Consider the following 113067-nt stretch of genomic DNA (forward strand, 5'->3'; position numbering starts at 1 on the left):
GGATGCGCACCTCGTCGAGGTGGAGCGTGCCGGCGCCGTCGATCCGCCCGAGGAGGGTGTCGGCCACGGCCTTCGGCTGCTCGGCGATCTCCTTGAGCATGAAGTAGTCGTAGCCGCCCTTCTCGGCGGCGGACGCGTCCCAGTCCACGTGGTACTCGCGGACTTCGGCGGGCTGCCCGCCGAAGTCCGTGACCGTGACGGACTCCCGGCGCAGCTCGACGACCTGATCCTGCCCCAGCTCGATCGCGGACCGGGTGTGCGCGATGAACGCGGCCACATCGGAGGCCAGGAACGCCTCACCGTCCCCGACCCCGACCACCAGCGGTGAGTTCCGCCGGGCCCCCACCACCACGTCCGGTTCATCGGCGTGCACGGCGACGAGAGTGAACGCCCCTTCGAGCTGCCGGCACACCTGCCGCATCGCCTCCGCCGGATCACCGCTCGACGAGTACGCCTCGGCAAGCAGATGGGCGACGACCTCGGTGTCGGTCTCGGACGCCAGGTCGTGCCCGCGCTCGGCGAGTTCGGCACGCAGCGCGGCGAAATTCTCGATGATCCCGTTGTGCACGACGGCGACGCGCCCCGCGTTGTCGAGATGGGGGTGGGCATTGGCGTCGGTGGGACCGCCGTGGGTGGCCCAGCGGGTGTGCCCGATCGCGGTGGTACCGGCCGGGAGCGGCTGCTCACCCAGCGCCTTCTCCAGATTGACGAGCTTCCCGGCCTTCTTCACGGAGGCCAGCCCGCCGTCCGCGAGGACGGCGACGCCCGCGGAGTCGTAACCCCGGTATTCGAGGCGCTTCAGCCCTGCGACGACGACATCAAGCGCGGACTGCCCACCGACGTACCCGACGATTCCACACATAACGCTCCCGATCCTTTCGTGGCCGCCCTCCCCTCACTTCACTCGGCATCGTCGCAGAAGGGGAGCGGGGCGCCCGGGATCATTCGTCGGCGCAGTCGCCGTAATCCTCTGCCAGCCGCAGCCCGAGATCCGCTTCCCACTCCTGCGCCCACCGCCGGAGCGCTGCGATCTGAGGGTCGGTCAGGCCGTAGGCCTCGAACTCGGCGGCGTCGATCCAGTACGCCCCGGCCAGTCGCGCCCGGAGGTCCACGAGGGAGAACTCCTCTCGCGCATGACGGCGCCCGAACGCCTCCAGTTCCGCCTCGGGCCAGCGATCGGAGGCGGCGTGAACGTCGATCAGGTCCCGGGGAAGTCCGCGGTCGGCCAGGGCGCGCACCTTCGTCCCGACGACATCCTCGACGGCGAGCACGGGACCGCAATCGGTCTGCACGGCCGGATACCAGAGCGCCTCTTTGAGGATGTCCACCTCGCACTGCTCACCGGTGCCCGCGTCAGTGACTACCAGCCGAGCGGACAACGGATCCGTCTCGATCTGCCGCACCCGCCAGCCCCGCCCCTCGAGCCCCGCTCGGAGAGCGGCCGCAATGTCGGCCATCCGGGCCGGACTCTCTGTGGCCACGTCGAGATCCCTGGTGAGGCCGAGCGAGGGCAGCAGTGCGGCGGTGGCCACCGGGTCGGCGGACCGGTCGACGGCGCGGTGCAGGGTGATGTCCACCGGGTGCCCCGAGGCCCGGGCCGCCTCGGCGAGCCGGGCGACCGCCACGGTGTCCAGGGCGCCGTCGGCGGTCAGCGCGCCGATCACCACGCCGGAGGCACCGGAAGCAATGACGGACCTCACCCCGGCGGCCATCAGCGCGATCTCCTCCGCGTCATGGACGAAGTCGCCGGGCCGGCACCTGACCAGCACCTGCACCGGCAGCCCCTCCCCGGCGACCGCCTCCACCAGGGCTGCCGACGGGGTCAGGCCGCCCAGTTCGGGGGCGGTGCAGAGCTCGACCCGGTCGGCGCCGTTCTCCCGGGCGGCGCGGGCGCCGGCCGGTGACGTGACGGCAAACTCCCGGCCGGCACGGATCGGACGCCCCCGCACACCATCACCGGACACCGGGACGCTCTCACCCGCATCCGGCCGAGCCGGCGCCTTCAGGGCCTCCCCTGGGACCACACCCTGCGGTCCGCCCTGCAGTTCGTGATCAGAGGTGCGGTTCCGGGCCCGCCCGGACATACGGGCCCCGCCCGGAACCGCCTCCACGTGACCGACCCCACCCCCCACTCCGCTGAAACTCCCGCGACAATGAACCCGTGATCACTTCGCCGCCACGGAGCACCCATCGACGCGCCGAGCCCGCTGCGACGCCGTACGTCGACCTGTCCCGCGCCGAATGGAGTGCCCTGCGCGACAAGACCCCGCTGCCGCTGACCGCCGCCGAGGTGGAGCAGCTGCGCGGACTCGGGGACGTCATCGACCTCGACGAGGTGCGGGACGTGTACCTGCCGCTCTCGCGGCTCCTCAATCTCTACGTCCAGGCCACCTCCGGCCTGCGCGGCGCCCTCAACACCTTCCTCGGGGACGCGGGCAACGGCCACGGCGCTCAGCGCGGCACCCCGTTCGTCATAGGGGTCGCGGGCAGTGTCGCCGTCGGCAAGTCGACCAGCGCCCGTATCCTCCAGGCGCTGCTGGCCCGCTGGCCCGAGCACCCCCGGGTGGAGCTGGTGACCACGGACGGATTCCTGCTGCCGATGAAGGAGCTCCAGGCGCGCGGGCTGATGTCGCGCAAGGGGTTCCCGGAGTCGTACGACCGGCGTGCCCTGACCCGTTTCGTCGCGGACATCAAAGCCGGCAAGGACGAGGTGACGGCGCCCGTCTACTCGCACCTGATCTACGACATCGTGCCGGGCGAGCGGCTCACCGTGCGCCGCCCCGACATCCTGATCGTCGAGGGCCTCAACGTGCTGCAGCCCGCGCTGCCCGGCAAGGACGGCCGCACCAGGGTCGGGCTCGCCGACTACTTCGACTTCAGTGTGTACGTGGACGCGCGGCCCGAGGACATCGAGACCTGGTATCTCAGCCGTTTCCGCAAGCTGCGTGAGACCGCGTTCCAGGACCCGTCCTCGTACTTCCGCAAGTACACCCAGGTCTCCGAGGAGGAGGCCATGGAGTACGCCCGCACCATGTGGCGGACCATCAACAAGCCCAATCTGCTGGAGAATGTGGCGCCCACCCGGGGCCGTGCCACCCTGGTGCTGCGCAAGGGCGCGGACCACAAGGTCCAGCGTCTGTCGCTGCGCAAACTCTGAGTCCCCGAGCGCCCCGGGAGTACCCGCGTGCTGCACCTGCGCCTGATCGTCCCCGCCGACCGTACGGACGAGGTGCTGCACCTCGTCGAGCACACCGTCGGCACCACGCACCTGGTGGTGCTGCCCGCGGCCGCCCGCAACCCGGCGGGCGACGTGGTGCTGTTCGACGTGGCGCGCGAGGCGGGCGACGAGCTGATCTCCGCACTGCGCAGGCTCGGCATCGACAGGTCCGGCTCGATCACCGTCGAGAACACGGACCTGATGCTCTCCGCGCATGCCGACCGCGCCGAGGAGGAGGCGCCGGGCGAGGGCGTCGACGCGGTGCTGTGGGAGGAGCTGACGGACGCGACCCACGAGGAGTCGACGTTCAGCGTCACCTATGCGGCGTTCCTGTCGGTCGCGACGATGCTCGCCGCCTGCGGCGTGATGCTCGACAACGCGATCCTGATCGTGGGAGCGATGGCGGTGGGCCCCGAGTTCGGGCCCCTGGCCGGTATTTCCACGGCGCTGGTGCAGCGCGCCCCCCGTCTGGCGTGGCGGTCGCTGTGGACGCTCGTCGTCGGCTTCGCCGTCGCCATGGCGGTTACGGCCGGCTTCGCCTGGATGATGAACGCCTTCGGCCTGTTCACGTACGCGATGATCGAGGCGCCCCGGCCCAACACGGCGTTCATCTGGCAGCCGGACTGGATGTCGTTCGTGGTGGCGTTCCTGGCGGGCATCGCCGGGACTCTCTCCCTCACCTCGGCGAAGTCCGGGGCACTGATCGGCGTCGCGATCTCGGTGACGACCGTGCCGGCCGCGGCCAATGCGGCGGTGGCGCTCAGTTACCGGGACTACGGGCAGACGTCGGGCTCGGTGAGCCAGCTGATGGCGAACCTCGGCGGGATCGTGCTCGCGGGGACGCTGACGCTGCTGGTCCAGAAGGCGCTGTGGGCCGCCCGCCGCCGCCGGATCGCCGCCGCGCCCCCCGGCGCCTCCCAGGGCTGATCAGCGGTACGCCGCCGCCCCGGGAAGCAGTACGCCGGAGGGGCCCGATGCGTGCATCGGGCCCCTCCGGCGTAACGGAACGACAGGATCACGCGCTACCCGAGCGCGGACTTCACCACATCGGCGAGCCGCCCGGCCACCGCCCGTGCCTGGTCGATGTCGGCCGCCTCGACCATGACCCGTACCAGCGGCTCGGTGCCCGACTGACGCAGCAGTACACGCCCGGTGTCGCCCAGTTCACGCTCCGCCTCGTCGACCGCGGCCGCCAGCTCCACCGAGGTGGAGACCCGGGACTTGTCGACGTCCGGAACGTTGATCAGTATCTGCGGGAGCCGCTCCATGACCTCGGCGAGCTCCGCGAGCGTACGGCCGGTGGCGACGACCCGGGCCGCCAGCATCAGGCCGGTCAGCGTGCCGTCGCCGGTCGTGGCGTGGTCGAGGACGATGACATGGCCGGACTGCTCGCCGCCCAGCGCGAAGCCCTCCGCCTTCATCGACTCCAGCACGTAACGGTCGCCGACGGCGGTCTGGACGAGGTGGATACCCTCCCGCTCCATGGCGATCTTGAAGCCGAGGTTGGACATGACCGTGCCGACCACGGTGTCCTTGCGCAGCTGCCCGGCCTCGCGCATGGCGAGGGCGAGCACGGCCAGGATCTGGTCACCGTCGACCTCCGCGCCCGTGGCGTCCACGGCGAGGCAGCGGTCGGCGTCGCCGTCGTGCGCGATGCCGAGGTCGGCGCCGTGCTCGACGACGGCGGCCTTCAGCAGGTCCAGGTGGGTGGAGCCGCAGCCGGCGTTGATGTTCAGACCGTCCGGGTCGGCACCGATCGTGATCACCTCGGCGCCGGCCCGTGCGAAGGCCTCGGGCGAGACCCGGGAGGCCGCACCGTGCGCCTCGTCGAGGACGACCTTCAGCCCGTCGAGCCGGTTCGGGAGGACGGCGATGAGGTGGGCGACGTACCGGTCGAAGCCCTCGGTGTACTCGGTGACGCGTCCCACGCCGGCGCCGGTCGGGCGCTCCCACGGCTCACCGGTGCGGTGCTGCTCGTAGACCGTCTCGATCCGGCCCTCCAGCTCGTCGGCGAGCTTGTGACCGCCGCGGGCGAAGAACTTGATGCCGTTGTCCGGCATGGCGTTGTGGCTGGCGGAGAGCATCACGCCGAGGTCGGCGCCCAGCGCGCCGGTGAGGTACGCCACCGCAGGGGTGGGCAGCACACCGACGCGCAGGACGTCCACGCCCGCGCTCGCCAGACCGGCCACCACGGCCGCCTCCAGGAACTCCCCGGATGCACGCGGGTCACGACCGACCACGGCCGTCGGACGCCGCCCCTCGACAAAGGTGCCCGCCTCCGCGAGCACATGCGCCGCTGCGACCGACAGACCGAGCGCGAGCTCGGCCGTCAGGTCCGCATTGGCGACACCGCGCACACCGTCCGTGCCGAAGAGTCGTCCCACTGATGTCCTCCGAAGATGCTCCGAAACCGAACCGCAAAAGCAAACCGAGCCCATGACAAGTCAAAACGACACAGGGCGGGGCGCAAGGCGAGACGCCGGGCAACGCGAGCAGCGATGCCGACCGGCGGGCCTATGAACGTCTCATGCCGTTATACGCCCGCAGGCGTCGATAAACGAACGCCCCGGGGGCACAAGGAGTGCCCCCGGGGCGTTCGCGTAAAGCAGGTGAGCAGGCGGTTTAGCGCTTGCTGTACTGCGGGGCCTTACGGGCCTTCTTGAGACCGGCCTTCTTGCGCTCGACCGCACGGTCGTCGCGGGAGAGGAAGCCGGCCTTCTTCAGCGGGGCGCGGTTGTTGTCCACGTCCGCCTCGTTCAGCGCACGGGCGACGCCGAGGCGCAGGGCACCGGCCTGACCCGAGACGCCGCCACCCGAGATGCGGGCGATGACGTCGTAGCGGTTGTCGAGCTCGAGCACCTTGAAGGGCTCGTTGACTTCCTGCTGGTGCACCTTGTTGGGGAAGTAGTCCTCAAGGGTGCGACCGTTGATCTTCCACTTGCCGGTGCCCGGAACGATCCGGACGCGGGCGATGGCGTTCTTCCGACGGCCAAGGCCGGCGGCAGGCTGCGGGTCGCCGAAGCGGGACGCCAGCGACTCGCTGGTGTACTCGCCCTCGACGGGAACCTCGGACTCGAAGGTGGTCACCTCGGCGAAGACCTCTTCGCCCTCGGTGCCCTCGATGGGGTTCTCAACAGTGGTCTCGGCCACGATTCTCCTCAGATCTTTCTTTATGTCTTAGGGGGAGGCCGGAACTACTGCGCGACCTGGGTGATCTCGAACGGGACAGGCTGCTGAGCAGCGTGCGGGTGCTGGTCGCCCGCGTAGACCTTGAGCTTCGAGAGCATCTGACGGCCCAGGGTGTTCTTGGGGATCATGCCCTTGATGGCCTTCTCGACGGCCTTCTCCGGGTTCTTGGAGAGCAGCTCGTCGTAGCGCACGGAGCGCAGACCACCCGGGAACCCGGAGTGGCGGTACGCCATCTTCTGGGTCTTCTTGTTGCCGGAGAGGTGAACCTTCTCGGCGTTGATGATGATGACGAAGTCGCCCATGTCCATGTGGGGGGCGTAAATCGCCTTGTGCTTGCCTCGGAGGAGGTTCGCAGCCGTGGTGGCCAGACGACCCAGGACGATGTCCTCGGCGTCGATGATGTGCCACTGGCGAGTCACATCGCCGGGCTTGGGGCTGTACGTACGCACTTCGTAGCCTTCGCTTCTTCAGTGGATGAGGTCCAGACACATGGCACCCCTGAAGCGATCATGCAGCTGGGGCCCACAATGCCGGGAACGCTGCCCGTATGCGAGCCACTGGTAACTGCTCCAGAGAACCTACGTAAGGGCTCTTCGCGTGAGAACGACGAAGCCGATACGTATAACAACCCCCGACAGTACCCGCCCCGCCCGGGACGGGTCAAAACGCGCCGCGGGCCACGCGCAGAACCCGCCCCGTCGGGTGTCCGAGGAGCGGGGGCACGGGGGCGGAGCCCCCGCACTCACCCGCACGCCCCTACCGCGCCCGCTCCACCCGCCGCTCGTCCCACACCGGCTCCGCCGTCTCCCGCACCACGCCGTCCGACCCGAAGACCAGATAGCGGTCGAACGACTTCGCGAACCACCGGTCGTGCGTGACGGCCATCACGGTCCCGTCGTACACCTCGAGCCCGTCCTGCAGCGCCTCCGCCGACTCCAGGTCGAGGTTGTCCGTCGGCTCGTCCAGCAGCAGCGCCGTGGTCCCCGCCAGCTCCAGCAGCAGGATCTGGAACCGCGCCTGCTGCCCTCCGGACAGCTTCTCGAAGGGCTGGTCCCCCTGCCGCTCCAGCTCGTACCGGCGCAGTACGGACATGGCCCCGCCGCGGTCCTTCGCGTGCTCGGTCCACAGGATCTCGACGAGCGTGTGCCCCATCAGCTCCGGATGGGCGTGCGTCTGCGCGAAGTGCCCGGCCACGACCCGCGCGCCCAGCTTCCACTCGCCCGTGTGCGCCACCGGCTCCCCGGCGAGCAGCCGCAGGAAGTGTGACTTGCCCGACCCGTTCGAGCCGAGGACGGCGACCCGTTCCCCGTAGAAGATCTCCAGGTCGAACGGTTTCATCAGCCCGGTCAGTTCGAGCCCCTTGCAGGTCACCGCCCGCACGCCGGTGCGGCCACCGCGCAGCCGCATCTTGATGTCCTGCTCGCGCGGCGGCTCCGGCGGCGGCCCCGCGTCCTCGAACTTCTTGAAGCGGGTCTGCATCGCCCGGTAGCGCGACGCCATGTCGGGGCTGTTCGCCGCCTGCTGGCGCAGCCGCAGGACCAGCGCCTTCAGCCGGGCGTGCTCCTCCTCCCAGCGCCGCAGCAGCTCCTCGAACCGCGCGAACCGTTCCTTGCGGGCCTGGTGGTACGTATCGAAGCCGGCGCCGTGCACCCACACGTCGCTGCCCGCCGGGCTGGGCTCCACGCTGACGATCTTCTCGGCGGCCCGGGACAGCAGCTCCCGGTCGTGGGAGACGAAGAGCACCGTCTTCCGCGTCTCCTTGAGCTTCGACTCCAGCCACCGCTTGCCGGGGACGTCGAGATAGTTGTCCGGCTCGTCGAGCAGCAGCACCTCGTCCGGGCCGCGCAGCAGCGCCTCCAGCACGAGCCGCTTCTGCTCACCCCCGCTGAGCGTGCGCACCTCGCGCCACTGCGCCTTCTCGTACGGAACGCCGAGCGCGGCCATGGTGCACATGTCCCAGACGGTCTCGGCCTCGTAGCCGCGGGCCTCCGCCCAGTCGCTGAGTGCCTGCGCGTACGTCATCTGGGCGGCCTCGTCGTCGACGGTGAGGATCCGCTCCTCGGCCCTGTCGACCGCCTGCGCGGCCTCGCGGATGCGCGGCTGCGCGACGGAGACCAGCAGGTCCCTGACCGTACGGTCGTCCCGGACCGAACCCACGAACTGCGGCATCACGCCGAGCCCGCCGCTCACCGACACGGTGCCCCCGTGCGGCTGGAGGTCCCCGGACAGGAGGCGCAGCAGCGTCGTCTTCCCGGCGCCGTTCGCCCCCACGAGCGCGACGACGGCCCCGTCCGCGACCCGGAACGAAGCATCGCCGAGCAGCACCCGCCCGTCCGGTAGGTAGTACTCCAGATGCCCCGCTTCAAGATGTCCCATGCACAGCATTGTCACGGCCCGCGAAGCCCTGGCCCAACCGGTTTACGTTCCGTCTAGGATTCGCCGCATGAGTTTTGGGCAAGGGGGGCCCTCCTGGGGGCCCGGGGGCAATCAGACTCCGGACTGGGCAGCGCTGGCCGAGGCATCTGCAGCGCGGAGCCGCCGAAAGAAGTGGCTGCTGATCGGCGGCGGCGCGCTCGCCACCGCCGCGGTCGCAGCCATCGTGGCGACGGCCGTCATCTCGACCAACAACAGCGGCTCCACCGGGACGGGCAAGAACGCGAGCCAGCTGCCCGGGCCCGCCGATCTGCCGACCGACTCGGCCGAGCCCGAGCCGTCCTTCTCCACGGTGGCGCCTCCGCCCCCGCCGGACCCGAAGGACTACATCTCCGACGTGAAGAAGGACAGGGCACCGCTCACCGTCGACTCCTTCTACCCCGGCCGGAAGCTGACGATGGGCGACCGCGTCTACGCGAAGGGCGCCACGCACCGCACCACGAACTGCGCGTCGACCACACAGGGCGCACTCGGCTCCATCCTCGCGAACAACGGCTGCGACCAGGTCATCCGTGCCACGTACAGCAGGGCCGGGGTCGCCGTGACCGTCGGTGTCGCGGTCTTCGAGACGGAGGCGCAGGCGAAGAAGGCGGCCCAGCAGGCGTCCGGCGGCCTGGCCTCGCTGAGCGGCTCGGGCGTGCCGACGTTCTGCCGCGGCGGCTCGGTCTGCCGGCGTACCGCCAACTCGTACGGCCGCTACGCCTACTTCACCGTCGGCGGGTTCACCAGCGGCAAGAACGTCACCACGGCCGACAAGAACGTCTACGCCGTCGGCGACGACCTGACGAACTTCACGTTCCGTCAGATACGCCACCGCGGCGAGGTCCAGGCCTCCGCGGCGGCCACGGCGCCGACCGGCTGATCCCTCCCGAGGACGTCGTGCGCCTTCCCTTCCTGTTCACGCTCCCCCGGGTGCTGCGCCACAGTGCGACGATCGGTGCGGATCTGGTGCCGGACGAGGCGGTGGTCGTCGACTCGCCGGACGCCGCGCTGCGTACGGCCCTGGCAGCCGCCACCGCGGGCGACCACGGCCCCGCCCGCGGTCTCCTCGCCGCGACCCGCGCGCACGCGCAGTGGGAGCTGAGGGACGGGTACGTGGCGCGCCTCGCCGACGGCGCGCTGCACAATCCGGGCTGGCTGGACGCGTGGCTGGCCGAGTCGCCCGAGGATCCGGACGCGGCTCTGGTCAAGGCGGACCTCTGCATCGGCCAGGCCTGGGAGATCCGTACCCCGGAGCGCGCCCGGAGCGTCTCGCGCGACCAGTTCCAGGCCTTCTTCGCGCTCCTGGAGGACGCAGTTCCGGTGATCGGCGCTGCGGCCGGACTCAACCCGGCCGACCCCGTCCCCTGGCGCATCGCCCTCACCCACGCACTGGGCAGCCAGGCCCCGCGCGCCGTGTTCGACGACTACTGGGCCGAGGCCACCGCCCGCGATCCGCACCACTACGGCTGTCACACGGCGGCCCTGCAGTACCTCTGCGCGAAGTGGTACGGCTCGCACGAGGAGATGTTCGCCTTCGCCGAGGGCGCGGCCGCCACGGCCCCGCCCGGCTCGAAGCTGCACGCACTGCCCCTGTCGGCGGCGCTGGAGTACGAGGTCCTCACCGAAGGCCCGACGTCCGCCGCCCCCGACCCGTTCGCCCCCCGTGTGGCGGCGGCCGTCACCCGCGCCCTGGCGCTCTCCGCCGAGTACGCCCCGGGCAGCCGCGAGGCTGCGGGCTTCCGCAACCAGCTGGCCCTGATGCTGCTGCGCGCGGAGCGCTGGCACGACGCCCTCGACACGTTCCGCGCGATCGGCGCCACCGCCACCACATACCCCTGGGCGCACTTCGGCGACGACCCGCGCCAGGAGTTCCTCGACATCCGCTCGGGCGTCCGGATCCATGTGGCGACCAGAACCCCGTTCTTCTCCCGCCCCTCGCACCCGCAGGCCGTCGTCCCGGCCCCCATCCGGACGGAAGACGCCCCCTGCGCCCTCGCGATAGCGGCGGCCCGACCGGCGGAGGTGGCCCAGGCGGCCCTGATGTGCGGCGTATCCCTGCGTACGGCCCCGGCATCGGCGACACACACGTACATCGAGGCCGTTCCCGACCCCGGGCCGGCCAAGCGCTCGGTCCTGTCCACGGAGGACCGGCTGACCACCGCGGCCGACAATTTCACCACCGGCGAGAAGTGGCCGACGCTGGTCCTGCGCCGCGCGCCCGAACGCTGCGGCTTCACCCTGTTCCACAAGGGCCGCCCGCTCGCCACGCACGAGTGGAACGCCACGTCGCCGTCCCCCGACCACACCGCGGCCGCCGCCACGGCAGCCGCCCTGTGCCGGCTCTACGACCTGCCGGACCCACGCCCCCTGACCCACATCCTCCGTGCCACGGGAAACCCGCCCCAGCACCAGTCCGACCTGCTGGCGGCCCTCGCCCTCCCCCCGCTCCCCGCGGACTTCGGCACCCGCCCGGAGATCCTGGACACGCTCCCCGGCGCCCGGGTCCTCACCCGCCGGGGCCTGCTCGCGGGCATACGCGACACGATGACGACGCAGGACGGCGCCCACCCGTCGGACCCCGGCAGCCACGACCCCCACCCGGCCCGCTGGTGGCTGCTGCGCATCGCGGCTCTGCCGGTGGTCACAGCGGCCGCGGTCTACGGCTGGTCGAGCCCCGGCATCGGTCCGATCCGTGCGGCGGCGGCGACGTCGGGCGCACTGCTCCTGGCCGGCCAGCTGACGAGGGCCTGGCATCAGCGGCGGACCCGCACGGCCAAGACACTCCCCCACTGACCTGCTGACCACCCCTCAGGCCGCACACTGCCTCAGCAGTGCGGCACCGCCGGGGATTCAGCAGCACCCGCCCCCCGGCAGCGTCCGGACATTGCGCGCCTCCCTGTTCCGTGCGGCGAGCAACTCGTCGGCCGGATAGGAGACTTCCTCCAGCGTCAGCCCGTGCGGCCGCACCACATGCACCCCCGGGTCCCGCACCCCGGCCGCCAGCACCTGGGCCGGCCACGGATCGGGCCGCCGCCCGTCGCCCACGAACAGCATCGCGCCCACCAGCGCGCGCACCATGTTGTGGCAGAAGGCGTCGGCCTGCACGGTCCCCGTGATGACACCGGACTCCACGTCCCGTACCCAACTCAGCTTCTGCAGCGTACGGATGGTCGTCGCACCCTCGCGCTTCTTGCAGTACGCCGCGAAGTCGTGCTCCCCGAGCATCCGGGCCGACGCGGCGTTCATCGCTTCCACGTCCAACGGCCGGTCATGCCACAGCACATGGCCACGCGTCAGCGGATCGGCACCACCGGGCCGATCGGAGATGCGGTACGCATAACGCCGCCACAGCGCGGAGAAGCGTGCGTTGAACCCCGCCGGGGCCTCGGCCACCCGCCAGATCCGTACATCGGGCGCCATCCGCCCGGCCATCCGCCGCAGCAGCAGGTCACCGTGCTCGGACCACACCTCGATGGGCAGATCGACGTGCGCGACCTGGCCACGGGCGTGCACCCCTGCGTCCGTACGCCCTGCGACCGTCAGGTCGTACGTCCGCGCCGACCGCGTCACGGTCCGCAGCGCGTCCTCGATCTCCCCCTGCACCGTGCGCCGGGCCGTCTGCTTCGCCCAGCCGGAGAAGTCCTTGCCGTCGTACGCCAGGTCCAGCCGCACCCGTACCGAGCCGGGCTCCACTTCGTCACTCACCGAAAGATCCTCTCAAGCCGGAACATGCGGAACGGGCCCGCACCGCCCCGAAGGGTGGTGCGGGCCCGTCCAGTGGTCTCAGAACGCTCAGGCGTCCTTGGACTCCTCCGCCGGAGCGGCGTCCTCGGCGGACTCGGCCGGAGCCGCGTCCTTCTTGAGGGAGTCTTCCTTGACCGCACGCTTCGTCGCGGCCTCGGCCTCACCGGTGGCCTGCTGCGCCACGGTCAGCGCCTCGACCAGCTCGATGACGGCCATCGGGGCGTTGTCGCCACGACGGTTGCCGATCTTGGTGATGCGCGTGTAACCACCGGGGCGGTTCTCGTAGCGCGGGGCGATCTCGGTGAAGAGCGTGTGCACGATGCCCTTGTCCGTGATCGACTGCAGAACCAGGCGACGGTTGTGGATGTCGCCCTTCTTCGCCTTGGTGATCAGACGCTCGGCGACCGGACGCAGGCGGCGGGCCTTGGCCTCGGTCGTCGTGATGCGGCCGTGCTCGAACAGCGACTTCGCGAGGTTCGCGAGAAGCAGACGCTCGTGCGCGGCGCTGCCGCCCAGACGGGCACCCTTTGCGGGACGCGGCATGGTGTATCTCCTTGTGTGCTGCACCGGCCGTATCAGGTACCGGTGTCAGTTCCCGTGAAGCGGCCGCCTCACGGAAGATCATGGGCCGGCCGGGCTCATCGAGCCCGTCCGGCGATCGAGGGCTGGGCCCTCACTCCGGTCGTGGCGCCCGGAAATCCCGGGCGCCACGACCGGAGGCGTACTAGTACTGCTCGGTCTCGACGAAGCCCGCGTCCGCGTCGTCGTCGGCGCCGAAGGCGTCGGCGGCGGCGGTCGGGTCGAATCCGGGCGGGCTGTCCTTGAGCGCCAGGCCCATGCCGGCCAGCTTCGCCTTGACCTCGTCGATCGACTTCGCACCGAAGTTGCGGATGTCGAGCAGGTCGGCCTCGGAACGAGCCACGAGCTCACCCACGGAGTGGATGCCCTCACGCTTGAGGCAGTTGTACGAACGGACCGTGAGCTCGAGCTCCTCGATCGGCAGCGCCAGATCGGCAGCGAGCGCGGCGTCCGTCGGGGACGGGCCCATGTCGATGCCCTCGGCATCGATGTTGAGCTCGCGTGCCAGACCGAACAGCTCGACCAGGGTCTTGCCGGCCGACGCCATGGCGTCACGCGGACGCATGGCCTGCTTGGTCTCGACGTCGACGATCAGCTTGTCGAAGTCGGTGCGCTGCTCGACACGGGTCGCCTCGACCTTGTACGTGACCTTGAGCACCGGCGAGTAGATGGAGTCGACCGGGATACGGCCGATCTCCTGGCCCGCCTGCTTGTTCTGGACGGCGGAGACGTAGCCGCGACCGCGCTCGACGGTCAGCTCCATCTCCAGCTTGCCCTTGCTGTTCAGCGTGGCCAGGACCAGGTCCGGGTTGTGGACCTCGACACCGGCCGGCGGGGCGATGTCAGCAGCGGTGACCAGGCCGGGACCCTGCTTGCGCAGGTACATCACGACCGGCTCGTCGTGCTCCGAGGAGACGACCAGCTGCTTGATGTTGAGAATGAGGTCGGTGACGTCCTCCTTGACGCCCGGCACGGTGGTGAACTCGTGCAGGACACCGTCGATCCGGATGCTGGTGACAGCAGCGCCGGGGATCGAGGAGAGGAGCGTACGACGGAGAGAGTTACCGAGGGTGTAGCCGAAGCCCGGCTCCAGCGGCTCGATCACGAACCGGGAGCGGAACTCGTCAACGACCTCTTCGGTCAGCGACGGACGCTGAGCGATAAGCATGCTGCGATCCTTCAGTCGTGGGCGCCCACTATTTGACGCCCCCAGATACTGACAAGGGTACGGGCGGCACGACCCGAAAGAGCCGTACCGCCCGGACCCACGAGCTCTTCTACTTGGAGTAGAGCTCGACGATCAGCTGCTCCTGCACCTGGGTGTCGATCACCTGGCGCTCGGGCAGGGAGTGCACGAGGATCCGCATCGTCGACGGCACGGCTTCGAGCCATGCCGGAACGGTGCGCTCGCCGGCCTCGGCCTGGGCCACCTGGAAGGGGGTCAGGGCCTTGGACTTCTGGCGGACCTCGACGACATCGTTCACGGCGACGCGGGCCGACGGAATGTCGGTCTTCGTGCCGTTCACGGTGATGTGTCCGTGACGCACCAGCTGACGGGCGTGGTCGCGGGACTTGGCGAAGCCGGCCCGGTAGACCACGTTGTCGAGGCGGGTCTCAAGGATGCGCAGAAGGTTCTCACCGGTCTTGCCGGTCTTCTGGTTCGCTTCCTTGTAGTAGTTCACGAACTGCTTTTCAAGAACACCGTAGATCCGCGAGCACTTCTGCTTCTCACGAAGCTGAAGAAGGTACTCGCTGTCCTTGGTGCGCCCGCGTCCGTGCTCACCCGGGGGGTAAGGACGGATCTCGATCGGGCACTTCGCGCTCTCGCACTTGCTGCCCTTGAGGAACAGCTTCTGCTTCTCCCGACGGCAACGCTTGCAGTCGGCCCCGGTGTATCGCGCCATTTTCCAGTTGTCTCCGTTGCTTCAGTGCGTCAGACGCGACGGCGCTTGGGCGGCCGGCATCCGTTGTGCGGAGTGGGGGTGACGTCCTGGATGGAACCGACCTCGAGGCCCGTGGCCTGGAGGGAGCGGATCGCGGTCTCGCGGCCGGAGCCCGGGCCCTTGACGAAGACGTCAACCTTGCGCATACCGTGCTCCTGCGCGCGGCGGGCGGCCGACTCGGCGGCCATCTGCGCGGCGAAGGGGGTGGACTTGCGCGAGCCCTTGAAGCCGACGTGACCGGCGGAGGCCCAGGAGATCACGTTGCCCGCGGGGTCCGTGATCGAGACGATCGTGTTGTTGAACGTGCTCTTGATGTGCGCGTGGCCGTGAGCGACGTTCTTCTTTTCCTTGCGACGCACCTTCTTGGCTGCGCCCTGACGACCCTTGGGGGGCATGTCTTGACTCCAGATGGAGAGGGGAGGTGATCGGTCCTACAGCGAAGACCGCTGGATGCTGCAACGGCCCGGGGATCCGGACTGCCGCAGTGCGTCCGCTGAGGACTACTTCTTGCCCGGCTTCTTCTTACCGGCGATCGCGCGACGCGGGCCCTTGCGGGTACGGGCGTTCGTGCTGGTGCGCTGGCCGTGGACCGGCAGACCACGACGGTGGCGGATGCCCTGGTAGCAGCCGATCTCGATCTTGCGGCGGATGTCGCCCTGGATCTCGCGGCGAAGGTCACCCTCGGTGCGGAGGTTGGCGTCCACGTACTCGCGGATCTTGACCAGGTCCTCTTCGGCCAGGTCACGAACGCGGGTGTTCGGGTTCACGCCGGTGGTGGCGAGGATCTCCTTGGACCGGGTGCGCCCGATACCGAAGACGTAGGTGAGGGCAACCTCCACGCGCTTTTCGCGCGGGATGTCAACACCTGAAACGCGTGCCATTCAATGGCTCCAGTTGTTATTTCGGGGGTCTTCCGCAGTGCCACTCCCGGCCGCCGACCGCTCCACGGAAGGAGCGGTGGTACGTCCGGGTCCCCGGCCCCCGCCGGAGGTGTCGTCAGCCGTGGCTTGGACGGGCTCTGCGTATGTACGTATTACGTGCGTCGCGCGAAGTACTGCGAGATGCAGGGGGTCGTGCGTCAGCCCTGGCGCTGCTTGTGGCGCAGGTTGTCGCAGATGACCATGACCCGGCCGTGACGGCGGATCACCTTGCACTTGTCGCAGATCTTCTTGACGCTCGGCTTGACCTTCATGGGATGTCAGGTTCTCCGGGTCAGTGCCATCACCCCGCCGGAGCGGGGCGTGGGCAAGATCTACTTGTATCGGTAGACGATCCGGCCACGCGTCAGGTCGTACGGAGAGAGCTCCACCACGACCCGGTCGTCCGGGAGGATTCGGATGTAGTGCATCCGCATCTTGCCGGAGATGTGCGCGAGGACCTTGTGACCGTTCTGGAGTTCCACCTTGAACATGGCGTTCGGGAGGGACTCGATCACGGTGCCCTCAATTTCGATGGCACCTTGCTTCTTGGCCACGCTTCGCCTTTCGAATCGGCTACCTTGATCGACTCTCTACGCCGTATGTGGACACACGGATGCACGAGAGCCGACGAGTCAGTCTACGTCAGCGGACCCCAAAAGACGAATCCGTCAAGTTTGCCCAGCGAAGTAGATCCTTAGACCCAATTCCTGGACGCGGTCCTCGCCGGTTCGGCGCCGGGGCGCTCCACAGGCTTCGGACCGCTGCGCCGGGCTCCGCCCGGCGGTGGCGTCGCGCCTCAGCCCAGCGGGTCCGGCGCCACCTCGACGCCGTACTGCGCGAGCTTCGCGCGACCGCAGTCGGGGGCCGTCAGCACCAGGGGGCCCTGCTCGGTGAGGGCGATCGAGTGCTCCCAGTGGGAGGACCAGGTGCCGTCCGTCGTGATGACCGTCCAGTCGTCCTGGAGCACCTCGGTCTGCGCCGTACCGAGCGAGACCATCGGCTCGATGGCCAGGCAGACGCCGGGAACCAGCTTGATGCCCTTGCCGCGCTTGCGCGCGACGTAGTTCAGCAGGTGCGGGTCCATGTGCATCTCGGTGCCGATGCCGTGGCCGCCGTAGTCCTCGATGATCCCGTACTTGCCGGTGGCCGGGCGGGGCTGGCGGCGGATGTAGGACTCGATCGCCTTCGAGATGTCGACGAGGCGGTTGTTCACCTTCATCGCGGCGATCCCGGCCCACATGGACTCCTCGGTCACCCGGGACAGCTCGATGAGCTCCGGGGCGTGACCGGTGCCGACGAATGCGGTGTACGCGGCGTCGCCGTGCCAGCCGTCGACGATCGCGCCGGCGTCGATGGAGATGATGTCGCCGTCCTTCAGGACGGTCTTGTCGTCCGGGATGCCGTGGACGACGACCTCGTTGACCGACGTGCAGATGGTCGCGGGGAACCCGCCGTAGCCGAGGAAGTTCGACTTCGCTCCGTGGTCGGCGATCACCTTGCGCGCCACCTGGTCCAGATCCAGGGTGGTGGCGCCGGGCACCGCGGCCTCGCGCGTGGCCGCGTGAATGGCAGCGACCACCAGTCCTGCCTCACGCATCTTCGCGATCTGCTCGGGGGTCTTGATCTGCACCATTGCGCGGCGCCTCTCTGCATCTGACGGGTATCGAAGGGTGACGGGTGCTGCGGCGTACTCCACGATACGGCGCAAACAGAGCCGGCCGCGGCGCCCAAGGACGCCGCGGCCGGCAGTACAGCTACTACGGGTGTTTCTCAGTCCTCGCCGGACTTCTTGAGGGCTTCCATCGCCCGCTCGGTCACATCGGTGACCTTGCCGAGCGCGGAGATCGTGACCACCAGGCCCTGGGACCGGTAGTAGTCGATGATCGGCTCGGTCTGCGTGTGGTAGACCTCGAGCCGGGTGCGGACCGTGTCCTCCGTGTCGTCGTCACGCTGGTACAGCTCGCCGCCGCAGATGTCACAGACACCCTCGGTCTTCGGCTGGTTGTACGTGACGTGGAAGACGTGCGCGCCGTCGTTCCGGCAGATGCGCCGGCCGGCGATGCGCTTGACCACCTCGTCCTCGGGGACCTCCAGGTCCAGGACCGCGTCCAGCTTGGTGCCCTCGTCCTTGAGCATCGCGTCAAGCGCCTCGGCCTGTCCCACATTGCGGGGGAAGCCGTCGAGCAGGAAGCCGTTGGCGGCATCCGACTGGGCCATGCGGTCCTTGGCCATCCCGATGGTGACCTCGTCCGGCACCAGCTGGCCTGCGTCCATGTAGGCGCGGGCCTGCTTGCCAAGGTCGGTGCCCTGGCTGATGTTGGCGCGGAAGAGGTCGCCCGTGGAGATCTGTGGAATCGACAGGTTCTTGGCAAGGTACGCAGCCTGCGTTCCCTTGCCGGCACCGGGCGGCCCGACGAGGACGATTCGCATCAGCGGAGGAACCCTTCGTAATTGCGCTGCTGGAGCTGACTCTCAATCTGCTTCACGGTCTCCAGACCCACACCCACGATGATGAGGATGCTCGTCCCGCCGAACGGGAAGTTCTGGTTTGCACCACCGAAGCCTGCCAACGCCATCGTCGGCACCAGAGCGATCAGACCCAGGTACAGCGAGCCCGGCCAAGTGATCCTGTTGAGCACGTAGCTCAGATACTCGGCAGTAGGTCGACCAGCCCGGATACCCGGGATGAAGCCACCATACTTCTTCATGTTGTCGGCGACTTCCTCGGGGTTGAACGAAATCGCCACATAGAAGAAGGCGAAGAAGACGATCAACAGGAAGTACGCCGTGATGTAGTACGGGTGGTCGCCCTTGACGAAGTGGTCCTTGATCCATGTCGCCCAGCCCGCAGTGGAGTTGGAGAACTGGACGATCAGGGCCGGGATGTAGAGCAGCGAAGAAGCGAAGATGACGGGAATCACACCCGCCTGATTGACCTTCAGCGGGATGTACGTGGACGTACCGCCGTACGACCTGCGGCCGATCATGCGCTTCGCGTACTGGACCGGGATACGGCGCTGGGCCTGCTCGACGAAGACCACGAGGGCCACCATCACGAAGCCGACCAGAATGACCGTACCGAACTCGATCCAGCCGTCGGCCAGCTTGCCGCTCTGCTTGATGGCCCACAGGGCGCCGGGGAAGCTGGCGGCGATCGAGATGAACATCAGGATCGACATTCCGTTGCCGATGCCGCGGTCGGTGATGAGCTCACCGAGCCACATGACCGCGGCGGTACCCGCGGTCATCGTGACCACCATCACGATGGTCGTGAAGATGGAGTGGTTCGGGACGATCTGGTCGGCGACCGGGCAGCCGCTGAACAGCGCGCCACTGGTGGCGGTGGCCACCAGGCCGGTGCCCTGGAGGATGGCGAGCGCGACGGTCAGATAACGCGTGTACTGCGTGATCTTGGTCTGGCCGGACTGCCCCTCCTTCTTGAGCGCCTCGAGTCGGGGAATGACCACGGTCAGCAGCTGAAGAATGATGCTGGCCGTGATGTACGGCATGATGCCGAGCGCGAAGATCGTGATCTGCAGCAGTGCACCACCGCTGAACATGTTCACCAGGCCGAAGAGGCTGTTGTTGCCCTTACTGGCCTGATCGACACAGGTCTGAACGTTCTCGTAGCTCACTCCCGGGACAGGGATGTGTGCCCCGAGCCGGTAGAGCACGATGATGCCGAGCGTGAAGAGCAGCTTCTTGCGCAGGTCGGGCGTCTTGAACGCCCGGGCGAACGCGGTGAGCACGGTGCCTCCTGCGACCCCCGCGCAGAGCGAGAGGTGACGGTCTTGAGGATCGACGAATACGTAACAGTCAAAGATTCCCGGGCGTGTGCCCAGGGGTTACCACAGCAACAGTGCTGGCCACCTTACCGGCGACCATGCCCCCCTAGGAACGACCAACCGGGGATGCCTCATACAAGAGGCATCCCCGGTCGGATGTTCAGGCCATCGAGTTGTCCGAGTTGTCTCAGACGAGCTCGGTGACGGTGCCGCCGGCGGCGGCAATCTTCTCCTTGGCGGAGCCGGAGACGGCGTCAACCGAAACCTGCAGCGCCACGGAGATCTCGCCCTGTCCGAGGACCTTGACGAGGTGGTTGTTGCGCACCGCGCCCTTGGCGACCAGGTCGGCCACCGTGACCTCTCCACCCTCGGGGTAGAGCGTCGCGAGCTTGTCCAGGTTCACGACCTGGTACTCGGTGCGGAACGGGTTCTTGAAGCCCTTGAGCTTCGGGAGACGCATGTGGAGGGGCATCTGGCCACCCTCGAAGCGCTCCGGAACCTGGTAACGGGCCTTCGTGCCCTTGGTGCCACGACCAGCGGTCTTACCCTTGGACGCCTCACCACGACCCACACGGGTCTTGGCGGTCTTGGCGCCCGGGGCAGGCCGGAGGTCATGGGCCTTCAGCGGGTTGTTCTCCGCCATGTCAGTCGACCTCCTCAACCGTCACGAGGTGGCGGACGGTGTGAGCCATGCCGCGGAACTCGGGGCGGTCCTCCTTGACAACCACGTCGTTCAGGCGCTTGAGCCCGAGCGAACGAAGGGTGTCGCGGTGGTTCTGCTTGCTGCCGATGTACGACTTCGTCTGCGTGATCTTGAGGCGAGCCATTACGCACCCGCTCCCGCACGCGCACGAAGCAGAGCCGCGGGGGCGACGTCCTCGAGCGGCAGACCACGGCGAGCCGCGATCTCCTCGGGACGCTGCAGGCCCTTGAGGGCCGCCACGGTCGCGTGCACGATGTTGATCGCGTTGTCGGAGCCGAGCGACTTCGACAGGATGTCGTGAACGCCGGCGCACTCCAGAACGGCGCGCACCGGGCCACCGGCGATAACACCGGTACCGGGGGAAGCAGGCTTCAGCAGGACGACGCCCGCAGCCTTCTCGCCCTGGATCGGGTGAGGAATGGTGCCCTGGATACGCGGAACCTTGAAGAAGTTCTTCTTGGCTTCTTCCACGCCCTTGGCAATGGCCGCGGGAACTTCCTTGGCCTTGCCGTAACCGACACCGACGGTGCCGTCACCATCGCCCACCACGACCAGCGCGGTGAAGCTGAAGCGACGACCACCCTTCACAACCTTGGCGACGCGGTTGATCGCGACAACGCGCTCAACGTACGCGGTCTTCTCGGCGGCAGCTGCGCCGCCGTCACGGCCCTTCCGGTCCCGCCGCTCGCCGCCACCGGCACCGCTTCCGCGGCGCTGGGGTCCAGCCATTGGATTTACCTCTCTCTGTTACGTCCGCTGTGCGTAGGAACCGGGGCTTAGAACTTCAGCCCGGCTTCACGGGCGGCGTCAGCCAGAGCGGCAATCCGCCCGGCGTACTGGTTGCCACCGCGGTCAAACACGACGGCCTCGACGCCTGCAGCCTTGGCACGCTCGGCGACCAGGGCGCCGACCTGCTTGGCCTGGGCGCTCTTGTCACCCTCGCCACCACGGATGGACACGTCCAGGGTCGATGCCGACGCGAGCGTGTGACCCGCGACGTCGTCGATGACCTGAGCGACCATGTGGCGGTTGGACCGCGTCACGACCAAGCGCGGACGCTCCGGCGAACCGGAGATGTGCTTGCGGACACGGATGTGGCGACGCTTGAGGGCAGCGCGCTTGTACGCGTCGCCCTTGGCGATCTTTACGCCGTATGCCATGGCTACTTACCAGCCTTTCCGACCTTGCGGCGGATGACCTCGCCGGCGTACTTGACGCCCTTGGCCTTGTACGGGTCAGGCTTCCGCAGCTTGCGGATCTTGGCCGCGGTCTCGCCGACCTTCTGCTTGTCGATGCCCTCGACGGAGAACTTCGTGGGGGACTCCACCTTGAAGGTGATGCCCTCCGGGGCCTCGATCAGGATCGGGTGGCTGTAGCCCAGGGCGAACTCCAGGTTGGAGCCCTTCGCCTGGACGCGGTAACCGACACCACTGATCTCGAGCGCCTTGGTGTATCCCTGGGTCACACCGGTGATCATGTTCGCCACCAGCGTGCGGGACAGGCCGTGAAGGGCCTTGTTCTGACGCTCGTCGTTCGGGCGGACGACGTTCAGGACGCCGTCCTCACCCTTGGTGACCTCGATCGGCGACGCAACGGTGTGCGAGAGGGTGCCCTTGGGGCCCTTCACTGCGACCGTGCGGCCATCGATGGTGACGTCCACACCGGCGGGAACCTGGATGGGGAGCTTGCCGATTCGCGACATGAGCTATTCCTCCGTTCCCGACTACCAGACGTAGGCGAGGACTTCCCCACCTACGCCCTTCTTCTGAGCCTGCTGGCCGGTCAGGAGACCGTGGGACGTGGAGATGATCGCCACGCCCAGGCCGCCGAGGACCTTCGGCAGGTTGGTGGACTTTGCGTATACACGCAGACCCGGCTTCGAGATTCGCTTGATGCCGGCGATCGAGCGCTCGCGGTTCGGGCCGAACTTCAGCTCGAGGACGAGGTTCTTGCCGACCTCGGCGTCCTCGACCTTCCAGCCGGTGATGAAGCCCTCCTGCTGGAGGATCTCCGCGATGTGCGACTTGATCTTGCTGTGCGGCATCACGACGGAGTCGTGGTACGCCGAGTTCGCGTTACGCAGACGCGTGAGCATGTCTGCGATGGGATCAGTCATGGTCATGAATTGGCCTTCGGCCTCTCTCGCCGGGGTTTCCTGTATGCGCCATCCCTCTCCCCACTCAGTGGCGGGACGGGTGCGGTGCGGGGACCTACGGCGTAGTAAGTCGGTCTTGGGCGGCAGGCGCCCAACCCCACAAGCCTACGGCATGTGAGGCCGGGCTCCTGCCGACCAGATGCTTACCGAGAGCTTCCGTCAATTCCCAACGCCCAAAGGGCGAAGGAGAATTACCAGGAACTCTTGGTCACGCCCGGCAGCTCGCCACGGTGAGCCATCTCACGAAGGCACACGCGGCACAGGCCGAACTTGCGGTAGACGGAGTGGGGCCGGCCGCAGCGCTGGCAGCGGGTGTACCCGCGAACGCCGAACTTCGGCTTACGGGCGGCCTTAGCGATCAGAGCCTTCTTCGCCACGGTCAGTTCTCCTTGAACGGGAAGCCGAGGTGACGAAGGAGGGCACGACCCTCGTCGTCATTGGTCGCCGTGGTGACCACGGTGATGTCCATGCCCCGGACCCGGTCGATCTTGTCCTGGTCGATCTCGTGGAACATGACCTGCTCCGTGAGACCGAAGGTGTAGTTGCCACGGCCGTCGAACTGCTTCGGCGACAGGCCACGGAAGTCACGGATACGCGGCAGCGCGAGCGACAGCGTACGGTCCAGGAACTCCCACATCCGGTCACCACGGAGGGTGACGTGGCAGCCGATCGGCTGACCCTCACGCAGCTTGAACTGCGCGATGGACTTGCGGGCCTTGGTGACGGCCGGCTTCTGGCCGGTGATCGTGGTGAGGTCGCGCACGGCGCCATCGATCAGCTTGGAGTCGCGGGCGGCGTCGCCCACACCCATGTTGACCACGATCTTGACCAGACCGGGAATCTGCATGACGTTCTCGTAGGAGAACTCCTCACGCAGCTTGCCGGCGATTTCCTCGCGGTAGCGCGTCTTGAGACGCGGCGCAGTGGTGGCAGTCATCAGATGTCCTCACCGGTCCGCTTGGCAACGCGGATCTTGTTGCCCTCGTCGTCAAAGCGGTAGCCGACGCGGGTGACGACCTTCTTGCCGTCCTTCTCCACAACCAGCTGAACGTTGCTGACGTGAATCGGGGCCTCAGTGGTGACGATGCCGCCGGTCTGCGAACCGCGAGCCGTCTGACCGGCCTTGGTGTGCTTCTTGACCCGGTTGACACCCTCGACGAGGACGCGGTCCTGAGCGGGGTAGGCCACGATGACCTTGCCCTGCTTGCCCTTGTCCTTGCCGGTGATGACCTGAACCAGGTCGCCCTTCTTGATCTTCATGCTTACAGCACCTCCGGCGCGAGCGAGATGATCTTCATGAACTTCTTCTCGCGCAGCTCACGGCCCACCGGGCCGAAGATACGGGTGCCGCGGGGGTCGCCGTCGTTCTTCAGAATGACGGCGGCGTTCTCGTCGAAGCGGATGTACGAGCCATCCTGACGACGACGCTCCTTGACGGTGCGAACGATGACGGCCTTGACGACGTCACCCTTCTTCACGTTGCCACCGGGGATCGCGTCCTTGACGGTGGCGACGATGACGTCACCGATGCCCGCGTAGCGGCGACCCGAACCACCGAGAACACGGATGGTGAGGATTTCCTTCGCACCCGTGTTGTCGGCGACGCGAAGTCGCGACTCCTGCTGGATCACGTCTATCTCCTGATCGTCTGCCGGTTCCCGGCGGGGTTCGGACCCGATCGGATCCGAACCCCGCCGAGCCTGGCGGAACTTGCCTGAGGGGAATGCCCCTCAGGAATTACTTGGCCTTCTCGAGGATCTCGACGACGCGCCACCGCTTCGTGGCGGACAGCGGCCGGGTCTCCATGAGGAGGACACGGTCGCCGACGCCGGCGGCGTTCTGCTCGTCGTGCGCCTTGAGCTTGTTCGTACGGCGGATGACCTTGCCGTACAGCGCGTGCTTGACACGGTCCTCGACAGCGACGACGACGGTCTTGTCCATCTTGTCGCTGACGACCAGACCCTCACGGGTCTTGCGGAAACCGCGGTCGGTGTTCGTCTCAGTCACAGTCTTCTCGCTCATCAGGCGCTCTCCACCGTCTCGATGCCCAGCTCGCGCTCGCGCATCAGGGTGTAGATCCGGGCGATGTCCTTACGGACGGACTTGAGCCGGCCGTGGTTCTCGAGCTGACCGGTCGCCGCCTGAAAGCGGAGATTGAACAGCTCTTCCTTGGCCTCGCGGAGCTTGTTGAGGAGCTCCTCGTTGCCCAGCTCGCGCAGCTCGGACGCCTTGGTACCGGCCGACATCACGACTCACCTGCCTCGCGCCGAACGATCCGGCACTTCATCGGAAGCTTGTGAGCAGCGCGGGTAAGCGCCTCACGAGCAATCTTCTCGTTCGGGTAGGACAGCTCGAACATCACCCGACCGGGCTTGACGTTCGCGATCCACCACTCGGGAGAACCCTTACCGGAACCCATGCGGGTCTCGGCGGGCTTCTTCGTCAGGGGGCGGTCCGGGTAGATGTTGATCCAGACCTTGCCGCCACGCTTGATGTGGCGGGTCATCGCGATACGAGCTGCCTCGATCTGGCGGTTCGTCACGTACGCCGGGGTCAGCGCCTGGATGCCGTACTCGCCGAACGCAACCTGCGTGCCACCCTTGGACATACCGCTGCGCTTCGGGTGGTGCTGCTTGCGGTGCTTGACCCTACGGGGGATCAGCATTTCGGTCAGGCCTCCGTTCCGGTGCTCTCAGCCGGAGCAGCGGCGGCGGGAGCGTCGGCCTTGGGGGCCTCCGCTGCCGGCGCGGACTGCTGCGGCTTGCGACCGCGACCGCCACGCTCGCCACCGCGGCCACCGCGGCCGGCCGGGCGGTCAGCGCCGCCACGGGCCGGGCGGTTGCCAGCGCGGGCAGCAGCGTTCTCGGCGCGGACCTCGGCGATGTTCTTGACGTCGCCCTTGTAGATCCAGACCTTCACACCGATGCGGCCGAAGGTCGTCTTGGCCTCGAAGAAGCCGTAGTCGACGTTCGCGCGGAGCGTGTGCAGGGGCACACGGCCCTCGCGGTAGAACTCCGAGCGGGACATCTCGGCGCCGCCGAGGCGGCCACCGCACTGGATCTTGATGCCCTTGGCGCCGGCCTTCATCGAGCTCTGCATGCTCTTACGCATGGCACGACGGAAGGAGACGCGGGAGGAGAGCTGCTCGGCGACAGCCTGGGCCACCAGCTGAGCGTCCACCTCGGGGTTCTTGACCTCGAGGATGTTCAGCTGGACCTGCTTGCCGGTCAGCTTCTCCAGCTCGCCACGGATGCGGTCGGCCTCGGCGCCACGGCGACCGATGACGATGCCCGGGCGGGCGGTGTGGATGTCAACGCGGACGCGGTCGCGGGTGCGCTCGATCTCGACCTTCGAGATGCCGGCCCGCTCCATGCCCTTCGTCATCATGCGACGAATGGCGACGTCTTCCTTGACGTAGTCCTTGTACAGCTTGTCGGCGTACCAACGGGACTTGAAGTCCGTGGTAATGCCGAGCCGGAACCCGTGCGGGTTTACCTTCTGGCCCATTACCGGGTTCCTTCCTTGCTGCTGACGACCACGGTGATGTGGCTGGTCCGCTTACGGATCCGGTAGGCACGGCCCTGAGCACGCGGACGGAACCGCTTCAGGGTCGGGCCCTCGTCCACGTACGCCTCGCTGATGACCAGCGAAGAGGCGTCGGTGTGGTCGTAGTTGTGTGCAGCGTTGGCAATGGCGCTGTCAAGCACCTTGCCAACCGGCACGCTCGCGGCCTGCGGGGCGAAACGCAGGACCGCCTGAGCCTCCGTGGCATCCATGCCACGGATGAGGTCCACCACGCGGCGGGCCTTCATGGGCGTGACGCGGATGTACCGCGCCTGGGCCCTGGCTTCCATGGTTGTCCCTTCGGTGTAAGTCATAGTCAGTCACCCCGCGTTAGCGGCGCTTCGACTTCCGGTCGTCCTTGACGTGGCCGCGGAAGGTGCGAGTCGGCGAGAACTCGCCGAGCTTGTGGCCGACCATCGACTCGGTGACGAACACCGGGACGTGGATCTTGCCGTTGTGCACCGCGATGGTGTGACCCAGCATGGCCGGGACGATCATCGAGCGACGGGACCAGGTCTTGATGACGTTCTTGGTGCCTGCCTCGTTCTGTACGTCCACCTTCTTGATGAGGTGGCCGTCGACGAAGGGCCCCTTCTTGAGACTGCGCGGCATCTAAACCCGCTCCTAGCGCTTCTTGTTCGTCTTGCGGCGGCGGACGATGTACTTGTTCGAAGCCTTCTTCGGCGAACGAGTACGACCCTCCTTCTGACCCCACGGGGAGACCGGGTGGCGACCACCGGAGGTCTTGCCCTCACCACCACCGTGCGGGTGGTCAACCGGGTTCATCGCGACACCGCGGACGGTCGGGCGAACGCCCTTCCAGCGCATACGGCCGGCCTTGCCCCAGTTGATGTTCGACTGCTCGGCGTTGCCGACCTCGCCGATCGTGGCGCGGCAGCGGGCGTCGACCAGGCGGATCTCACCCGACGGCATACGAAGGTGGGCCATGGTGCCCTCCTTCGCCAGCAGCTGCACGGAGGCACCCGCGGAACGGGCGAACTTCGCGCCGCCGCCGGGCCGCAGCTCGATGGCGTGGATGGTCGTACCGACCGGGATGTTGCGCAGCGCCAGGTTGTTGCCGGGCTTGATGTCGGCCGCGGGGCCGTTCTCGACCCGGTCGCCCTGCGTGAGGCCACGCGGCGCGATGATGTAGCGCTTCTCGCCGTCCGCGTAGTGCAGGAGCGCGATGCGCGCGGTGCGGTTGGGGTCGTACTCGATGTGCGCGACCTTGGCCGGCACGCCGTCCTTGTCGTGACGACGGAAGTCGATCACTCGGTAGGCGCGCTTGTGGCCACCGCCCTGGTGGCGAACGGTCACACGACCGGCGTTGTTACGGCCGCCCTTGCTGTGCAGGGGGCGGACCAGCGACTTCTCCGGCGTGGACCGCGTGATCTCGACAAAGTCGGCGACGCTGGAGCCACGACGGCCCGGGGTCGTCGGCTTGTACTTGCGGATACCCATTTCTCAGTCCTCGTCCGATTCCGGACGACTCGACCTCCGTCAGGAGGTCGGGCCGCCGAAGATGTCGATACGGTCGCCCTCGGCGAGGGTCACGATGGCGCGCTTGGTGTCAGCGCGCTTGCCGAAGCCGGTCTTGGTGCGCTTGCGCTTACCCTGCCGGTTGATCGTGTTGACCCCGGTGACCTTGACCGAGAAGACCGCTTCCACGGCCTGCTTGATCTGGGTCTTGTTGGAGCCGGGCGCGACGATGAACGTGTACTTGTTCTCGTCGAGCAGCGCGTAGCTCTTCTCGGAAACGACCGGCTTGACGAGAACGTCGCGCGGGTCCGTGAAGGTCTTGCTGGTTACGGTCGCCTCGCTCATCAGGCGTCGCTCCCTTCGGTCTCATCGGCCTTGGGGCCAGACACGAAGGACTCGAGGGCGGCCTGAGTGAAGACCACGTCGTCGGAGACGATCACGTCGTACGTGTTGAGCTGGCCCGGCTCCAGGATGTGCACCTGGGGCAGGTTGCGGGCGGACAGCCACGCGGCCTCGTCGGCGCGCTCGACGACCAGGAGCAGGTTCTTGCGCTCCGAGATCTTGCCGAACAGCGTCTTGGCGGCCTTCGTGGAGACAGCACCGTCGACCACGCCGGTGACGACGTGGATACGGGAGTGGCGTGCCCGGTCGGAGAGGGCACCGCGCAGGGCGGCGGCCTTCATCTTCTTCGGGGTGCGCTGCGAGTAGTCACGCGGCTGCGGGCCGTGGACGACGCCACCGCCGACGAACTGCGGTGCGCGGGTCGAACCCTGGCGGGCGCGGCCGGTGCCCTTCTGGCGGTACGGCTTGCGGCCACCACCACGGACTTCGCCGCGACGCTTGGTCTTGTGCGTGCCCTGACGGGCAGCGGCCAGCTGTGCGACAACGACCTGGTGGATCAGCGGAACGCTGGTCTTCGCGTCGAAGATCTCCGCGGGGAGCTCGACGGTACCGGCCTTGTCGCCTGCCGGCGAAAGGATGTCAATGGTGCTCATTACCTCAAGCCCCCTTGGCCGCGGTACGGACCAGGACGAGGCCGCCGTTCGGACCGGGGACTGCGCCCTTGATGAGGAGCAGACCCTTCTCCGCGTCAACCGCGTGGATGGTCAGGTTCTGGGTGGTGACGCGCTCGTTGCCCATGCGACCCGCCATGCGCATGCCCTTGAAGACACGGCCGGGGGTGGCACAGCCACCGATGGAGCCGGGCATGCGGTGCACACGGTGGGCACCGTGGGACGCCTTGCCACCCTTGAAGTTGTGGCGCTTCATCACACCGGCGAAGCCCTTGCCCTTGCTCTTGCCCGTGACGTCAACCTTGACGCCGGACTCGAACACTGCGGCAGTGACCTCCTGGCCCAGCGTGTACTCGCTGGCGTCAGGGGTGCGGAGCTCCACCAGGTGGCGGCGCGGGGTCACGTCGGCCTTGGCGAAGTGGCCCTTGAGGGGCTTGTTCACCTTGCGCGGGTCGATCTCGCCGAAGGCGATCTGGACCGACTCGTAGCCGTCGCTGTCGTTGGTGCGGACCTGGGTGACGACGCAGGGCCCGGCCTTGACGACGGTCACCGGGACGACCCGGTTGTTCTCGTCCCAGACCTGGGTCATGCCGAGCTTCTCGCCCAGGACGCCCTTAATGTTCTTAGCCATCTCGCGCGTCACCTCAGAGCTTGATCTCGATGTCGACGCCGGCCGGCAGGTCGAGACGCATGAGCGAGTCAACCGTCTTCGGCGTGGGGTCGAGGATGTCGATGAGGCGCTTGTGCGTGCGCATCTCGAAGTGCTCGCGCGAGTCCTTGTACTTGTGCGGCGACTTGATGACGCAGTACACGTTCTTCTCAGTGGGCAGCGGCACCGGGCCTGCGACCGACGCACCAGTGCGGGTCACCGTCTCGACGATCTTCTTCGCCGAGGAGTCGATGACCTCGTGGTCGTAGGCCTTGAGCCGGATGCGGATCTTCTGTCCCGCCATGGCTACTAGTAGTCCTGTCTCTCGTAACGCTCTGGAACCCGGGGGTTCTGGAAACTTCTCCTCCGACCCACGCGGTCGGGCGTGTCGCATCCCCTCTACGCAGAACTCCCGAAGGATTTCCCAACCAAGGGGGTGCGGGCCGTGGACCGCGCTGTGCTCAATAAAGAGCGTCGGGGGCGAAACACCCACCGGGTGCCTGGCCGGTGCCCCACTTACGCTTCCCGGAAGATTCCCGTACGTCCGGCCCGCATGGGGCCGACGAGTACTGTGGGACTCGCTTCCAGTCCTCCCGGCGGGAGGCGCGCAGCATTGACACTCAACCGAGCAACCTGGTCAGTGTGCCATACGCGGCGCGAGCCTGGCCAATCGGGCCGAAGACATTACCCCGGGTGAGTTGCGCGTCAAACCGCGCCTCACAGAACGCCCGGCGACGCGGTGGCGACGCGCCGGAGGAAAATCGGCTGGAACGCCCCTCCCCCGCCCTCCTACGCTGGCCATGTCAGCGACACGGGGGCCTCGACCGTCATGCGTACGCACTATCCGCGGACACCACATCTGCCCTGGTCGCCGGGGGTGACCGACGACGACGTCAGGGTCACCGACCTGTGCGGGCTCCGCGGCCGCGAGGTCGTCGTCACCGAGAAGCTCGACGGCGAGAACACCACCCTGTACGCCGACGGCCTGCACGCACGTTCCCTCGATTCGGCACACCACCCGTCCCGGACCTGGGTCAAGGCCCTCCAGGGGCGCATCGGGCACGCGATCCCCGCGGGCCGGCGGGTGTGCGGCGAGAACATGTACGCCCGGCACTCGATCGCGTACGAGGACCTGGACAGCTACTTCTACGGCTTCTCCGTGTGGGACGCGGACGGACGCTGTCTGGACTGGGACGAGACCGTCGGCTGTCTGCGGGCACTCGGCATCCCCGCGCCCCGGGTCCTGTGGCGGGGCACGTTCGACGAGCGGGCGCTGCGGGCGCTCGCGGTCGACCGGGGACGCCAGGAGGGATACGTCGTGCGGACCGTCGAAGGATTCGCCGCCGGCGACTTCGGGCGGCACGTCGCCAAGTGGGTCAGGCCCGGGCATGTGCAGACCGGTACGCACTGGATGCACGCGGCCGTCGTCGCGAACGGCCTGGGCCCGAACGCGCCGCTGTGGGCGGTGCGTTCGGGTGCCGCCGCCGACCCGCGGGAACTGACCGCCGCGCTCGGTCTGCCCGGCGGCGACGCGGAGGCTCTCGGCCGGCTGGCGACCGCCGGGCTGTGCGGGGACGCCCGGCTCTCCGGCGTACTGGCCACGCTGCTGCACCGCAGCCGGCGGTCCTCGCTCGCGCCGAAGCTCGTCCCCGCCCTGGGCATGCCGCTCGCCCGGCGTGTCGCCGACCTCGTCGGGCTGCATCCGGCCCTGCACCGGCCGTACCCGGACGATGAGCGGCGCGCCGGTCTGGTGCGGCTGTCGTACGCCGCCGACCTGGACGTCCTGCACGCCGTCGCGCGGGCGACCGCCCGGGACGCCGAGGCGCACGAGCAGGTGGAGTGGTCCGCGCTGCACGCGGAGGACGCCGGGCCGCTCGCGGGACTGCGGGAGGCGTTCGCCGGGCTGGACGCCGACTCCTCGGCCCGCTGTCTGGCCGAGGCCCGCGAGGCGTACGCGCTCGGACGCATCCGCACGGCCGAGGAAGCGGTCGCGGCCACCTGGCGGTGGCGTTCGGGCGCCTTCCCGAAGCTGATCCAGATGGTCGGCCCGTCGGGCAGCGGCAAGAGCACGTTCGCCCGGGAGCTGTCCGGGGTGGACACCCTCATCTCCCTCGACGACCTCCGCGAGGCCCGCGGCTCCCGCGCCGACCAGAAGGCCAACGCGGACATCCTGCGCACCGGACTCGGCCGGCTGGACGCCGCGCTGGACGGCGGCGGGACCGTGGTGTGGGACGCGACATCACTCAATCAGCAGCAGCGTTCCCTGGTGCACTCCGTCGCCCTGCGCCGGGACGCACTCGTCACCCACGCCGTGGTCCTCGTCGACGAGGCCGAGCTGACCCGGCGCAACGGGGCACGCGAGCACCCGGTGCCGGCCCGCGTCCTCGCCGCCCAGCTGCACCGCTTCGGCCCGCCGTACCCGGGTCAGGCGCACCGCACCTGGTACATCGGGGCCAGTGGGACGATCGAGGAGGAGGCGTAGCCGTGCGTACCAGCGAGGAGATCTACCACCGGGTGTGCTGGGACGCGCGCTTCGACCCCGCCCGTTTCGTGGTCGGGATCAACCAGCGCGGCGCCCCGCCCGAGCGCGTCCCGCTGCCCGCGTTCGTGCCGGGCGGCGAGATCCCCTGGCACCGGGTGCTGTTCTTCGAGGCCGACGGCGAGGTCGTGTGGAACCGGGCCACGGGCGTCGACCGGATCGACGACACGGACGCCGGGCGGGTACGGGAGGCGCGGCGGCTGCGGGCGCCGTTCTTCACCGCCCGCACGCCGTACGCCTGGGACGGCGCCGACTGGGTCCCGGCGCGGACCGCCCGGGCCGACGGGCCCACGGGACGGCTGCGTCTGCTGACCTGGAACACCCTGTGGGACCGCTACGACGCCGACCGCATCGGCACCGCCGCGCGCAGACCGCTGCTGATGACCGCACTGCGCGAGGCCGACGCGGACGTCATCGCGCTCCAGGAGGTGGAGCCCTCGCTGCTCACGCTGCTGCTCCAGGAACCGTGGGTGCGTCGGACGTACACCCTGGGGACGGATCCGGCGGCGCGGGACGTCGACGAGTGCGGTGTGCTGCTGCTGAGCAGGCTGCCCGTACGGGAGGCCGCACACCACGCCCTCGGCCCGCACAAGGCCGTGGTGGCCCTTGTCGTGGAGACCGGCGCCGGCCCGGTCACGGTCGCCGCGACCCATCTGAGCAGCGACCACTCGGAGAACGGGGCGCAACGGCGGGACGCCGAACTGGCCCGGATCGCCGAAGGACTGGCCTCCCTCGACGGCGGTCTCGTCCTCATGGGCGACTTCAACGACGGCACCGGGGCTCCGGGCACCGCGCTCGGCATGCGCGACGCGTGGAGCGAGGCCCACGGCCCGGACGACGCGACCGCGACGTTCGACCCGTGCGTCAATCCGCTGGCCGCGGTCTCCTCGCTGAGCGGGCGGGCGTCCCGGCTGGACCGGGTGCTGCTCCGCGCGGAGGGACTGCGGGTGCGGCGTGCCGAACTCCGCGGCGACGTCCCCACGGCCGAGGGCCTGTACATCTCCGACCACTACGGCGTGCTGGCCGAACTTGCCCCTACCGTCGCGGAGAGCGCCGAGGTCCTGGACGTACCGCCCACGGCCCGTACCGCACTGGCGTGGATCCCGCCGCAGGAGCTCTGGCCGCCGCTGCAGGCGATCCGGCGGGACCACGACCCGCAGATCCGCCGCTGGCCGCCGCACGTCAATCTGCTCTTCGGCTTCGTCCCCGAGTACGCCTTCGAGCAGGCGGCCCCCCTGCTCGCCGCCGCGGCCGCCGCGTGTGCGCCCTTCGACGCGCGGCTGGCGGGTGTGCAGTGGTTCGGGCACCGCGAGGGGGCCACGGTGTGGCTGGACCCGGCGGCCGGGGGCGAGGAGCCGTGGGCCGGACTGTGGGAGGAGCTGGTGCGGCGGTTCCCCACCTGCTGCGGCCACCACGGGGGCTTCACCCCCCACCTCAGCCTGGGCCGGACCACGGACCCGCATGCGCTGGCCGCCGAATGCGGTTGGCGGCTCGATCCGATGCCGGTACGGGTCGGGGAGCTGGTGCTGCTGTCGCGCCGCGGCGACGAGCCGATGCGGGTGCGGGCGACGGTGGCCCTGGGAACGGGCGAGGTGCGCTGGGTACCGGACGCGGCGGCGGACGATCCCCCCGCGCCCGGCCACGGGAACCCCGGCCCGGCCCCGGCCGGCGCCCGGCCGGTCACGGACGTCACGGGTGTCGTACGCCGCGTCCGCGAGGCACTGGCCGGCGGGGTCGTCCATGTCGTCGGCTCCCGGCGCATGGGCTGTGCCCTGTCCGGCGCGGATCTGGACCTGGTGGCGGCACTGCCGGGCGAGGTCGAACTGCCTTCCGTACAAGGCCTGTTGGCGGCGGCGCTGCCGGAGGCGGCGGACCTCCGGGAGGTCGCCGGAGCACGGGTGCCCGGTCTGCGGACCGATATCGGCGGTCTGCGCGTGGACCTGGTCGTGGTCCCCACCGGTCCGATGGACCCGGCGGACGCGGTCGAGCGCCGCGCGGAGCTGGGCGAGGCGGCGGCGGTGGCGCTCAGCGCGGTGAGCGACGCGGAGGCGGTGCTCGCCCTCGCGGGCGACCGGCAGGAGGCGTTCGCGCGGCTGGCCCGGGAGGTCAAGGCATGGGCCGGGGCGCGCGGCCTGGACTCGGCGCCGTTCGGCGGGCTCCCCGGCCTGGCCTGGTCCGTCCTGGCGGCCACCACCGTCCGTGAGGAGGACGACCTGTCGCCCGACCGGCTGCTGCGGCAGTTCTTCGCGACGTGGGCTGCCTGGGACTGGCGCGTGCCGGTGGGCGCGGCACAGGCGCAGGGACCGGAGCTGCCGGTCACGATCATGACTCCTTCGGAGCCCGTACGTCCCTGCACCGACCGGATCACACCGGGCATGCGCGATCTGCTCACCCAGGAGCTGTTCCGCGCCTGGGAGCTGCTCGGGACGGACTCCGCCGGGCTGCTGACCCCGCCGCCGCTGCACCGCCGCCACGCGGCCTGGGCCGTCATGGCCGTGCGCCCGGAATCGGACGGGGGCCGGGTGCGCGGCCGGATCCGCGCACTGATCGGCGACCTGTCGGAGGCGGCTCCCGAGTCCCACGCCTGGCCCCGCCCCTACGGCACGGACCCGGTCCGCTACGCGATCGGCCTCGGTCCGACTCCCCCGGACCGCGCGCTGGTCGAGAGGATCGCGGAGCGTCGGCTGCGGGGGCTCACCGGGGTCACGCTGACGCGCGTCGGCGGTGGGGACGTACCGACCCTGCACTGACCGCACCGGCAGGCCGGCCCTGGGATGATCACGTCATGCCTACGCTGACCGGCCCGTGCTGGGCCCTGCACCCCGCGGACCCTTCCGACCTCGAACGGATCGCCGAGCTCCGGGCCGTCGTCATGCGCCCCGACCTGGAACGGCTGGGCCGGTACGACGAGCATCGTGTGCGGCAGCGACTGCGGAACGTCTTCGCTCCGGAGCACACCTCGCTCGTCCTCGCGGACGGCGAGTTCGCCGGCAGCGTCACCCTGCGCCCGATCGAGAGCGGCTGGTGGCTGGAGAACTTCTACCTCTCCCCGGCCGTCCAGGGCCGCGGGATCGGCACCGCCGTCCTGCGGACCCTGCTGGAGCGCACGGACGCGGAAGGTGCGGACGTCCGCCTCGACGTCCTGCAGGGCAGCCCCGCACGACGGCTGTACGAGCGCCACGGGTTCACCCTGGAGCGCGAGGACCCCATCGACGCCTATCTGGTGCGCCGCCCGCGCATGTAGCCGCCACCAGATGACCGAAGGGCCCCGGTCCACCGCTTGCGCGGCGGGCCGGGGCCCTTCTTGGTGCTCTGTGCGGAGCAACCAGGTCAGACAGTCAAGTAACTACTTGAGGATCTTGGTGACCTGGCCGGCGCCCACGGTCCGGCCACCCTCACGGATGGCGAACTTCAGGCCCTCTTCCATGGCGACCGGCTGGATCAGCACGACGTTCATGAGGGTGTTGTCACCCGGCATGACCATCTCGGTGCCCTCGGGAAGGGTCACAACGCCCGTCACGTCCGTGGTACGGAAGTAGAACTGCGGGCGGTAGTTGTTGAAGAACGGGGTGTGACGGCCACCCTCGTCCTTCGACAGGATGTAGGACTGCGCCTGGAACTCGGTGTGCGGCGTGACCGAACCCGGCTTGATGATGACCTGGCCGCGCTCGACGTCCTCGCGCTTGATGCCACGAAGAAGCAGACCGACGTTCTCACCGGCCTGGCCCTCGTCGAGCAGCTTGCGGAACATCTCGATGCCGGTGACCGTGGTGGTGGTCTTCTCCTGCTTGATGCCCACGATGTCAACGGTCTCGTTGACCTTCAGGACACCACGCTCGATACGACCGGTGACGACGGTGCCACGACCGGTGATCGTGAAGACGTCCTCGATCGGCATCAGGAACGGCTTCTCGACGTCACGCTCGGGCTGCGGGATCGACTCGTCGACGGCCTTCATCAGGTCGAGGACGGTCTGGCCCCACTCCTTGTCACCCTCAAGAGCCTTGAGCGCCGAGACCTTGACGACCGGAAGGTCGTCGCCCGGGAACTCGTACTCGGAGAGGAGCTCACGGACCTCGAGCTCGACGAGCTCCAGGATCTCCTCGTCGTCCACCATGTCGGCCTTGTTCAGGGCGACGACGATGTAGGGAACGCCGACCTGGCGGGCCAGGAGCACGTGCTCCTTGGTCTGCGGCATCGGGCCGTCGGTGGCGGCGACCACGAGGATGGCGCCGTCCATCTGCGCCGCACCCGTGATCATGTTCTTGATGTAGTCGGCGTGACCCGGGCAGTCGACGTGCGCGTAGTGACGCGACTCCGTCTGGTACTCGACGTGCGCGATCGAGATCGTGATACCGCGCTGGCGCTCCTCAGGAGCCTTGTCGATCTGGTCGAAGGCCGAGGCCTCGTTCAGGTCCGGGTACGCGTCGTGCAGCACCTTGGTAATGGCGGCCGTGAGGGTCGTCTTACCGTGGTCAATGTGACCGATGGTGCCGATGTTGACGTGCGGCTTAGTCCGCTCGAACTTCGCCTTCGCCACTGGGTCCTCCTGTGGAGTGGTTCTGTACGCCTTGCTTCATCGGCGCCAGGTGATCTTTGCTGGGATGCCGGGGCCGGGGGCATTCACCGCATTGCTTGCGCTCTGCGGCGAATGCCCCACCAGGCTCCGGTGACAAGCCTAAAGCGTGAGCTCGGGAGAGTTACTCGCCCTTGGCCTTCGCGATGATCTCCTCGGCGACGTTCCGCGGAACCTCGGCGTAGGAGTCGAACTGCATCGAGTAGCTTGCGCGACCCGAGGTCTTGCTGCGGAGGTCTCCGACGTAGCCGAACATCTCCGAGAGGGGCACGAGGCCCTTCACGACGCGAGCGCCGCTGCGCTCCTCCATGGCCTGGATCTGGCCACGGCGGGAGTTGAGGTCGCCGATGACATCGCCCATGTAGTCCTCGGGCGTGGTGACCTCGACGGCCATCATCGGCTCGAGGAGCACGGGGGACGCCTTGCGGGCACCCTCCTTGAACGCCTGCGAACCGGCGATCTTGAAGGCGAGCTCGGACGAGTCGACCTCGTGGTAACCACCGTCGAGAAGGGTGACGCGGACGCCGACCATCTCGTAACCGGCCAGGATGCCGAACTGCATGGCTTCCTGAGCACCCGCGTCCACCGAGGGGATGTACTCACGGGGGATGCGGCCACCGGTGACCTTGTTGACGAACTCGTAGGACGCGTCGCCACCCTCGATGGGCTCAAGGGCGATCTGCACCTTCGCGAACTGGCCGGTACCACCAGTCTGCTTCTTGTGCGTGTAGTCGATGCGCTCGACGGCCTTGCGGATCGTCTCGCGGTACGCGACCTGCGGCTTGCCGACGTTCGCCTCGACGCGGAACTCGCGCTTCATGCGGTCGACGAGCACCTCGAGGTGAAGCTCGCCCATACCACCGATGATGGTCTGGCCGGTCTCCTCGTCGGAGTGCACCTGGAAGGACGGGTCCTCCTCGGAGAGACGCTGGATGGCGACACCCAGCTTCTCCTGGTCACCCTTGGACTTGGGCTCGATGGCGACCTGGATGACCGGCGCCGGGAAGTCCATGGACTCCAGGATCACCGGGTTCTTGTCGTCGCACAGCGTCTCACCGGTGGTGGTCTGCTTCAGGCCCATGACGGCGATGATGTCACCGGCGCCCACCGACGCGATCTCCTCACGCTTGTTCGCGTGCATACGGTAGATCTTGCCGATGCGCTCCTTCTTGCCCTTGACCGAGTTCAGCACCGCGGTGCCGGCCTCGAGGCGACCGGAGTAGATCCGGACGAAGGTGAGCTTGCCGAGGTGCGGGTCGCTAGCGATCTTGAACGCCAGGCCGGAGAACGGCTCGTCGTCCGAGGGCTTGCGCTTGACGACAACCTCGGGGTCCTTGACGTCGTGGCCCTCGATGGCCTCGACGTCCAGGGGGGAAGGCAGGTAGCGGACGACCGCGTCGAGCAGGGGCTGGACGCCCTTGTTCTTGAACGCCGTGCCACAGAACACCGGGGTGACGGTGACGGAGCCCGCGCCGCCCTTCGATGCGAGGGTGATCCGGCGGATCGCCTCGTGCAGCTGCTCCTCGGTGGGCTCGACGCCCTCGAGGTACAGCTCCATCATCTGGTCGTCGTTCTCGGAGACGGCCTCGAGCAGCTTGCCGCGCCACTCCTGAGCCGCCTCGATGTGGGTGTCCGGGATGTCGACGGTGTCGTACATCTCGCCCTTGAGGGCCTCTTCCGGCCACACGAAGGCCTTCATCGACACGAGGTCGACGACGCCCCTGAAGTCGGCTTCGGCACCGATGGGGAGCTGCATGACGAGCGGGACCGCACCGAGGCGGTCGACGATCATGTCGACGCAGCGGTGGAACTCGGCACCCGTACGGTCGAGCTTGTTGACGAAGCAGATACGCGGCACGCCGTAGCGGTCCGCCTGACGCCAAACGGTCTCGGACTGCGGCTCGACGCCGGCAACACCGTCGAACACGGTGACAGCGCCGTCGAGGACGCGGAGCGAACGCTCCACCTCGACGGTGAAGTCGACGTGACCCGGGGTGTCGATGATGTTGATGGTGTGGTCAACATCGTTGAGCGGCCAGTGACAGGTCGTCGCGGCGGACGTGATCGTGATGCCGCGCTCCTGCTCCTGCTCCATCCAGTCCATCGTGGCAGCGCCGTCGTGGACTTCACCGATCTTGTACGAAACGCCGGTGTAGAACAGGATCCGCTCAGTGGTGGTCGTCTTGCCCGCGTCGATGTGGGCCATGATCCCGATGTTGCGGACCTTGGCCAGGTCAAGCGAAGTGGTGGCCATAAGGCTCAATCTTCTCTCGGTCTCGATGTGGGTAGCGACTACCAGCGGTAGTGCGCGAAGGCCTTGTTGGACTCGGCCATCTTGTGGGTGTCCTCGCGCTTCTTGACGGCAGCGCCAAGACCGTTGGAGGCGTCGAGCAGCTCGTTCATGAGGCGCTCGGTCATCGTCTTCTCGCGACGGGCGCGGGAGTAACCCACGACCCAGCGCAGAGCGAGGGTGGCGGCGCGACCGGGCTTGACCTCGATCGGCACCTGGTACGTGGCGCCACCGACACGGCGGGACTTGACCTCGAGCGAGGGCTTGACGTTCTCAAGCGCGCGCTTCAGCGTGATGACCGGGTCGTTGCCGGTCTTCTCGCGGAGGCCTTCCATGGCGCCGTACACGATCCGCTCGGCGGTGGAACGCTTGCCGTTGAGCAGGATCTTGTTGATCAGCGAGGTGACAAGAGGAGAACCGTAGACCGGGTCGATGATGACCGGGCGCTTCGGGGCGGGGCCCTTACGAGGCATTCTTACTTCTCCTTCTTGGCGCCGTAGCGGCTGCGGGCCTGCTTGCGGTTCTTGACACCCTGGGTGTCAAGGGAGCCGCGGATGATCTTGTAACGAACACCCGGCAGGTCCTTCACACGGCCACCACGCACGAGCACGATGGAGTGCTCCTGCAGGTTGTGTCCCTCACCCGGGATGTAGGCCGTGACCTCGATGCCGGAGGTCAGGCGCACACGCGCGACCTTACGGAGTGCCGAGTTCGGCTTCTTCGGGGTGGTCGTGAACACACGCGTGCAGACGCCGCGGCGCTGGGGCGAACCCTCGAGCGCGGGCGTCTTGTTCTTCTCGACCTTGTCCTGCCGGCCCTTCCGGACCAGCTGCTGGATCGTAGGCACTACTTCTCCGGTTTCTGTGTGCCGTTCGTGAAACTAACCTGGAACGTCACCGACCCACGCGGTCGGGTGTGTCGAATGCTGCACGCTTCTGCCCTACGGGCAGAAGGGGCGCAGATTGCGGTGGCTACTGACGGACTCGCCATGCGGTTGAGGACACGCACACGAGCCCAGGCACACCCCAGGCACAAGGTCTGAGCGTACCTACCTCACGGACTCCGGTCAAAACAAATGCTGTCCACGACGACGCGCCGCATGTGAAATGGCCGACAGTGCCGCCATTCGCGCGCCCAGCAGGGGGAACGCCGCAGGGCGGCCACCCCGTACGAAACGGGGTGACCGCCCTGCGGACGGGACATGCGCCTTACTGGTTGTACGGACCGTAGTCGTAGTCCTCCAGCGGAACGGCCTGGCCGGAGCCCGTGCCGAACGGCGAGTAGTCGATGTCGTCGTAGCCGACGGCCGAGTACATCGCAGCCTTGGCCTCCTCGGTCGGCTCGACCCGGATGTTGCGGTAGCGGGACAGACCCGTACCGGCCGGGATGAGCTTACCGATGATGACGTTCTCCTTGAGGCCGATCAGGGAGTCCGACTTGGCGTTGATCGCCGCGTCGGTCAGGACCCTGGTCGTCTCCTGGAAGGACGCCGCCGACAGCCACGACTCGGTGGCGAGCGAGGCCTTGGTGATACCCATCAGCTGCGGACGGCCGGAGGCGGGGTGACCGCCCTCGGTGACCACACGACGGTTCTCGGTCTCGAACTTCGACCGCTCGACAAGCTCGCCCGGCAGCAGCTCCGCGTCGCCGGACTCGATGATCGTCACACGGCGGAGCATCTGCCGGATGATGATCTCGATGTGCTTGTCGTGGATCGACACACCCTGCGAGTTGTAGACCTTCTGGACCTCGCCGACCAGGTGGACCTGGACCGCGCGCTGACCGAGGATCCGCAGCACGTCGTGCGGGTTGGTGGCACCCACGGTGAGCTTCTGGCCCACCTCGACGTGGTCGCCCTCGCCCACGAGCAGACGGGCACGCTTCGAGATCGGGAACGGCGTCTCGTCGCTGCCGTCGTCCGGGGTGACGACGATCTTCTTGGTCTTCTCGGTCTCCTCGATACGGATGCGGCCGGCCGCCTCCGAGATCGGGGCGACACCCTTGGGCGTACGGGCTTCGAAGAGCTCGACGACTCGGGGCAGACCCTGGGTGATGTCGTCACCGGCCACACCACCGGTGTGGAAGGTACGCATCGTCAGCTGGGTACCGGGCTCACCGATGGACTGGGCGGCGATGATGCCGACCGCCTCACCGATGTCGACCAGCTTGCCGGTGGCGAGCGAGCGTCCGTAGCAGAAGGCACAGGTGCCGACCGCGGACTCACAGGTCAGGACCGAACGGGTCTTGACCTCCTCGACGCCGGCGCCCACCAGGGCGTCGATCAGGACGTCACCGAGGTCGACGTTGGCAGGCGCGATGACCTTGCCGTCGACGACGACGTCCTCGGCGAGCATGCGGGCGTAGACCGAGGTCTCGACGTCGTCCGTCTTGCGGAGCACGCCGTCCTCGCCCTTGACCGCGATCTTCAGCTTGAGGCCACGGTCGGTGCCGCAGTCCTCCTCGCGAATGATCACGTCCTGCGAGACGTCCACCAGACGACGGGTCAGGTAACCCGAGTCGGCGGTACGCAGGGCGGTGTCCGCCAGACCCTTACGGGCACCGTGCGTGGAGATGAAGTACTCCAGAACGGTCAGGCCCTCACGGAAGGACGCCTTGATCGGACGCGGGATCGTCTCGTTCTTCGCGTTCGACACCAGACCACGCATACCCGCGATCTGACGCATCTGCATCATGTTTCCTCGGGCACCCGAGTCGACCATCATGAAGATGGGGTTCGTCTTCGGGAAGTTCGCGTTCATCGCCTCGGCAACCTCGTTGGTCGCCTTGGTCCAGATCGCGATGAGCTCCTGCGTGCGCTCGTCCTTGGTGATCAGACCGCGCTCGTACTGCTTCTGGACCTTCTCGTCCTGCGCCTCGTAGCCCTGGACGATGGCCTTCTTGGCCTCCGGCACGACGATGTCCGAAACGGAGACGGTGACGCCGGAACGGGTCGCCCAGTGGAAACCGGCCGCCTTCAGGTTGTCGAGCGTCGCCGCCACGATGACCTTGGGGTAGCGCTCGGCCAGGTCGTTGACGATCTCGGAGAGCTGCTTCTTGCCCACCGAGTAGTCGACGAAGGGGTAGTCCTCGGGCAACAGCTCGTTGAAGAGCGCGCGGCCCAGGCTCGTACGCAGCCGGAAGGTGTCACCCGGCTGGTACTCGGGCTCGCCCTCTTCAGCGACCGGCGGCACCCAGCCGCGCGGCGGGATGGTGCCCACCGGGAAGCGGATGTCGACCTGCGTCTGGAGCGAGAGCTCCCGGGCGTCGAACGCCATGATCGCCTCGGCGGTGGAACCGAACGCGCGGCCCTGACCGATGACCTTGCGCTCCTCCTCGTCCGTGGTGAGGAAGAACAGTCCCAGCACCATGTCCTGGGTCGGCATGGTGACGGGACGACCGTCGGCCGGCTTCAGGATGTTGTTCGAGGACAGCATCAGGATGCGGGCCTCGGCCTGCGCCTCCGCGGAGAGCGGCAGGTGCACGGCCATCTGGTCACCGTCGAAGTCCGCGTTGAACGCGGTGCAGACGAGCGGGTGGATCTGGATGGCCTTGCCCTCGACCAGCTGCGGCTCGAAGGCCTGGATGCCGAGGCGGTGCAGGGTCGGTGCACGGTTCAGCAGCACCGGGTGCTCGGCGATGACCTCTTCGAGGACGTCGTACACCACGGTGCGGCCGCGCTCGACCATGCGCTTGGCCGACTTGATGTTCTGCGCGTGGTTCAGGTCGACCAGACGCTTCATCACGAACGGCTTGAAGAGCTCCAGCGCCATGGCCTTGGGCAGACCGCACTGGTGCAGCTTCAGCTGCGGACCGACGACGATCACGGAACGCGCGGAGTAGTCCACACGCTTACCGAGAAGGTTCTGACGGAAACGACCCTGCTTGCCCTTGAGCATGTCGCTCAGGGACTTCAGCGGGCGGTTACCGGGACCGGTGACCGGGCGGCCACGGCGGCCGTTGTCGAACAGCGCGTCGACGGCCTCCTGCAGCATCCGCTTCTCGTTGTTCACGATGATCTCGGGGGCACCGAGGTCAAGGAGACGCTTGAGGCGGTTGTTGCGGTTGATCACACGGCGGTACAGGTCGTTCAGGTCGGAGGTCGCGAAGCGGCCACCGTCCAGCTGCACCATCGGACGCAGGTCCGGCGGGATGACCGGCACGCAGTCGAGCACCATGCCCTTGGGCTTGTTGCTGGTCTGCAGGAACGCGGAGACGACCTTGAGGCGCTTGAGCGCACGGGTCTTCTTCTGGCCCTTGCCGGTACGGATGATCTCGCGAAGCCGCTCGGCCTCTTCATCCAGGTCGAAGGACTCCAGGCGCTTCTGGAGCGCGGCGGCGCCCATGCAGCCGTCGAAGTACGTACCGAAGCGGTCACGCAGCTCGCGGTAGAGCAGCTCGTCGCCCTCGAGGTCCTGGACCTTGAGGTTCTTGAAGCGGTTCCACACCTCGTCGAGACGGTCGATCTCGCGCTGCGCACGGTCACGCAGCTGCTTCATCTCACGCTCGGCACCCTCGCGCACCTTGCGGCGCACGTCGGCCTTGGCACCCTCGGCCTCGAGCTCGGCCAGGTCGGTCTCGAGCTTCTTGGCGCGGGCCTCCAGGTCGGAGTCGCGACGGTTCTCGGTCTGCTGACGCTCGACGGAGACGTGAGCCTCCAGCGACGGCAGGTCACGCGTACGGCGCTCCTCGTCCACGAACGTGATCATGTACGCGGCGAAGTAGATGACCTTTTCGAGGTCCTTCGGCGCGAGATCAAGCAGGTAGCCGAGGCGCGACGGGACGCCCTTGAAGTACCAGATGTGGGTGACGGGAGCGGCAAGCTCGATGTGACCCATGCGCTCACGACGCACCTTGGCGCGCGTGACCTCCACGCCACAGCGCTCACAGATGATGCCCTTGAAGCGGACACGCTTGTACTTGCCGCAGTAGCACTCCCAGTCCCGGGTCGGACCGAAGATCTTCTCGCAGAAGAGTCCGTCCTTTTCGGGCTTGAGCGTGCGGTAGTTGATGGTCTCCGGCTTCTTCACTTCGCCGTGCGACCAGGTCCGGATGTCGTCCGCGGTGGCAAGGCCGATCCGCAGCTCGTCGAAGAAGTTGACGTCGAGCACTTGTCGTCAATCCCTCTTTCGGGGGTTCGAGCCCCCTCGCATGTGCGAGAAAACGGGGCACTTCAGCAATGGTCTGAACGGGTCCGGGGAGAGCCGGCCGGATCACAGGGATCCGGCCGGCCAACCCGTCAGACCTCTTCGACGCTGCTCGGCTCGCGCCGGGACAGGTCGATTCCGAGCTCCTCCGCCGCGCGGAAGACGTCCTCGTCCGTGTCGCGCATCTCGATGGACATGCCGTCCGAGGAGAGCACCTCCACGTTGAGACAGAGCGACTGCATTTCCTTGATGAGCACCTTGAAGGACTCGGGAATGCCGGGCTCGGGGATGTTCTCGCCCTTGACGATGGCCTCGTAGACCTTCACGCGGCCGGTCACGTCGTCGGACTTGATCGTCAGCAGCTCCTGAAGGGCGTACGCGGCGCCATAAGCCTCGAGCGCCCACACCTCCATCTCGCCGAAGCGCTGTCCACCGAACTGGGCCTTACCACCCAGCGGCTGCTGGGTGATCATGGAGTACGGGCCGGTCGACCGAGCGTGCAGCTTGTCGTCGACGAGGTGGTGCAGCTTGAGGATGTACATGTAGCCGACCGAAACCGGCTCGGGGAACGGCTCACCGGAGCGGCCGTCGAACAGGTTGGCCTTGCCCGAGGGCTGGACCAGCCGGTTGCCGTCGCGGTTCGGGATCGTGGCCTCGAAGAGACCGGAGATCTCGTCCTCGCGCGCACCGTCGAAGACGGGCGTGGCGACGTTGGTGCCGGGGGCGACCTGGTCGGCGCCGATGGCCTGCAGGCGCTTGGCCCACTCGTCACCGAGGCCGGAGACGTCCCAGCCGCGGCTGGCGAGCCAGCCGAGGTGGATCTCCAGGACCTGTCCCGGGTTCATTCGGGACGGGACACCCAGCGGGTTGAGGATGATGTCGACCGGGGTGCCGTCCTCCAGGAACGGCATGTCCTCGATCGGGAGGATCTTCGAGATGACGCCCTTGTTGCCGTGACGGCCGGCGAGCTTGTCACCATCGGTGATCTTGCGCTTCTGCGCGACGTAGACGCGGACCAGCTGGTTCACGCCCGGCGGCAGCTCGTCGCCCTCTTCGCGGTCGAAGACGCGGACGCCGATGACCTTGCCGATCTCACCGTGCGGCACCTTCAGCGAGGTGTCGCGCACCTCGCGCGCCTTCTCACCGAAGATCGCGCGGAGCAGGCGCTCCTCGGGGGTCAGCTCGGTCTCGCCCTTGGGCGTGACCTTGCCGACGAGGATGTCACCGGCGACGACCTCGGCACCGATACGGATGATGCCGCGCTCGTCGAGGTCGGCGAGGACCTCTTCGGAGACGTTCGGGATGTCCCGGGTGATCTCCTCCGGGCCGAGCTTGGTGTCACGGGCGTCGACCTCGTGCTCCTCGATGTGGATCGAGGAGAGGACGTCGTCCTGCACGAGGCGCTGCGACAGGATGATCGCGTCCTCGTAGTTGTGACCCTCCCACGGCATGAACGCCACGAGCAGGTTCTTGCCGAGCGCCATCTCACCGTTCTCGGTGGCCGGCCCGTCGGCGAGGACCTGGCCCTCGATGACCCGGTCGCCCTCGGAGACGACGACCTTCTGGTTGACCGAGGTGCCCTGGTTGGAGCGCGAGAACTTGGCGATGCGGTACGTGGTGTACGTGCCGTCGTCGTTGGTGACGGTGATGTAGTCCGCGGAGACCTCCTGGACGACACCGTCCTTCTCGGCCTTCAGGACGTCACCGGCGTCGGTGGCGCAGCGGTACTCCATGCCCGTGCCGACGAGCGGGGCCTCCGACTTGATCAGCGGCACCGCCTGACGCATCATGTTCGCGCCCATGAGGGCACGGTTGGCGTCGTCGTGCTCCAGGAAGGGGATCATCGCGGTGGCGACGGACACCATCTGGCGCGGCGAGACGTCCATGTAGTCGACGTCGTCGCCCGGGATGTAGTCGACCTCTCCGCCACGACGGCGGACCAGGACGCGGGGCTCGGTGAACCGCATGTCCTCGGAGAGCGTCGCGTTCGCCTGGGCGATCACGAAGCGGTCTTCCTCGTCGGCGGTGATGTAGTCGACCTCGTCGGTGACCTGACCGTCGACGACCTTGCGGTACGGCGTCTCGATGAAGCCGAACGCGTTGACACGTCCGTACGAGGCGAGCGAACCGATCAGACCGATGTTCGGGCCTTCAGGGGTCTCGATCGGGCACATGCGTCCGTAGTGGGACGGGTGCACGTCACGGACCTCGAAGCCGGCCCGCTCACGGGAGAGACCACCCGGGCCAAGAGCCGACAGACGGCGCTTGTGGGTGAGACCCGACAGCGGGTTGTTCTGGTCCATGAACTGCGACAGCTGGCTGGTGCCGAAGAACTCCTTGATGGAGGCGACGACCGGCCGGATGTTGATCAGGGTCTGCGGCGTGATCGCCTCGACGTCCTGGGTGGTCATGCGCTCGCGCACGACGCGCTCCATACGGGCGAGACCCGTACGGACCTGGTTCTGGATGAGCTCGCCGACGTTACGCAGACGACGGTTGCCGAAGTGGTCGATGTCGTCGGTCTCGACGACGATCGAACGACCGGACTCACCGACCGTCTCGGTCTCCCCGGCGTGCAGCTTGACCAGGTACTTGATGGTCGCGATGACGTCGTCGGTGGTGAGCACGCCGGCGTCCAGCGGCTCTTCGGCGCCGAGCTTCTTGTTCACCTTGTAGCGGCCGACCTTCGCGAGGTCGTAGCGCTTCGGGTTGAAGTAGAGGTTCTCGAGCAGCGTCTGAGCGGCCTCGCGGGTGGGCGGCTCGCCCGGGCGGAGCTTGCGGTAGATGTCGAGCAGCGCGTCGTCCTGGCCCTGGGTGTGGTCCTTCTCCAGGGTGGCGCGCATGGACTCGTACTCGCCGAACTCCTCGAGGATCTGCTCGGTGGTCCAGCCGAGAGCCTTCAGGAGGACGGTCACGGACTGCTTGCGCTTGCGGTCGATGCGGACACCGACCATGTCGCGCTTGTCGATCTCCATCTCCAGCCAGGCACCCCGGGACGGGATGATCTTGGCGGAGAAGATGTCCTTGTCGGACGTCTTGTCGATCGAGGAGTCGAAGTAGACACCCGGCGAGCGCACGAGCTGCGACACGACGACACGCTCGGTGCCGTTGATGACGAAGGTGCCCTTGTTGGTCATGAGCGGGAAGTCGCCCATGAAGACCGTCTGGGACTTGATCTCGCCGGTCTCGTTGTTGGTGAACTCGGCCGTGACGAAGAGCGGGGCGGCGAACGTGAAGTCGCGCTCCTTGCACTCGTCGATCGAGTTCTTCGGGGGCTCGAAGCGGTGGTCGCGGAACGTAAGCGACATCGACCCGGAGAAGTCCTCGATCGGTGAAATCTCCTCGAAGATTTCCTCCAGGCCGGACTTGGTGGGGACGTCCTGTCCACTGTCCAGAGCAGCCTCGACGCGAGCCTTCCAGGCGGCATTGCCGAGGAGCCAGTCAAAGCTCTCGGTCTGCAGCGCGAGGAGGTTCGGAACCTCGAGGGGCTCCTTGATCTTTGCAAAAGAGATGCGCAGCGGGGCGGTGCTGGCACCGTTGTTCGTATTCGCGGTCGAGGCGTTGCGCGAGGCGGCCAAGAGGGGGTCCTTCCGAGGGCTCGGACTCACTACGCGCGTACCGGTCCCACGTTGGACACGGAGCCGGAAATCCCTGGTCAGGGACTTTCAGTCATCGGTGCTCCAACGTGGGCATGCCCCTGGTGACGGGCAGGAGGCAGCTAACAGGCAGCGCAAAGGGTCAGTGTAGCCAAACGGCTCACTGATGTCCAGTCCGGGTTCTCAGAGACCCTCGAAGCTCGCAACAGCTGTTCTCAACACCTAATCGCCCTCGCGCGTATGCGCTCTTCTTTACTGCCCTCTTCGCCACCGATCCATGCCTCGGATCCGGATCGATGTGACGACGCGTCCTGAGAATTGCGCGCCGCGTGCGGTTCGTCAAGGCCCCCCTGTCAGGACAAGGCCCCGAGACCCTCGTACGCCGCCCCTAGGCACCGGCCGCACGCCTCCATCAGAGGCGTACGGCGAAGATCACCCTACTCGTCAGCCACGGAAGAGCAAGGCGAGCGTCTCGGGTACGCCGAAGGGCGACCACCCGGATGGGTGATCGCCCTTCGCGATGTGACGTCCGTGCCTTGCGGTACGGGTGTCCAGACGAGTCAGAGGACTCGCAGGGTCACTTGACCTCGACGGAGGCGCCGGCGCCCTTGAGGGACTCGGCAGCCTTCTCGGCGGCCTCCTTGGCGACCTTCTCGAGGACGGGCTTCGGGGCGCCGTCGACGAGGTCCTTGGCCTCCTTGAGGCCCAGGGAGGTGAGCTCGCGCACGACCTTGATGACCTGGATCTTCTTCTCGCCAGCACCCGTGAGGATGACGTCGAACTCGTCCTGCTCCTCAGCGGCCTCGGCCGGGGCGCCCGGGGCACCCGGGGCGGCAACGGCAACCGCAGCGGCGGCGGTGACGTCGAACTTCTCCTCGAAGGCCTTCACGAACTCGGAGAGCTCGATGAGGGTCATCTCTTCGAACTGCGCGAGCAGGTCGTCCTGGGTGAGCTTCGCCATGATGGGCGATCCTTCCACTAATTCGGCTGGTGCCGGGTGTACATGAAGGCGGGCGTACGTTGGGCCCGCTGCGACCGTCGCCCTAGCGGGTGGCGATCAATGCGCGAGCCGAATTACTCGGCACCGCCCTGCTCGGCGAGCTTGACGCGAAGCGCTTCCGCAGTGCGGACGAACTTCGACGGCAGCGCCTGGAAGAGCGAGGCAGCCTGAGACTGCTTGCCCTTGAAGGCACCGGCCAGCTTGCTGAGCAGAACCTCGCGGGACTCGAGGTCCGCGAGCTTCTTGATCTCATCGGCGGACAGCGCCTTACCGTCAAGGACACCGCCCTTGATGATGAGGTTGGGGTTGTCCTTGGCGAAGTCACGAAGACCCTTCGCCGACTCCACCGGGTCACCGGTGATGAAGGCAACCGCCGTCGGACCTGCGAACAGGTCGTCCAGCGTGTCGATCCCGGCCTCGTTGGCCGCAATCTTGGTCAGCGTGTTCTTCACCACGGCGTACTGGGCGTTCTCACCGAGCGAACGACGCAGCGTCTTGAGCTGCGCCACGGTGAGACCCCGGTACTCGGTCAGCACGGCGGCGTTCGAGCTGCGGAACTGGTCCGCGAGCTCGGCTACCGCGGCAGCCTTGTCGGGCCTTGCCATAGAGCGTCGGCCTCCTTCCGGGTGATGAGGACCGCTCAGAAGGGGCCGGGAAAAACGAAACGCCCCGACGCAGGCGCCAGGGCGTAACTCAACCGAACAGAGTCCGGGAGCTTTCCACAGTCACCTGCGCAGGTCGTCCGCACTCAACGGATCCTTCGGTCGCTGTCCCTCTTGCGAGAGCGCAGCAACGACCAGCGGTCTTTGGCTTCTGGAGGAGAGTACGCGACCGGGGCCGCGCCGAGCAAATCCGTCCCGGTTCGGGCGGTGCGGGAGGTTTAAGACGCGCCCGCTGCGCTGTCCTGCTGCCGCCCCAGGAGCTTCTGCCGGCGTCACCGGCGGCGTTCGTCGCGGCCGGCTCGGGCAACACCGGCCGTGCCGGAGCAGGCGTCGTGGCGGCGCCCTGGCTCCCCCCGGCCGGTCTTCCTCACGTCGTCGGGGGCCGGAAACGAGGACGGGCCCCGCACCTGGAGAGGTGCGGGGCCGTCGAAGTCACACGTGACGCGGCGTTCGTACGAGCACGGGGGCTCAGACGGCGGCCGGGTCCTCCTCGACGAGGAGGTTACGGGTGCGGTTGGCGTCCAGCGGGATGCCGGGGCCCATCGTGGTGGCCAGGGTGGCCTTCTTGATGTAGCGGCCCTTGGCGGCGGACGGCTTCAGACGGAGGATCTCCTCCAGCGCCGCGGCGTAGTTCTCGACCAGCTTCGTGTCATCGAAGGAGACCTTGCCGATGATGAAGTGCAGGTTCGAGTGCTTGTCGACGCGGAACTCGATCTTGCCGCCCTTGATGTCGTTGACAGCCTTCGCGACATCGGGGGTGACCGTACCGGTCTTCGGGTTCGGCATCAGACCACGCGGACCGAGCACGCGGCCGAGGCGGCCGACCTTGCCCATGAGGTCCGGAGTGGCGACGACGGCGTCGAAGTCCAGACGGCCCTTCGCCACCTCGTCGATGAGCTCGTCGGCGCCGACGATGTCGGCGCCCGCGGCTTCCGCGGCCGCAGCACGGTCACCGGTCGCGAAGACCAGGACCCGGGCGGTCTTGCCGGTGCCGTGCGGGAGGTTCACGGTGCCACGGACCATCTGGTCGGCCTTGCGCGGGTCTACACCCAGGCAGAACGCGACCTCGACGGTGCCGTCGAACTTGGTGCTGGCGGTGTCCTTGGCGAGACGGACGGCCTCGAGGGGGGCGTAGTTGCGCTCCCGGTCGATCTTGGCGTCCGCAGCGCGGAGGTTCTTGCTGCGCTTCACTGCTGCTCCTGTGGGAGTAACACCATGCGGCTGTCGCCGCGTGGCGGGTGTGGAGGCGTGGTGCGGGCCAGCGCTTGGCCCTACCACTGAAGGACTACGGGGCTGATCAGCCCTCGACCGTGATGCCCATGGAACGGGCGGTGCCGGCGATGATCTTCGACGCGGCGTCCAGGTCGTTGGCGTTCAGGTCGGGCAGCTTGACCGTGGCGATCTCGCGGACCTGGGCGCTCGTGAGCTTCGCGACCTTGGTCTTGTGCGGCTCGCCGGAGCCCTTGTCCACACCTGCGGCCTTGAGGATGAGCTTGGCAGCCGGCGGGGTCTTCGTCACGAAGGTGAAGGAGCGGTCCTCGTAGACCGTGATCTCCACCGGCACGACCATGCCACGCTGCGACTCGGTCGCGGCGTTGTAGGCCTTGCAGAACTCCATGATGTTGACGCCGTGCTGGCCGAGCGCGGGGCCGACCGGCGGAGCCGGGTTCGCCGCACCGGCGTTGATCTGGAGCTTGATAAGCCCCGTGACCTTCTTCTTCTTGGGAGGCATTGCTCTCTCCGGGTCCTAGTGAGAGTTTTTCGCCGTCATCCGGATCATCCGGATGCAGGCATACCGCACAACGATAACGGGTATAGCTGTGCGACCAAAAACCGAGCAGGTCAGACGGGCTTTACAGCCCCTCTGACCTGCTCGGTAGGCATGTGTCCAGAAGTCGGTGAAAACCGTCAGTTCTTCTGGATCTGGTCGAAGCTGAGCTCGACCGGGGTCTCGCGACCGAAGATCTCGACGAGGCCCTTGACCTTCTTCGAGTCGGGGTTGATCTCGTTGATCGTCGCCTGCAGCGTCGCGAACGGGCCGTCGGTGACGGTGACCGAGTCGCCCACCTCGAAGTCCAGCACCTGGACCTCGACCTTGCGGGCCGGAACCGGCTTGCCCTCGGCCTCGGCGGCCTCGCGGGCGGCCTTCTCCTCGGCCTCCGGGGCGAGCATCTTGACGATCTCGTCCAGAGTCAGCGGGTACGGGTCATAGGCGTTGCCCACGAAGCCGGTGACACCCGGCGTGTTGCGGACGACACCCCAGGACTCGTTCGTCAGGTCCATGCGCACCAGGACGTAACCCGGGAGCTTGTTCTGACGGACGTTCTTCCGCTCGCCGTTCTTGATCTGGACGATCTCTTCCTCGGGCACTTCGGCCTGGTAGATGAAGTCCTCGACGTTGAGCGAAACGGCGCGCTGCTCCAGGTTGGCCTTCACGCGCTTCTCGTAGCCGGCGTACGTGTGGATGACGTACCACTCGCCGGGGAGACCGCGGAGCTCGTCGCGCAGAGCGGTGACGGCGTCGACCGGAGCGGCCGGCTCGGCCTCTTCGGCGGTCTCGTCGTCGCCCTCGGCGGACTCATCCTCGGCGGACTCCTCCTCGGAGTCGGCCGCAGGGGCCTCGTCCTCGTCGTCCTCGACGTTCACAGCGGCCTGCTCGGCGGGCTCGCCCGCGGCGTCGGCGTCGGCAGCTTCGGCCTGGTCCGACTCCACAGCGTCCGCCGCCTCGACGATCTCGAGCTCGTCCTCGGCGGACTCGAAGGCGCCCGCCGTCGGCTCGACGGCGTCGTTCAGGTTCGGGTCAGACACGGTGGCTGCTTCTTCCTGGATACAAATGGGTGGAACATGCGAAAGGGGCGCCCATGAGGCGCCCTCCGCCGGATCATCCGAAGACGTACTTGATGACCCGCTGGAATCCGAAGTCAATCACGGTCACAAGACCAATCATGACGACCACGAAGACAATCACCACGGACGTGTACGTCGTCAGCTGGTTGCGAGTCGGCCAGACAACCTTGCGCAACTCGGCGATGATCTGGCGGTAGAACAGCGCGAGCCGACCCATGGGGCCCTTCTTTCCGCGCTTGCCGCCCTTCCGAGTCTTCTTCTTCGACTCGGGAACTTCATCCTCGGCATCAGGCATGTCGATGGAGCCCACGGCGTCCGTCACGCTTCTCACCTGATTCCGGGTCATGGCCGCGCCGCGCCCGGTGAATCCGTCGCACGGCGGTGCATTGAAGTACGTACATGCGCACACATCCTGGCGAAGGAGTGTGTAGCAGGGCCGGAGGGACTTGAACCCCCAACCGCTGGTTTTGGAGACCAGTGCTCTACCAATTGAGCTACGACCCTTTGTGGTTTCCACCAACCTACCGCATCTTCCCCGATGCTTCGGGTGCAGGAACGGTGCGGCTGGTGAAGGCCAACGACAGGTGAGTGTACGTGCTCAGCGCCCCGGCGTCGAACAGATAGCTCCGGACAACTCCTGTCCGCTTCTTGTCCGCATCGTGTCCGAGTGCTGTCCGGTCCCTGAAACCCCTGTGCCGACGGGGATCGAGGTCTGGGACCATGGGCCCCATGAGCGCTGCAACTTCTCCCTCCGAGCGCCGGGTCTCCGCCCGCATCGGTGCAATCTCCGAGTCCGCCACCCTCGCCGTGGACGCCAAGGCCAAGGCCCTCAAGGCCGCCGGCCGTCCGGTGATCGGCTTCGGTGCCGGCGAGCCCGACTTCCCGACGCCCGGCTACATCGTCGACGCCGCCGTCGAGGCCTGCCGCAACCCGAAGTACCACCGCTACACCCCGGCAGGCGGGCTCCCCGAGCTCAAGGCCGCCATTGCGGAGAAGACGCTGCGCGACTCCGGTTACCAGGTCGACGCCTCCCAGATCCTGGTGACCAACGGCGGCAAGCAGGCCATCTACGAGGCGTTCGCCGCGATCCTCGACCCGGGCGACGAGGTCATCGTCCCCGCGCCGTACTGGACCACCTACCCCGAGTCGATCCGTCTGGCCGGCGGCGTCCCGGTGGACGTCGTGGCCGACGAGACCACCGGCTACCGCGTCTCCGTCGAGCAGCTGGAGGCGGCGCGCACCGAGCGTACGAAGGTCGTGCTGTTCGTCTCCCCGTCGAACCCGACCGGTGCGGTCTACAGCGAGGCCGACGCCAAGGCCATCGGCGAGTGGGCCGTCGAGCACGGCCTGTGGGTGCTCACCGACGAGATCTACGAGCACCTGGTCTACGGCAGCGCGACGTTCACCTCGCTGCCCGCGCTCGTGCCCGAGCTCCGCGAGAAGTGCATCGTGGTCAACGGCGTCGCCAAGACGTACGCGATGACCGGCTGGCGCGTGGGCTGGCTCATCGGGCCCAAGGACGTCGTCAAGGCCGCGACCAACCTGCAGTCGCACGCCACGTCCAACGTCTCGAACGTCGCCCAGGTCGCCGCGCTGGCCGCCGTCTCCGGGAACCTGGACGCGGTCGCCGAGATGCGGACCGCCTTCGACCGCCGCCGGCAGACCATCGTGCGGATGCTCAACGAGATCGACGGCGTGCTGTGCCCGGAGCCCGAGGGCGCGTTCTACGCGTACCCGTCGGTGAAGGCGCTGCTCGGCAAGGAGATCCGCGGCACGCGCCCGGCCACCTCGGTCGAGCTGGCGGCGCTGATCCTGGACGAGGCCGAGGTCGCGGTCGTCCCGGGCGAGGCCTTCGGCACGCCGGGCTACCTGCGGCTGTCGTACGCCCTGGGCGACGAGGACCTCGTCGAGGGCGTGTCGCGGATCCAGAAGCTGCTGGGCGAGGCGAAGGACTGACCTCCGCACCCCTGCGCACAGGTGCCCCCGGCCGAGGCCGGGGGCACCTTTTTTCGTGCCTGCTCTCCCTCAGACCGCCGTTCGAGCTCGCGTTCGATGGTCAATCCGATGGGGAAACCGGCTATCGCGACGGCACGCGGGTGCGGCAGGATCTTGGGATGGAGCGTGATGTTCGGCTGTTGCCCAAGGCCCACCTGCATTTGCATTTCACCGGGTCGATGCGGCCCACGACGCTGCTCGAACTCGCCGACAAGTACGGCGTGCGGCTGCCCGAGGCGCTGACCGGCGGCGAGCCGCCCAGACTGCGGGCGACGGACGAGCGCGGCTGGTTCCGCTTCCAGCGGCTCTACGACATCGCCAGGTCCTGTCTGCGGGAGCCCGAGGACATCCGGCGGCTGGTGCGCGAGACGGCCCAGGAGGACGTCGCGGACGGCTCCGGCTGGCTGGAGATCCAGGTCGACCCCACCTCGTACGCCCCGCTGCTCGGCGGACTCATCCCGGCAATCGAGATCATCCTGGACGCGGTGGACGCCGCAGCGCGCGAGACCGGGCTCGGGATCCGTGTGGTGATCGCGGCGAACCGGATGAAGCACCCGCTGGACGCGCGGACGCTGGCCCGGCTCGCGGTGCGGTACGCGGACCGGGGCGTCGTCGGCTTCGGGCTCTCCAATGACGAGCGGCGCGGGATGGCACGCGACTTCGACCGGGCCTTCGCCATCGCCAGGGAGGGCGGCCTGCTGGCGGCCCCGCACGGCGGGGAGCTGGCCGGCCCGTCGAGCGTGCGGGACTGTCTGGACGATCTCGACGCGGCCAGGATCGGACACGGTGTACGGGCCGCCGAGGACCCGCGGCTGCTGCGCAGACTGGCGGAGCGCGGGGTGACCTGCGAGGTGTGCCCGGCGTCGAACGTGGCGCTGGGCGTCTACGAGAAGCCGTCGGACGTACCCCTGCGCACTCTGTTCGAAGCCGGGGTGCCGATGGCACTCGGCGCGGACGATCCGCTGCTCTTCGGATCCCGGCTGGCCGCGCAGTACGAGCTCGTACGCCGCCACCACGCGTTCACGGACGAGGAGCTGGCGGAGCTGGCGCGGCAGTCCGTCCGGGGATCGGCCGCGCCCTCAGACGTGCGGGAGCGGCTGCTGGCGGGGGTCGACGACTGGCTGGCGAAGCCGGCCGGCGGCGAGGCCTCTCCCGTCGGCTCAGGCCTGTGTGCCGATCCCGTGCAGCACCGTGCGCGCGACGGACGCGGCGAACTCGTCGAGTGACTGCGGAGGGCGGCCCTCCGCAGTCGCGTCGTAGGCGAAGGCACGCTGGACGCAGGCGCCGAGCAGCAGCGACGCGGCCGCGTAGGTGTCGGCGCTCGACCGCACACGGCCGGCCGCCTGTTCGCTGCGGAGGTAGCCGGCGAGGCCCCGGATCGGCATGTGCGGACCGGTACCGAGCTCGCGCATGGCCGCGTCGTGGCGGTTCTTGAGCCGCGGTTCCGCGTAGAGCGAGGCGGCGATCGGGAAGCTCTGGGCGTAGAAGAGCGCGGCCTGACGGGCGACCTCGGTGAGATTCTCCTCGACGGTCCGCTCCCCCGCCCCCGGGTCGGCGGTCAGCCGCTGCAGCAGCGGGTTGAGCTTGGGCAGCCGCTCCTTGAGCACGGCCACGAAGAGCTCCTCCTTGCTGGGGAAGTGCTTGTAGAGCGCCGCCTCCGAACAGCCCGCGGCCCGGGCGATCTCCTTGGTGGTCGCCCGGGCCAGGCCGATGGTGAGCATCAGCTGGTGGGCGGCGTCGATGATGCGGACGCGGGCCGGCTTCTGCTCCATGTGCACTCCGTGAGGCTTGACGCGTGGTAAGTATCCGCTCACTCTAGGGGTGAGTGAATACTTACCCACCCCAGGAGGGTGCGCAATGAGACTCACGGTGTTCGGTGCGACAGGCGGCATCGGCCAGGAAATCGTCCGACAGGCCGTGGTCGCGGGCCACGACGTGACGGCGGTGGTCCGCGATCCGGCGCGGCTGCCGGTTCCCCTCTCCGACCTCACGGTTCACACGGTGGCGCGGATCGACGATCCGGAGGCGCTGCGCGAGGCGGTCACCGGGCGGGACGCGGTGCTTTCGGGGCTCGGCTCACGCAGCCGCAGGGCCGACGGGATCGCCGAGCGGCTCACCGGCGCGGTGATCCGGGCGATGGAGGCCGAGGGGGCGCGGCGGCTGCTCGTGGTGAGCGCGGCCCCGGTCGCGCCGGAGCCCGCGGACGACCCGCTGCTGGACCGGATGATGCTGAAGGCGATCGGCGCGATCCTCAAGGAGGTCTACGCCGACCTGACGCTGATGGAGGCCGCGCTGGCCCGCAGCGCCACAGACTGGACGTCGGTACGGCCGCCGAAGCTCACCAACGGGCCGCTGACGGGGGCGTACCGGACGGTCCACGGCAGCAACCCGCGCAGCGGCCGGTCCATCTCGCGGGCCGATGTGGCGCACGCGATGCTGGCGCTGATCGACGATCCGGCTGCGGTGAAGCAGGGCGTGGGCGTGGCGTACTGACGCCGACGCCCCGTGCGCCCCGCGCCGGCGCTCGGACGGCCCGTGCGGCGGGCCTCAGAGGCTGACGCCGACCGTCACCGGTTCATTGACGAGCGTGACCCCGAAGGCGTCGTGGACCCCCGCGACGACCTCGCGGGCGAGCGCGAGCAGATCCTCGGTGGTCGCCTCGCCGCGGTTGGTGAGGGCGAGCGTGTGCTTGGTGGAGATACGGGCGGGGCCGGTTCCGTACCCCTTGGTGAATCCGGCCCTGTCGATGAGCCAGGCCGCCGAGGTCTTGGTGTGTCCCCCGCCCGCGGGGAAGGCGGGGGGCGTCACCTCGGGTCCGAGCCGGTCCTGGACGCGGGCGAGGAACGCTTCGAACTGCGCGCCGTCGAGGATCGGGTTGGTGAAGAAGGAGCCCGCCGACCAGGTGTCGTGGTCCTCCGGATCCAGCACCATGCCCTTGCCGGCGCGGAGCCGGAGCACGGTCTCGCGGGCGGCCGCCGCGGGCACCCGGTCGCCCTGCTCGACACCCATGGCGCGGGCCGTTTCGGGGTACTTCAGAGGCGCGGAGAGTCCACCCGCGTCTTCCAGTGCGAACCGGACACGCAGCACCACGAAGCGGTCGGGTTCGGCCTTGAAGCGACTGTGCCGGTACGAGAATGCGCACTCGGCGTTCGGAATGGTGACCGTTTCACGGGTGTACCGGTCGTAGGCGACGACCTCCGTGATGGTCGACGCCACCTCCTGGCCGTATGCACCGACGTTCTGGATCGGTGTCGCGCCCGCGGAGCCGGGGATTCCGGCCAGACACTCGATGCCGGCGAGACCGGCCTCGACGGTCCGGGCCACGGCGTCCGTCCAGACCTCGCCGGCGGCCAGCTCCAGCGCCGTGCCGGCCGGCTCGAAGCCCTTGGTCGCGATGCGCAGGGCGGTGCCCTCGAAGCCCTTGTCGCCGATGACCAGATTGCTGCCGCCGCCGATGACGAGAAGCGGGGTGCCGCTGTCGTCGGCCTCGCGCACGGCCGCGACCACCTCGGCGTCGGTCGTCGCCGTCAGGAGACGGGCCGCGGGGCCGCCGAGCCGGAAGGTGGTCAGGGGGGCGAGGGGGGCATCGTGGAGTTCCTGCACGGGGACAAGAGTACGGTCCGTGGCCCCACCGCTCGGGCGGGGCCACGGACCGCATGCATACCGGGCCATGGATCAGGCGGCGACCGGGGCCACCCGCCCCTCGGCCGGCTCCACACCCGCCCCCGGGTCCACCGCGGGCGCCGGTGTGGTGCGGCGGCCCGGGATCAGCAGGGCGGCGACAGCGGCGAGCGCCACCACCCCGGCGCCGATCCAGACCGCCGGGACGGTCCCGTCCGTGAAGGAATCCGCGGAGCCGTAACCGCCCTGCGCCGAGAAGACCGAGCCGAGCACCGCGACACCGAGGGCGCCACCGACCTCGCGCAGGGAGTTGTTGGCGCCGGAGGCGATGCCCTGCTCGGCGGGGCGGACGCTGGACATCACCAGGCTGGCGGCCGGCGCGAAGTAGAGCGCCATGCCGATGCCGCCGATCATCAGGGCGGGCAGTTGGGTGGTGTACGGGACGTCGGGAGCGATGATCATGGCGAAGAGGGCCAGTCCGACGGCCTGGAGCGCGAGGCCGGTGACGACGACCGGACGGCCGCCGAACCGGTCGGAGAGATATCCGGCGATCGGGGCGACCAGCATCGGCATGCCCGTCCAGGGCAGCATGCGCAGCCCGGCCTCGCTCGGTGAGTAACCCAGCACGCCCTGGAAGTACTGGCTGAGCAGGAAGATCGAGCCGAACATCCCGAGGAACATCAGCAGGCCGGCCATGTTGATCCCGAAGAAGCCGCGGTTGCGGAAGAGCCGCATGGGCAGCATGGGGTTCTTCGCGTGGAATCCGTGGTGGACGAATCCGCCGATCAACGCGGTACCGGCGATCAGCCCGGTGAGGACCGTGGGGCTGGTCCAGCCGTCGGCGTTGGCGTTGACCAGCCCGTAGACGATGCCGAAGAGTCCGCCGCTGACCAAGAGGGTGCCGGCGATGTCGAGCCGGGCGTTCGGGGCGTACGACTCCGCCAGACGCAGCCGGGCCAGCGGCAGCAGAACCAGGCCGATCGGCACGTTCAGCCAGAAGATCCACTGCCAGGAGAGGTGCTCGGTGAGACTGCCTCCGATCAGGGGCCCACTGGCGACGGCCAGTCCGGTGACGGCGCTGAAGATGCCGAGCGCCATGCCCCGGCGGGCGGCCGGCACGGCGGCCGTGAGCAGGGTGAGCGTCAGCGGCATCATGATCGCCGCACCCACCCCCTGGACGGCACGGAAGGCGATCAGTTCGTTGATCCCGGACGACAGGGCCGCGGCGGCGGAGGCACCGGTGAAGACGGTGAGCCCGGCGAGGAAGAGCCGTCTCCGGCCGAACCGGTCACCGAGGGCCGCCCCGAACATCAGCAGAACGGCGAAGGTCAGGGTGTACGCGTTCACCGTCCATTCGAGCTCCGGCAGTTCGCCGCCGAGGCTCTCGCGGATGGAGGGCAGGGCGGTGGTGACGACGAGATTGTCGAGCGCCGCCATGAAGCTGGCGACACTGGTGATGACGAGGGCCCAGACCGCTCCTGAGCGGCCTGCGGTGTGCTGGCTCACTACTCCCCCTGAGGGTTAGTTATTGATTACTAACTTTGATGGGCAGAAAACCGGGCCGAACCCGGGGAGCACTGTTCAGACGGTCGGCCGAGCCGAGGGGTAGAAACCGGCCCACACGCGGTGGTCGGACGGGAAGCCGAGCGAGGCCAGGGTGTTGATGAGCATGCCGTAAGCGAGGAATGTCGTGGTCCCGCCGACATCGGCACCGAGCGCGAGATGGATCTCGTCCCACATCTGCAGCCAGCCGGCCCGCGCCGACTCGCCGAATTCGTGGTCCCCGGCCGCCTCGGCCGCGGCGACCGCCGCGTACATCTGCATCTGCATCAGCAACTTGTCCGGGTCGTCGACGATGAGGCGCTGATACGCCGTCGCCATGGCCTGGAGCGCTTCCTCGCCGTCCAGCCCGTCACCGGCCTCCGCGAAGACCTTCCGGGTGTCCGCCAGGCAGCGGTTGGACGCGGCGAGGAACATGGCCTGCTTGCTCGGGAAGAGGCGGAAGAGATACGGCTGCGAGACACCGACCCGTTTGGCGATCGCCTCCGTGGAGGTGCCGTCGTACCCGCCGCGGGCGAACTCGGCGATCGCCGCGAGGATGACGCTCTCGCGCCGCTCTTCTGCACTCATCCTGGCCATGCAGCTAAGTTAGTACTCAATCACTAACTTGGTCAAGCGCTCTACGGCGCCGCTCCGGAAGCGACGCAGAAGGCCGACGCGTAAGGGGCACCCACCATGGGTGGATGCCCCTTACGCACAGACTCGTGTGGCGGCTCAGGCGAGCTGCACGACGGCACGGGACATGCCCAGCACCTTCTTGCCCTCACTCATGGCCGTCACATCCACCCGCACCTGGTTGTCGTCCAGCAGGGCGGCGACCTTGGCGCTGACCTCGACCAGCGCCCCCTTGTCGTCGTTCGGCACGACGACCGGCTTGGTGAACCGCACCCCGTACTCGACCACCGCACCCGGGTCCCCGACCCAGTCCGTGACCACCCGGATCGCCTCGGCCATCGTGAACATGCCGTGCGCGATCACGTCCGGCAGCCCGACCTCACGCGCGAACTTCTCGTTCCAGTGGATCGGGTTGAAGTCACCGGAGGCCCCCGCGTACTGCACGAGCGTCGCCCGGGTCACCGGGAAGGACTGTGCCGGCAGCTCCGTACCGACCTCGACCGACTTGTACGCAACCTTCGCCGTCATCACGCCTCCTCGGCGGCGCGCGCCACCAGCTTCGTCCACGCGGTCACGACATGCTCGCCGGCCTCGTCGTGGACCTCGCCACGGACGTCGAGGATGTCGTTGCCCGCCAGGGACTTGATGCCCTCGATCGTCGAAGTGACCGTCAGCCGGTCCCCCGCACGCACCGGACGCACGTACACGAACTTCTGGTCACCGTGCACCACGCGGCTGTAGTCCAGACCCAGCTGCGGGTCCTGCACCACCTGCCCGGCGGCCTTGAAGGTGATCGAGAAGACGAAGGTCGGCGGCGCGATCACATCGGAATGCCCCAGCGCACGGGCGGCCTCCGGATCCACGTATGCCGGATTGGGGTCGCCCACCGCCTCGGCGAACTCACGGATCTTCTCCCGGCCGACCTCGTACGGCGCGGTGGGCGGATAGGTCCGCCCCACGAAGGACTGGTCGAGCGCCATGGGCTCGCTACCTCCTGATGGAAAGACGAATGGGCCGGAAGAGCGGCCCTGCACAGAACAGCCCTGTACAACGACACGAGGCCGCCCCCAGTGGGGACGGCCTCGTGTACGAGCCTGATTCAGCGGGTTTCGCGGTGCGCAGTGTGCGAGTTGCAGCGCGGGCAGTGCTTCTTCATCTCAAGACGGTCCGGGTTGTTACGCCGGTTCTTCTTGGTGATGTAGTTCCGCTCCTTGCACTCCACGCAGGCCAGCGTGATCTTCGGGCGGACGTCGGTGGCAGCCACGTGAGTGCTCCTTGGACGGACGGATGGACGGATGAACGCAAAAAAGAGTAGCCGATCGAAGGACCGACCCCACAATCGGCTACCGTAAGTAGCGGTGACCGGACTTGAACCGGTGACACAGCGATTATGAGCCGCTTGCTCTACCGACTGAGCTACACCGCTTTGATGACGGATCCCCCCGCCGTGAGGCGGGGTTCTCCGATCACCAGAGCCCCAATACGGAATCGAACCGTAGACCTTCTCCTTACCATGGAGACGCTCTACCGACTGAGCTATTGGGGCGAGCGATGAAGACATTACACGGTCTCTCGCCGATCGCCCAAATCCGTTTCGCAGCCCCCCGCCCCGGCGTGGATCCACCCCGCCCCGATCCCCGGACCGGCGGCCCGCCCATGACCGGCCGAAGACCCCACAGGCCGCCTGATCAGCGACTTGATCCGCTCCCCGGCCACCCCCGCGCAGCCCGCCCACACCCGCCCCGTCCACCTCGTCGGCCTCGCCGGGCCACACCGGTACGACTATTGCGCTCCTGCCCGGACCCGCACGACCGCACCCCTAGGCTCGACTCACTCTGCGTGATCTTGCATCCCCGACCAGGAGCGCAATGCCCGACAGCCAGCCGCGGCAGCCGGACGACCCCGCCGCCGAAGCCACCGCGCTCGCGCTGTGCGGCGCCCGCCTCACCGACGGACGCATCGTGGACGTACGGCTGGGGGACGGACGCATCGAGGCCGTCGGCACCGCGGGCAATCTCACCTCGCCCGGCGCCCGCGTGGACCTCCGCGGCTACCTCCTGCTCCCCGCCCCTGCCGAACCCCACACCCACAGCGACACCGCCCTCACCGCGGACCGCGCCGGCCCGGGACCCGCCTCCCACCATCCCGACGACATCCAGCGTCGCGCCACCGAGGCCGCCCTCCTGCAACTCGGCCACGGCGCCACCGCGCTGCGTTCCCACGTCCGGATCGGGGACGCGACGGGGCTGGCCCCGCTCGAGGCCGTCCTCCAGGCACGCCGCTCCCTGCACGGCCTCACCGACCTCACCCCCGTCGCCGTACCCCGCCTGCTCACCGGCATCGCAGGCGCCGACAGCCTCGCCATGCTCCGCGACGCCGTGAAAATGGGGGCCGCCGTCGTCGGCGGCTGCCCCGACATCGACCCCGACCCCGCCGGGTACGCCGAAGCCGTCCTGGAGATCGCCGCCGCACACGGCTGCCCGGTCGACCTGCATACGGACGGTGACGATCCGGCCCGGCTGACCCGACTCGCCGCCATGGCGGCCGGACTGCGGCACGGAGTCTCCATCGGCCCGTGCGCCGGCCTCTCCCATCTGCCGCCGCAGACCATGATCCGCGCCGCCGATCAGCTCGCCGCCGCCGGAGTGACCGTGATCTGCCTCCCCCAGGGCGGCTGCAGCGGGACGGAACGCCGCGGCACCGCTCCGGTACGGCTCCTGCGCGCGGCCGGAGTGCGGGTCGCAGCCGGCAGCGGAGCACTGCGCGATGTCGCGAACCCGGTGGGCCGCGGCGACCCGCTGGAAGCCGCCTACCTTCTCGCGTCGCAGAGCGGACTACCGGCCGAGGCCGCCTACGGCACGGTGTCCGCCGCCGCCAGGGAGGTCATGGGGCTGCCCGAGGTCCGGGTCGAGGCAGGCTTCCCTGCCGAACTCCTCGCCGTACGCGGCGAACAGCTCGCCGGCGTGCTCTCGCTCGCCTACAGCCGAATCGTCGTGCACCGCGGGCGAGTGGTGGCGCGCACCAGTGCCGTACGCGAGTACTGCGACTCGGAGACCGTCGTGGCCCTCGACCTGCCACGCCAGGGACGACCGGATTCCGGTCCCTGCGGCGGGCCTTGAGCACGGAGGCGCAGTCCGGCGTACGGTCGTGACCATGCGCATTGTCATCGCAGGTGGACATGGTCAGATCGCGCTGCGGCTGGAGCGGCTGCTCGCTGCGCGCGGAGATGAGGCCGCAGGCGTCATCCGCAATCCGGAACAGGGCGACGACCTCCGGGCGGCCGGCGCCGAACCGGTCGTCCTGGACCTCGAATCGGCCACCGTGGAACAGGCCGCAGAGGTCCTGCGCGGCGCCGACGCGGCCGTCTTCGCAGCCGGTGCGGGCCCGAACAGCGGCAGAGAACGCAAGGACACGGTGGACCGCGCCGCGGCGGTGCTGTTCGCGGACGCGGCGGAACGGGCCGGCGTACGGCGCTATGTCGTGGTTTCGGCCATGGGTGCCGACCCGGACCACCCGGGTGACGAGGTCTTCGACGCGTACCTGAGGGCCAAGGGCGCCGCCGACGCGTACGTACGCTCCAGGCCCGGTCTCGACTGGACGATCCTGCGCCCCGGGATGCTGACGAACGACGCAGGCACCGGACAGGTCCTGATGGCCGTGTCGACGGGGCGCGGGCCGGTGGCGCGCGACGATGTGGCGGCGGCGCTGCTGGAGTTGCTGGACACCCCCGCGACGGCAGGTCTGACGCTGGAACTGATCTCCGGGAACGTGCCGGTGTCGGTGGCGGTGAAGGACGTCGCGGGGAACTGACGGCATGGGCGGGGCGACGGGGGACGGGGCGTCGCGGGATCGACGGGGCGAGGGACGGGCGCGCCGGGCCCCTCTCTTCGGTCCGGACCGGCCCTCTCCGCCCACCCCCGCCAACTGCGTGGAGCGCGAAGCTGGTTGGGCCGAACGAGCGACCATCGCCTTAGCGTGTCGTTGCCACAGCGAGTGGCCCGGACCGGCCGTCCCGCCCTGCCCCACCGGACCGTGCTGCGCGCCACCGGATCCCCACGGGTCCGACAGGGCAGCGCGCAACGCTCGGTGCACGCGGGGCAGACACGAACTCAGACAGCGGATCGGCCCTGGCCGAACACGTGCAGGAGGCCCGGAAAACGACTGAGCCCCCGACCAGACATGCTGGTCGGGGGCTCAGTTCGATTGGCGGCGCTGGATATCGGACCTGGGCAGGCCGAGCCGGAAGACGCGCAGCGGCTCCATTCACCCCTGCGACCTGCGCGGTTTCCTGGAGCCTGGTGCTGTCGCCGGACACCCGGGACGGTCCCCCCAGCTGTCCACCTCCGGGGAGCGGGCCGCCCCGGGAATGCGCCGTCAACTCCCGCCGGACTTACGCCTGCAGGCGTCAGGGGCGGTCGGTCACCGCAGGGTGCGGAAGCCCGTACGGACCTCGTTCACGAAGAGCTCCGGCTGCTCCCAGGCCGCGAAGTGGCCGCCCTTGGGAAGCCTGTTGTAGTGGACGAGGTTGGGGTACGCCTGCTCCGCCCAGCTCTTGGGCGCCTGGTAGAGCTCGTCGGGGAAGACGCTCACGGCGACCGGGAGCTTGACGTTGTTGATACCGAAGAACGAGGTGGTGTTCTCCGCGTAGAGACGGGCCGCGGAGATCGCCGTGTTGGTCAGCCAGAACAGTGTGATGTTGTCCAGGACGTCGTCCCGGGACAGGCCCTCGGTCACACCGTCGAAGGCCCGGGAGATCATGGCCAGGCTGGCCTTGTCGTGGTCGAGCATGAAGGCCGCCAGACCGACCGGGGAGTCCGCCAGCCCGGTCAGCGACTGCGGGCGGTCGCCCATCATGTACGCGTAGTAGACGTGCTGGTAGACAAAGCCCAGCTGCTCGACGGCCGCCTTCTCCTCCTCGGACAGCGACAGGCCCTCGGGCAGCGGGTTGCCCTTGGCGAGGGCGGCGTCGATGCCGGCCGGGATCACCTTGGGCATGTTGGTGTGGATGCCGACCAGGCCCTCGGGCTCCTGCGCGCCCATCAGGTCGGTGACGATCGCGCCCCAGTCGCCGCCCTGTGCGACGTACTTGGTGTAGCCCAGGCGCTTCATCAGTTCACCCCACGCACGGGCGGTGCGCTCGGGGCTCCAGCCCTTGGCCGTGGGCTTGCCGGAGAAGCCGTAGCCGGGCATCGAGGGGATCACCACGTGGAAGGCGTCCGAGGCGTCGCCGCCGTGGGCCATCGGGTTGGTGAGCGGCTCGATGATCTTCAGCTGTTCGACGACAGAACCAGGCCAGCCGTGCGTGACGATCACCGGCAGGGCGTTCTCGTGCTTCGAGCGGACGTGGATGAAGTGGATGTCCAGCCCGTCGATCTCGGTGATGAACTGCGGGTAGGAGTTCAGCTTCGACTCGACCTTGCGCCAGTCGTACTCCTCGGCCCAGTACCGCGCCAGTTCCTGAACGGTGGCGAGCTGCGTGCCCTGGGACTGGTCCTCGACGGTCTCCCGCTCGGGGAAACGCGTCGCCTTGATGCGTGCGCGCAGATCCTCGAGCTCCGCCTCGGGGAACTGGAACGCGAACGGACGGATCGCCGTCGACGCGGAAGTGTCAGACATGTCGTAATTCTCCTTGCTGTGTCAGCGGCTCCGTGCCGCGGGCTCTTCCACGGTGGACGGGGGCGGCGCGCGTCGCCCCGGGGAAACTCCCGGGGATGGCCCCGTGACCGGACCCCGTGGCCAGACCCTGGGGGCGGCCCGAGTCCGCCGAACGCCAAAAAGCACCCGAAGGGGAATAAAGTCATATGAAGGGGTAAATCAACGCATCAGGGAGATGGGTCCATGGGCGTGCCCGCCATCGATGCACAGGCGGCTCTACGCGGCCGGGGCCAGGAGATGGCTGCAGTGGACCGGGTCCTGGCCACGGCGCGGACGGACAGCAGCGCGGTGCTGGTGCTTCGCGGAGCGGCCGGTATCGGCAAGACCGCGTTGCTGGACTACGCGGCCGGCCGTGCGGACGGGTTCCGCACCGTCGCCGTCGCGGGCATCGAGTCGGAGATGGAGCTCCCGTTCGCGAGCCTGCACCAGCTGTGCGCTCCCCTGCTGGGCCGGCTCGGCGAGCTGCCGGCACCCCAGCGCGATGCGTTGTCCGTCACCTTCGGACTGCGGGAGGGCGGGCCGCCGCAGCGCTTCCTGGTGGGCCTGGCGGTGCTGAGCCTGCTGGCCCGCGCCGCCGTGGATCGGCCCGTGGCCTGCCTCGTCGACGATGCGCAGTGGCTTGATGAAGGGTCTTTGCAGGTGCTGGCGTTCGTCGCCAGGCGCTTGGTGGCCGAACCGGTGGCTTTGATCTTTGCCCGGCGGGATTCGGCCGACGGCCGCGAGCTGGCAGGTCTGCCGGAACTGATCGTCAAGGGGCTGAGGGACCCCGAGGCGCGTGCCCTGCTGGCATCGGCTGTCCGCGTGCCGTTCGATCCGCTGGTACGGGAGCGGATCGTGGCCGAGGCGCACGGTAATCCGATGGCGCTGCTGCAGCTGCCGCGCGCGCTCGCGCCCGCCGAACTGGCGGGCGGCTTCGGGTTCCCCACCGGAGGTCCTGTGGCCGGCAGCATCGAGGCCGTCCTCCACCAGCGGTTCCAGATGCTGCCGGAGGAGAGCCGGCGGCTCCTGATAACCGGCGCGGCCGAGCCGACCGGGGACGTGGGCCTGTTGTGGCGCGCGGCCGGCCTGCAGGGGATCCCCGCGGCCTCGGCCGCCACGGCTGCCGAGGCCGCGGGCCTGGTCGAGTTCGGCACGATAGTGAGGTTCCACCATCCTCTGGTGCGCTCGGCCGTGTACCAGAGGACGTCCGCACCACAGCGCCGGGCGGCGCACCAGGCGCTGGCGGAGGCCACCGATCCCCACCTCGACCCCGACCGCAGGGCCTGGCACCGCGCCCACGCCGCCGCCCGGCCCCAGGAGAGCGTCGCCTTCGACCTGGAGCGCTCGGCGTGCCGGGCCAGGGGCAGGGGAGGTGCTGCTGCGGCGGCGGCGTTCCTGCGGCGGGCGGCCGAGCTGACGCCCGATCCCGGGCGCCGCGTCACCCGGGCGCTGGCCGCCGCCCAGGCCACGATCGATGCCGGCGGGGTCGATCAGGCCCACAGCATGCTGGCGGTCGCGGAGGCCGGCCCGCTCGACGACCTGCAGCGTGCCCGGCTCGAGCGGCTGCGGGCCCGCCTGGTGTTCTCGCAGGTACGCGGCGGCGACGCGCCCCGGCTGCTGCTCGACGCCGCGCACCGGCTGGCGCCGCTCGACGCCGCCCTGGCCCGTGACACCCTGCTGGAAGCGTTCGGCGCGGCGATGTTCGCCGGTCGGCTGAGTGAAGGGCCCGGGCTGCGAGAAGTGGCAGAGGCGGCCCGCGCCGGACCGTCGCCGTCGTCCCCGCCGCGGATGGTCGACGTCCTCCTGGACAGCCTGACCCGCCTGATCATCGACGGCCACGCCGCCGGCGTCGACGCTCTCCGGCACGCGATGCACGTCGTCTGGCGGCAGCAGGGATCAGGCACGACGGATGAGGACCGGCGCTGGATGTGGCTGGCGTGTCGGGTGACACCGGAGCCTCTCGCGCCGGAGCTGTGGGACGACGACGCATGGCAGGAACTGGCGACCGGCGCCGTGGGCATCGCCCGCGAGGCGGGGGCGCTCGCCGTCCTCCCGATGGCGCTGACGTACCAGGCGTGCTTCCTCGTGCATACCGGCGAGTTCGACACCGCGGCGGCTCTGATCGACGAGGCGACCGCGATCTCGGAGGCGGTGGGCGGCGTCCCCATGATGTACAGCTCGCTGCTGGTCGCCGCCTGGCGCGCCCAGGAGTCCCCGGCCCGGGAACTCATCGAGACCACCGCCGAAGAGGTGGTCGCCCGAGGGGAGGGACGCGCGCTCAGCCTGACCGAGTACGCCACGGCGGTACTGAACAACGGCCTCGGCCACTACGACGCCGCGCTGGCAGCCGCGGCGCACGTCTGCCAGTACGAGGACCTGGGATTCTTCGGGTGGGCCCTGTTCGAACTGATCGAGGCGGCCGCCCGCGGCGGGCACCCCGAGGCCGGCGCCTGGGCGCTGGACAAGCTCACCGAACGCACACGCGCGAGCGGTACCGACTGGGCCCTGGGTCTGGCAGCGTGCTCGCGCGCGCTCCTGAGCGACGACCGGGACGCCGATGCGCTCTACCAGGAGGCGATCGAGCGTCTCGGACGCTGCCGGATCGCCGTCCACCTGGCCCGCGCCCGCCTGCTGTACGGCGAGTGGCTGCGTCGCCGCAACCGCCGCCAGGAAAGCCGCGATCAGCTGCGCTCCGCCTACGAGGCGTTCAGCCGGTTCGGAGCCGACGGCTTCGCGGAGCGCGCCCGCAGGGAGCTCCTGGCGACCGGGGAGACCGTGCGCAAGCGGACGGTCGACACGCTCTCCGAACTCACCAGCCAGGAAACCCAGATCGCCGGGCTGGCCAGAGACGGGCACACCAATCCCGAGATCGCCGCCCAGCTGTTCATCAGTCCACGCACCGTGGAATGGCACCTCGGCAACGTGTTCACCAAGCTCGGAGTCAGCTCCCGCAGGCAACTGCGCTCGGTGTTGTCCCCTCCGAACCGGTGACACTGACGGCATGACCAACGGAGGGCCGCCCGACAGGCCGGCGTCGCCGCAGGACCGTTCCGGGCCCCGGGCCGGTGCCGGCTATTCGCTGGACCTGCCCGTTGAAGCACCGCCGCTGCGGCCCGCTGATCGCGCACCATATGTTCGACATCGACCCCATCCAGGCGTGCGTCTTACTGACCCCGCTGGCCGAGGACACAGAACTCGTTGCCTTCGGGGTCTGCCAGGACAACCCACGATTGACCACCCTGGCCGATATCAACACGCTGTGCGCCATGAGCTACCAGACGAGCCACCTCGGCTTCCTGGTCATCAGGCCTGAAGTCGAGATGCAGTCGGCTCTTGGCCTTCTTGCTCTCGTCAAGCCGGACGAAGTCCAATCCCGGCAGGCGATCCGGCGCCGGGCGGATCTCGAACTCCTCGTCAGAGGAGTGGACCACAACCCAACCGAGAGCCTCGGCCCACCACTGCCCCAGGGCAACCGGATCTGCCGAGTGAACAATTACCTGTTCCCATTCCAAGGTCATCCGGTGAGCCTAGACCCGCCGGGGCGTCGAATGACAGGCCCTCAGGCCTCCCTCATCGGGCTGAACCCGAGCACCGTCCCCTCACGGATCCACCGCCACCCGCAGGTTCGGCACGCACCGGCGCTCGGATTCCTCGAACCCGCTGGCCTCCAACTACCGGTGGCGTATGGCCCCGACGGACACGCGACGCGCCGGCAGCTCCGCGCGATGGGACTGCGGCCGGGCGGTCAGGGCGCCGCCGCCCAACTCCAACGGCCCGCAGGCGGCGTGCGTAGCGACAGTGCAGGCGGCGGCATCCGGCCGGCCGGGACATGGTGCGCTCGGCCCCCAGCGGTGCCGGCCCGGACGCTATGAGTTTTCGATGCCGCGACGGGCGATGCAGGGTGTGAAGCCACGCTTGCGGAGCCATCGCCGTGGGTGGGCGCAGTCGTATCCCTTGTCGCCGCGGAGTTTCGCAGGTCTCCTGCACCGGCGTCACGTCGGCTGCGCGCCGGTGGGTTCCCGGCGATCAGCGGCTGCAGTACGCGGATAGGGTCGCCGACATGGCACTGCGACCTGTTCAGGTGAATATAAAAGCTCTTGATGACTCGGCCGTCGGCCGGTTCTGGGGGGAAGCGCTCGGCTGGGGTCTCTCCAGCGAGGCACCCGGCGTGACCAACGTCGAACCCGTCGGCGGCTTCGTCTGGCCGGACCCGGTCGCCGTCTGCATCGACGTCGTGACCGTCCCGGAACCCAAGACGACGACGAAGAACCGTGTCCACCTCGATCTCGCCACCACCTCTGCGGCCCATCAGGCGGAGTTGGTCGCGCGCCTCCAGGCTCTCGGTGCGACGCCCGCCCACGTGGGTCAGGGCGACGTGCCGTGGACGGTCCTCGCCGACCCGGAGGGCAACGAGTTCTGCGTGCTGGAGCCCCGGAAGATCTACCGCGACACCGGGCCGATCGCCGCGGTGGTGGTCGACTGCGCCGATCCGCGGGCCATGGCCCGGTTCTGGGGTGAGGCGATCGACTGGACTCTCCACAAGGTGACCGACGATCAGGCGGTGTTGCGCTCCGCCAAGGGGGTCGGCCCGTATCTCGAGTTCCTGCGCACGCCCGGCGTGAAGACCGTGCCCGACCGCGTCCATCTCGACCTGCTGCCGTACCCCGGTGACGACAAAGCAGCGGAGGTGGCCCGGCTGCGGGCCCTCGGCGCCACCGACCTCGACCTCGGCCAGGGCGACGTCCCGTGGACATGTCTGGCCGACCCCGAGGGCCACGAGTTCTGCATCCTCGGCTCATCCTGACTCGGAGCCTCGACGACACCCCGACACGTGAACCTTGCGACCTGGCTCGGTTCGGGTGTGGAGCCTCGGGTGGCGGCACAACGCGCCGGCCTCGGCGTGGCCGTTCTCTTCCGCGTCCGTGCCACGTGCCTGGACGGTGCCGCCGCGGCGGCGCATGCCGGGAGCGAAGCAGCACTGCGGGCGGAGGGCAGCCCCTGAAGCTGTCCCGCACCTTCCCCGCACAGGCTGGTCATCACGCGAGATCCAGCGAGAAGGAGTGGGGCAGCGGCCCCATGGAGACGTACTGACGCCAGGCGATGAAGGAGGGCCCGTGTGCAGCATTTCTGCTGCACACGGGCCCTCTCGTTCGTGTGCCGGCGCCAGGGTTCGAACCCGGGCGGGCTGAGCCGGTAGATGTGCGGTCCGCGCCCGGCGTGCCCGCGGACCAGGCACTTCCTCAGTCGCTGGATGTGGCGCCCCGCATCAACCCCATGGGCAGCACCAGGAGTTGCGGAGCGCTGCCTCGGAACCCGATGGGCCGCGGCCTTATCCCCGCGGTCGGTGCCCGCAATGCGACGTCCCCGGATGGCGGGAACGTCAGCCACCGCCCCGACGAAGAAACCCGGCCGGCTAGTGTCCTGAGTCAATAATTCGTCTATGGTTTGGGGATGACTCGTCCGGGACCGAAGCTTGTGCCGTTGGATCTAACTGCTGCGGAACGCGGGGAGTTGGAGCGGTGGGTGCGGCGGCGCAAGGGTGCCCAGGACATGGCTCTTCGAGCCCGCTTGATCCTGGCGTGTGAAGCGGTGGGTGAGGACGGGTTTCCGGTCTCGACGAAGGCAGTCGCGGGCGAGATCGGTGTGACGCGGGAGACGGCGTCGAAGTGGCGGAAGCGTTTCCTGGTCGACAGGCTCGCTGGTCTGCAGGACGAGCCGCGTCCTGGCCGGCCTCGCACGGTTTTGGACGAGCAGGTCGCGGATCTGATCGCACGGACTCTGGAGTCGAAGCCGGAGAACGCCACGCATTGGTCGACGCGCTCGATGGCGAAGAAGACGGGTCTGTCCCAGTCGACGGTTTCACGTGTGTGGCGGGCTTTCGGGCTGCAGCCGCACCGCTTCGAGTCGTTCAAGCTGTCGACGGATCCGTTCTTCGTCGACAAGGTCCACGACGTCGTCGGCCTGTATCTCGACCCGCCTGAACGGGCGTTGGTGCTGTGTGTGGACGAGAAGTCGCAGATCCAGGCCCTGGACCGGTCTCAGCCAGTCCTGCCGATGATGCCGGGGGTGCCGGAGCGGGCCACCCACGATTACGTCCGCGCCGGCACCACCACCCTCTTCGCCGCGTTCGACGCCGCATCCGGCAAAGTCATCGGCTCCCTCCACCGCCGCCACCGCGCGACGGAGTTCAAGAAGTTCCTCACCAAGCTCGACAAAGAGATCCCCGACGACCTCGAGGTCCATCTCGTCTGCGACAACTACGCGACCCACAAGACCGCCGCCATCAAGAAATGGCTCCTGGCCCATCCCAGATTCCACATGCACTTCACGCCCACGAGCTCTTCCTGGCTGAACCTCGTAGAGCGATGGTTCGCAGAGCTGACGGCCAAACAGATACGCCGCGGCGTCCACAAATCCGTCCAGGCCCTGGAGAAGGACATCCGCAACTGGATCACCACCTGGAACGAAGACCCCAAGCCATTCATCTGGACCAAGACAGCCGACCAGATCCTCGAATCACTCGCCACGTACTGCAAACGAATTACTGACTCAGGACACTAGGCGATGTTGTTGAACTTGGTGCCCTCGCCCGCGTACAGGGTGGTCGTCTGCCGACTGAACGGGGCCGTCGCCGAGCCCGTCGAGCGGTAGACGTATGTGCCGTTCGGACCGTAGGCGATCAGGTCGGGGCGGCCGTCGCCGGTGACGTCGCCGGCACCGACGAGGTGGGAGAAGGCGTTCCAGCCGGCTCCGATCCTGACGCGAGCGGTGAAGTTGCCCGTGCCGTTGCCCTGGTAGAGCCAGAGGACGCCGGCGGTGTCGCGGGCGACGAGGTCGCCGGCCGCACTGCCCGCGATGTTGCCGACGGCGGTGATCTGGTTGTAGATCTGCCATCCGCCACCGACCCGGGTGCGGGCGGCGAAGGGGGCGGACCAGCTGCCGGTGCCCTTGTAGAGCCACAGGACGCCGGAGGTGTCGGTGGCGAGGAGGTCGGGGCGTCCGTCGCCCGTGAGGTCGCTGCCACCGGTGGCCTTGTTGTAGACCTGCCAGCCGGGGCCGACCTTGGTGCGGGACGCGAAGGTGCCGTCGCCCTTGCCCAGGTACAGCCACAGGACGCCCGAGGTGTCGCGGGCGACGAGATCGCCCGCCGGGGCGCCGGCGAGGTTCCCCGCGGCCTCGATCTGGTTGTAGACCTGCCAACCGGCACCGATCTTCGTCCGCTTGGCGGTGGTGACCTGGTCACCCGACGGCCAGTCGAGGAGGTCGTCCCGCCACAGCACACCCGAGGCGTCCCGCGCGAGGACGTCGGTCGAGCCGTTGTCGTTGAAGTCGTGCGGGTTGGCCTGGCGCGAGACCTGGAAGCTCCCCGAGGCGGTCGCCGGTGCGCCGACGCCGTCGGTCGGGGTGGCGGTGATCTGCCAGGTGTAGGCGCCGTTCGGGGCGCTGATGCCGTCCAGGACACCGTCCCAGACGAAGGCGAAGCGGCTGTCGGAGACCGGCTGGGACAGGCGCTTGGTGAGCTTCTGGCCGGTGGCCGCGTGCGTGAGCGTGAGGTCCACGGTGGCGTTCGCGCGGGACAGGCTCCACTCCATCGGGAGCGTGGTGCCCGCCTTCTCCAGGTTCACCGCGGTGGGAACCTTCGACTCGGTCACCTTGACGGCCAGGACCTTGCCCGTGTCCGCCACGAGCGTGACACCCGGGGTGCCGCCAACCGCGTCGGCGATCCGGAACACCCCGTCTGCATCGGCCGTGGCGCCGCGCACGAGCAGGCTGCCGTCCGGTGCGTGGGCCACGCTGGAGAAGTCCTCCAGGAGCTTGTACGGCGCGGCATCGGCGGTGGTGATGCTCCGGGCGTACAGCGGGCTCAGCGTCTCGTCGGCGGCCGTCCCCGGGACCCCGTAGAGCAGCGTGTTCCCGGCGATGCCGGCGATGACGGCGCCGCTCATGGAGCTGTCCATCTTGAATTCCTTGCGGATGCCCGGCCCGGCCACGACGAGCTCGGTGACCCCGGCCGTGTAATCGACCCACGCCTTGTAGTCGGCGGTGTAGGCACCCGTCGAGCTCTGGGCCCACGGGCCGATGCTCTCCGTGCCGTTCAAGTCGATGGCCGCGCCGCTGTTGACGCTCGTGAGCGCCTTCCAGTACTGGGTCCGGAAGGTCGCCCCTGAGAACACTCGGGAACTGCCCAGGACGAGCAGGTCGTGGCCTGTGGAGGCGACGACCTTGTAGTCCAGGCCGTAGGAACCGGACGTGAGCTTCGTCTTCTTGGCGACCCCGTTGACCTGGGCGAGCTGCCACAGCTCGTAGTAGCCCCCGGTGGTCGGAACGCTCGCGAAGAGGTTCTCGCCGACCACGCCGACGAGCTTCGCCCCGGGCTTGAACTCGGACGCGAGGTCGAAGGAGGCGGACCAGGTGGCGCCGGCCTTCATGTCCCGCAGAAAGACCATGCTGCCGCCGTCGCTGGTCACGACGATGTCGGAGTTGCTGTCGTGGCCCATGGTGCCCGTGTTGATCGGCAGCACCGCGCCGTCGGCGTACCGGTACCACTCCAGCACCGTGTTGCCGGAGTCGTCCTTCCGGGACGTGAGGCGGCCGGTGTCGCCGGTGCTGACGATCTCGGCGCCGAGGGGCAGATTCACCTCGCCGGTGGCCGCCTCGGTGGCCCTGGTCACCGAGGCGGGAGCGGCCACGGCCCCGGGCGAGGTCAGGACGCCGGTGCCGACCGTCACGGCAAGAACGGTGGCGACAGAGGCGCCGAGACGGCGTCGGGTGGCGCGTACGAAAGCCAAGGAAGTCTCTCCTGATGAGCCGAGCGGTACGCACATCGGTGCGCACCGCTCGATCAGACTTCCGATGAGGGGCGGTGGTTGTACGAGTTGCTCTTGTTCTCTGGGAGAACGAGTGGACTGTGAGGCGGGGCGGGCCCCGCCTCAGGCAGAGAGGCCGTCCGACCGGAGGGCGTCGGAGATCAGGGAGATCCCCACCGGCGGACGGAACGGGGCTCGCCGGCTGTCTGTGCCCCGGTGGGCGACGCCATCGGCGCTGCTGGTGGGGAATCCCGAGGCGTACAGGCTCGGCCGTCCGTCCCGGTCGGCATCGCCGGTACCGAGGCGGTGGCGGCGGTACGAGCCCCAGCCGGCACCGACGCTGATGCGGGGGCGCGGAGGTGTTGTCGCCCTTGCCGAGGGAGAGCCACAGGACACCGTCCTGTCGCGGGCGACGAGGTCTCCGGCCGCGGCTCCGGCAATGTGGCCACGCATCTGGTTGCGACCTGCGGCGATGCGCAGAACCGCCCGCCTCCCGGCCGCTTCCCGTGCGGCCGGGCCGATGTGCCCCCGCTCTGCGCCTGGCGCTAAAGTGCGAGGCTTGTTCGATTCGCCGCGGGGCGGAGGGGGAGGGGGAGGGGGAGGGGTCGTGAGCGCACAACTGAGAGACACCGCAGGGGAGTTGGCGGAGATACTGTGGCGGGAGCACACCGTGTACCGGGAGCGGTCCGGCGGCGTGGTCATCCGGGGTGAGCATGTACGGCGGTGGATCAGCCTCGCTCCGGCGGGCGGCCGGGACGAGGTCCTCGTACGCGCGGGGCGCATCCTGGACGGTGGCACCACCGCTCCGGCGCGTTCGGAGGCCGTGGTGCCCCTCTCCGCCGGTACAGGCGTGCTCGCCGCGACCTGCCGTCGTCTGCTCGCCGAGGCGGCGGCCGATGTGGCGCCGGCCGCGCCGGGACGGGCAGCACCCGGGCGGTCCGATCGGTCCGGGAAGGCCGCGCGGCCCAAAAGCGGCGGGAGACACACCGGTTTCGGTTCGTGGATGATCCTCGCCTGTATCGCCGGCGTGATCGCCCTGTACGTCTACCGCACCGCGATGCACGGCTGACGGGTACTACAAGGGACACAGCAGCCTGGCCGCACGGGAAGGGGCCAGGCCGTAGAGGCGACCGGGCGGCGCCCCTTGCGCATCGCCGCGGGTCGCCCTCACCCAGAGCGAAAGGGCCTGCGACCAACGTCTCCGCCGGTCACAGGCCCGTCTGTTCGTGGGGCGGCGCCAGGGTTCGAACCCGGGTAGGCGAAGCCGGCAGATTTCCGGTCCGCACCCGGCGTGCCCGCGGACCAGGCACTTCCCGAGTCGCTGGATGTGGCGCCCCACAGGGCCCCACCACGAGTTGGGGCGCCGCTGACGAGCAGCGAACCAGGTGCCAAGTGTGCGGCTGTACGCCGTTGTTGATGTCAGCCATCGATGTCAGGATCGGAACATCTGCGGGTACGGGCACGGCTCCAGGGAATCGTCGGGACGGTCCGCCCACTTCCACCAGAGATGCCGACCAGGGCACCGCCACAGAAATCGGCAGACTCACTTGCCGTCGCCATTCCTCCGGGACAGGACGAAGCCGCCGGACCGTCAGCACCGGGCGCCGACGGGCGCGGGGATGGCGTCGAGGTCGGCGAGGTCGGCCGCGGACAGCTGGACGTTTGCGGCGCCTGCGTTGTCGGCGAGGTACTTCGGGGTCTTGGTGCCGGGGATGGGACGACGTGCTCGCCCTGGGCGAGGAGCCAGGCGAGGGCGACCTGTGCAGGGGTGGCGCCGATCCGGTCGGCGACCTCGCGGACCTTGGTGGCGATGTCGAGGTTGGCTCGCAGGTTGTCCTGCTGGAAGCGCGGCAGACGCCGCCGCTGGTCGTGCACCGGCAGGTCGTCGAAGGAGGCGAAGCGGCCGAGGAGGAAGCCGCGTCCCAGAGGGGAGTACGGCAGAAGGCCGATGCCGTGCTGGGTGCAGTGGGGCAGGACCTCGGCCTGGACGTCGCGGGTCCACAGGGAGAACTCGGACTGCACCGTGGTGACCGGGTGGATGACCTGGGCCCGCTCGATCTGCGCGACGGTGACCTCGGACAGGCCCAGGTAACGAGCCTTGCCGGCGGTGACGGCCTCGGCCAGGGCGCCCCAGGTCTCCTCAAGGGGCACCTCGGGGTCGACGCGGTGGAGCTGGTAGAGGTGTCTATGTGGTCGGTGCCCAGGCGGCGCAGGCTGGCGTCGATGGAGGCACACACGTGCTCGGGCCGGCCGTTGGGCCTGACCAGGGGGGCGCCGCCGGGGCCGCCGGTGGGGTCGATGCACTCCAGGCCGACCTTGGTGGCGATCACCCCGCTCGTACGGCGCGAGACGCTGCGCAGCTGCACCTGCTCCACGCCGGTTTCCTCGTCTTCGGCTTCAGCTCACGAGTCCGTCACGCGCACGTCAGCAGGCACGCCCCACCACTGGTCCGGCCGGTCCACGACAGGCGCTTTCGGACCGGTGTCGACGACCCGGGCGAGGCGCAGGAGGTAGGCGGCGATGCCTGCCGCACCTTGCATCCAGGCGGTGCCCGGCGGCAGCAGAGGTTCGTCGTCACGGTGCTCCAGGAAGCGCCAGCGGGCACCCGACTCGTCCTGGATCGCCCGCTCCACGAGGGCGTCACCCATCTTGCGAGCCCCCTGGAGGAGGGTCTCCGACCACTCCGGATCCGAGCAACCCTGTGCGGCGTCCAGAAGTACGTCGCCGACCCCCGCCGTGCCGCAGCAGCGGCCGTCGTTGTCCCAGAACCCGGGACGCAGGCGTTCGGGCACGCCCGACGTGAGGAGCGAGGTCAGACAACGCCGGCGCAGCTCGTCGACCGGGATGCCGGCCACCTCCGTGACGCCCGCGTGCGACAGGGCCGAGAACAGGTGCGATGTGCCTGCCGGACCGTGGCACCAGGTGTACGTGAGCGCCTCCACCTCCCGCGTCGACGGCGGGATCGTGTGCGGTACGACAAACCCGCCGTTGTCGAGCAGGCCCACCGACAGGACGTGCCGGGCCCCTTCCACCGCGGCTTCGACGAAGTCGCTGCGGCCGAGCGACGCCCCCGCCACGGCCAGAGCGGCGGCTACGCCGGCGGTGCCGTGTGAGTAGTTCGGCGCCCGCCACGGCGTGCTCGGCGCGATGCCCCAGTCCAGGCCCGCCTCTGTACGATCCGCCGTGCGCAGCAGTGCCTCACCACCGGCCGTCGCGATCGCGTCCGCGAACTCGCCCCCGGCCCAGATCGCCGTCATGACGACGCCTGCGGTGCCCATGATGATGTCGTTCAGCGGAGCGTCGGAGCCCGGTTCGAACTCGACGGTCGTCCGCCAGCCATCGGATGTCGTCAGGTCGTCCAGGCGCCGCAGGGCGACGGATTCCTCGCCCGGAGCGAGTAGTTTCAGCGCCATGGCGTCGCCGGCCAGCCCGTCGTACAACGACGGCTCGATGCGCGCTTCGGCCTCTGCAGACAGCCTGGTCACGATCCCCTCGGCCAGGGCCCGTTCCCGATCGCTCAGCTCACGGTATTGCGCGATCTCCGCCAGTACCGGCGCCAAGCCCGCAATCCCCGAGTACAGCGAGTCGCGGTCCTTCGCCGGCTCCGTCTTCCGGCCCTCGTCGGGCACCGTTTCCGGCAGCCACGGACCCCCGTCCTCGCGCACCTGGTCCAGCACCCACGACCACGCCGCCTCGCCCAGCTGCCTGTACGTCTCACCTCTCAGCACCGGGCAATAGTACGTAGTCTTGCTCCTCCTCCACGGAAGTCACTCAGGGTCATGAACGCACGCTCGGTCATGAACTTGCCGAGTGGAGGACGACTCCGGCGATTTCGCGTACGCGCTCCGGGACCTTGTCGCAGCTGACGGCGCCCGCGCCCCACACCTCACGTCCCCTCGCCGCGTGACTTGGCCAGATCGAGTGGGCGGGGAGGCGAACTCCGTACTCGTGGAGGGTCATGGCTCGCTCACCACGGGGCAGGCCACAGGTTCGGCCCGCCTCCACGCCAGTCGATCATCCCGGACAGAATCACGTCTTCCTCGGTGATGTCGTCCATCCCGGCCCGACGCAGGAACTCCGTCACATCCCGCACGCTGTGCGCCATGCCGAGGATCTCCCCATCGACACGCACCCGGCGGCCGCCGGACTCATCGGGCGGATAGATCACGATCGGCAGGTATCCGGACATGGGCCAAGCCTCGCCCCCGGTCGGCAACCCGCGCTCGCTCAGGTAAGCCACACGCAGCAGCGCACGGTCATGGTTCAGACAGGGCGGCCCGTCCGCCATCAACGTCGCACACGCGCACGACAGACACGACGCCGATTCGCTGAGCCAGGCGGGAGCAACTGAAGACCGGTGGCGGGGCTCGTCCGTCCAACCACGCAGCCATGATCCAGAGCTCGACGTCTCACCGCTAACCGTGCACGAGCTCGTTAGGGCTCGCAGAGAATCAACATGCGTGTTTGATGTTGTCCGGGGGCTCGGTGCCGTAGGCGTCGAGGTGGGCGGCCACGTCGGTGGGGGTGGTGAATCGTGCGGTGGAGCGGGGGACGGTGCAGCCGTGCTGGTCCAGGAGGGGCTGGGTGCCCTGGATCGTGCGGGTGATGGTCTGCGAGCTGGTCCCGAAGAGTTCGCCGAGGAGGGCGTGGGTGAAGCAGCCGCGCTGGTAGAGGATCGTGGCCAGGATCCGGTCGGGGTCGGTGAACGTCTGCCGGGGGCCGGCGCCGGGGGCTCGCTGTCGTTCGCGACCGCGTCGGTGGCGGCGCTGTTCCTCCCGTCGGGCACCCTGGAGGGCCGCTAACTCGCTGATCAGGGTGTCTAGTTGTGAGCGGGTGATACCGGTGAGTTCCGGGTCGGTGAGGCGGGTGTGCTGCCGGGCGTCCCACCGCCGTGGTTCCGCGCCGTGTGGAGTGCTGGTGGCTGTGGGCGCGCGCTGGGCATGGTGTGCGTGGAGGGTGTAGTTCCAGTCGCCGTGGAAGCGGTGGCGGGTCATCGTCAGCGCGTCGACCTGGGCGTTGTCGACTTTCACGCCGGTGGGGTAGGCGCCGGTGTCGAGTTCGGCGCGGACCCTCAGTCCGGTGCGGGTGGTGGTCGCCGCGATGGACTGCACGATGACTTCATGGCTGGTCAGGGGCCTGCCACGCCAGTTCATGGAGATGTGGGAGAACAGCCGGTGCTCAATCCGGTTCCATTTCGATGTGCCCGGCGGTAGGTGACTCACCGTGATCTCAAGGCCAGTCTCGGCGGCCAGAGCGGCGAGTTCGGTCTTCCATGCCCGGGTGCGGTAGCCGTTGGAGCCCCCGGCGTCGGCGGTGATCAGCAGCCGACGGGCGCGGGGGTAGTCGCCCTGTCCGGCCCCGTGCCACCAGCGGCGGATCGAGGCGACCGCGAAAGCGGCGGTGTCGTGGTCGGTGCCGACACTGACCCAGCCGGCGTTCGCGGCAATGTCGTAGATGCCGTACGGGATTGCCTTGCCGGGCCCCTCCCGGTCCAGGAAGTCATGCGTCTTGACCTGCACCGGATCACCCGTGGGCTGCCATTCACGCCCCGCGTTCTTGTACTGGCCGACCAGTTCCTTCTTCTTGCTGTCCACGCTGACCACCGGGTCCCCGGCGCTGATGTGGTCCTTGGCCTGCTCGTTGATGTAGCGGAACTGGGTGTCCCGGTCCGGGTGCTGCTTGCCCTCGACGGTCTTGGAGTTGGCCTGCAGACTGAAACCCTCCTCCCGCAGCAGGTCACCGACCGTGTCGGCACTGACCTTGTGTCCCTGGCGGGTCAGCTCACCGGCCAGGTTCCGGGTCGACTTGGTCGTCCAGCGCAGCGGCGACATCGGGTCTCCGCGCGTGTCCGGCTCGACCAGGGCGAGCAGCGCGGGCCGCAGTCCTGCATCCAGGTCGGCGGCCTTCTTCCGTCCGCCTCCGGGCTGGCGGACCCGCCCCAAAGGCGCCTCGCCCGCCTCCAGCTCATCCGCCCCCTTACGGACCGTCGCCTCGCTGGCCCCGGCGGCCCGCGCGACGGCCCGGATCCCGCCGTGCCCCAGGACACGGGCCTCTGCTCCCATCAGCAGACGCTGCTGCCGCTCGTCCAGGTGGGGGAACAACACTCCGAACTTGGCGGCCAGTTGATCTCGAACCTCTTGCGGTATGCCCATACCACGTCAACGAGCCACATCACCGGAAGCAACACGTTGATTCTCTGCGAGCCCTTAGCCGCGTCCGGCCTGCATCACGGTGTCTGAGCGTGCTACTTGGACAGGCTGGTCAAGGAGCACGCTCAGGGTTCTACACCGAGTGCAACACTCGTCGGACCTCCGAGTGCAACACTCGGACTTGAGTGGCGACATAGTCCCCGGTCGACGACATCGCCCCGGAGGTGGAGTTGCCGTAGTACGTCCACCGCCACATCCCCGGCCCGGCGGCCTTCACCGTGGTCTTGAGTGCCCCTGTCGCACTCGACGTCGCAGTCTTGACCGTCTTGTACGAGGAGGCGCCCGACGCCTTGAACTGCAGGCTGACGGTACGGCCCGCGTACCCCTGGTACGTGTGGGTGTCCCAGTTCGCCCGTGTGACCCGCCCGGACACGGTGATCGTCTTTCCTACCGCAACCGGCTCCGGCGAGGCATCGACGGTGACGCGTGTGGCCCGCTTGACTTGCACCGGGAGATTCACGTCGTCAATGTCCTGGGCGTCGCCGGGGAGAAAGACCCGCGCAGCAGTTCGCCAGGTGCCTGCGTCCTCGTTCCCGAAGTCAGAGTTCCGCGGGTCGATGTACAGCCATTCGTCGAAGTCGCAGATTCCATTCACCCTGTCCACGACCTTGCAGTCGCTGGTGATGATGCTGCTCTGCAGGGTCTCCGCATTGTCCGTCTTCCCCCGGTAGGGGAACACCGTCGGCCCGTAGTCGTATCTGAGTTTGGTCGTCATCCGGAGAACTGCATGCACCTCAACCTCCTCCTGGACCCCGATCACGATCGGCTTCCCACCATTCACCGAGACCCTGGTGAAGGAGACCCCACCCTCCGCCGCCCCAGCCGGCACCGCCGCCACCACCCCTGTGAACACGAGCGCAGCTCCACCGGCGACCATCGCTTTCCACGTCGTCTTGCCCACCTTCGAGCTCGCCCCTTCCCCTGCAGCCTGGACCGAACGCGTAGCGCACTGGCCAGAGGCCTATCCTCTCGGCTGACTGTGGGACAAGTGAGGGCTGTGCGCGGTTGTACGCGGTGCGGCAACGATTCGATCACCACGACATCACCCGGACGCGGCCCTCAGCCGAAACGGCATCAGCTAGGGAGTCGGCCCAGCTGACGCTTCGCTGCTTCGGGCGGGAGTCCGGGCTGATCGAGAAGCGAGGGCCCTGGCTCCTGACGTGAGTCACCAAGTAACTGCTGCGAAACCGCCCCCAGTAGCGCCGCCTGGCCCGCAGATTTACGGCACGCGCCACCCAGTGACGCTTCGGTTGGGATTGGGCCGGGACGCAATGTCGGGCGGCAAGCTCCGCACGGCCCCGTGCGAGGCCCACTTCGGACCGTTGCGGCAGTTCACCATCGCCAACTCCGACTACTCCGACCACACTGTGCAGACCAGGGCCCTGCACGCCTATCTGTGCTGGCGCAACGCCAATGCCCGGCACCGCGACGTCCTGGCCGCCGAACGCAAGGAACGCGCCCGCATCCGCAGCGAGAAGGGCATCCGCTGGGGCGGACGCCTCCTCAAAACAGCAGCCTGACAGCCTGTTTCTGAGCCTTCGGCGCGGCGATCACGGGTCTGTGACGAGTGCCGGGCCGACGGCCTGCGCAGGTGACTGGTCGCGGTCAGCGCAATTCCTGACATCTTCTCCGGCCGGTGGTCATTCGATCCCGAGGGGTCCGATGCCCAGATCCTCACGCATGCAGCGGCGCATCTCAGCCATGGCCGTGCGGCGCTGTTGGATGAAGGCCATGTCCTCGGCGGAGCCGACTGCCACCCCGCGGGCATAGGCGTCGCGCATCCGACGCAGGCTGTGAAACGCCTCGTTCCCGGCCGCAACAACGAGCGGCGGGCCCACGAGCCAGAGCTGCTCGCTGGCCGTGTGCAATCCGGTCCCACGGAAGGCTTCGCGCACGGCCGCATCACGCGCTGACTCGGACATGTGATCGCCCAGGGCGACAGCCCGTATCTCTTCCCCTGCGTCTTTGAGCGCGGAGGCGTATTCGGAGTACACAGCGCGCCGCACTTCCAGAGCGTGTCGTGCTTCCTCGCGCCGCCACCTGTTGCGATCGGCGATCAGGGTGGCAGCGATGCCGATAGCGGCACCTGTCAGCGTGGAGAGCAGAGGCATCCAGTCCATGCGCCGCATGCTGTCTCAACCACTGCTGCGACACCAGTGGCCCTCACGTTCCGGCATGGTGACCACGGGCCTCTTGCCGAGTGCCAGGCCGACGGGCCGCACTGGTGGCTGGTGGCGCTCGGACCACGACGAGCATGCCCGTGATCGTGGACCTGTCCGTGGACAGCCGCTCACCTATGGACACAACGCCGTCCGGGACCTCCTTTACCGAAACGTCCTGGCGAAACAGTGACTTCTGCGCCAGGGGGCCACGCGCCTGACCTGCCGCGTTGAAGTTGAAAAGCGGGCACCACCCAACCCGGCGAACCTATGCGGTCACAGCACTAGCTCGCTCGGCTGGCGGCCATAAATCTGCACCATCGGCCTGTTGTTCCGCTGTTCCCCGGGAGCCGCCGGCCGGGGCTCGCTCACCACGGGGCAGGCCACAGGTTCGGCCCGCCTCCACGCCAGTCGATCATCCCGGACAGAATCACGTCTTCCTCGGTGATGTCGTCCATCCCGGCCCGACGCAGGAACTCCGTCACATCCCGCACGCTGTGCGCCATGCCGAGGATCTCCCCGTCGACACGCACCCGGCGGCCGCCGGACTCATCGGGCGGATAGATCACGATCGGCAGGTATCCGGACATGGGCCAAGCCTCGCCCCCGGTCGGCAACCCGCGCTCGCTCAGGTAAGCCACACGCAGCAGCGCACGGTCATGGTTCAGACAGGGCGGCCCGTCCGCCATCAACGTCGCACACGCGCACGACAGACACGACGTCGATTCGCTGAGCCCGGGCAGATTTGCAGAGGGCTCCCGTTAGCCCCTCTCACCTGCGGCTTCTCCGTTGCTAGATGCTCCTGGGGCACACCTGGGGGAAGGGGCCCCAGGAACACCGCTTCAGGAGTTCCTTCCGGCGGCCCAAGGGCCGGGTATGCGGCTCGCTAGCGTCCGGCATCGACTTTCCTGGTACGGCAGGGTGCACCGGTGTTGCCGTCAAAGACTGCAGTCAGACCAGCGGTCTCGATGTCCTCCGGCGACAGAGTTCTTCAGGTGGTCACGTCACCTGAATGGCTGCCGAGAATCCCGACCATTCCGATCACGTGCCCGAGGGTCGTGGCACCCCGCTCCGATGCTGCCCGAGGGTCGTGGCACCCCGCTCCGATGCTGCCCGAGCGCGGTCCCATAGCGGGCGGCGGTCAACGGCGCATCCCGTCCAACGAAACATGATGTGGCGTCAGTCTGTATTTGGCGAAGGGCTACTGAGTTCACGTCAGGCATTGATCTCACAGCCTCAGAGGCAGGTTCGGCAGCCGTCTGGCGGCGCCGCGAACTGGGTCGCTTCTCTACCGCCCTCGGGAGACATCCGCCGAGGTGTCACACACCCACACGAGGGCTGTCACTGTTTGTGCGTGAACGAGCACTCTTAGGCTGATCTAGGTACGTTCATAGAGGGTTCTGATCGATCACCCCAGTCCACGCCGGATTGCCCAAGGGGTCCCACCCCAGCTGCATGAATGTCTTCGGTGCCGTTGGGGCCGATCTCAGGCAACCAATGGGCTGCGAAGTCCTTCCGGCACATCCAGTCACACAGGAGGTACGTCATGAGCGCTTTCTCGATCTTCAGCGGCCGCGGTGGCCGAGGTGGTGGCCGCGGTGGTGGCCGTGGCGGACGTGGCGGCTTCGGCGGCCGTGGCGGACGTGGCGGCTTCGGCGGCCGTGGCGGACGTGGCGGCTACGGCGGCCGTGGCGGACGTGGCGGCTTCGGCGGCCGTGGCGGCTTCGGCGGCTTCGGCGGCGGCTACGGCGGCGGCTACTAAGCATCGCCGCCTCACCCGAGGATCGTCATCGGGGGGCGACGGCGCGTCCCGTCCGCCGCCCCCCTTCCGCCGCATGCCCCCACCCGGCTCCCTCCCCGAGAAGGTGACCCCGCTTGGCGGACGCGGCACCCGCCGACTCGGCTCACATCAAGCCCGTGGCCCCGGCAGCCGAGGACAGTCCAGTGCCCCTTGCGGCGACCGTGTCTTCGGCCGACGCGTTCCGCCGCTTCTGGCCGTGGGCACGCCCCGACCGGTACCGGCTCGCCACGAGTGTCGTCCTCCTCATCGCGGGGTCCGCGGGTGAAGTCGCGTCGGTGTGGCTCTTCAAGAACCTGGTCGACCAAGTCCTGATCCCCCACCGGTTCACAGCGTTCCTGCCACTGGCCGGACTCATGGCCGCCGTGGCTGTGGTCGCGGCGCGCCACGGCATCCGCTTCGACCATTCGCAGGGAGCGAGCGATCTTCCACAACGCGCCGGCTACGCGGTCGACGCCGGGCTTCTGCCCCAGAACCCTCTCCCCCAGGTCCAGTGGAAGGCACCTGAGCAGCAGGTGGAAGAGGAGTTGGACCCCGCGACCGTGCCTGACCCTCGACAGGCTCTCGCGCTGGTCGATGCCGTGCGGACGCAAAGCGCCAGGGGCCGCCGCCTGGTGGCGTTCTTCGGGTGCATGTACTACGCGGCTGCCCGGCCCCGGCCGAAGTGATCGGGCTTTGCGTCGAGGACTGCGAGCTGCAGCAACGCGCCGGCCACAGCGTGGCCGTACTGTTCCGCGTCTACGCCAAGTGTCTGGATGGCGCCGCGGCGACGGCGAACGCTCGGATCGAAGCAACGCTGCGGGGCGGAAGGTAGCCCACTGAACGCTGCCCCACGCCTGCCCCACACAGGCTGGTCACCACGCGACATCTGACGCGACATCTGACGCGACAAGGTGAGACAAAGCCCTATAACGAGCTATCGGGCCTCACTCAAAGCGAAAGGGTCTGTGACCAACGTTTCCGCTGGTCACAGACCCTTTGTTCGTGTGGCGGCGCCAGGGTTCGAACCTGGGTAGGCTGAGCCGGCAGATTTACAGTCTGCTCCCTTTGGCCACTCGGGCACACCGCCTCGAACGACGCCGCGGAAGTCCGTTTGAGGAGCTCCTTGGCGACGACGTAAACAATACCTGATGACCAAGGGTGCTCCGCCACCTCATTGAGCCGCGCCCGGGGCGGTCGGCGGTGGCTAGGCTTTGCTCCGTACCCCACCGCATACGACGCAAGGAGCCACACGTCATGGCCGACTCCAGTTTCGACATCGTCTCGAAGGTCGAGCGGCAGGAGGTCGACAACGCCCTCAACCAGGCCGCCAAGGAGATCTCGCAGCGCTACGACTTCAAGGGCACGGGTGCCTCGATCTCCTGGTCCGGCGAGAAGATCCTCATGGAGGCGAACGGCGAGGAGCGCGTGAAGGCGATCCTCGACATCTTCCAGTCCAAGCTGATCAAGCGGGGCATCTCGCTGAAGTCGCTGGACGCGGGCGAGCCGCAACTGTCCGGCAAGGAGTACAAGATCTTCGCCACGATCGAGGAAGGCATCTCCCAGGAGAACGCCAAGAAGGTGGCGAAGATCATTCGCGATGAGGGCCCGAAGGGCGTCAAGGCGCAGGTCCAGGGCGACGAGCTGCGGGTCAGCTCGAAGAGCCGGGACGATCTGCAGGCCGTGCAGGCGCTGCTGAAGGGCCAGGACTTCGACTTCGCCGTGCAGTTCGTGAACTACCGGTAGGTTGTCCGGCCGTCCGCCCCGCACCTCGGATGTGAGGTCCGAATACCGCCGGTCGTGTGGGGCGGGCCAGGCGCAGACTTGTCCGTGCAGGACGACGAAATCAGGCGATTCGAGCGATTCATTCGGCTCGGTCATGCGTCGCCGGTACGGAGAAGAGAGGGACCCCGATGACCTTGTACGCGACGGTGGACAGCCCGCTGGGCGATCTGCTGCTGGTCGGCGAGGAATCATCCGCCGGCGCCGACGGGACGGCGGCCGGTGTGGCGCTCGCCTCGCTCTCCTTGCCGGGCCAGAAGGGTGCCGCGGTCGTCCGGGAGGGCTGGATCCACGCGCCGGAGTCCTTCGCCGAAATCGCGGCCCAGCTGCGGGCGTACTTCGAGGGCCGGCTGACCCGGTTCGACATCCCGTACGTGGAGGGGCTGGGCACGGAGTTCCAGCGCCGGGTCTGGGGCGCGCTGGACACCATTCCGTACGGGGAGACGGTGTCGTACGGACAGATCGCCGAGCGGATCGGTACCCCGGGGGCAGGGGTGCGGGCTGTGGGCACGGCGATCGGGCGCAATCCGCTGCTGGTGGTGCGCCCGTGCCACCGGGTGATCGGTGCGGACGGGGCGTTGCGGGGCTATGCGGGCGGTCTGGAGCGCAAGGAGCGGCTCCTGGGGCTGGAAGGCGCCCTGATGGGCCGCTGAGGGGCGGCGTGCTCGACGGGTACGCGCTCTGAAAAGGCTGTCTGGACCGAATGGCGGTGTGGCGAATGTTCGGGCTCTTCCCCAGACCGCGGGCCGTTGTCGCACCGGGTGCGGTGCATGTGCCGGATTGGCTGTCGGTGGACCGTCAGCGGGAACTGGTCGAGGCGTGCCGGGGATGGGCGCAAGGGCCCGTACCGCTGCGGCACACGGTGCTGCCCGGCGGTGGGGTGATGTCCGTGCAGTCGGTGAGCGTCGGCTGGCACTGGCAGCCGTATCGCTATGCGCGTACGGCGGACGACGTGAACGGTGCCCGGGTTGCCGACTTTCCGGAGTGGCTGGCGGAGTTGGGGCGGGCGGCACTGGTCGAGGCGTACGGGGACGCGTACCCGGCCGGGTCGTATGCGCCGGACGCCGCAGCGGTCAATTTCTATGACGGTGCGGCGAGGATGGGCATGCATCAGGACAAGGAGGAGCGGTCCGCCGCCCCGATCGTGTCGCTGAGCGTCGGTGACACGTGCGTCTTCCGCTTCGGCAATACGGAGGGCCGTGGACGGCCGTACACGGATGTGGAGCTGGCCTCGGGCGATCTGTTCGTGTTCGGCGGGCCGTCACGCTTTGCGTTTCATGGTGTGCCGAGGGTCCGCCCGAGGACGGCCGATCCTGCGACGGGTCTGAGCCGTGGCCGGCTCAATGTGACGTTGCGCGAGACCGGGTTGGGCGGTTCGGGTGCGGGCGGACGTCAATGACGTTCCCGGGAGTTGCCGAAGAGCAGCCGGTAGACGATGAGCAGGACCAGCGAGCCGCCGATGGCGGAGATCCACGTCGCGGTGTCGTAGAAGTCGTTCGAGATGGGCCGGTCGAGGAAGCGCGACGATATCCAGCCACCGATGAAGGCGCCGATGATGCCGATGACGGTGGTGCCGACCACCCCACCCGGGTCGCGGCCGGGAAGCAGGATCTTGGCGATCGCTCCGGCCAGCAGTCCGAGAATGATCCAACCGATGATGCTCATGCCGTGGAACCTGCCCTTCGCCTGGTTATGTAATCCAAGACGTCGCACGGGTCCGGGCGGTTGCCGATCGGGCAGAAGGAGCGGCAGGTCACAGGTGGTTCATATGCGGGCGTTGTAATCCGGCCAGGGTTGCATCTCCAGCGCTTCGTCGTCGGAGTCCTCGCCGTACCAGCCCGTTCCGTCGAGCCAGGTGCGCAGCCAGCTGGCGAGATCGGGCTGGTCGACGTACCAGGCGTGGTGCGGGTCGTCGGCGTTGGGTTCGTGGAGGAGGACGGTGGTGCGGTCGTTGCGGCAGTCCACACAGCTGTACATGCCGCAGCCGAGGCTGCATATCGGCAGTACGCCTTCCGGCCACGGCCACTGCCCGTCCTCGCTCGCAGGCCGGCGGTGGGCGAGGTACTGGGCGATCACGGACTGTTCCCCGTCGGGGGCGAGTCCGCCGGTGAGGGGCAGTAGCCCGTATTCCGGGCCGAAGCCGCCGTTGGCGATGCGGGTGTAGAGGGCGGTGAGCAGGGGCGGCAGGGGGAAGCCTAGGGCCGCCTCGGCGTGGGCGATGTCCTCGGCGGACAGCGCTGCCGGAAGGGGGTACCTCTCCCAGCGCGGGGTGGCGTGGGCCGACTTCTCGACGGCTGTCAGCAACTGCTCCGTGTCGTCCATGGGTTCATGGTGGACGACGGCACTGACAACGAGCCGGTGGAGGCCCTGCGGAGCGGTCTGCGGCGACGCGGGCCCGGCTTCGCTCCCCCGGCCTCTTCTGCGCCCGGCCCGTGGCGCGTCACCGTCCGGCGAACGGCTGGTCCGTGCTGACGATCTGCTTGCCCAGGGGCATCAGGGAAACCGGGATCAGCTTGAAGTTGGCGATGCCGAGAGGGATCCCGATGATGGTCAGGCAGAGGGCGATGCCGGTGGTGATGTGGCCGAGGGCGAGCCACCAGCCGGCAAGGATGAGCCAGAGGACGTTGCCGACGCAGGAGGGTGCACCGGCGTCCGGGCGGTCGACGACGGTGTGGCCGAAGGGCCAGAGGGCGTAGAGGCCGATGCGGAAGGCCGCGAGGCCGAACGGGATACCGATGATGGTGATGCAGAGCAGGATGCCTGCGGCTATGTAGGCGAGGAACATCCAGAAGCCGCACAGCACCAGCCATATGACGTTCAGGATTGTCTTCATGGTCGACGACCTGCCATCTGCTCGAGTCGGGCGATGCGCTCCGCCATGGGCGGGTGTGTGGAGAACATTCTCGACAGGCCCTGGCCGCGGCGGAACGGGTTCGCGATCATCATGTGGCTCGCGGTTTCGATCTTCGGTTCGGGCGGCAGGGGGAGCTGTTGCGTTCCGGCCTCGAGTTTGCGCAAGGCGCTGGCGAGGGCCAGTGGGTCGCCGGTCAGCTGGGCGCCCGAGGCGTCTGCTTCGTATTCGCGGGAGCGGCTGACGGCAAGCTGGATGACGGTGGCCGCGAGGGGGCCCAGGATCATGATCAGCAGCATGCCGAGGATGCCGGGGCCTTCGTCGTCGTTGGACCGGCCCACGGGGATCAGCCAGGCGAAGTTCACCAGGAACATGACGACGGAGGCGAGCGCTCCGGCCACCGACGCGATCAGGATGTCGCGGTTGTAGACATGGCTGAGCTCGTGGCCGAGGACGCCGCGCAGTTCGCGTTCGTCCAGGATCTGCAGGATGCCTTCGGTGCAGCACACCGCGGCGTTGCGGGGGTTGCGTCCCGTGGCGAAGGCGTTGGGCGCCGGGGTCGGGGAGATGTAGAGCCGCGGCATGGGCTGTCGGGCCGCGGTCGAGAGCTCGCGGACGATGCGGTAGAGGTGCGGCGCCTCGAATTCACTGACCGGGCGCGCGCGCATGGCTCTCAACGCCAGCCTGTCGCTGTTCCAGTACGCGTAGGCGTTCGTGCCGAGTGCTACGAGAAGGGCGACGATCAGGCCGGTGCGTCCGAAGAAGCTGCCGATGACGATGATGAGTGCTGAAAGGCCCCCGAGGAGTACGGCGGTTCTCAGCCCGTTGTGCCGGCGGTGCACGGTACGCCCTCCAAGTGGTGCAGCAGGGGAACCCTTTGCTGGTGATGCTCCACTCCCCAGTGGAGCCTCCTGAACTGGTCAACGCCAGGCGAGGAGCGCTAGTTCCCTTGTGCGCGCAGCCGGGGGCATGCCTTGTACGGCGGCCTGTCCGGCTTTGCGGGCCGGAGCAGGCACTGGGCCGTACGGGTGGAAGGGCCGGGACGGGTCAGCGCTGGGCGGGGAGGCCGGCGAGCGCGACGGCCTGGGGGTCGGGCTCGATCTCGCTGGTGCAGTGGGCGCAGCGGGAGGCGATGGCCGGGATCTCCGTGTAGCAGCGCGGGCAGTCGCGCAGGGCGGCCTTGATGTCGACCTTCTGGTCCTTGTTGGCCGTGAAGCGGTTCTGGACCTTGGTCATCGGGACGACTACGCAGAAGTAGAGCACCGCGGCGGTGATCAGGAAGGCGATGGCGGCGGCGAGGAACTTTCCGTACGGGAAGATGGCGCCTTCGACGGAGAACTGTGCGGCGCTGAAGTCGCCGACGGATCCGGTGGCGAGGCCGATCAGCGGTGTGATGAAGGCGGTGCTGAATCCGGCGACGACTGCGGTGAACGCGGCTCCGACGGCGAGTCCGACAGCCATGGAGATGACGTTTCCGCGCAGGATGAAGTCCTTGAACCCGTTCAGCACTGCCCTGGCTCCTCTTCCGTGTGTGCGTATGCGTGACGTGCGGGCACGACCTTGCCCTGTGTGGCATGCCCGGGGCAAACGGATCTTGGGCGGGCCGGCGGCGCGGTCAGAAGAGGGTGACTCCGGCGAACCTGAGCACCAGCTGCGGGGCACCGGAGAGCACGATGCCGACGGCGGCGGTGAGCGCGATCGCGGCGGTGAGGGACACCGGCGCTGCCATGGGGACGCGCAGGGTCCCGGCCGTACCCGCCGCGCCGGCCAGGGCCGACGCCTCCTCGGGCCCTTCCGGTCCGCGGAACAGCGTCGCCGTCCACTGCAGGTAGTAGTACAGCGCGATCACGACGTTCACGGCCATGACGACGGCGAGCCAGCCGAGTCCGGCGTCCACGGCCGAGGAGAAGACCGTGACCTTGGCGAAGAGGCCGACGATGCCCGGCGGGAGGCCGGCCAGGCAGAGCAGGAAGAAGCCCATGGCGAGGGCGGCGAGGGGGCGGGTGGCATAGAGGCCGCGGTAGTCGGAGAGACGGTTGTCCGGCTTCGTCCGGGCGACGAGGGCGGCCACCGCGAAGGCGCCGAGGTTCACGACGCCGTACATCAGGGCGTACGCGACGGTGGAGCCGATCTGTTCGTCGCCGGTGTAGGCGGCTGAGGCGATCGGTACGAGGAGGTAGCCGGCCTGGGCGACGGACGACCAGGCGAGCAGGCGTACGGCGCTGCGTGCGCGGGTGGCGGTCTGGCGCAGGGCGGCGACGTTGCCGATGGTCATGGTGAGCGCGGCGACGACGGCGAGGGCGGGTCCCCAGACGTCGGCGTACGACGGGAAGCCGATCACGGTGACGAGGATGAGGCCGGAGAAGCCGACCGCCTTGCCGACGACCGAGAGGTAGGCGGCGACCGGCAGGGGGGCACCGACGTAGGTGTCGGGGACCCAGAAGTGGAAGGGCGCCGCGGCGGTCTTGAAGGCGAAGCCGACGAGGGTGAGGGCGACGCCGGTCATGGCGAGGGTGGCGAGCGGGCCGGGGACGTCGTCGAGGCGGGTGGCGAGCTCCGTGAGGTGGAGGGTGCCGGTGGCCGCGTAGACGAAGCTGACGCCGAGGAGCATGACGGCGGTGGCGACGACGGAGGACAGGAAGAACTTGAGGGCCGCTTCGGAGGAGCGCCGGTCGTCGCGCTTGATGCCGACGAGTGCGAAGGCCGGCAGGGAGGCGACTTCGAGGGCGACGACGAGGGTGGCGAGGTCGCGGGCGGCGGGCAGGAGTGCGGCCCCGGCTGCGGACGACAGCAGCAGGAACCAGAACTCGCCCGCGGGGAGTCGGCGGGTGCCGCCGAAGGACAGAAGCGCGGTGAGCAGGGCGCCGCCGAGGACCAGGACCTGGATGATCAGGGCGAAGTGGTCGGCGGTGTAGCTGCAGGCCTGGTTGCCGCCGGTCGCCGTGGTGAGGCAGAAGGTGGCGTGGTTGCCGTCGCGCAGCGGGACGAGCAGGGCGAGGGAGGCGACGAGTCCGGCGATGGTCGCCCAGCCGAGCAGCGGCTTGCGTTCCTCGGGGAGGAACAGGTCGGCGACCAGGATGGCCAGGGCGACCGTCGCGACGACCACGGGGGGTGCGATGGCGAGCCAGTCGACGGACTGGACGAGGCTGGTGGTGCTGTCGGCCGCGGTGGTCACGACTTGCCTCCTGCGAGGAGCTTCTGCACGGCCGGGTCGGTGAGGCCGAGGAGGGCGGCGGGCCAGAGGCCTGCGAGGACGGTGAGAGCGGCGAGCGGGGTCCAGGCGGCGAATTCGTACGGCTGGATGTCCGGGATCGGGTGCGGTTCCTCGCGCTTGTCGCCCATGCAGACGCGGCGGACGACGATGAGCATGTACGCCGCGGTGAGCAGGGTGCCGAACGCCCCGATCGACATGAAGGTGAGGAAGGCGGGGCGGCTGAGGCCCTGCGCCGGGTCGAAGGCGCCGAACAGGGTGAGCATCTCGCCCCAGAATCCGGCGAGGCCGGGCAGGCCGAGCGAGGCGACGGCTGCGAAGGCGAGGAGGCCGCCGAGGCGGGGGGCCCGGCCGTAGAGAGCGGCTCCGGTGGCGCCGGAGAGAGTGTCGAGGTCGGCGGTGCCGTACCGGTCCTTGACCGCGCCGACCAGGAAGAACAGCAGGCCGGTGATGAGGCCGTGGGCGATGTTGGCGAAGAGCGCGCCGTTGACGCCGGTGGGGGTCATGGTCGCGATGCCGAGCAGGACGAATCCCATGTGGCCGACGGAGGAGTACGCGATCAGGCGCTTCAGGTCGCCCTTGGAGCCGGGGCGGGCCAGCGCCAGGCAGGCGAGGGATCCGTAGATGATCCCGGCGACGGCGAATGCGGCGAGGTACGGCGCGAAGGTGTGCATTCCGTCGGGGGCGACGGGGAGCAGGATGCGGACGAATCCGTAGGTGCCCATCTTGAGCAGGACGCCCGCGAGAAGCACCGAGCCGACGGTGGGCGCTGCGGTGTGGGCGTCGGGCAGCCAGCTGTGCAGCGGCCACATCGGGGTCTTGACGGCGAGTCCGATGCCGATCGCGAGAACGGCGATGACCTGCACGGACGAGGTGAGCCCGCGGCCGTTGTCAGTGGCCAGTGCCACCATGTCGAAGGTGCCGCTGTTCAGACCGATGAGGAGCAGACCGAGCAGCATGATCACGGAGCCGAGCAGTGTGTAGAGGATGAATTTCCAGGCGGCTGCCTGCCTCTGTGCGCCACCCCAGCGGGCGATGAGGAAGTACATCGGGATGAGGACCATCTCGAACGCCAGGAAGAACAGCAGCAGGTCGAGGACGGCGAAGGTGGCGAGGGTGCCGGACTCGAGGAAGAGAAGGAGTGCGACGAAGGCCTTCGGGGAGGGGCCGTCGGGCATTTTGACGTAGCTGTAGACCGCGCAGAGGAAGGTCAGCAGTGCGGTCAGCACGAGAAGGGGGAGCGAGATGCCGTCGATGCCGAGGTGGATGCGGACGTCGAGCGCCGGGATCCAGCTGATGTCGGTGGTGGCCTGCATCTTCGACGGGTGGTCGTGGTCGAAGCCGAGGGCCAGCACGATCGCGGCGACGAGGATCGCACCGGTGACGGTGACGCCGTGGCGGAGCACGGCCTGGTCAGGGCTCTTTCCCTTCAGTCCGGGCGGGGCCGGCAGAAGGGCGGCGACGGCTCCGACGAGCGGGCCGACGACGATGAACGCGAGAAGGAACTGCATCACGGATTCGCTGATATCGATCACGGCTCACGACCCGGCGTTGACGTTGGCAAAAACGACGGCGGCGATCGCCAGGACAAGGGAACCGGCGAGCAGTGCGCTGAGGTAGGTCTGCACATTGCCGGTCTGGGCGCGTCGGACGGCGGTGCCGAGCCAGCGTGCGCCGGTGCCGGAGCCGCGTACGTAGGTGTCGACGACCTCGCGGTCCAGGAAGCGGACGAGGCTCGCCGCGGCCCGGACGGGGCGGACGAACACCTTCGCGTAGAGGGCGTCCAGGTGGAAACCGGTGGCGGCGTGGCGGTGCAGCGGGCCGAGCAGCAGACGGCCCGGGTCGGCCGGGTCGGGGGTACCCGGGGTGTCGCCGTAGCCGGCGGTGTGGTGGGTCATGGCCTCGGCCTCGACGAGTGCGGGCTCGGCGTCGGGGTGGGCGACAACGGCGCCGACGGAGGTGCGGCCGGCGAGGGCCGTGGTGTGGCGCCACGCTCCGTAGGTGACCAGGCCGCCGACGAGGGCGACGCCCGTGGAGAGGACGGCGGTGGTCACGGACGGGGTGAGGCTGTGGCCGTCGAACCAGTCGGTGATCACGCCGACGGTCAGTCCGAAGCCGATGGTGGGGACGGCGAGCACCCAGAGCACGGCGGTCATCGCGACGGGCTGCCTGCCGTGGTCGGGGGCCTCGGCACCGCGGCCGCGGAAGGCGAGGAGCCAGAGGCGGGTGGCGTACGCGGCGGTGAGGACGGCGGCGAGCAGACCGGCGACGAGGACGGTCCAGCCGGCGGCGGCCGGGGCGACGTGCCGTTCCCCGAGTGCGGTGTGTTCGGCGGCGACGAGGACGGCTTCCTTGGAGAAGAAGCCGGCGAACGGCGGGATGGCGGCAAGGGCGAGGAGGGCGACGGTCATCGTCCAGTAGGCGTCCGGGATGCGCTTCGCCAGTCCGCCCATGCGTGACATGGCGGACAGGGAGTTGGTTCCGGCGGCGTGGATGACGACGCCGGCCGCGAGGAAGAGGACGGCCTTGAACGCACCGTGCGAGAGGAGGTGGAAGACGGCGGCCCCGCGGTCGCCGACGGCCAGTGCCCCGGACATGTAGCCGAGCTGGCCGATCGTCGAGTAGGCGAGGACGCGCTTGATGTCGTCCTGGGCGAGCGCGGCCAGTCCCGAGCCGATCATCGTGACCGCTGCCATCACGGCGAGTACGACGAGGGCGGCGCCGGACTCGGCGAAGACGGGCAGGAGCCGGGCCACGAAGTAGATACCGGCGGCGACCATCGTGGCCGCGTGGATCAGCGCGGAGACGGGGGTCGGGCCGGCCATCGCGTCGGGCAGCCAGGTGTGGAGGGGGAACTGTGCGGACTTGCCGGCGACACCCGCGAGGAGCAGCAGGGCGATGACGGTGGGGTGGTCCAGGCCGCCGTTGGCGACGGCGCCGAGGATGCCGGTGATCCGGAAGGTCCCGGTGTCGGCGGCGAGCGCGAACAGGCCGATCAGGAAGGGGACGTCGCCGAGCTTGGTGACCAGGAAGGCCTTGAGGGAGGCGGCGCGTGCTTCGGGCGTCTCCCAGTAGTGGCCGACGAGGAAGTACGAGCAGATGCCCATGACTTCCCAGCCGACCATCAGCACCATCAGGTCGCCGGAGTAGACGACCAGGAGCATCGCGGCGGTGAAGAGGGAGACGAGGGCCGCGTACGAGGGGTAGCGGGGGTCGTCGCGCAGGTAGGCGGTCGAGTAGATCTGCACGCAGGTCGCGACGAGTCCGACCAGGACGGCGACGAGGACGGCGAAGCCGTCGAGGTGCAGGGCGAGGTCGATCGGGACGGAGCCGGTGGGGGTGAGCCGGGTCGCGGCGTCGATGGCCGGTCCACCGCCCTGGCGTGCGGCGACGACGACCGCGAGGGCGGCTGCGACGAGCGTGGGGAGGACGGCGAGGGGGCGTACGTAGCCGGGGGCGGTGCGGCCGAGGAGCAGACCGGCTGCGGCGCCGAGGAACGGAAGGAGGGGAACGAGGACGGCGAGGGTCGTGGTGGTCACGCGGTGGCCTCTGCCTTCTTTGCCTTCCCTGCCGGAGCAGTGGCCTGGTCTTCGGTGCCGGTGCCGGGCCCGTCGCCGGGGAGGTCTTCGGCGGCGTCGGTCTCGGCGGTGTCGCGGAGGTGGTCGACGGCCGAGCTGCCGCGGTTGCGGTAGACGGCGAGGACGATCGCCAGGCCGATACCGATCTCCGCCGCCGCGATGGCGATGGTGAAGAGGGTGAGGGCCTGGCCGGAGTGCAGGGCGTCGCGGAGCCAGACGTCGAAGGCGACCAGGTTGAGGTTGACGGCGTTGAGCATCAGCTCGACGGACATCAGGACCAGGATCGCGTTGCGGCGGGCGAGGACTCCGTACAGCCCGGTGCAGAAGAGGAGGGCGGCGAGCACGGCGGGATAGGCGAGGTGCATCAGCTCTGCTCCTTACTGCGCTTGCGGGACAGGACGATCGCGCCGACGAGGGCGGCGAGCAGCAGGACGGAGAGCGCTTCGAAGGGCAGGACCCAGTGCCGGAAGAGGAACGTGCCGGTGACCTCGGTGGAGCCCTGGGCCGGTCCGTCCAGGTCGATCCAGGTGGCGCGGAAGGCGTCCACGACGACCCAGACGAGGGCGGCCGCGGCGGCGGCCGCCACGCCGAGGGCCACCCAGCGGTTGCCCGAGTCGGCGTCCGGGGAGCGGCCGATGGGGGCCTTGGTGAGCATCAGCCCGAAGAGAAGGAGGACGACCACGGAACCGACGTAGATCAGTACCTGTACCCAGGCGATGAACTCCGCGGTGAGCAGGAGGTACTCGACGGCGAGGCCACCGAGCGCGACGACCAGCCAGAGGGCGGCGTGCACCAGCTGCCTGGTCGTGACGGTGACGAGGGCCGCGCCGAGGGTGGCGATGCCGACCAGGACGAAGGCGGTCTCGACACCGGTCGGGGAGAGGAAGCCGGGGTGGGCCGTGGCGGCCGTCGTGGCTGCGGTGGCCACGGTGACTGCGGGTGTCACTCCTCCCCCTTTTCTTCCTGAGCCGGCTGGGCTGCTTGCTGGGTCTGGGCCTGCGGGGCGTCCTGGGCCTCTTCGGCCTGCTGGGCCGCCTGGGCCTCCTGGGCGCGCTGCGCTCCGAGTTTCTCCGCCGTCTTGCGGGCGGCGGCGATCTCCTTCGGCTCCTCCGCCCCCGGGTCGAGCGCGGGCGGTTCGGGCACCGTCCACATCCACTCACGGAGCTTGTCCCGCTCATGGGTGAGGTCGTGGATGTCCGTCTCCGCGTACTCGAACTCCGGCGACCAGAACAGCGCGTCGAAAGGACAGACCTCGATGCAGATGCCGCAGTACATGCAGAGCGAGAAGTCGATCGCGAAGCGGTCAAGGACGTTGCGGCTGCGTTCGCGGCCGCCCGGAGCCGCGGCGGGAACCGTCTCCTTGTGGGAGTCGATGTAGATGCACCAGTCGGGGCACTCACGGGCGCACAGCATGCAGACCGTGCAGTTCTCCTCGAACAGCCCGATGACGCCGCGGGAGCGCGGCGGAAGTTCGGGCTGGACGTCCGGGTACTGCGCGGTGACCGTCTTCTTCGTCATCGTCCGCAGGGTGACGGCCAGGCCCTTGGCCAGGCCGGAGCCGGGAATCGGAGACATCAGCTGATCGCCACCTTCACGATGCCGGTGAGCGCGATCTGCGCGAGAGCGAGCGGGATGAGCGTGGTCCAGGCGAGCTTCTGCAGCTGGTCCTCGCGGAGGCGGGGGTAGCTCACCCGCAGCCAGATGACGACGAAGGCGAGGACCGCGGTCTTGAGGAGCGTCCAGACCCAGCCGAGTCCGTCGGCGCCGAGCGGACCGTGCCAGCCGCCGAGGAAGAGGACGGTGGTCAGTCCGCACAGGACGACGATGCCTGCGTACTCGGCGAGCAGGAACAGGGCGAAGCGCAGACCGGTGTACTCGGTGTACGCGCCGAAGATGATCTCCGAGTCGGCGACCGGCATGTCGAACGGCGGGCGTTGCAGCTCGGCGAGGCCGCCCACGAAGAAGACCAGGGCGCCGACGATCTGCCAGGGCAGCCACCACCACTCGAAGGCATTGACGATGCCGGGGAGGGAGACGGTGCCGGCGGCCATCGCGACGGAGGCGGCGGCGAGCAGCATCGGCAGTTCGTACGCGAGGAGCTGGGCGGCGGTGCGGAGCCCGCCGAGGAGGGAGAACTTGTTGGCCGATGCCCAGCCCGCCATCAGCGAGCCGAGCACACCGACGCCCATGACGGCGAGCACGAAGAAGATGCCGGCGTCGACCACCTGCCCGACGGCGCCCTCGCTGGGGCCGATCGGGATGGCGACGAGCACGAGGAGGTACGGAAGGAGGGCGACGGCCGGTGCGAGCTGGAAGATGCGCCTGTCGGCGTCGGCCGGGACGATGTCTTCCTTCTGGGCGAACTTCACCCCGTCGGCGACGAGCTGGGCCCAGCCGTGGAAGCCGCCCGCGTACATGGGGCCGAGGCGGCCCTGCATGTGCGCCATCACCTTGTGCTCGGTCTGGCCCACGACGAGCGGGACGACCATGAACACCGCGAAGACGATGATGAGCCGGAGGGCGACGTCGAGTACGTCGTTCACGCGGTATCGCCTCCGGCGGGGTGATCGGGTGTGTCGGGCTGGTCGGGGGTTTCGGGGCGTTCCCGGTCCCGGGTGTCCCTCGGGGTGTCCGTGGGCGGTGCGGTGTCGGGGGTGTCCGGGGTCGCGTGCGGTGCCTCGCCCCTGCTCGCCTCTTCCCGGACCGGGGGCTCCGTCTCCGGACCCCCGCTCCTCGAACGCCGAGGGGCCGGAGAGGTGCCCGGTTCGGGGCCGGAGGTGTCGGAGGGGGTGCCGGAGCCGGTGGAGGGGGTGTCCGCGGGCGCGTCGAAGGCGGGGCGCGCGTGGTGCCAGGGCGCGTCCGGACTACGGCGCTGCGGCGCCGCCTGCGTCGGCGTGGGCTCCTCGGTCTCCGGGGTCTCCGCCGCCGGCTTCGACACGTCCGGGCCTGAGGCCGCGGACTCGTCGGCTGCCGGGCCGGGAGCCGCGGACTCTGCCGCCTCCGGGCCGGGGGCCGCAGGCCGCGTGGCCTCCGGGGCTGCCGGGTCCGGCCCGGTCCGCTCCGGCGCCGCCGCGCCCGGCTCCCCCGCCTTGCGCGCCTCGGGCCGCGGCGTTGCCGCTGCCGGCTCCGCCGACGGCTGCTGGCTCGCCGAACCCTGGGATGCGCTGCGGGCGCGGCGTGGTGTCGCGGTCGTGGGTGGGGTCTCCGTGCCCGCGGCCGGTGCCGGCGTCTCCGGCTGCTGGCTCGCCGAGCCCTCGGTCACGCTGCGGGCGCGGCGCACCGGGCGGTCGCCCGCGGCCCTCGCAGCGCGGGCCGGGCGGGTCGGGGCAGGTGGGAGCTGGCCCTTCAGGGGGCCCCATTCGTTCGGGTCGGGGACGCCCGGCGGCAGCATCGTGCGTCGCTTCGGACCGCCGTGTTCGGACTCACCCGGCTCCTTGGCACCCGGCCATGCCTTGGCGACCCGGGCCGCCAGCACGAAGTCCTTGCGCAGCGGGTGGCCCTCGAAGCCCTCGGGCAGCAGCAGCGGCACCAGGTGCGGGTGGCCCTCGAAACCGATGCCGAACATTTCGTGCGTCTCGCGCTCGTGCCAGGCGGCGCCCGCGTAGACGCCGACGGCCGTGGGAAGAACGGCAGCGTCGTGCGGGACGGTCGTACGGATCAGGAGTCGCCGTACTGTGCCGGGTGCCGGGGCGGCCACGTGGGCGCAGACGCGGAATCCGGTGCCCGGTTCGTCGACGGCGCTCAGCCAGTCGAAGTAGGTGCAGCCCAGCCGGTCGCGGGCCGTTTCGAGCGCGGTGATCCAAGCGGTGGCCGGGACGTCGACGGTCAGCAGGTCGTACGCGTGCTCCGCCGTGGCCTCGTCGCCGAAGAGTGCGGTGACGGCATCCGGCAGGCTGTCGTACGCGTCAGCCGCCGGGGTGCTGCCGGGGGCGGCGCCGGCCGGGACGTCGGCAGGCGTGCTGTCAGGCGTGCTGGTCACTGTCGGTCCTCCCCCGGTGCCGGCGGGGCCGCAACCAGACCGCTGCGCAGTGCGGCGGTGGAGGGACGGCTGCCGCCGTCCGTCGCGTACCGCGCGCCCAGCGACTCGCGCGCGATCTTCTCCTGCAGCTTGAGGATGCCCTGGAGCAGCGCCTCGGGGCGCGGCGGGCAGCCCGGTACGTAGACGTCGACGGGGATGATCTGGTCGACACCCTTGGTCACCGAGTACGAGTCCCAGTACGGGCCGCCGCAGTTCGAGCAGGCACCGAAGGAGATGACGTACTTGGGCTCGGGCATCTGCTCGTACAGCCGCTTCACGGCCGGGGCCATCTTGTCCGTCACCGTGCCGGAGACAATCATGAGGTCGGCCTGGCGGGGGCCGGGCGCGAACGGGATCACGCCGAGCCGGATGAAGTCGTGCCGGGCCATGGAGGCGGCGATGAATTCGATCGCACAGCAGGCGAGCCCGAAGTTGAAGACCCAGAGGCTGTAGCGGCGCCCCCAGTTGAGGACCACCTTCATCGGCTCCGGCGCGAGCCGGGACAGCACGCCGAGCCGCTTCGGCTCCGGCAGCAGGGTCGGTTCGGGCCGGGGCTGCGGCTCCGGGGTCTGCGGGCTCGTCACGTCCATTCGAGGACGCCCTTCTTCCATGCGTAGAGCAGTCCCACGGCCAGGAAACCGAGGAAGATGAACATTTCCACCAGCGTCGTCGCGCCATATCCGGGCGCGGCGAATACGGTCGCCCATGGAAAGAGGAAGATCGAGTCGACGGCGAAGATCACGTACAGGAAGGCATAGACGTAATAACGGACCTGGGTATGTGCCCATCCTTCACCCACGGGGTCCACGCCGCACTCGTACGTGAGGAGCTTTTCAGGTGTCGGGACCACGGGGCGCAGCAGTCGTCCGGCCCCGAAGGCGACGGCCACGAACAGCACGCCGATCAGTGCGAGCAGCCCGATCACCGAGTAGCTGTGGAAGTAGTCCGACGCGAGAACGGTCGATTCCGGCAGGTCCGCCACGTAGGCCACGTCCGCCCCTCCGCTCCCTCATACCTGTTCGACGATCTGTACGCACGGGAGTCTAGGCCCTGTTAAAGAGACGGTAAGCAGCCGCGTCTGGGATCGGGGGGTTATCCCTACCTCACCCCACCTACGAACCCCATGGCGTGCGCGGGTCCGGCCCGGCAGGCTGGGCCCATGACCATGAGTCCCCCGGCGCCCGACAGCGACCGGTTGCCGCCTGCCCGCATCGCCCTCGATCCGTGGACGTGGAAGGAGATCTCGTATCTCCTGGCCAATCTGCCGATGGCGATTGCCGGGTTTGTTTACACAGTGTTCATGATCGGTGTCGGCGTGGGGCTTTCCGTCACGGTCATCGGTCTGCCACTGCTCGCCGCCGGGCTGCAGGGTGCGCGGCTGCTCGGCAGGGCGGAGCGGGGCCGGGCCAGGGCGCTGCTCGGGGTTCGGATCGACGAGCCGAGCTCGATGGCGCCGGTCCACCGCGACCAGGGGTTCTTCCCCTGGCTGTGGTCGAGCCTCAAGGACCCGGTGGGCTGGCGGGCGGTGCTGTACTCGTTCATCCGGCTGCCCTGGGGGGTGCTCACGTTCACGGTGACGCTCGTGAGCCTCTTCGTCCTGTGGCCGGTGCTGCCGTTCACCGCGCGTCTGCTCACCAACGCGGACCGGGCGATGGCGCGCGGGCTGCTCTCGCCCTCGGACGAGCTGGAGCGCCGGATCGCCGAGCTGGAGTCGGACCGCGGGGTGGTCGTCGACACGGCCGCCGCCGACCTGCGCCGTATCGAGCGGGACCTGCACGACGGCGCCCAGGCCCGCCTGGTCGCGCTCGCCATGGGGCTCGGTCTGGCGAAGGAGAAGCTGGCCGAGGACCCGGAAGCCGCCGCCCGCATGGTCGACGAGGCCCACGGCGAGGTCAAGGTCGCCCTCCAGGAACTCCGCGACCTCGCCCGCGGCATCCACCCCGCAGTCCTCACCGACCGCGGCCTCGACGCCGCACTGTCCGCCGTCGCCTCCCGCTGCACCGTCCCGGTGCAGGTGGGTGTGGACCTGCCTGGGCGGCCGGCGGAGGCGATCGAGGGCATCGCCTACTTCACCGTCTCCGAGCTGCTGCAGAACGTCAGCAAGCACAGCGGGGCGCGTTCGGCGTCCGTCGAGGTGTGGCGGTCGGGGGAACGGCTGCTGATCCAGGTCAGCGACGACGGCCGGGGCGGGGCGCGGATGGACGGTGGCACGGGGATGTCGGGGCTGGCAGAGCGGCTGGGGGCGGTCGACGGGCTCTTCGTCCTCGATTCGCCGGTCGGCGGGCCGACGACGGTCACCGCGGAGCTGCCCTGGCGGGACCGGGACGGCGCCGGCGCCGCGAAACGCGCTTAGGGCCTTTCTCCCGGACCGTGCCGCGGTCCGGGGTGGGGAAAACCCCCGGCCGAAGAGGGATACCGGCCTCATGGTGCCGCGCCCCGCACCACAGCACCCTTGATGTATCAGCCGCTGCACGGGCTGTTCCAGACGAACCACAGCCGAGACGACCACTGCCGAGCAGAAGAAACGGATGGCACCCATGGCCACGGCATACGGACCGGACACCCGGGACCATCGGCGGTCCGGTGCCGGCCCGGAGAACCATCCCCCGGTGAAGCACTTCCTCCCGGCGGTGCTGCGGGCACCGCTGGAGGCCAGGACATGGCGCGAGTTCGGCTATCTGCTGCTGAGCCTGCCGATCAGCGTGGTGTTCTTCAGCTTCGCGGTCACCCTGACCTCACTGAGCGCGGGTCTGCTGATCACCTTCCTCGGCATCCCGCTCCTCGCCTTCGGTCTGGCCATGTGCCGCGGTTTCGGCACGATGGAGCGGGCCCGGGCACGCGGCCTGCTGCGGCTGGAGGTGGCGGACCCGGCGCCGGTGCGCAGCCGGACGGGCGGCCTGATGTCCTGGGTGGGCGCGGTCCTGAAGAGCGGGGTGTCCTGGCGGCATCTGCTCTACGCGCTGCTGCACTTCCCGTGGGCGGTGTTCGCCTTCAGCGTCTCGCTGACGTTCTGGTCGTACGGGTGGGCGGCGTTCACGTACCCGCTGTGGCAGTGGGTCTTCCCGGTGTACGCGGGCGTCGACGGCATCCAGCTGTACGGCGACACCACGCACCACGTCTATCTCGACTCGCCCTTCGAGCTGGCGGGGACCTGCGTGTTCGGCCTTCTGGTCGTCCTGCTCACCCCGTGGATCATCCGCGGTCTGGCGTCCGTGGACCGGGTGATGGTGTACGGGCTGCTGGGACCGTCCCGGCTGGCGTCGCGCGTCGTCGAGCTGGAGTCGGACCGCGGGGTGGTCGTCGACACCGCTGCCGCCGACCTGCGCCGCATCGAGCGGGACCTGCACGACGGCGCCCAGGCCCGCCTCGTCGCCCTCGCCATGGATCTGGGGCTGGCGAAGGAGAAGCTCGCCGAGGACCCGGAAGCCGCCGCCCGCATGGTCGACGAGGCCCACGGCGAGGTCAAGGTCGCCCTCCAGGAACTCCGCGACCTCGCCCGCGGCATCCACCCCGCCGTCCTCACCGACCGCGGCCTCGACGCCGCACTGTCCGCCGTCGCCTCCCGCTGCACCGTCCCGGTGTCGGTCGATGTGGATCTGGCGTCGCGGCCGGCGCAGGCGATCGAGGGCATCGCCTACTTCACCGTCTCCGAGCTGCTGCAGAACGTCAGCAAGCATGCGCACGCGACGCGCGCGACGGTCGACGTGTGGCGGGCCGCGGACCGGCTGATGCTCCAGGTCACCGACAACGGCCGAGGCGGTGCGGATCCGGCGGCAGGCAGTGGTCTCGCCGGTCTGACCGAGCGGCTGGACGCGGTGGACGGTGTCCTGGTCGTCGACTCCCCGGTGGGCGGGCCGACGAGGGTCACGGCCGAGCTCCCCTGGCGCGGCTGAGACAGACACCACACAGAGCATGCGTGGAGTCACACACGGTTTCCAGGCGCCCGGACGTCCGTCCGGGCGCCTCGACCGTGCCCCTGCCCCACCCGGCACACGACCGTCCGCCACAGCCCCCATCCGCGGACCGATGCTGGGATGCTGGAGGCACCAGGGGACGGATGTCGCCGGCCACTCGCCGGCGGAGAGCAGCAGTGGGGGATACAGCGTCGTGGTGGAGGACAGGGTGCGGGTGGTCATCGCCGAGGATTCGGTACTGCTTCGGGAGGGACTCACCCGATTGCTGACCGATCTCGGGCACGACGTCGTCGCCGGGGTGGGGGACGCCGAGGCGCTGATCAGCACGGTGAGTGATCTTGCCGCGCAGGGGGAGCTGCCGGATGTCGTCGTCGCCGATGTGCGGATGCCGCCGACGCACACGGATGAGGGCGTGCGGGCGGCGGTGCGGCTGCGCAAGGAGTACCCGGGCATCGGGGTGCTCGTCCTCTCACAGTACGTCGAGGAGCGGTACGCCACCGAGTTGCTGGCGGGCAGCAGCCGCGGCGTGGGGTACCTGCTGAAGGACCGGGTCGCCGAGGTCCGTGAGTTCGTGGACGCCGTGGTCCGGGTGGCGCAGGGCGGGACGGCGTTGGACCCTGAGGTGGTGGCGCAGCTGCTGGGCCGGAGCCGTAAGCAGGATGTGCTGGCCGGGCTGACGCCGCGCGAGCGCGAGGTGCTCGGCCTGATGGCGGAGGGGCGGACGAACTCGGCGGTCGCGAAGCAGCTGGTGGTGAGCGACGGCGCGGTGGAGAAGCACGTCAGCAACATCTTCCTGAAGCTCGGCCTGTCGCCCAGCGAGGGGGACCACCGACGGGTTCTGGCCGTGCTGACCTACCTCAACTCCTGACGACCTGACACCCTGTCAGAAAATGGCCGGGAGCTGCGGGCCCGGAACCAGGAAGGAGTGCCCGTGAACAGCCGGCCATGCCGACGGACAGCCCCGGGGGGTTCACGAAATATGGCAATGCGGAATAAAAAGGCGTCTCATAGTGGCGTCCAGTATGTGACCGGTCCAAGGAAGGCGACCCTTACCGACGTAGGGTGGGCTTTGGGACCGCCGGTGGGCCGGACGGTCCCGAGCCGCCGCCCCGAGGGAGGTCCAGTTCAGTGACCAGTCAGGTCAGTAGCCCAGCCGACCAGGCCGATGAGGCCAACGACGCCGATCAGGCCAGTGAGGCTGTTCTCGGGGAGCAGCGAGCCCCCCAGTCCGACAAACCGGGTGCCGACGGGAAAGAGATCCGCCGCCTGGACCGGGTGATCATTCGCTTCGCGGGTGACTCCGGAGACGGTATGCAGCTCACGGGTGACCGGTTCACCTCGGAGACGGCGTCGTTCGGGAACGACCTGTCGACGCTGCCGAACTTCCCGGCCGAGATCCGGGCCCCCGCCGGTACCCTGCCGGGCGTCTCGTCGTTCCAGTTGCACTTCGCCGACCATGACATCCTCACGCCGGGCGATGCCCCGAACGTGCTGGTCGCGATGAACCCCGCGGCGCTGAAGGCGAACATCGGCGATGTGCCGCGCGGTGCCGAAATCATCGTCAACACCGATGAGTTCACCAAGCGCCCGATGGCGAAGGTGGGCTACGAGACCAGTCCGCTGGAGGACGGGTCGCTGCAGGCGTACAACGTCCATCCGGTGCCGCTGACGACGCTGACGATCGAGGCGCTGAAGGAGTTCGGGCTCTCCCGCAAGGAGGCCGAGCGCTCGAAGAACATGTTCGCGCTCGGGCTGCTCTCCTGGATGTACCACCGGCCGACCGACGGCACCGAGGCGTTCCTGCGGTCGAAGTTCGCCAAGAAGCCGCAGATCGCCGAGGCGAACGTGGCCGCGTTCCGGGCGGGCTGGAATTTCGGGGAGACGACCGAGGACTTCGCGGTCAGCTACGAGGTGGCGCCCGCGGCGCACACCTTCCCCACCGGTACGTACCGGAACATCTCCGGGAATCTGGCGCTGTCGTACGGGTTGATCGCCGCGAGCCGGCAGGCGGATCTGCCGCTGTATCTGGGCTCGTATCCGATCACCCCGGCCTCCGACATCCTGCACGAGCTGAGCAAGCACAAGAACTTCGGCGTCCGCACCTTCCAGGCGGAGGACGAGATCGCGGGCATCGGTGCCGCGCTCGGCGCGGCCTTCGGCGGCTCGCTGGCGGTGACGACGACGTCCGGGCCGGGTGTGGCCCTGAAGTCGGAGACCATCGGTCTGGCGGTCTCCCTGGAGCTGCCGCTGCTGATCGTGGACATCCAGCGCGGCGGCCCGTCGACGGGGTTGCCGACCAAGACGGAGCAGGCGGATCTGCTGCAGGCGATGTACGGGCGCAACGGTGAGGCCCCGGTGCCGGTCGTGGCTCCGAAGACCCCGGCCGACTGCTTCGAGGCCGCGCTCGACGCGGCCCGGATCGCACTGACGTACCGCACCCCGGTGTTCCTGCTGTCGGACGGGTATCTGGCCAACGGCTCGGAGCCGTGGCGGATCCCGCAGATCGATGAACTCCCGGACCTGCAGGTGCAGTTCGCCACCGGTCCCAACCACGAGCTGGCCGACGGCACCGAGGTCTTCTGGCCGTACAAGCGCGACCCGCAGACGCTGGCCCGCCCGTGGGCCGTTCCCGGCACCCCCGGTCTCGAACACCGCATCGGCGGCATCGAGAAGCAGGACGGCACCGGCAACATCTCGTACGACCCGGCGAACCACGACTTCATGGTCCGCACCCGCCAGGCCAAGATCGACGGCATCGAGGTCCCCGATCTGGAGGTCGACGACCCCTCCGGCGCCCGGACCCTGGTCCTGGGCTGGGGCTCCACGTACGGCCCCATCACCGCCGCCGTCCGCCGGCTGCGCGCAGCGGGGCAGCCGATCGCCCAGGCCCATCTGCGCCACCTCAACCCGTTCCCGCGGAATCTCGGCGAGGTGCTGAAGCGTTACGACAAGGTGGTCGTCCCGGAGATGAACCTCGGCCAGCTGGCCACGCTCGTCCGGGCGAAGTACCTGGTCGACGCCCACAGTTACAACCAGGTCAACGGTATGCCGTTCAAGGCCGAGCAGCTCGCCACAGCTCTCCAGGAGGCCATCGATGCCTAACACCGACCAGGCACTGCCTACCGGGCTCCCCGCCCTGCAGTTGGTGCCCAAGGCCGAGGCCAGGCAGTCCATGAAGGACTTCAAGTCCGACCAGGAAGTGCGCTGGTGCCCCGGTTGCGGTGACTACGCGGTCCTCGCGGCCGTGCAGGGCTTCATGCCCGAGCTCGGTCTGGCGAAGGAGAACATCGTCTTCGTCTCCGGCATCGGCTGCTCCTCCCGGTTCCCGTACTACATGAACACATACGGGATGCACTCGATCCACGGCCGCGCCCCGGCCATCGCCACGGGCCTGGCCTCGTCGCGGCGCGACCTGTCCGTCTGGGTCGTCACAGGAGACGGCGACGCGCTGTCCATCGGCGGCAACCACCTCATCCACGCCCTGCGCCGCAATGTGAACCTCAAGATCCTGCTCTTCAACAACCGGATCTACGGGCTCACCAAGGGGCAGTACTCCCCCACCTCCGAGGTCGGCAAGATCACCAAGTCGACGCCGATGGGCTCGCTCGACGCCCCCTTCAACCCGGTGTCACTGGCTCTCGGCGCGGAGGCCTCGTTCGTCGCCCGCACCGTGGACTCCGACCGCAAGCACCTCACGAGCGTGCTGCGCGAGGCCGCGGCCCACCCGGGCACGGCCCTGGTGGAGATCTACCAGAACTGCAACATCTTCAACGACGGCGCCTTCGAGGTCCTCAAGGACAAGGACCAGGCGGAGAACGCGGTCATCCGGCTCGAGCACGGACAGCCGATCACCTTCGGCGCCGGGCAGTCCAAGGGGGTCGTGCGCGACCCGGCCACCGGCGACCTCAAGGTCGTCGAGGTCACCGCGGAGAACGAGTCGCAGGTCCTGATCCACGACGCGCACGCCGCCAGCCCCACCACGGCGTTCGCGCTGTCCCGGCTCGCCGACCCCGACACGCTGCACCAGACCCCGATCGGGGTGCTGCGCAGCGTCGAGCGTCCGGTCTACGACACGCAGATGGCCGAGCAGCTCGACACCGCGATCGAACAGAACGGCAAGGGCGACCTGGCAGCGCTGCTCGCGGGCAACGACAACTGGACAGTCGTCGGGTAGCACGGACGGGCGCACCGTACGGGTGCCGGGCCGGGGAGTCTTCGCCGCTCCCGGCCCGGCACCCGTTCTCATGTGGCCATGGCCCTGGACCGTCCCGCGTACCGCATCAAACGGCATCTGCTCGGCAAGCCCCTGACCACCGAGCGCATCAGCGACGAGAAACTGAGCAACCGGACGGCGCTCGGGGTACTCGCCTCCGACTGCATCAGTTCGTCCGCGTACGGCTCCGAGGAGATGCTGCGGGTCCTCGTGCCCGTCGTCGGCGCGGCGGCCTTCACCCTGCTCATGCCGGTGACCGGCGCGATCCTGCTCGTCCTGCTGCTTCTGACGCTCTGTTACAGCGATGTCGTCATGATCTACACCCGGGCGGGCGGTTCGTACGTCGTCGCCCGGGAGAACTTCGGGCCGAACATCGCCCAGATCGCCGCCGTGGCACTGCTCGTCGACTACATCGTGACCGTCGCCGTCCAGGTGTCGGCCGGCACCAACGCCCTCATCTCGCTCGCCCATCTGATCGGGGGCGGCTGGACCGGCCTGGACCATCTGCAGCTCCCGGTCTCCGCCGCGGTGATCGTGCTGCTCGCCTACGGGAATCTGCGGGGCGTGCGCGAGGCGGGCCGGACGTTCGCACTGCCCGCCTATCTCTTCATGGCCGCGGTCGGTCTGGTGCTGGTCGTCGCCGGGGCGCGCGGGCTGACGGGCGGGCTGCCTCACGCCGATCTGCACGCGCCGGGGGTGGTGCCGCTGGGCACGCCGGGCAACGGCTGGCTCTACGGCGCCTCGCTGTTCATCGTGCTGCGGTCCTTCGCCAACGGCGGCTCGTCGCTCACCGGGCTGGAGGCGATCTCCAACGGCATCTCCGCGTTCCGCGAGCCGCAGGGCCGTAACGCCCGCCGCACCCTCATCGCGATGAGCTGTGTGCTCGGCACCCTCGTCCTCGGCGTCTCCACCCTCGCGCATTTCACGCACGCCGTCCCGTACACCGACGGCACGCCGACCGTCATCGCACAGGAGGCCCATCTCGCCTTCGGCAGTGGGCCGTTGGGGATGGCCGGGCTGGTCTTCGTGCAACTGGCGACCGCGCTGGTCCTCTATACGGGCGCCAACACGCCGTTCACCGGCTTCCCGTTCCTCGCCAGCTTCGTGGCTGCGGACCGGTTCCTGCCGCGGGTGCTGACCCGGCGCGGACACCGGCTGGCGTTCTCCAACGGGATCATCGCGCTCACCGTCGTCTCTCTGGCGCTGCTGCTGGTGACCGGCGCCAGCGTTGACCGACTGGTGGCGCTGTACGCGATCGGCGTGTTCACCGCATTCACCATGGCCGGATCCGGCCTCACCGCGTACCACCTGCGCCGCCACGAGCGGTATCGGCGGCTGAAGATCGCGGTCAATGGGCTGGCCGCGGTCATCTCGGCCGCCGTGGTGCTGATCTTCGCGGTCACCAAGTTCACCGAGGGCGCCTGGCTGGTCGTGGTGATCTTCCCGCTGGGCGTCTGGGGGCTCATGCGGATCAACCGCGAGTACCGGCGCGAGGCCGCCGCGCTGGAAAGCATCCAGGCCCCGGGCGCCGACCGGCCGCGGGTCCGCCGCCATCTCGTCTTCGTCCTCGTCGAGACGCTGGACCTGGCGACGCTGAAGGCACTGCGGTACGCCCATGAGCTGCGCCCGGACGAGATCCGGGCGGTGCACTTCTCGATCGACGAGGCGCACGGCAGAAGGCTGGCCGCACAGTGGGAGACGACGGCCGCCACCACCGTGTCGCTGGAGGTGGTGGCATGCCCGGACCGGCGGCTGCGTCATGCGATGAGGGAGCTCGCGGCCCGCACCACCGCGGACGGCGACACGTCGCTGACGGTGCTCGTGCCGCGGCGGCTTTACCCGAACGCACTCGGGAAGATGCTGCACCGGGGCACGGGCGAGCAGATGGCCAAGGCGCTGGGGCAGCTGCCGCAGGTGGCGGTGACGATCCTGCCGTTCGACGTCGCGCGGGCGCTGCGGACGCTGGAGGAGGGCCGGGCCCCCGAGCCCGACTGAGCCCGCTCGGGTGGTGCGGGCCGTGCGCGCTCAGGGCCGTCGGTCCGCCCGGTCCTCGGTCGCCTGCCGCTTCCGGGCGTCGTACGTCTCGCGGGCCGCGTGTACGGCTTCGAGGCGCCGCTCCGTCCAGCGCGCCAGCCCCCACACCTGCTCGGCCGCCTCCCTGCCCAGCTCGGTGAGCGTGTAGTCCACCCGCGGCGGGATCACCGGCCGGGCGTCCCGGTGCACGAAGCCGTCGCGCTCCAGCGTCTGCAGGGTCTGGGCCAGCATCTTCTCGCTGACGCCGTCGACCTCCCGGCGCAGTTCGCTGAAGCGGTACGAGCGCTCCAGCAGCGCGGCGAGGACCAGGACGCCCCAGCGGCTGGTGACGTGTTCGAGCACCAGCCGTGAAGGGCACATCCGCCGGTTCACATCCGGCACCTTGCTTACGCTCACACCAGTACCTTACTCCAAAGTGGGTACTTTCTCATGGTTAGTGCTCACCGTAGGGTGGGGGACAGAGAGCTCGAACAAGGATCAGTGCCACAAAAGAGGAGAAAACACCCATGAGCATCGTTGTCACCGGAGCCACCGGGGAGCTCGGCCGTCTCGTCGTCGACCAGCTGCTGGCCACCGTGCCCGCAAGCGAGATCGCCGCCGTCGTCCGCAACAAGGAGAAGGCCGCCGGCCTCGCCGGCCGCGGCGTCGAGCTGCGCCTCGCCGACTACGACCGGCCCGAGACCCTCACCGCCGCCTTCAAGGCCGGGGACCGCGTCCTGCTCATCTCCGGCAGCGAGGTCGGCAAGCGCGTACCCCAGCACACCGCCGTCATCGACGCGGCCAAGGCTGCGGGTGTCGCGCAGCTCGCGTACACCAGCGTGCTCGGGGGCCCGGACGCCGACTTCCGGCTGGCGGCCGAGCACAAGGTCACCGAGCAGCTGATCCTCGACTCCGGCCTGCCGTACACCTTCCTGCGCAACGGCTGGTACACCGAGAACTACACGGCGAACCTCGCCCCGGTCCTGGAGCACGGCGCCGTCGTCGCCAACGCGGGCGACGGCCGGGTCGCCTCCGCCACGCGCGCCGACTACGCAGCCGCCGCGGCCGCCGCGCTGACCGGCGAGGGCCACCTCGGCAAGGCCTACGAGCTGAGCGGCGATGTCGCCTGGTCGTTCGCCGAGTACGCGGCCGAGGTGTCGAAGGCGACCGGCAAGGAGATCGCGTACAAGAACGTCCCCGCCGCCGTGCACCAGGAGATCCTCGTCGGCGCCGGCCTGCCCGAGGACTTCGCGGCGATCCTGGTCGACGTCGACGAGGCGATCGCGCGCGGACTGCTCGCCGGTACGAGCGGTGATCTGGCCCGCCTGATCGGCCGCCCGACGACGCCGCTGGCCGAGACGGTGGCCGCCGCGGTCGCTGCCGCGTAGGGCACCTCGCCCCGACCCGGCCGGGCCCGGTGTCATGACCGTATCCCGATACGGGTATGACACCGGGCCCTCGTGGCGATACCGTCGTGCAGTTGACGATGCAGCCGAATGGCTGACTCGAGGGATGCCGGGAGGGCCCGTGGCAGGGACGAACGAACAGCGGGCGGGCTTGCTGTCCGGTATCGGCGCCTACGGACTGTGGGGCATCGTCCCGCTGTTCTGGCCGCTGCTGAAGCCGTCCGGCGCGATCGAGATCCTCGCCCACCGCATGGTCTGGTCACTCGCCTTCGTCGGCATCGCGCTGCTCGCACTGCGCCGCTGGGCATGGATCGGCGAGCTGATACGGCAGCCGAAGAAGCTGGCACTGATCACCGGCGCCGCCGCCGTGATCAGCGTCAACTGGGGGCTGTACATCTGGTCCGTGAACAGCGGCCATGTCGTCGAGGCATCGCTCGGCTACTTCATCAACCCGCTGGTCACCATCGCCATGGGCGTCCTGCTCCTCGGTGAACGCCTGCGCCCCGTGCAGTGGGCGGCGGTCGCCACGGGCGTACTGGCGGTGCTCGTGCTGGCGATCGGTTACGGGCGTCCGCCGTGGATCTCGCTGGTCCTCGCGTTCTCCTTCGCCACGTACGGCCTGGTGAAGAAGAAGGTCAACATGGGCGGCCTGGAGTCGCTCACCGCCGAGACCGCGGTGCTGTTCCTGCCCGCGCTCGGGTATCTGCTGTGGCTCGGTGCGCAGGGCGACGCGACGTTCGTCTCCGGGGGCACCGGCCATGCGGCGCTGCTCGCCGCGACGGGTGTCGTGACGGCCGCGCCGCTGGTCCTGTTCGGGGCGGCGGCGATCCGGGTTCCGCTCTCGACTCTGGGGCTGCTGCAGTATCTGGCTCCGGTCTTCCAGTTCGCCCTGGGCATCGTGTACTTCCACGAGGCGATGCCGCCCGAGCGGTGGGCCGGGTTCGCACTGGTGTGGCTGGCGCTCACGATGCTGACGTGGGACGCGTTCCGGACGGCGCGGCGAACGAAGGCACAGGCGGCGAAGCTTGCGGCGACGGTGCAGGCGGCGCAGCCCCGGACCCGGCCGCGGCGCCGTTCGCAGCCGCTTGCGGCCGACGCGGACACCGCCTCCTAAACAGCCCGGGAGCGGTGACCGTCGCGCCGGACGGCACCCTCGCCGTCGGCCCGGCGATCGCCGTCGCCGACGGCGTCCGGGACGGCCGCGGTGAACCACCCGGACAGGAAGTACGGCAGTCGGGCGACCGTACGCGTGTCACGGTGAGTAAGCGCAATATTATCGGCTGTTTATATTTTCCTACCGTTTCATGACCCGAACTCGGTACCTCGCGAGACACTCTCGCGCACTCCTACGGACGGCCACCGCCACAGCCGCCGTTTCCGCGCTCGTCTGCGCAGCCACACCCACCGCCCTGGCCGTCGACACCGTGCAGGTGGTGAACCCGTCCGGTCTCGGCCCGGCCGGACCCTGGTTCCGCCTCCAGGACCAGGGCGACAACGGAAACCGGACCCCGGGCATCCAGGAAATCGCCCCGAAGTCCGACCCGGTCCATCTGAACGGCAGTCTCCATCTGGCCGTGACGAACGATCAGCAGTCCCAGGCGGCCCACTTCTTCACCCCGCCGGGGACGGTCAAGCCCCTGCAGCAGCTGCTCGATCAGGGCGTCTCGTACTGGGCCTACACGGACACAGAATCCG

Annotated in this window: 114 protein-coding genes, 4 tRNA genes and 3 pseudogenes (2 of these 121 cut by a window edge); 33 read left to right on the top strand and 88 right to left on the bottom strand. The window is 68.9% G+C overall.

The features are described 5' to 3' along the window. On the bottom strand, positions 1 to 862 hold the 5' end (the start) of the coding sequence (gene glmS / locus OG878_RS16720) for a glutamine--fructose-6-phosphate transaminase (isomerizing) (RefSeq protein ID WP_328887547.1). 986 nt of this gene lie to the left of the window's left edge; only the first 862 of its 1848 coding nucleotides appear in the window; it begins with the start codon at positions 860 to 862; the stop codon falls past the left edge of the window. A gap of 79 nt (positions 863 to 941) precedes the next feature. After that, positions 942 to 2084 carry a copper homeostasis protein CutC gene (locus OG878_RS16725; protein WP_328891269.1) on the bottom strand — a complete coding sequence of 381 codons (1143 nt, stop codon included), beginning with the start codon at positions 2082 to 2084 and terminating at the stop codon, positions 942 to 944. Between the two features lie 77 nt (positions 2085 to 2161). Here OG878_RS16725 and coaA point away from each other — a divergent pair, with 77 nt between their 5' ends. After that, entirely contained in the window at positions 2162 to 3157 is a 996-nt protein-coding gene (coaA, locus tag OG878_RS16730) for a type I pantothenate kinase (protein ID WP_328887548.1), read from the top strand. 27 nt (positions 3158 to 3184) lie between these two features. Next, complete coding sequence (locus OG878_RS16735) at positions 3185 to 4144, top strand: DUF389 domain-containing protein (protein ID WP_328887549.1); 960 nt, start codon at positions 3185 to 3187, stop codon at positions 4142 to 4144. Between the two features lie 95 nt (positions 4145 to 4239). On the opposite strand, the gene glmM is transcribed toward OG878_RS16735, so the two are convergent. The 4 genes from glmM to OG878_RS16755 all read right to left on the bottom strand — a co-directional run bounded on the left by glmM (position 4240) and on the right by OG878_RS16755 (position 8791). Further along, positions 4240 to 5601: a phosphoglucosamine mutase gene (gene glmM, locus OG878_RS16740; protein ID WP_328887550.1), complete on the bottom strand. Its 1362-nt coding sequence runs from the start codon at positions 5599 to 5601 to the stop codon at positions 4240 to 4242. 238 nt (positions 5602 to 5839) lie between these two features. Continuing rightward, positions 5840 to 6367, bottom strand: coding sequence for a 30S ribosomal protein S9 (gene rpsI / locus OG878_RS16745; protein ID WP_030979658.1), 528 nt, complete (start codon positions 6365 to 6367; stop codon positions 5840 to 5842). 44 nt (positions 6368 to 6411) lie between these two features. Continuing rightward, positions 6412 to 6855, bottom strand: coding sequence for a 50S ribosomal protein L13 (gene rplM / locus OG878_RS16750; protein ID WP_030914195.1), 444 nt, complete (start codon positions 6853 to 6855; stop codon positions 6412 to 6414). A 307-nt stretch (positions 6856 to 7162) separates the two neighbouring features. Continuing rightward, positions 7163 to 8791, bottom strand: a complete 1629-nt coding sequence (locus OG878_RS16755) for an ABC-F family ATP-binding cassette domain-containing protein (RefSeq protein ID WP_328891270.1) — start codon at positions 8789 to 8791, stop codon at positions 7163 to 7165. 58 nt (positions 8792 to 8849) lie between these two features. Here OG878_RS16755 and OG878_RS16760 point away from each other — a divergent pair, with 58 nt between their 5' ends. Next, entirely contained in the window at positions 8850 to 9701 is an 852-nt protein-coding gene (locus tag OG878_RS16760) for a hypothetical protein (RefSeq protein ID WP_328887551.1), read from the top strand. Positions 9702 to 9718: 17 nt separating this feature from the next. Beyond that, positions 9719 to 11614, top strand: coding sequence for a hypothetical protein (locus OG878_RS16765; protein WP_328887552.1), 1896 nt, complete (start codon positions 9719 to 9721; stop codon positions 11612 to 11614). Between the two features lie 57 nt (positions 11615 to 11671). On the opposite strand, the gene truA is transcribed toward OG878_RS16765, so the two are convergent. The 32 genes from truA to rpsJ all read right to left on the bottom strand — a co-directional run bounded on the left by truA (position 11672) and on the right by rpsJ (position 29659). Further along, positions 11672 to 12526, bottom strand: coding sequence for a tRNA pseudouridine(38-40) synthase TruA (gene truA, locus OG878_RS16770; protein ID WP_328887553.1), 855 nt, complete (start codon positions 12524 to 12526; stop codon positions 11672 to 11674). Positions 12527 to 12613: 87 nt separating this feature from the next. After that, positions 12614 to 13108, bottom strand: coding sequence for a 50S ribosomal protein L17 (gene rplQ, locus OG878_RS16775; protein ID WP_328887554.1), 495 nt, complete (start codon positions 13106 to 13108; stop codon positions 12614 to 12616). Between the two features lie 181 nt (positions 13109 to 13289). Further along, entirely contained in the window at positions 13290 to 14312 is a 1023-nt protein-coding gene (locus tag OG878_RS16780; RefSeq protein WP_030914177.1) for a DNA-directed RNA polymerase subunit alpha, read from the bottom strand. Positions 14313 to 14421: 109 nt separating this feature from the next. Further along, on the bottom strand, positions 14422 to 15048 hold the full coding sequence (rpsD, locus tag OG878_RS16785; RefSeq protein WP_328887555.1) for a 30S ribosomal protein S4: 627 nt from the start codon (positions 15046 to 15048) through the stop codon (positions 14422 to 14424). A 29-nt stretch (positions 15049 to 15077) separates the two neighbouring features. Beyond that, on the bottom strand, positions 15078 to 15482 hold the full coding sequence (gene rpsK / locus OG878_RS16790; RefSeq protein WP_006376016.1) for a 30S ribosomal protein S11: 405 nt from the start codon (positions 15480 to 15482) through the stop codon (positions 15078 to 15080). A gap of 105 nt (positions 15483 to 15587) precedes the next feature. Beyond that, positions 15588 to 15968, bottom strand: a complete 381-nt coding sequence (gene rpsM / locus OG878_RS16795) for a 30S ribosomal protein S13 (RefSeq protein WP_014047799.1) — start codon at positions 15966 to 15968, stop codon at positions 15588 to 15590. A 197-nt stretch (positions 15969 to 16165) separates the two neighbouring features. Next, the gene (gene rpmJ / locus OG878_RS16800; RefSeq protein WP_003956441.1) at positions 16166 to 16279 is read right to left on the bottom strand and encodes a 50S ribosomal protein L36; all 114 of its coding nucleotides are present in this window, start codon (positions 16277 to 16279) and stop codon (positions 16166 to 16168) included. Positions 16280 to 16339: 60 nt separating this feature from the next. After that, positions 16340 to 16561 (bottom strand): translation initiation factor IF-1, encoded by a 222-nt coding sequence (gene infA, locus OG878_RS16805; RefSeq protein ID WP_003956442.1) that lies wholly within the window; start codon positions 16559 to 16561, stop codon positions 16340 to 16342. A gap of 242 nt (positions 16562 to 16803) precedes the next feature. Further along, positions 16804 to 17640: a type I methionyl aminopeptidase gene (gene map, locus OG878_RS16810; protein ID WP_328887556.1), complete on the bottom strand. Its 837-nt coding sequence runs from the start codon at positions 17638 to 17640 to the stop codon at positions 16804 to 16806. Positions 17641 to 17777: 137 nt separating this feature from the next. Beyond that, a complete protein-coding gene (locus OG878_RS16815) occupies positions 17778 to 18437 on the bottom strand; it encodes an adenylate kinase (protein WP_328887557.1) in 660 nt (219 codons plus the stop codon). After that, positions 18437 to 19756 (bottom strand): preprotein translocase subunit SecY, encoded by a 1320-nt coding sequence (gene secY, locus OG878_RS16820; RefSeq protein ID WP_328887558.1) that lies wholly within the window; start codon positions 19754 to 19756, stop codon positions 18437 to 18439. The genes OG878_RS16815 and secY overlap by 1 nt, the downstream gene beginning before the upstream one ends. A 223-nt stretch (positions 19757 to 19979) precedes the next feature. Further along, the gene (gene rplO / locus OG878_RS16825) at positions 19980 to 20435 is read right to left on the bottom strand and encodes a 50S ribosomal protein L15 (protein WP_037688017.1); all 456 of its coding nucleotides are present in this window, start codon (positions 20433 to 20435) and stop codon (positions 19980 to 19982) included. 1 nt (position 20436) lies between these two features. Then, positions 20437 to 20619, bottom strand: a complete 183-nt coding sequence (rpmD, locus tag OG878_RS16830) for a 50S ribosomal protein L30 (protein ID WP_030914154.1) — start codon at positions 20617 to 20619, stop codon at positions 20437 to 20439. Next, positions 20619 to 21224, bottom strand: a complete 606-nt coding sequence (gene rpsE, locus OG878_RS16835; protein ID WP_030914151.1) for a 30S ribosomal protein S5 — start codon at positions 21222 to 21224, stop codon at positions 20619 to 20621. The genes rpmD and rpsE overlap by 1 nt, the downstream gene beginning before the upstream one ends. Positions 21225 to 21271: 47 nt before the next feature. Beyond that, a complete protein-coding gene (rplR, locus tag OG878_RS16840; RefSeq protein ID WP_328887559.1) occupies positions 21272 to 21655 on the bottom strand; it encodes a 50S ribosomal protein L18 in 384 nt (127 codons plus the stop codon). A gap of 2 nt (positions 21656 to 21657) precedes the next feature. Beyond that, positions 21658 to 22197 (bottom strand): 50S ribosomal protein L6, encoded by a 540-nt coding sequence (rplF, locus tag OG878_RS16845; protein WP_030914145.1) that lies wholly within the window; start codon positions 22195 to 22197, stop codon positions 21658 to 21660. 21 nt (positions 22198 to 22218) lie between these two features. Then, positions 22219 to 22617: a 30S ribosomal protein S8 gene (gene rpsH, locus OG878_RS16850; protein WP_005313538.1), complete on the bottom strand. Its 399-nt coding sequence runs from the start codon at positions 22615 to 22617 to the stop codon at positions 22219 to 22221. A gap of 224 nt (positions 22618 to 22841) precedes the next feature. Next, a complete protein-coding gene (locus OG878_RS16855; protein ID WP_003948630.1) occupies positions 22842 to 23027 on the bottom strand; it encodes a type Z 30S ribosomal protein S14 in 186 nt (61 codons plus the stop codon). A gap of 2 nt (positions 23028 to 23029) precedes the next feature. Beyond that, entirely contained in the window at positions 23030 to 23587 is a 558-nt protein-coding gene (gene rplE, locus OG878_RS16860; RefSeq protein ID WP_037688009.1) for a 50S ribosomal protein L5, read from the bottom strand. Next, entirely contained in the window at positions 23587 to 23910 is a 324-nt protein-coding gene (gene rplX, locus OG878_RS16865; RefSeq protein ID WP_073786786.1) for a 50S ribosomal protein L24, read from the bottom strand. Before rplX ends, rplE begins: the two co-directional genes overlap by 1 nt. 2 nt (positions 23911 to 23912) lie before the next feature. After that, positions 23913 to 24281, bottom strand: coding sequence for a 50S ribosomal protein L14 (gene rplN / locus OG878_RS16870; protein WP_003966950.1), 369 nt, complete (start codon positions 24279 to 24281; stop codon positions 23913 to 23915). Between the two features lie 106 nt (positions 24282 to 24387). Next, positions 24388 to 24672, bottom strand: coding sequence for a 30S ribosomal protein S17 (gene rpsQ / locus OG878_RS16875; protein ID WP_030977953.1), 285 nt, complete (start codon positions 24670 to 24672; stop codon positions 24388 to 24390). After that, positions 24672 to 24896, bottom strand: a complete 225-nt coding sequence (rpmC, locus tag OG878_RS16880; RefSeq protein WP_015035581.1) for a 50S ribosomal protein L29 — start codon at positions 24894 to 24896, stop codon at positions 24672 to 24674. Before rpmC ends, rpsQ begins: the two co-directional genes overlap by 1 nt. Next, complete coding sequence (gene rplP / locus OG878_RS16885) at positions 24896 to 25315, bottom strand: 50S ribosomal protein L16 (protein ID WP_014047785.1); 420 nt, start codon at positions 25313 to 25315, stop codon at positions 24896 to 24898. The genes rpmC and rplP overlap by 1 nt, the downstream gene beginning before the upstream one ends. A 5-nt stretch (positions 25316 to 25320) precedes the next feature. After that, complete coding sequence (rpsC, locus tag OG878_RS16890; protein ID WP_037688007.1) at positions 25321 to 26157, bottom strand: 30S ribosomal protein S3; 837 nt, start codon at positions 26155 to 26157, stop codon at positions 25321 to 25323. Then, complete coding sequence (gene rplV, locus OG878_RS16895; RefSeq protein ID WP_004571827.1) at positions 26157 to 26504, bottom strand: 50S ribosomal protein L22; 348 nt, start codon at positions 26502 to 26504, stop codon at positions 26157 to 26159. Before rplV ends, rpsC begins: the two co-directional genes overlap by 1 nt. A 40-nt stretch (positions 26505 to 26544) precedes the next feature. Next, positions 26545 to 26826, bottom strand: a complete 282-nt coding sequence (gene rpsS / locus OG878_RS16900) for a 30S ribosomal protein S19 (protein ID WP_003966956.1) — start codon at positions 26824 to 26826, stop codon at positions 26545 to 26547. Between the two features lie 12 nt (positions 26827 to 26838). Continuing rightward, positions 26839 to 27675 carry a 50S ribosomal protein L2 gene (gene rplB, locus OG878_RS16905; RefSeq protein ID WP_124716938.1) on the bottom strand — a complete coding sequence of 279 codons (837 nt, stop codon included), beginning with the start codon at positions 27673 to 27675 and terminating at the stop codon, positions 26839 to 26841. A 39-nt stretch (positions 27676 to 27714) separates the two neighbouring features. After that, the gene (gene rplW, locus OG878_RS16910) at positions 27715 to 28038 is read right to left on the bottom strand and encodes a 50S ribosomal protein L23 (RefSeq protein ID WP_037688005.1); all 324 of its coding nucleotides are present in this window, start codon (positions 28036 to 28038) and stop codon (positions 27715 to 27717) included. Then, complete coding sequence (rplD, locus tag OG878_RS16915; RefSeq protein ID WP_266982601.1) at positions 28038 to 28688, bottom strand: 50S ribosomal protein L4; 651 nt, start codon at positions 28686 to 28688, stop codon at positions 28038 to 28040. The genes rplW and rplD overlap by 1 nt, the downstream gene beginning before the upstream one ends. A 4-nt stretch (positions 28689 to 28692) precedes the next feature. Beyond that, positions 28693 to 29337, bottom strand: coding sequence for a 50S ribosomal protein L3 (rplC, locus tag OG878_RS16920; RefSeq protein ID WP_030914132.1), 645 nt, complete (start codon positions 29335 to 29337; stop codon positions 28693 to 28695). A gap of 13 nt (positions 29338 to 29350) precedes the next feature. Then, positions 29351 to 29659 (bottom strand): 30S ribosomal protein S10, encoded by a 309-nt coding sequence (gene rpsJ / locus OG878_RS16925; RefSeq protein ID WP_003948644.1) that lies wholly within the window; start codon positions 29657 to 29659, stop codon positions 29351 to 29353. A gap of 525 nt (positions 29660 to 30184) precedes the next feature. Here rpsJ and OG878_RS16930 point away from each other — a divergent pair. Genes OG878_RS16930 through OG878_RS16940 form a run of 3 tightly spaced genes read left to right on the top strand, consistent with a single transcriptional unit; the run spans position 30185 to position 35138 of the window. Further along, the gene (locus OG878_RS16930; protein ID WP_328887560.1) at positions 30185 to 31837 is read left to right on the top strand and encodes an RNA ligase family protein; all 1653 of its coding nucleotides are present in this window, start codon (positions 30185 to 30187) and stop codon (positions 31835 to 31837) included. 2 nt (positions 31838 to 31839) lie between these two features. After that, positions 31840 to 34644: a poly(A) polymerase gene (locus OG878_RS16935; RefSeq protein WP_328887561.1), complete on the top strand. Its 2805-nt coding sequence runs from the start codon at positions 31840 to 31842 to the stop codon at positions 34642 to 34644. 35 nt (positions 34645 to 34679) lie between these two features. Further along, positions 34680 to 35138 (top strand): GNAT family N-acetyltransferase, encoded by a 459-nt coding sequence (locus OG878_RS16940; RefSeq protein ID WP_328887562.1) that lies wholly within the window; start codon positions 34680 to 34682, stop codon positions 35136 to 35138. A 102-nt stretch (positions 35139 to 35240) separates the two neighbouring features. Here the strand turns inward: OG878_RS16940 and tuf are convergent, their stop codons facing one another. From tuf to OG878_RS17005, 13 genes are all read right to left on the bottom strand, one after another. Next, entirely contained in the window at positions 35241 to 36434 is a 1194-nt protein-coding gene (gene tuf / locus OG878_RS16945; protein WP_328887563.1) for an elongation factor Tu, read from the bottom strand. A 160-nt stretch (positions 36435 to 36594) separates the two neighbouring features. Next, the gene (fusA, locus tag OG878_RS16950) at positions 36595 to 38724 is read right to left on the bottom strand and encodes an elongation factor G (protein ID WP_277327845.1); all 2130 of its coding nucleotides are present in this window, start codon (positions 38722 to 38724) and stop codon (positions 36595 to 36597) included. A gap of 38 nt (positions 38725 to 38762) precedes the next feature. Further along, on the bottom strand, positions 38763 to 39233 hold the full coding sequence (gene rpsG / locus OG878_RS16955) for a 30S ribosomal protein S7 (protein WP_030977935.1): 471 nt from the start codon (positions 39231 to 39233) through the stop codon (positions 38763 to 38765). A gap of 2 nt (positions 39234 to 39235) precedes the next feature. After that, on the bottom strand, positions 39236 to 39607 hold the full coding sequence (gene rpsL / locus OG878_RS16960) for a 30S ribosomal protein S12 (RefSeq protein ID WP_003948652.1): 372 nt from the start codon (positions 39605 to 39607) through the stop codon (positions 39236 to 39238). A 361-nt stretch (positions 39608 to 39968) separates the two neighbouring features. Next, positions 39969 to 43868: a DNA-directed RNA polymerase subunit beta' gene (locus tag OG878_RS16965; RefSeq protein ID WP_328887564.1), complete on the bottom strand. Its 3900-nt coding sequence runs from the start codon at positions 43866 to 43868 to the stop codon at positions 39969 to 39971. A 128-nt stretch (positions 43869 to 43996) separates the two neighbouring features. Further along, on the bottom strand, positions 43997 to 47482 hold the full coding sequence (rpoB, locus tag OG878_RS16970) for a DNA-directed RNA polymerase subunit beta (RefSeq protein WP_328887565.1): 3486 nt from the start codon (positions 47480 to 47482) through the stop codon (positions 43997 to 43999). A 595-nt stretch (positions 47483 to 48077) separates the two neighbouring features. Beyond that, complete coding sequence (rplL, locus tag OG878_RS16975; RefSeq protein ID WP_277327842.1) at positions 48078 to 48461, bottom strand: 50S ribosomal protein L7/L12; 384 nt, start codon at positions 48459 to 48461, stop codon at positions 48078 to 48080. 113 nt (positions 48462 to 48574) lie between these two features. After that, entirely contained in the window at positions 48575 to 49105 is a 531-nt protein-coding gene (rplJ, locus tag OG878_RS16980; RefSeq protein ID WP_277327841.1) for a 50S ribosomal protein L10, read from the bottom strand. A 525-nt stretch (positions 49106 to 49630) separates the two neighbouring features. Continuing rightward, positions 49631 to 50353: a 50S ribosomal protein L1 gene (gene rplA / locus OG878_RS16985; RefSeq protein WP_267003026.1), complete on the bottom strand. Its 723-nt coding sequence runs from the start codon at positions 50351 to 50353 to the stop codon at positions 49631 to 49633. Between the two features lie 106 nt (positions 50354 to 50459). Next, a complete protein-coding gene (gene rplK, locus OG878_RS16990) occupies positions 50460 to 50894 on the bottom strand; it encodes a 50S ribosomal protein L11 (RefSeq protein WP_030914099.1) in 435 nt (144 codons plus the stop codon). A 176-nt stretch (positions 50895 to 51070) separates the two neighbouring features. After that, positions 51071 to 51970 (bottom strand): transcription termination/antitermination protein NusG, encoded by a 900-nt coding sequence (nusG, locus tag OG878_RS16995; protein ID WP_328887566.1) that lies wholly within the window; start codon positions 51968 to 51970, stop codon positions 51071 to 51073. 73 nt (positions 51971 to 52043) lie between these two features. After that, complete coding sequence (gene secE / locus OG878_RS17000; protein ID WP_277327839.1) at positions 52044 to 52331, bottom strand: preprotein translocase subunit SecE; 288 nt, start codon at positions 52329 to 52331, stop codon at positions 52044 to 52046. A gap of 109 nt (positions 52332 to 52440) precedes the next feature. After that, positions 52441 to 52513: transfer RNA gene (locus OG878_RS17005), tRNA-Trp, on the bottom strand. 225 nt (positions 52514 to 52738) lie between these two features. Between OG878_RS17005 and OG878_RS17010 the strand changes: the two genes are divergently transcribed. Both OG878_RS17010 and OG878_RS17015 read left to right on the top strand, forming a co-directional pair. Beyond that, the gene (locus tag OG878_RS17010) at positions 52739 to 53965 is read left to right on the top strand and encodes a pyridoxal phosphate-dependent aminotransferase (RefSeq protein WP_328887567.1); all 1227 of its coding nucleotides are present in this window, start codon (positions 52739 to 52741) and stop codon (positions 53963 to 53965) included. Between the two features lie 158 nt (positions 53966 to 54123). Next, positions 54124 to 55230 carry an adenosine deaminase gene (locus OG878_RS17015; protein ID WP_328887568.1) on the top strand — a complete coding sequence of 369 codons (1107 nt, stop codon included), beginning with the start codon at positions 54124 to 54126 and terminating at the stop codon, positions 55228 to 55230. Here OG878_RS17015 and OG878_RS17020 read toward each other — a convergent pair. Next, positions 55165 to 55776, bottom strand: coding sequence for a TetR/AcrR family transcriptional regulator (locus tag OG878_RS17020; protein WP_328887569.1), 612 nt, complete (start codon positions 55774 to 55776; stop codon positions 55165 to 55167). The genes OG878_RS17015 and OG878_RS17020 overlap by 66 nt on opposite strands. A gap of 85 nt (positions 55777 to 55861) precedes the next feature. On the opposite strand from OG878_RS17020, the gene OG878_RS17025 reads away from it, so the two are divergent. Next, the gene (locus OG878_RS17025) at positions 55862 to 56497 is read left to right on the top strand and encodes an NAD(P)-dependent oxidoreductase (RefSeq protein WP_328887570.1); all 636 of its coding nucleotides are present in this window, start codon (positions 55862 to 55864) and stop codon (positions 56495 to 56497) included. A 54-nt stretch (positions 56498 to 56551) separates the two neighbouring features. Here the strand turns inward: OG878_RS17025 and OG878_RS17030 are convergent, their stop codons facing one another. The 8 genes from OG878_RS17030 to OG878_RS17065 form a co-directional block, all read right to left on the bottom strand. After that, a complete protein-coding gene (locus tag OG878_RS17030) occupies positions 56552 to 57607 on the bottom strand; it encodes a UDP-N-acetylmuramate dehydrogenase (protein ID WP_328887571.1) in 1056 nt (351 codons plus the stop codon). A 72-nt stretch (positions 57608 to 57679) separates the two neighbouring features. Further along, entirely contained in the window at positions 57680 to 59131 is a 1452-nt protein-coding gene (locus OG878_RS17035; RefSeq protein ID WP_328887572.1) for an MFS transporter, read from the bottom strand. A gap of 75 nt (positions 59132 to 59206) precedes the next feature. Continuing rightward, positions 59207 to 59755 carry a TetR/AcrR family transcriptional regulator gene (locus tag OG878_RS17040; RefSeq protein WP_328891271.1) on the bottom strand — a complete coding sequence of 183 codons (549 nt, stop codon included), beginning with the start codon at positions 59753 to 59755 and terminating at the stop codon, positions 59207 to 59209. A gap of 144 nt (positions 59756 to 59899) precedes the next feature. Beyond that, positions 59900 to 60328, bottom strand: coding sequence for a MaoC family dehydratase (locus OG878_RS17045; RefSeq protein ID WP_328887573.1), 429 nt, complete (start codon positions 60326 to 60328; stop codon positions 59900 to 59902). Beyond that, positions 60328 to 60780, bottom strand: a complete 453-nt coding sequence (locus tag OG878_RS17050) for a MaoC family dehydratase N-terminal domain-containing protein (protein WP_328887574.1) — start codon at positions 60778 to 60780, stop codon at positions 60328 to 60330. Before OG878_RS17050 ends, OG878_RS17045 begins: the two co-directional genes overlap by 1 nt. Before the next feature lie 119 nt (positions 60781 to 60899). Continuing rightward, positions 60900 to 61064, bottom strand: coding sequence for a 50S ribosomal protein L33 (gene rpmG, locus OG878_RS17055; RefSeq protein ID WP_003956487.1), 165 nt, complete (start codon positions 61062 to 61064; stop codon positions 60900 to 60902). A gap of 89 nt (positions 61065 to 61153) precedes the next feature. After that, a tRNA-Met gene (locus OG878_RS17060) sits at positions 61154 to 61226 on the bottom strand. 47 nt (positions 61227 to 61273) lie between these two features. Beyond that, positions 61274 to 61346, bottom strand: a tRNA-Thr gene (locus tag OG878_RS17065). Positions 61347 to 61668: 322 nt separating this feature from the next. Between OG878_RS17065 and OG878_RS17070 the strand changes: the two genes are divergently transcribed. Together OG878_RS17070 and OG878_RS17075 are read left to right on the top strand one after the other, a co-directional pair. Beyond that, positions 61669 to 62919 (top strand): amidohydrolase family protein, encoded by a 1251-nt coding sequence (locus OG878_RS17070; RefSeq protein WP_328887575.1) that lies wholly within the window; start codon positions 61669 to 61671, stop codon positions 62917 to 62919. A gap of 34 nt (positions 62920 to 62953) precedes the next feature. After that, a complete protein-coding gene (locus OG878_RS17075) occupies positions 62954 to 63610 on the top strand; it encodes an NAD(P)H-binding protein (protein WP_328887576.1) in 657 nt (218 codons plus the stop codon). 609 nt (positions 63611 to 64219) lie between these two features. Here OG878_RS17075 and OG878_RS17080 read toward each other — a convergent pair. After that, a complete protein-coding gene (locus OG878_RS17080; RefSeq protein WP_328887577.1) occupies positions 64220 to 65416 on the bottom strand; it encodes an epoxide hydrolase family protein in 1197 nt (398 codons plus the stop codon). Between the two features lie 222 nt (positions 65417 to 65638). Between OG878_RS17080 and OG878_RS17085 the strand changes: the two genes are divergently transcribed. Then, on the top strand, positions 65639 to 68425 hold the full coding sequence (locus OG878_RS17085) for an AAA family ATPase (RefSeq protein ID WP_328887578.1): 2787 nt from the start codon (positions 65639 to 65641) through the stop codon (positions 68423 to 68425). A 173-nt stretch (positions 68426 to 68598) separates the two neighbouring features. On the opposite strand, the gene OG878_RS17090 is transcribed toward OG878_RS17085, so the two are convergent. Further along, the gene (locus OG878_RS17090) at positions 68599 to 68952 is read right to left on the bottom strand and encodes a VOC family protein (RefSeq protein ID WP_328887579.1); all 354 of its coding nucleotides are present in this window, start codon (positions 68950 to 68952) and stop codon (positions 68599 to 68601) included. A gap of 166 nt (positions 68953 to 69118) precedes the next feature. On the opposite strand from OG878_RS17090, the pseudogene OG878_RS42290 reads away from it, so the two are divergent. Further along, positions 69119 to 69210 (top strand): annotated as a pseudogene (locus tag OG878_RS42290) (RRQRL motif-containing zinc-binding protein); the annotation flags it as partial. Positions 69211 to 69214: 4 nt separating this feature from the next. Here the strand turns inward: OG878_RS42290 and OG878_RS42295 are convergent. After that, positions 69215 to 69417 (bottom strand): annotated as a pseudogene (locus tag OG878_RS42295) (IS5/IS1182 family transposase); the annotation flags it as partial. Between the two features lie 77 nt (positions 69418 to 69494). On the opposite strand from OG878_RS42295, the gene OG878_RS17100 reads away from it, so the two are divergent. The 3 genes from OG878_RS17100 to OG878_RS17110 all read left to right on the top strand — a co-directional run bounded on the left by OG878_RS17100 (position 69495) and on the right by OG878_RS17110 (position 71995). After that, positions 69495 to 70238, top strand: coding sequence for a VOC family protein (locus OG878_RS17100; protein WP_328887580.1), 744 nt, complete (start codon positions 69495 to 69497; stop codon positions 70236 to 70238). A gap of 27 nt (positions 70239 to 70265) precedes the next feature. Beyond that, complete coding sequence (locus OG878_RS17105) at positions 70266 to 70436, top strand: hypothetical protein (protein ID WP_328887581.1); 171 nt, start codon at positions 70266 to 70268, stop codon at positions 70434 to 70436. A 449-nt stretch (positions 70437 to 70885) separates the two neighbouring features. Beyond that, entirely contained in the window at positions 70886 to 71995 is a 1110-nt protein-coding gene (locus tag OG878_RS17110; protein ID WP_328887582.1) for an IS630 family transposase, read from the top strand. Here OG878_RS17110 and OG878_RS17115 read toward each other — a convergent pair. After that, a complete protein-coding gene (locus OG878_RS17115; protein WP_328887583.1) occupies positions 71992 to 74223 on the bottom strand; it encodes an FG-GAP repeat domain-containing protein in 2232 nt (743 codons plus the stop codon). The genes OG878_RS17110 and OG878_RS17115 overlap by 4 nt on opposite strands. 667 nt (positions 74224 to 74890) lie before the next feature. On the opposite strand from OG878_RS17115, the gene OG878_RS17120 reads away from it, so the two are divergent. Beyond that, positions 74891 to 75310: a hypothetical protein gene (locus tag OG878_RS17120; RefSeq protein WP_328891272.1), complete on the top strand. Its 420-nt coding sequence runs from the start codon at positions 74891 to 74893 to the stop codon at positions 75308 to 75310. Between the two features lie 350 nt (positions 75311 to 75660). Here OG878_RS17120 and OG878_RS17125 read toward each other — a convergent pair whose 3' ends face one another. The 5 genes from OG878_RS17125 to OG878_RS17145 form a co-directional block, all read right to left on the bottom strand. Further along, positions 75661 to 76392, bottom strand: coding sequence for an aldo/keto reductase (locus tag OG878_RS17125; RefSeq protein WP_328887584.1), 732 nt, complete (start codon positions 76390 to 76392; stop codon positions 75661 to 75663). Between the two features lie 251 nt (positions 76393 to 76643). After that, positions 76644 to 77969: a lanthionine synthetase LanC family protein gene (locus tag OG878_RS17130; protein ID WP_328887585.1), complete on the bottom strand. Its 1326-nt coding sequence runs from the start codon at positions 77967 to 77969 to the stop codon at positions 76644 to 76646. A 239-nt stretch (positions 77970 to 78208) separates the two neighbouring features. After that, the gene (locus OG878_RS17135) at positions 78209 to 78430 is read right to left on the bottom strand and encodes a hypothetical protein (RefSeq protein WP_328887586.1); all 222 of its coding nucleotides are present in this window, start codon (positions 78428 to 78430) and stop codon (positions 78209 to 78211) included. A gap of 262 nt (positions 78431 to 78692) precedes the next feature. Continuing rightward, positions 78693 to 80393, bottom strand: a complete 1701-nt coding sequence (locus tag OG878_RS17140; protein ID WP_328887587.1) for an ISAzo13 family transposase — start codon at positions 80391 to 80393, stop codon at positions 78693 to 78695. 130 nt (positions 80394 to 80523) lie between these two features. Next, on the bottom strand, positions 80524 to 81327 hold the full coding sequence (locus OG878_RS17145; RefSeq protein WP_328891273.1) for a hypothetical protein: 804 nt from the start codon (positions 81325 to 81327) through the stop codon (positions 80524 to 80526). A 421-nt stretch (positions 81328 to 81748) separates the two neighbouring features. Here OG878_RS17145 and OG878_RS17150 point away from each other — a divergent pair. Continuing rightward, positions 81749 to 81970, top strand: a pseudogene (locus OG878_RS17150) (IS630 family transposase); the annotation flags it as partial. A 120-nt stretch (positions 81971 to 82090) separates the two neighbouring features. On the opposite strand, the gene OG878_RS17155 reads toward OG878_RS17150, so the two are convergent. Together OG878_RS17155 and OG878_RS17160 are read right to left on the bottom strand one after the other, a co-directional pair. Beyond that, positions 82091 to 82570, bottom strand: a complete 480-nt coding sequence (locus tag OG878_RS17155) for a hypothetical protein (RefSeq protein ID WP_328887588.1) — start codon at positions 82568 to 82570, stop codon at positions 82091 to 82093. Between the two features lie 407 nt (positions 82571 to 82977). Further along, a complete protein-coding gene (locus OG878_RS17160; protein ID WP_328887586.1) occupies positions 82978 to 83199 on the bottom strand; it encodes a hypothetical protein in 222 nt (73 codons plus the stop codon). Positions 83200 to 84155: 956 nt separating this feature from the next. On the opposite strand from OG878_RS17160, the gene OG878_RS17165 reads away from it, so the two are divergent. Then, the gene (locus tag OG878_RS17165; RefSeq protein WP_328887589.1) at positions 84156 to 84371 is read left to right on the top strand and encodes a hypothetical protein; all 216 of its coding nucleotides are present in this window, start codon (positions 84156 to 84158) and stop codon (positions 84369 to 84371) included. Between the two features lie 113 nt (positions 84372 to 84484). After that, a complete protein-coding gene (locus OG878_RS17170; RefSeq protein ID WP_328887590.1) occupies positions 84485 to 85075 on the top strand; it encodes a hypothetical protein in 591 nt (196 codons plus the stop codon). A 319-nt stretch (positions 85076 to 85394) separates the two neighbouring features. Here the strand turns inward: OG878_RS17170 and OG878_RS17175 are convergent. After that, a tRNA-Tyr gene (locus tag OG878_RS17175) sits at positions 85395 to 85476 on the bottom strand. 167 nt (positions 85477 to 85643) lie between these two features. On the opposite strand from OG878_RS17175, the gene OG878_RS17180 reads away from it, so the two are divergent. The 3 genes from OG878_RS17180 to OG878_RS17190 all read left to right on the top strand — a co-directional run bounded on the left by OG878_RS17180 (position 85644) and on the right by OG878_RS17190 (position 87567). Next, entirely contained in the window at positions 85644 to 86132 is a 489-nt protein-coding gene (locus OG878_RS17180; RefSeq protein WP_030926258.1) for a YajQ family cyclic di-GMP-binding protein, read from the top strand. 167 nt (positions 86133 to 86299) lie between these two features. Continuing rightward, positions 86300 to 86821 carry a methylated-DNA--[protein]-cysteine S-methyltransferase gene (locus OG878_RS17185; protein ID WP_328887591.1) on the top strand — a complete coding sequence of 174 codons (522 nt, stop codon included), beginning with the start codon at positions 86300 to 86302 and terminating at the stop codon, positions 86819 to 86821. 65 nt (positions 86822 to 86886) lie between these two features. Continuing rightward, positions 86887 to 87567 (top strand): alpha-ketoglutarate-dependent dioxygenase AlkB family protein, encoded by a 681-nt coding sequence (locus OG878_RS17190; RefSeq protein WP_328887592.1) that lies wholly within the window; start codon positions 86887 to 86889, stop codon positions 87565 to 87567. On the opposite strand, the gene OG878_RS17195 is transcribed toward OG878_RS17190, so the two are convergent. The 15 genes from OG878_RS17195 to OG878_RS17265 all read right to left on the bottom strand — a co-directional run bounded on the left by OG878_RS17195 (position 87561) and on the right by OG878_RS17265 (position 100808). Next, on the bottom strand, positions 87561 to 87833 hold the full coding sequence (locus OG878_RS17195) for a GlsB/YeaQ/YmgE family stress response membrane protein (RefSeq protein ID WP_328887593.1): 273 nt from the start codon (positions 87831 to 87833) through the stop codon (positions 87561 to 87563). The genes OG878_RS17190 and OG878_RS17195 overlap by 7 nt on opposite strands. Positions 87834 to 87932: 99 nt before the next feature. Continuing rightward, positions 87933 to 88490 carry an SMI1/KNR4 family protein gene (locus OG878_RS17200; RefSeq protein ID WP_328887594.1) on the bottom strand — a complete coding sequence of 186 codons (558 nt, stop codon included), beginning with the start codon at positions 88488 to 88490 and terminating at the stop codon, positions 87933 to 87935. 118 nt (positions 88491 to 88608) lie between these two features. Further along, entirely contained in the window at positions 88609 to 89001 is a 393-nt protein-coding gene (locus tag OG878_RS17205) for a YccF domain-containing protein (protein WP_328887595.1), read from the bottom strand. Continuing rightward, on the bottom strand, positions 88998 to 89861 hold the full coding sequence (gene htpX / locus OG878_RS17210; protein ID WP_328887596.1) for a zinc metalloprotease HtpX: 864 nt from the start codon (positions 89859 to 89861) through the stop codon (positions 88998 to 89000). The genes OG878_RS17205 and htpX overlap by 4 nt, the downstream gene beginning before the upstream one ends. Before the next feature lie 205 nt (positions 89862 to 90066). After that, on the bottom strand, positions 90067 to 90528 hold the full coding sequence (locus OG878_RS17215; protein WP_328887597.1) for a large conductance mechanosensitive channel protein MscL: 462 nt from the start codon (positions 90526 to 90528) through the stop codon (positions 90067 to 90069). Positions 90529 to 90634: 106 nt separating this feature from the next. After that, a complete protein-coding gene (locus OG878_RS17220) occupies positions 90635 to 92194 on the bottom strand; it encodes an NADH-quinone oxidoreductase subunit N (RefSeq protein WP_328887598.1) in 1560 nt (519 codons plus the stop codon). Then, positions 92191 to 93741, bottom strand: coding sequence for a complex I subunit 4 family protein (locus OG878_RS17225; RefSeq protein WP_328891274.1), 1551 nt, complete (start codon positions 93739 to 93741; stop codon positions 92191 to 92193). The genes OG878_RS17220 and OG878_RS17225 overlap by 4 nt, the downstream gene beginning before the upstream one ends. A 27-nt stretch (positions 93742 to 93768) precedes the next feature. Then, the gene (locus tag OG878_RS17230; protein ID WP_328887599.1) at positions 93769 to 95769 is read right to left on the bottom strand and encodes an NADH-quinone oxidoreductase subunit 5 family protein; all 2001 of its coding nucleotides are present in this window, start codon (positions 95767 to 95769) and stop codon (positions 93769 to 93771) included. After that, positions 95766 to 96173 (bottom strand): NADH-quinone oxidoreductase subunit NuoK, encoded by a 408-nt coding sequence (gene nuoK / locus OG878_RS17235; RefSeq protein ID WP_328887600.1) that lies wholly within the window; start codon positions 96171 to 96173, stop codon positions 95766 to 95768. Before nuoK ends, OG878_RS17230 begins: the two co-directional genes overlap by 4 nt. Further along, positions 96173 to 96754: an NADH-quinone oxidoreductase subunit J family protein gene (locus OG878_RS17240; RefSeq protein WP_328887601.1), complete on the bottom strand. Its 582-nt coding sequence runs from the start codon at positions 96752 to 96754 to the stop codon at positions 96173 to 96175. Before OG878_RS17240 ends, nuoK begins: the two co-directional genes overlap by 1 nt. Then, a complete protein-coding gene (locus OG878_RS17245; protein WP_328887602.1) occupies positions 96751 to 97383 on the bottom strand; it encodes a NuoI/complex I 23 kDa subunit family protein in 633 nt (210 codons plus the stop codon). The genes OG878_RS17240 and OG878_RS17245 overlap by 4 nt, the downstream gene beginning before the upstream one ends. After that, complete coding sequence (locus tag OG878_RS17250) at positions 97383 to 98351, bottom strand: complex I subunit 1/NuoH family protein (protein ID WP_328887603.1); 969 nt, start codon at positions 98349 to 98351, stop codon at positions 97383 to 97385. Before OG878_RS17250 ends, OG878_RS17245 begins: the two co-directional genes overlap by 1 nt. Next, positions 98348 to 99787, bottom strand: coding sequence for an NADH-quinone oxidoreductase subunit C (locus OG878_RS17255; protein WP_443049124.1), 1440 nt, complete (start codon positions 99785 to 99787; stop codon positions 98348 to 98350). Before OG878_RS17255 ends, OG878_RS17250 begins: the two co-directional genes overlap by 4 nt. Further along, the gene (locus tag OG878_RS17260; RefSeq protein ID WP_328887604.1) at positions 99784 to 100416 is read right to left on the bottom strand and encodes an NADH-quinone oxidoreductase subunit B; all 633 of its coding nucleotides are present in this window, start codon (positions 100414 to 100416) and stop codon (positions 99784 to 99786) included. Before OG878_RS17260 ends, OG878_RS17255 begins: the two co-directional genes overlap by 4 nt. Continuing rightward, positions 100407 to 100808: an NADH-quinone oxidoreductase subunit A gene (locus OG878_RS17265; RefSeq protein WP_277329788.1), complete on the bottom strand. Its 402-nt coding sequence runs from the start codon at positions 100806 to 100808 to the stop codon at positions 100407 to 100409. Before OG878_RS17265 ends, OG878_RS17260 begins: the two co-directional genes overlap by 10 nt. A 177-nt stretch (positions 100809 to 100985) precedes the next feature. Here OG878_RS17265 and OG878_RS17270 point away from each other — a divergent pair, with 177 nt between their 5' ends. The 6 genes from OG878_RS17270 (at position 100986) to OG878_RS17295 (ending at position 109948) form a co-directional block, all read left to right on the top strand. Continuing rightward, positions 100986 to 102179 (top strand): sensor histidine kinase, encoded by a 1194-nt coding sequence (locus OG878_RS17270; protein WP_328887605.1) that lies wholly within the window; start codon positions 100986 to 100988, stop codon positions 102177 to 102179. A gap of 184 nt (positions 102180 to 102363) precedes the next feature. Continuing rightward, entirely contained in the window at positions 102364 to 103719 is a 1356-nt protein-coding gene (locus OG878_RS17275; protein ID WP_328887606.1) for a sensor histidine kinase, read from the top strand. A gap of 229 nt (positions 103720 to 103948) precedes the next feature. Further along, entirely contained in the window at positions 103949 to 104608 is a 660-nt protein-coding gene (locus tag OG878_RS17280) for a response regulator transcription factor (protein ID WP_328891276.1), read from the top strand. Between the two features lie 260 nt (positions 104609 to 104868). Continuing rightward, entirely contained in the window at positions 104869 to 106842 is a 1974-nt protein-coding gene (locus tag OG878_RS17285) for a 2-oxoacid:acceptor oxidoreductase subunit alpha (RefSeq protein WP_328887607.1), read from the top strand. Beyond that, positions 106835 to 107914: a 2-oxoacid:ferredoxin oxidoreductase subunit beta gene (locus OG878_RS17290; protein ID WP_328887608.1), complete on the top strand. Its 1080-nt coding sequence runs from the start codon at positions 106835 to 106837 to the stop codon at positions 107912 to 107914. The genes OG878_RS17285 and OG878_RS17290 overlap by 8 nt, the downstream gene beginning before the upstream one ends. A 78-nt stretch (positions 107915 to 107992) precedes the next feature. Next, entirely contained in the window at positions 107993 to 109948 is a 1956-nt protein-coding gene (locus tag OG878_RS17295; protein ID WP_328887609.1) for an APC family permease, read from the top strand. 30 nt (positions 109949 to 109978) lie between these two features. Here the strand turns inward: OG878_RS17295 and OG878_RS17300 are convergent, their stop codons facing one another. Continuing rightward, a complete protein-coding gene (locus OG878_RS17300) occupies positions 109979 to 110347 on the bottom strand; it encodes a winged helix-turn-helix transcriptional regulator (RefSeq protein WP_328891277.1) in 369 nt (122 codons plus the stop codon). Between the two features lie 146 nt (positions 110348 to 110493). Here OG878_RS17300 and OG878_RS17305 point away from each other — a divergent pair, with 146 nt between their 5' ends. From OG878_RS17305 to OG878_RS17315, 3 genes are all read left to right on the top strand, one after another. After that, positions 110494 to 111354, top strand: a complete 861-nt coding sequence (locus OG878_RS17305) for an SDR family oxidoreductase (protein ID WP_328887610.1) — start codon at positions 110494 to 110496, stop codon at positions 111352 to 111354. A gap of 139 nt (positions 111355 to 111493) precedes the next feature. Then, positions 111494 to 112486: an EamA family transporter RarD gene (gene rarD / locus OG878_RS17310; RefSeq protein ID WP_328887611.1), complete on the top strand. Its 993-nt coding sequence runs from the start codon at positions 111494 to 111496 to the stop codon at positions 112484 to 112486. Between the two features lie 190 nt (positions 112487 to 112676). Further along, positions 112677 to 113067, top strand: partial view of a hypothetical protein gene (locus OG878_RS17315; protein ID WP_328887612.1) — the beginning only. The gene runs 1733 nt beyond the window's last position; only the first 391 of its 2124 coding nucleotides appear in the window; the start codon lies at positions 112677 to 112679; the stop codon falls past the right edge of the window.

The sequence above is a fragment of the Streptomyces sp. NBC_00316 genome (assembly GCF_036158715.1).
In the GTDB taxonomy this organism is placed as follows: Bacteria; Actinomycetota; Actinomycetes; order Streptomycetales; family Streptomycetaceae; genus Streptomyces.

Excerpts from the sequence above, each read along its gene's own strand:
- OG878_RS17290 (WP_328887608.1), top strand. The coding sequence starts at position 106,835 with ATGCCTAACACCGACCAGGCACTGCCTACCGGGCTCCCCGCCCTGCAG.
- OG878_RS17025 (WP_328887570.1), top strand. The coding sequence starts at position 55,862 with ATGAGACTCACGGTGTTCGGTGCGACAGGCGGCATCGGCCAGGAAATC.
- rplO (WP_037688017.1), bottom strand. The coding sequence starts at position 20,435 with ATGGCGGAGAACAACCCGCTGAAGGCCCATGACCTCCGGCCTGCCCCG.
- OG878_RS16725 (WP_328891269.1), bottom strand. The coding sequence starts at position 2,084 with ATGTCCGGGCGGGCCCGGAACCGCACCTCTGATCACGAACTGCAGGGC.
- nuoK (WP_328887600.1), bottom strand. The coding sequence starts at position 96,173 with ATGCACCTCGCCTATCCCGCCGTGCTCGCCGCCCTCCTCTTCTGCACC.
- rplL (WP_277327842.1), bottom strand. The coding sequence starts at position 48,461 with ATGGCGAAGCTCACCCAGGACGACCTGCTCGCGCAGTTCGAAGAGATG.
- OG878_RS17225 (WP_328891274.1), bottom strand. The coding sequence starts at position 93,741 with ATGCAGTTCCTTCTCGCGTTCATCGTCGTCGGCCCGCTCGTCGGAGCC.
- OG878_RS16930 (WP_328887560.1), top strand. The coding sequence starts at position 30,185 with ATGCGTACGCACTATCCGCGGACACCACATCTGCCCTGGTCGCCGGGG.
- OG878_RS17260 (WP_328887604.1), bottom strand. The coding sequence starts at position 100,416 with ATGGACGTGACGAGCCCGCAGACCCCGGAGCCGCAGCCCCGGCCCGAA.
- rpmC (WP_015035581.1), bottom strand. The coding sequence starts at position 24,896 with ATGTCGGCCGGTACCAAGGCGTCCGAGCTGCGCGAGCTGGGCAACGAG.
- OG878_RS17110 (WP_328887582.1), top strand. The coding sequence starts at position 70,886 with ATGACTCGTCCGGGACCGAAGCTTGTGCCGTTGGATCTAACTGCTGCG.
- OG878_RS17080 (WP_328887577.1), bottom strand. The coding sequence starts at position 65,416 with ATGTCTGACACTTCCGCGTCGACGGCGATCCGTCCGTTCGCGTTCCAG.
- OG878_RS17015 (WP_328887568.1), top strand. The coding sequence starts at position 54,124 with ATGGAGCGTGATGTTCGGCTGTTGCCCAAGGCCCACCTGCATTTGCAT.
- OG878_RS17180 (WP_030926258.1), top strand. The coding sequence starts at position 85,644 with ATGGCCGACTCCAGTTTCGACATCGTCTCGAAGGTCGAGCGGCAGGAG.
- rpsH (WP_005313538.1), bottom strand. The coding sequence starts at position 22,617 with ATGACCATGACTGATCCCATCGCAGACATGCTCACGCGTCTGCGTAAC.
- OG878_RS17205 (WP_328887595.1), bottom strand. The coding sequence starts at position 89,001 with ATGAAGACAATCCTGAACGTCATATGGCTGGTGCTGTGCGGCTTCTGG.
- OG878_RS17275 (WP_328887606.1), top strand. The coding sequence starts at position 102,364 with ATGGCCACGGCATACGGACCGGACACCCGGGACCATCGGCGGTCCGGT.
- rplV (WP_004571827.1), bottom strand. The coding sequence starts at position 26,504 with ATGGAAGCCAGGGCCCAGGCGCGGTACATCCGCGTCACGCCCATGAAG.
- rplJ (WP_277327841.1), bottom strand. The coding sequence starts at position 49,105 with ATGGCAAGGCCCGACAAGGCTGCCGCGGTAGCCGAGCTCGCGGACCAG.
- OG878_RS17305 (WP_328887610.1), top strand. The coding sequence starts at position 110,494 with ATGAGCATCGTTGTCACCGGAGCCACCGGGGAGCTCGGCCGTCTCGTC.
- OG878_RS17135 (WP_328887586.1), bottom strand. The coding sequence starts at position 78,430 with ATGTCCGGATACCTGCCGATCGTGATCTATCCGCCCGATGAGTCCGGC.
- OG878_RS16815 (WP_328887557.1), bottom strand. The coding sequence starts at position 18,437 with ATGCGAATCGTCCTCGTCGGGCCGCCCGGTGCCGGCAAGGGAACGCAG.
- OG878_RS17300 (WP_328891277.1), bottom strand. The coding sequence starts at position 110,347 with ATGTGCCCTTCACGGCTGGTGCTCGAACACGTCACCAGCCGCTGGGGC.
- rpsE (WP_030914151.1), bottom strand. The coding sequence starts at position 21,224 with ATGGCTGGACCCCAGCGCCGCGGAAGCGGTGCCGGTGGCGGCGAGCGG.
- rpsC (WP_037688007.1), bottom strand. The coding sequence starts at position 26,157 with ATGGGCCAGAAGGTAAACCCGCACGGGTTCCGGCTCGGCATTACCACG.
- rplK (WP_030914099.1), bottom strand. The coding sequence starts at position 50,894 with ATGCCTCCCAAGAAGAAGAAGGTCACGGGGCTTATCAAGCTCCAGATC.
- OG878_RS16780 (WP_030914177.1), bottom strand. The coding sequence starts at position 14,312 with ATGCTTATCGCTCAGCGTCCGTCGCTGACCGAAGAGGTCGTTGACGAG.
- OG878_RS17040 (WP_328891271.1), bottom strand. The coding sequence starts at position 59,755 with ATGAGTGCAGAAGAGCGGCGCGAGAGCGTCATCCTCGCGGCGATCGCC.
- rplW (WP_037688005.1), bottom strand. The coding sequence starts at position 28,038 with ATGAGCGAGGCGACCGTAACCAGCAAGACCTTCACGGACCCGCGCGAC.
- OG878_RS17295 (WP_328887609.1), top strand. The coding sequence starts at position 107,993 with ATGGCCCTGGACCGTCCCGCGTACCGCATCAAACGGCATCTGCTCGGC.
- OG878_RS17200 (WP_328887594.1), bottom strand. The coding sequence starts at position 88,490 with ATGGACGACACGGAGCAGTTGCTGACAGCCGTCGAGAAGTCGGCCCAC.
- rpsQ (WP_030977953.1), bottom strand. The coding sequence starts at position 24,672 with ATGAGCGAGAAGACTGTGACTGAGACGAACACCGACCGCGGTTTCCGC.
- rplQ (WP_328887554.1), bottom strand. The coding sequence starts at position 13,108 with ATGCCGCGTCCCGCAAAGGGTGCCCGTCTGGGCGGCAGCGCCGCGCAC.
- rplP (WP_014047785.1), bottom strand. The coding sequence starts at position 25,315 with ATGCTGATCCCCCGTAGGGTCAAGCACCGCAAGCAGCACCACCCGAAG.
- OG878_RS17045 (WP_328887573.1), bottom strand. The coding sequence starts at position 60,328 with ATGACGGCGAAGGTTGCGTACAAGTCGGTCGAGGTCGGTACGGAGCTG.
- rpmJ (WP_003956441.1), bottom strand. The coding sequence starts at position 16,279 with ATGAAGGTCAAGCCGAGCGTCAAGAAGATCTGCGACAAGTGCAAGGTG.
- OG878_RS17270 (WP_328887605.1), top strand. The coding sequence starts at position 100,986 with ATGACCATGAGTCCCCCGGCGCCCGACAGCGACCGGTTGCCGCCTGCC.
- rpsS (WP_003966956.1), bottom strand. The coding sequence starts at position 26,826 with ATGCCGCGCAGTCTCAAGAAGGGGCCCTTCGTCGACGGCCACCTCATC.
- OG878_RS17190 (WP_328887592.1), top strand. The coding sequence starts at position 86,887 with ATGTTCGGGCTCTTCCCCAGACCGCGGGCCGTTGTCGCACCGGGTGCG.
- OG878_RS16755 (WP_328891270.1), bottom strand. The coding sequence starts at position 8,791 with ATGCTGTGCATGGGACATCTTGAAGCGGGGCATCTGGAGTACTACCTA.
- OG878_RS17020 (WP_328887569.1), bottom strand. The coding sequence starts at position 55,776 with ATGGAGCAGAAGCCGGCCCGCGTCCGCATCATCGACGCCGCCCACCAG.
- OG878_RS16760 (WP_328887551.1), top strand. The coding sequence starts at position 8,850 with ATGAGTTTTGGGCAAGGGGGGCCCTCCTGGGGGCCCGGGGGCAATCAG.
- OG878_RS17140 (WP_328887587.1), bottom strand. The coding sequence starts at position 80,393 with ATGGGCATACCGCAAGAGGTTCGAGATCAACTGGCCGCCAAGTTCGGA.
- OG878_RS17245 (WP_328887602.1), bottom strand. The coding sequence starts at position 97,383 with ATGTCTCCGATTCCCGGCTCCGGCCTGGCCAAGGGCCTGGCCGTCACC.
- OG878_RS17010 (WP_328887567.1), top strand. The coding sequence starts at position 52,739 with ATGAGCGCTGCAACTTCTCCCTCCGAGCGCCGGGTCTCCGCCCGCATC.
- OG878_RS17085 (WP_328887578.1), top strand. The coding sequence starts at position 65,639 with ATGGGCGTGCCCGCCATCGATGCACAGGCGGCTCTACGCGGCCGGGGC.
- OG878_RS17145 (WP_328891273.1), bottom strand. The coding sequence starts at position 81,327 with ATGGTCGCCGGTGGAGCTGCGCTCGTGTTCACAGGGGTGGTGGCGGCG.
- OG878_RS17185 (WP_328887591.1), top strand. The coding sequence starts at position 86,300 with ATGACCTTGTACGCGACGGTGGACAGCCCGCTGGGCGATCTGCTGCTG.
- rplX (WP_073786786.1), bottom strand. The coding sequence starts at position 23,910 with ATGAAGATCAAGAAGGGCGACCTGGTTCAGGTCATCACCGGCAAGGAC.
- OG878_RS17160 (WP_328887586.1), bottom strand. The coding sequence starts at position 83,199 with ATGTCCGGATACCTGCCGATCGTGATCTATCCGCCCGATGAGTCCGGC.
- rplR (WP_328887559.1), bottom strand. The coding sequence starts at position 21,655 with ATGGCATACGGCGTAAAGATCGCCAAGGGCGACGCGTACAAGCGCGCT.
- rpsM (WP_014047799.1), bottom strand. The coding sequence starts at position 15,968 with ATGGCACGCGTTTCAGGTGTTGACATCCCGCGCGAAAAGCGCGTGGAG.
- rpsJ (WP_003948644.1), bottom strand. The coding sequence starts at position 29,659 with ATGGCGGGACAGAAGATCCGCATCCGGCTCAAGGCCTACGACCACGAG.
- OG878_RS17155 (WP_328887588.1), bottom strand. The coding sequence starts at position 82,570 with ATGGACTGGATGCCTCTGCTCTCCACGCTGACAGGTGCCGCTATCGGC.
- rplF (WP_030914145.1), bottom strand. The coding sequence starts at position 22,197 with ATGTCGCGAATCGGCAAGCTCCCCATCCAGGTTCCCGCCGGTGTGGAC.
- rpsK (WP_006376016.1), bottom strand. The coding sequence starts at position 15,482 with ATGCCCCCCAAGGGTCGTCAGGGCGCAGCCAAGAAGGTGCGTCGCAAG.
- rplC (WP_030914132.1), bottom strand. The coding sequence starts at position 29,337 with ATGGCTAAGAACATTAAGGGCGTCCTGGGCGAGAAGCTCGGCATGACC.
- rpmD (WP_030914154.1), bottom strand. The coding sequence starts at position 20,619 with ATGGCTCGCCTCAAGATCACGCAGACGAAGTCGTACATCGGCAGCAAG.
- rpsG (WP_030977935.1), bottom strand. The coding sequence starts at position 39,233 with ATGCCTCGTAAGGGCCCCGCCCCGAAGCGCCCGGTCATCATCGACCCG.
- OG878_RS16940 (WP_328887562.1), top strand. The coding sequence starts at position 34,680 with ATGCCTACGCTGACCGGCCCGTGCTGGGCCCTGCACCCCGCGGACCCT.
- OG878_RS17075 (WP_328887576.1), top strand. The coding sequence starts at position 62,954 with ATGCGCATTGTCATCGCAGGTGGACATGGTCAGATCGCGCTGCGGCTG.
- OG878_RS17165 (WP_328887589.1), top strand. The coding sequence starts at position 84,156 with ATGAGCGCTTTCTCGATCTTCAGCGGCCGCGGTGGCCGAGGTGGTGGC.
- OG878_RS17195 (WP_328887593.1), bottom strand. The coding sequence starts at position 87,833 with ATGAGCATCATCGGTTGGATCATTCTCGGACTGCTGGCCGGAGCGATC.
- rplD (WP_266982601.1), bottom strand. The coding sequence starts at position 28,688 with ATGAGCACCATTGACATCCTTTCGCCGGCAGGCGACAAGGCCGGTACC.
- OG878_RS17090 (WP_328887579.1), bottom strand. The coding sequence starts at position 68,952 with ATGACCTTGGAATGGGAACAGGTAATTGTTCACTCGGCAGATCCGGTT.
- rpsD (WP_328887555.1), bottom strand. The coding sequence starts at position 15,048 with ATGGCGCGATACACCGGGGCCGACTGCAAGCGTTGCCGTCGGGAGAAG.
- fusA (WP_277327845.1), bottom strand. The coding sequence starts at position 38,724 with ATGGCCACCACTTCGCTTGACCTGGCCAAGGTCCGCAACATCGGGATC.
- rplB (WP_124716938.1), bottom strand. The coding sequence starts at position 27,675 with ATGGGTATCCGCAAGTACAAGCCGACGACCCCGGGCCGTCGTGGCTCC.
- rplE (WP_037688009.1), bottom strand. The coding sequence starts at position 23,587 with ATGACTGCCACCACTGCGCCGCGTCTCAAGACGCGCTACCGCGAGGAA.
- map (WP_328887556.1), bottom strand. The coding sequence starts at position 17,640 with ATGGTGCAGATCAAGACCCCCGAGCAGATCGCGAAGATGCGTGAGGCA.
- OG878_RS17050 (WP_328887574.1), bottom strand. The coding sequence starts at position 60,780 with ATGGCGCTCGACCAGTCCTTCGTGGGGCGGACCTATCCGCCCACCGCG.
- OG878_RS17100 (WP_328887580.1), top strand. The coding sequence starts at position 69,495 with ATGGCACTGCGACCTGTTCAGGTGAATATAAAAGCTCTTGATGACTCG.
- OG878_RS17070 (WP_328887575.1), top strand. The coding sequence starts at position 61,669 with ATGCCCGACAGCCAGCCGCGGCAGCCGGACGACCCCGCCGCCGAAGCC.